Origin of the sequence: Actinomyces urogenitalis (assembly GCF_002861525.1) — a bacterium.
Taxonomy (GTDB): domain Bacteria; phylum Actinomycetota; class Actinomycetes; order Actinomycetales; family Actinomycetaceae; genus Actinomyces; species Actinomyces urogenitalis.
Genome location: NZ_PKHA01000001.1, coordinates 516,481 through 630,607, shown reverse-complemented (window position 1 = coordinate 630,607; position 114,127 = coordinate 516,481). Strand labels below are relative to the sequence as shown.

98 protein-coding genes and 6 tRNA genes (2 of these 104 running past the window's edge) are annotated in these 114,127 nt (G+C 69.6%); 67 read left to right on the top strand and 37 right to left on the bottom strand.

The features are described from left to right. Positions 1–591, bottom strand: the start of a protein-coding gene (locus tag CYJ26_RS02705) for a solute carrier family 23 protein (protein ID WP_006549350.1). It extends 1,386 nt beyond the left edge of the window; only the first 591 of its 1,977 coding nucleotides appear in the window; the start codon lies at positions 589–591; the stop codon falls past the left edge of the window. A 146-nt stretch (positions 592–737) separates the two neighbouring features. On the opposite strand from CYJ26_RS02705, the gene CYJ26_RS02700 reads away from it, so the two are divergent. Beyond that, positions 738–1,832, top strand: a complete 1,095-nt coding sequence (locus CYJ26_RS02700) for an alpha/beta hydrolase (RefSeq protein ID WP_180950819.1) — start codon at positions 738–740, stop codon at positions 1,830–1,832. Between the two features lie 32 nt (positions 1,833–1,864). Here the strand turns inward: CYJ26_RS02700 and CYJ26_RS02695 are convergent, their stop codons facing one another. Beyond that, positions 1,865–2,629, bottom strand: a complete 765-nt coding sequence (locus CYJ26_RS02695; protein WP_006549352.1) for a FadR/GntR family transcriptional regulator — start codon at positions 2,627–2,629, stop codon at positions 1,865–1,867. 96 nt (positions 2,630–2,725) lie between these two features. Between CYJ26_RS02695 and CYJ26_RS02690 the strand changes: the two genes are divergently transcribed. The 13 genes from CYJ26_RS02690 to CYJ26_RS02630 all read left to right on the top strand — a co-directional run bounded on the left by CYJ26_RS02690 (position 2,726) and on the right by CYJ26_RS02630 (position 17,877). Beyond that, the gene (locus tag CYJ26_RS02690) at positions 2,726–4,354 is read left to right on the top strand and encodes an ABC transporter substrate-binding protein (RefSeq protein WP_101637876.1); all 1,629 of its coding nucleotides are present in this window, start codon (positions 2,726–2,728) and stop codon (positions 4,352–4,354) included. Positions 4,355–4,622: 268 nt separating this feature from the next. Then, a complete protein-coding gene (locus CYJ26_RS02685) occupies positions 4,623–5,588 on the top strand; it encodes an ABC transporter permease (RefSeq protein WP_024036358.1) in 966 nt (321 codons plus the stop codon). Further along, positions 5,588–7,732: a dipeptide/oligopeptide/nickel ABC transporter permease/ATP-binding protein gene (locus CYJ26_RS02680; protein ID WP_101637875.1), complete on the top strand. Its 2,145-nt coding sequence runs from the start codon at positions 5,588–5,590 to the stop codon at positions 7,730–7,732. Before CYJ26_RS02685 ends, CYJ26_RS02680 begins: the two co-directional genes overlap by 1 nt. Beyond that, positions 7,729–8,553 carry an ATP-binding cassette domain-containing protein gene (locus tag CYJ26_RS02675; protein WP_024036689.1) on the top strand — a complete coding sequence of 275 codons (825 nt, stop codon included), beginning with the start codon at positions 7,729–7,731 and terminating at the stop codon, positions 8,551–8,553. The genes CYJ26_RS02680 and CYJ26_RS02675 overlap by 4 nt, the downstream gene beginning before the upstream one ends. A 38-nt stretch (positions 8,554–8,591) precedes the next feature. After that, positions 8,592–9,509, top strand: coding sequence for a dihydrodipicolinate synthase family protein (locus CYJ26_RS02670; protein WP_006549357.1), 918 nt, complete (start codon positions 8,592–8,594; stop codon positions 9,507–9,509). A 1-nt stretch (position 9,510) separates the two neighbouring features. Further along, a complete protein-coding gene (locus CYJ26_RS02665; protein ID WP_101637874.1) occupies positions 9,511–10,548 on the top strand; it encodes an ROK family protein in 1,038 nt (345 codons plus the stop codon). Beyond that, entirely contained in the window at positions 10,545–11,246 is a 702-nt protein-coding gene (locus CYJ26_RS02660; RefSeq protein ID WP_006549359.1) for an N-acetylmannosamine-6-phosphate 2-epimerase, read from the top strand. Before CYJ26_RS02665 ends, CYJ26_RS02660 begins: the two co-directional genes overlap by 4 nt. Before the next feature lie 304 nt (positions 11,247–11,550). Next, positions 11,551–11,832 carry an HU family DNA-binding protein gene (locus CYJ26_RS02655; protein ID WP_006549360.1) on the top strand — a complete coding sequence of 94 codons (282 nt, stop codon included), beginning with the start codon at positions 11,551–11,553 and terminating at the stop codon, positions 11,830–11,832. 152 nt (positions 11,833–11,984) lie between these two features. Beyond that, complete coding sequence (locus tag CYJ26_RS02650; RefSeq protein ID WP_006549361.1) at positions 11,985–12,860, top strand: ABC transporter ATP-binding protein; 876 nt, start codon at positions 11,985–11,987, stop codon at positions 12,858–12,860. Then, a complete protein-coding gene (locus CYJ26_RS02645; protein ID WP_006549362.1) occupies positions 12,836–14,539 on the top strand; it encodes a hypothetical protein in 1,704 nt (567 codons plus the stop codon). The genes CYJ26_RS02650 and CYJ26_RS02645 overlap by 25 nt, the downstream gene beginning before the upstream one ends. A 198-nt stretch (positions 14,540–14,737) precedes the next feature. Then, positions 14,738–15,472 (top strand): glucosamine-6-phosphate deaminase, encoded by a 735-nt coding sequence (gene nagB, locus CYJ26_RS02640; protein ID WP_006549363.1) that lies wholly within the window; start codon positions 14,738–14,740, stop codon positions 15,470–15,472. A 207-nt stretch (positions 15,473–15,679) separates the two neighbouring features. Then, a complete protein-coding gene (locus CYJ26_RS02635) occupies positions 15,680–16,057 on the top strand; it encodes a DUF3039 domain-containing protein (RefSeq protein ID WP_006549364.1) in 378 nt (125 codons plus the stop codon). 65 nt (positions 16,058–16,122) lie between these two features. Then, positions 16,123–17,877, top strand: a complete 1,755-nt coding sequence (locus tag CYJ26_RS02630; protein WP_180950832.1) for a DEAD/DEAH box helicase — start codon at positions 16,123–16,125, stop codon at positions 17,875–17,877. Here CYJ26_RS02630 and CYJ26_RS02625 read toward each other — a convergent pair. Further along, positions 17,874–19,304: a nicotinate phosphoribosyltransferase gene (locus tag CYJ26_RS02625; protein WP_006549366.1), complete on the bottom strand. Its 1,431-nt coding sequence runs from the start codon at positions 19,302–19,304 to the stop codon at positions 17,874–17,876. The genes CYJ26_RS02630 and CYJ26_RS02625 overlap by 4 nt on opposite strands. Before the next feature lie 114 nt (positions 19,305–19,418). Here CYJ26_RS02625 and clpS point away from each other — a divergent pair, with 114 nt between their 5' ends. Genes clpS through CYJ26_RS02600 form a run of 5 tightly spaced genes read left to right on the top strand, consistent with a single transcriptional unit; the run spans position 19,419 to position 22,730 of the window. Further along, positions 19,419–19,748 carry an ATP-dependent Clp protease adapter ClpS gene (gene clpS, locus CYJ26_RS02620; protein WP_006549367.1) on the top strand — a complete coding sequence of 110 codons (330 nt, stop codon included), beginning with the start codon at positions 19,419–19,421 and terminating at the stop codon, positions 19,746–19,748. Continuing rightward, complete coding sequence (locus CYJ26_RS02615) at positions 19,748–20,428, top strand: DUF2017 family protein (RefSeq protein ID WP_006549368.1); 681 nt, start codon at positions 19,748–19,750, stop codon at positions 20,426–20,428. The genes clpS and CYJ26_RS02615 overlap by 1 nt, the downstream gene beginning before the upstream one ends. A 31-nt stretch (positions 20,429–20,459) precedes the next feature. Beyond that, complete coding sequence (gene murI / locus CYJ26_RS02610) at positions 20,460–21,281, top strand: glutamate racemase (protein WP_034236930.1); 822 nt, start codon at positions 20,460–20,462, stop codon at positions 21,279–21,281. A 35-nt stretch (positions 21,282–21,316) separates the two neighbouring features. Further along, positions 21,317–22,147, top strand: a complete 831-nt coding sequence (locus tag CYJ26_RS02605) for an MBL fold metallo-hydrolase (protein ID WP_006549370.1) — start codon at positions 21,317–21,319, stop codon at positions 22,145–22,147. 1 nt (position 22,148) lies between these two features. After that, positions 22,149–22,730 carry a hypothetical protein gene (locus tag CYJ26_RS02600; protein ID WP_024036699.1) on the top strand — a complete coding sequence of 194 codons (582 nt, stop codon included), beginning with the start codon at positions 22,149–22,151 and terminating at the stop codon, positions 22,728–22,730. Positions 22,731–22,860: 130 nt separating this feature from the next. Here the strand turns inward: CYJ26_RS02600 and rdgB are convergent, their stop codons facing one another. The 3 genes from rdgB to CYJ26_RS02585 all read right to left on the bottom strand — a co-directional run bounded on the left by rdgB (position 22,861) and on the right by CYJ26_RS02585 (position 24,681). Further along, entirely contained in the window at positions 22,861–23,541 is a 681-nt protein-coding gene (gene rdgB, locus CYJ26_RS02595) for an RdgB/HAM1 family non-canonical purine NTP pyrophosphatase (RefSeq protein WP_006549372.1), read from the bottom strand. 8 nt (positions 23,542–23,549) lie between these two features. Beyond that, positions 23,550–24,341: a ribonuclease PH gene (rph, locus tag CYJ26_RS02590; protein ID WP_006549373.1), complete on the bottom strand. Its 792-nt coding sequence runs from the start codon at positions 24,339–24,341 to the stop codon at positions 23,550–23,552. Positions 24,342–24,597: 256 nt separating this feature from the next. Continuing rightward, positions 24,598–24,681 (bottom strand) — tRNA-Leu (locus CYJ26_RS02585). A gap of 155 nt (positions 24,682–24,836) precedes the next feature. Between CYJ26_RS02585 and CYJ26_RS11110 the strand changes: the two genes are divergently transcribed. Beyond that, positions 24,837–25,988 (top strand): Gfo/Idh/MocA family protein, encoded by a 1,152-nt coding sequence (locus tag CYJ26_RS11110; RefSeq protein ID WP_006549374.1) that lies wholly within the window; start codon positions 24,837–24,839, stop codon positions 25,986–25,988. Positions 25,989–26,080: 92 nt separating this feature from the next. On the opposite strand, the gene CYJ26_RS02575 is transcribed toward CYJ26_RS11110, so the two are convergent. From CYJ26_RS02575 to pip, 6 genes are all read right to left on the bottom strand, one after another. After that, entirely contained in the window at positions 26,081–26,557 is a 477-nt protein-coding gene (locus CYJ26_RS02575; protein WP_024036200.1) for a peroxiredoxin, read from the bottom strand. A gap of 67 nt (positions 26,558–26,624) precedes the next feature. Continuing rightward, positions 26,625–26,807 carry a hypothetical protein gene (locus tag CYJ26_RS10675; RefSeq protein WP_006549376.1) on the bottom strand — a complete coding sequence of 61 codons (183 nt, stop codon included), beginning with the start codon at positions 26,805–26,807 and terminating at the stop codon, positions 26,625–26,627. A 342-nt stretch (positions 26,808–27,149) separates the two neighbouring features. Then, a tRNA-Lys gene (locus tag CYJ26_RS02570) sits at positions 27,150–27,226 on the bottom strand. 36 nt (positions 27,227–27,262) lie between these two features. After that, positions 27,263–27,339: transfer RNA gene (locus CYJ26_RS02565), tRNA-Lys, on the bottom strand. 132 nt (positions 27,340–27,471) lie between these two features. Next, complete coding sequence (locus tag CYJ26_RS02560; protein WP_101637873.1) at positions 27,472–27,909, bottom strand: hypothetical protein; 438 nt, start codon at positions 27,907–27,909, stop codon at positions 27,472–27,474. Continuing rightward, a complete protein-coding gene (gene pip / locus CYJ26_RS02555) occupies positions 27,906–28,976 on the bottom strand; it encodes a prolyl aminopeptidase (RefSeq protein WP_006549378.1) in 1,071 nt (356 codons plus the stop codon). Before pip ends, CYJ26_RS02560 begins: the two co-directional genes overlap by 4 nt. A gap of 100 nt (positions 28,977–29,076) precedes the next feature. Here pip and CYJ26_RS02550 point away from each other — a divergent pair, with 100 nt between their 5' ends. Both CYJ26_RS02550 and CYJ26_RS02545 read left to right on the top strand, forming a co-directional pair. Continuing rightward, complete coding sequence (locus CYJ26_RS02550; protein WP_006549379.1) at positions 29,077–29,997, top strand: ATP-grasp domain-containing protein; 921 nt, start codon at positions 29,077–29,079, stop codon at positions 29,995–29,997. Between the two features lie 63 nt (positions 29,998–30,060). Beyond that, positions 30,061–30,444 carry a YccF domain-containing protein gene (locus CYJ26_RS02545; RefSeq protein ID WP_034236943.1) on the top strand — a complete coding sequence of 128 codons (384 nt, stop codon included), beginning with the start codon at positions 30,061–30,063 and terminating at the stop codon, positions 30,442–30,444. A gap of 117 nt (positions 30,445–30,561) precedes the next feature. Here CYJ26_RS02545 and CYJ26_RS02540 read toward each other — a convergent pair whose 3' ends face one another. Continuing rightward, positions 30,562–31,071 (bottom strand): aminoacyl-tRNA deacylase, encoded by a 510-nt coding sequence (locus CYJ26_RS02540; RefSeq protein WP_006549381.1) that lies wholly within the window; start codon positions 31,069–31,071, stop codon positions 30,562–30,564. Between the two features lie 59 nt (positions 31,072–31,130). Further along, positions 31,131–33,122, bottom strand: coding sequence for an alpha-L-rhamnosidase (locus CYJ26_RS02535; RefSeq protein ID WP_244901992.1), 1,992 nt, complete (start codon positions 33,120–33,122; stop codon positions 31,131–31,133). Here CYJ26_RS02535 and CYJ26_RS02530 point away from each other — a divergent pair. Next, positions 33,114–33,647 (top strand): substrate-binding domain-containing protein, encoded by a 534-nt coding sequence (locus CYJ26_RS02530; protein ID WP_231550260.1) that lies wholly within the window; start codon positions 33,114–33,116, stop codon positions 33,645–33,647. The two genes, CYJ26_RS02535 and CYJ26_RS02530, sit on opposite strands and share 9 nt — an antisense overlap. Here the strand turns inward: CYJ26_RS02530 and CYJ26_RS02525 are convergent. Then, entirely contained in the window at positions 33,613–36,312 is a 2,700-nt protein-coding gene (locus CYJ26_RS02525) for a DEAD/DEAH box helicase (RefSeq protein WP_101637872.1), read from the bottom strand. The genes CYJ26_RS02530 and CYJ26_RS02525 overlap by 35 nt on opposite strands. A gap of 391 nt (positions 36,313–36,703) precedes the next feature. Between CYJ26_RS02525 and CYJ26_RS02520 the strand changes: the two genes are divergently transcribed. From CYJ26_RS02520 to CYJ26_RS02500, 5 genes are all read left to right on the top strand, one after another. Beyond that, positions 36,704–38,206, top strand: a complete 1,503-nt coding sequence (locus CYJ26_RS02520) for an alanine/glycine:cation symporter family protein (RefSeq protein ID WP_006549400.1) — start codon at positions 36,704–36,706, stop codon at positions 38,204–38,206. Beyond that, positions 38,206–39,750, top strand: coding sequence for an alanine/glycine:cation symporter family protein (locus CYJ26_RS02515; protein ID WP_006549401.1), 1,545 nt, complete (start codon positions 38,206–38,208; stop codon positions 39,748–39,750). The genes CYJ26_RS02520 and CYJ26_RS02515 overlap by 1 nt, the downstream gene beginning before the upstream one ends. Positions 39,751–39,753: 3 nt before the next feature. After that, positions 39,754–41,220 (top strand): alanine/glycine:cation symporter family protein, encoded by a 1,467-nt coding sequence (locus CYJ26_RS02510; protein WP_006549402.1) that lies wholly within the window; start codon positions 39,754–39,756, stop codon positions 41,218–41,220. A gap of 99 nt (positions 41,221–41,319) precedes the next feature. Beyond that, a complete protein-coding gene (locus tag CYJ26_RS02505; protein WP_006549403.1) occupies positions 41,320–42,879 on the top strand; it encodes an alanine/glycine:cation symporter family protein in 1,560 nt (519 codons plus the stop codon). 133 nt (positions 42,880–43,012) lie between these two features. Beyond that, the gene (locus CYJ26_RS02500) at positions 43,013–43,843 is read left to right on the top strand and encodes a fumarylacetoacetate hydrolase family protein (RefSeq protein ID WP_024034692.1); all 831 of its coding nucleotides are present in this window, start codon (positions 43,013–43,015) and stop codon (positions 43,841–43,843) included. Here CYJ26_RS02500 and CYJ26_RS02495 read toward each other — a convergent pair. Together CYJ26_RS02495 and CYJ26_RS02490 are read right to left on the bottom strand one after the other, a co-directional pair. After that, positions 43,840–45,114, bottom strand: coding sequence for an MFS transporter (locus tag CYJ26_RS02495; RefSeq protein WP_006549405.1), 1,275 nt, complete (start codon positions 45,112–45,114; stop codon positions 43,840–43,842). The genes CYJ26_RS02500 and CYJ26_RS02495 overlap by 4 nt on opposite strands. 154 nt (positions 45,115–45,268) lie before the next feature. Then, positions 45,269–46,519, bottom strand: a complete 1,251-nt coding sequence (locus tag CYJ26_RS02490; protein WP_244901991.1) for a MalY/PatB family protein — start codon at positions 46,517–46,519, stop codon at positions 45,269–45,271. Between the two features lie 125 nt (positions 46,520–46,644). Here CYJ26_RS02490 and gltX point away from each other — a divergent pair, with 125 nt between their 5' ends. The 7 genes from gltX to CYJ26_RS02455 all read left to right on the top strand — a co-directional run bounded on the left by gltX (position 46,645) and on the right by CYJ26_RS02455 (position 54,530). Then, positions 46,645–48,219, top strand: coding sequence for a glutamate--tRNA ligase (gltX, locus tag CYJ26_RS02485; protein ID WP_101637871.1), 1,575 nt, complete (start codon positions 46,645–46,647; stop codon positions 48,217–48,219). Positions 48,220–48,375: 156 nt separating this feature from the next. Next, positions 48,376–48,447 (top strand) — tRNA-Gln (locus CYJ26_RS02480). A 93-nt stretch (positions 48,448–48,540) separates the two neighbouring features. After that, positions 48,541–48,613 (top strand) — tRNA-Glu (locus CYJ26_RS02475). A gap of 35 nt (positions 48,614–48,648) precedes the next feature. Continuing rightward, a tRNA-Glu gene (locus CYJ26_RS02470) sits at positions 48,649–48,724 on the top strand. Positions 48,725–49,006: 282 nt separating this feature from the next. Further along, complete coding sequence (locus CYJ26_RS02465) at positions 49,007–50,641, top strand: ribonuclease J (protein WP_006549408.1); 1,635 nt, start codon at positions 49,007–49,009, stop codon at positions 50,639–50,641. A gap of 7 nt (positions 50,642–50,648) precedes the next feature. Continuing rightward, a complete protein-coding gene (locus tag CYJ26_RS02460; protein ID WP_006549409.1) occupies positions 50,649–51,572 on the top strand; it encodes a PfkB family carbohydrate kinase in 924 nt (307 codons plus the stop codon). Between the two features lie 93 nt (positions 51,573–51,665). Next, positions 51,666–54,530 (top strand): FtsK/SpoIIIE family DNA translocase, encoded by a 2,865-nt coding sequence (locus tag CYJ26_RS02455; protein ID WP_034236959.1) that lies wholly within the window; start codon positions 51,666–51,668, stop codon positions 54,528–54,530. Between the two features lie 4 nt (positions 54,531–54,534). Here the strand turns inward: CYJ26_RS02455 and CYJ26_RS02450 are convergent, their stop codons facing one another. After that, complete coding sequence (locus CYJ26_RS02450; protein ID WP_101637870.1) at positions 54,535–55,911, bottom strand: CapA family protein; 1,377 nt, start codon at positions 55,909–55,911, stop codon at positions 54,535–54,537. 23 nt (positions 55,912–55,934) lie between these two features. On the opposite strand from CYJ26_RS02450, the gene pgsA reads away from it, so the two are divergent. From pgsA to CYJ26_RS02410, 8 genes are all read left to right on the top strand, one after another. Next, the gene (gene pgsA, locus CYJ26_RS02445; RefSeq protein WP_101637869.1) at positions 55,935–56,600 is read left to right on the top strand and encodes a CDP-diacylglycerol--glycerol-3-phosphate 3-phosphatidyltransferase; all 666 of its coding nucleotides are present in this window, start codon (positions 55,935–55,937) and stop codon (positions 56,598–56,600) included. Positions 56,601–56,638: 38 nt separating this feature from the next. Further along, positions 56,639–57,148: a CinA family protein gene (locus tag CYJ26_RS02440; RefSeq protein ID WP_034237010.1), complete on the top strand. Its 510-nt coding sequence runs from the start codon at positions 56,639–56,641 to the stop codon at positions 57,146–57,148. A gap of 168 nt (positions 57,149–57,316) precedes the next feature. Next, positions 57,317–57,730 carry a helix-turn-helix domain-containing protein gene (locus CYJ26_RS02435; RefSeq protein WP_180950818.1) on the top strand — a complete coding sequence of 138 codons (414 nt, stop codon included), beginning with the start codon at positions 57,317–57,319 and terminating at the stop codon, positions 57,728–57,730. Positions 57,731–57,886: 156 nt separating this feature from the next. Further along, a complete protein-coding gene (locus tag CYJ26_RS02430; RefSeq protein WP_006549415.1) occupies positions 57,887–58,117 on the top strand; it encodes a DUF3046 domain-containing protein in 231 nt (76 codons plus the stop codon). A gap of 284 nt (positions 58,118–58,401) precedes the next feature. Next, the gene (gene recA, locus CYJ26_RS02425; protein WP_006549416.1) at positions 58,402–59,601 is read left to right on the top strand and encodes a recombinase RecA; all 1,200 of its coding nucleotides are present in this window, start codon (positions 58,402–58,404) and stop codon (positions 59,599–59,601) included. Then, a complete protein-coding gene (locus CYJ26_RS02420; RefSeq protein ID WP_101637868.1) occupies positions 59,601–60,092 on the top strand; it encodes a regulatory protein RecX in 492 nt (163 codons plus the stop codon). The genes recA and CYJ26_RS02420 overlap by 1 nt, the downstream gene beginning before the upstream one ends. 141 nt (positions 60,093–60,233) lie before the next feature. Then, the gene (locus CYJ26_RS02415) at positions 60,234–62,027 is read left to right on the top strand and encodes a formate--tetrahydrofolate ligase (protein WP_034237011.1); all 1,794 of its coding nucleotides are present in this window, start codon (positions 60,234–60,236) and stop codon (positions 62,025–62,027) included. 202 nt (positions 62,028–62,229) lie between these two features. After that, complete coding sequence (locus CYJ26_RS02410) at positions 62,230–63,747, top strand: NAD(P)/FAD-dependent oxidoreductase (protein WP_034236968.1); 1,518 nt, start codon at positions 62,230–62,232, stop codon at positions 63,745–63,747. 138 nt (positions 63,748–63,885) lie between these two features. Here the strand turns inward: CYJ26_RS02410 and gcvH are convergent, their stop codons facing one another. From gcvH to CYJ26_RS02375, 7 genes are all read right to left on the bottom strand, one after another. Next, positions 63,886–64,275 carry a glycine cleavage system protein GcvH gene (gene gcvH / locus CYJ26_RS02405; RefSeq protein ID WP_101637867.1) on the bottom strand — a complete coding sequence of 130 codons (390 nt, stop codon included), beginning with the start codon at positions 64,273–64,275 and terminating at the stop codon, positions 63,886–63,888. Positions 64,276–64,406: 131 nt separating this feature from the next. Then, positions 64,407–65,675, bottom strand: coding sequence for a glycine cleavage system aminomethyltransferase GcvT (locus tag CYJ26_RS02400; RefSeq protein ID WP_101637866.1), 1,269 nt, complete (start codon positions 65,673–65,675; stop codon positions 64,407–64,409). After that, entirely contained in the window at positions 65,675–68,629 is a 2,955-nt protein-coding gene (gene gcvP / locus CYJ26_RS02395; protein WP_034236972.1) for an aminomethyl-transferring glycine dehydrogenase, read from the bottom strand. Before gcvP ends, CYJ26_RS02400 begins: the two co-directional genes overlap by 1 nt. 181 nt (positions 68,630–68,810) lie before the next feature. Beyond that, entirely contained in the window at positions 68,811–70,217 is a 1,407-nt protein-coding gene (locus tag CYJ26_RS02390) for an ABC transporter substrate-binding protein (protein WP_101637865.1), read from the bottom strand. An 8-nt stretch (positions 70,218–70,225) separates the two neighbouring features. Continuing rightward, entirely contained in the window at positions 70,226–71,125 is a 900-nt protein-coding gene (locus CYJ26_RS02385; protein ID WP_374044901.1) for a carbohydrate ABC transporter permease, read from the bottom strand. Positions 71,126–71,171: 46 nt separating this feature from the next. Beyond that, positions 71,172–72,083, bottom strand: a complete 912-nt coding sequence (locus tag CYJ26_RS02380) for a carbohydrate ABC transporter permease (RefSeq protein WP_006549425.1) — start codon at positions 72,081–72,083, stop codon at positions 71,172–71,174. 83 nt (positions 72,084–72,166) lie between these two features. Continuing rightward, positions 72,167–74,362: an alpha-galactosidase gene (locus CYJ26_RS02375; RefSeq protein ID WP_180950817.1), complete on the bottom strand. Its 2,196-nt coding sequence runs from the start codon at positions 74,360–74,362 to the stop codon at positions 72,167–72,169. Between the two features lie 219 nt (positions 74,363–74,581). On the opposite strand from CYJ26_RS02375, the gene CYJ26_RS02370 reads away from it, so the two are divergent. The 3 genes from CYJ26_RS02370 to CYJ26_RS02360 all read left to right on the top strand — a co-directional run bounded on the left by CYJ26_RS02370 (position 74,582) and on the right by CYJ26_RS02360 (position 78,211). Then, positions 74,582–75,739, top strand: coding sequence for an ROK family transcriptional regulator (locus tag CYJ26_RS02370; RefSeq protein WP_101637863.1), 1,158 nt, complete (start codon positions 74,582–74,584; stop codon positions 75,737–75,739). Between the two features lie 115 nt (positions 75,740–75,854). Then, positions 75,855–77,621: a tRNA (N6-isopentenyl adenosine(37)-C2)-methylthiotransferase MiaB gene (miaB, locus tag CYJ26_RS02365; protein WP_006549428.1), complete on the top strand. Its 1,767-nt coding sequence runs from the start codon at positions 75,855–75,857 to the stop codon at positions 77,619–77,621. A gap of 56 nt (positions 77,622–77,677) precedes the next feature. Beyond that, positions 77,678–78,211 (top strand): 2-thiouracil desulfurase family protein, encoded by a 534-nt coding sequence (locus tag CYJ26_RS02360; protein ID WP_197055237.1) that lies wholly within the window; start codon positions 77,678–77,680, stop codon positions 78,209–78,211. Between the two features lie 143 nt (positions 78,212–78,354). Here CYJ26_RS02360 and CYJ26_RS02355 read toward each other — a convergent pair whose 3' ends face one another. The 5 genes from CYJ26_RS02355 to CYJ26_RS02335 all read right to left on the bottom strand — a co-directional run bounded on the left by CYJ26_RS02355 (position 78,355) and on the right by CYJ26_RS02335 (position 82,935). After that, the gene (locus CYJ26_RS02355; RefSeq protein ID WP_034236977.1) at positions 78,355–78,723 is read right to left on the bottom strand and encodes a GntR family transcriptional regulator; all 369 of its coding nucleotides are present in this window, start codon (positions 78,721–78,723) and stop codon (positions 78,355–78,357) included. Beyond that, positions 78,720–79,601, bottom strand: coding sequence for a hypothetical protein (locus CYJ26_RS02350; RefSeq protein WP_101637862.1), 882 nt, complete (start codon positions 79,599–79,601; stop codon positions 78,720–78,722). Before CYJ26_RS02350 ends, CYJ26_RS02355 begins: the two co-directional genes overlap by 4 nt. Positions 79,602–79,837: 236 nt before the next feature. Continuing rightward, entirely contained in the window at positions 79,838–80,470 is a 633-nt protein-coding gene (locus CYJ26_RS02345; protein WP_145990748.1) for a hypothetical protein, read from the bottom strand. A 198-nt stretch (positions 80,471–80,668) separates the two neighbouring features. Beyond that, positions 80,669–82,036: an FtsX-like permease family protein gene (locus CYJ26_RS02340; RefSeq protein WP_101637860.1), complete on the bottom strand. Its 1,368-nt coding sequence runs from the start codon at positions 82,034–82,036 to the stop codon at positions 80,669–80,671. Continuing rightward, positions 82,033–82,935, bottom strand: coding sequence for an ABC transporter ATP-binding protein (locus tag CYJ26_RS02335; protein ID WP_052039887.1), 903 nt, complete (start codon positions 82,933–82,935; stop codon positions 82,033–82,035). Before CYJ26_RS02335 ends, CYJ26_RS02340 begins: the two co-directional genes overlap by 4 nt. 152 nt (positions 82,936–83,087) lie before the next feature. On the opposite strand from CYJ26_RS02335, the gene CYJ26_RS02330 reads away from it, so the two are divergent. Continuing rightward, positions 83,088–84,461 carry a sensor histidine kinase gene (locus CYJ26_RS02330; RefSeq protein WP_244901990.1) on the top strand — a complete coding sequence of 458 codons (1,374 nt, stop codon included), beginning with the start codon at positions 83,088–83,090 and terminating at the stop codon, positions 84,459–84,461. 63 nt (positions 84,462–84,524) lie between these two features. Continuing rightward, entirely contained in the window at positions 84,525–85,343 is an 819-nt protein-coding gene (locus CYJ26_RS02325) for a response regulator transcription factor (protein WP_101637859.1), read from the top strand. 75 nt (positions 85,344–85,418) lie between these two features. Here CYJ26_RS02325 and CYJ26_RS02320 read toward each other — a convergent pair whose 3' ends face one another. After that, complete coding sequence (locus CYJ26_RS02320) at positions 85,419–86,621, bottom strand: hypothetical protein (protein WP_040319859.1); 1,203 nt, start codon at positions 86,619–86,621, stop codon at positions 85,419–85,421. A 142-nt stretch (positions 86,622–86,763) separates the two neighbouring features. Here CYJ26_RS02320 and CYJ26_RS02315 point away from each other — a divergent pair, with 142 nt between their 5' ends. The 5 genes from CYJ26_RS02315 to brnQ all read left to right on the top strand — a co-directional run bounded on the left by CYJ26_RS02315 (position 86,764) and on the right by brnQ (position 91,503). After that, positions 86,764–87,240 (top strand): YbjN domain-containing protein, encoded by a 477-nt coding sequence (locus tag CYJ26_RS02315; RefSeq protein WP_006549440.1) that lies wholly within the window; start codon positions 86,764–86,766, stop codon positions 87,238–87,240. 1 nt (position 87,241) lies between these two features. Beyond that, positions 87,242–87,970, top strand: coding sequence for a type III secretion system chaperone family protein (locus CYJ26_RS02310; protein ID WP_101637858.1), 729 nt, complete (start codon positions 87,242–87,244; stop codon positions 87,968–87,970). 5 nt (positions 87,971–87,975) lie between these two features. Further along, on the top strand, positions 87,976–88,992 hold the full coding sequence (gene miaA / locus CYJ26_RS02305) for a tRNA (adenosine(37)-N6)-dimethylallyltransferase MiaA (RefSeq protein WP_048685383.1): 1,017 nt from the start codon (positions 87,976–87,978) through the stop codon (positions 88,990–88,992). 38 nt (positions 88,993–89,030) lie between these two features. Next, positions 89,031–90,020, top strand: a complete 990-nt coding sequence (locus tag CYJ26_RS02300) for a diaminopimelate epimerase (protein ID WP_034236988.1) — start codon at positions 89,031–89,033, stop codon at positions 90,018–90,020. A gap of 76 nt (positions 90,021–90,096) precedes the next feature. Next, positions 90,097–91,503 carry a branched-chain amino acid transport system II carrier protein gene (gene brnQ, locus CYJ26_RS02295; protein WP_024036246.1) on the top strand — a complete coding sequence of 469 codons (1,407 nt, stop codon included), beginning with the start codon at positions 90,097–90,099 and terminating at the stop codon, positions 91,501–91,503. Positions 91,504–91,508: 5 nt separating this feature from the next. On the opposite strand, the gene CYJ26_RS02290 is transcribed toward brnQ, so the two are convergent. Next, positions 91,509–92,117, bottom strand: a complete 609-nt coding sequence (locus tag CYJ26_RS02290) for a class I SAM-dependent methyltransferase (RefSeq protein WP_024036247.1) — start codon at positions 92,115–92,117, stop codon at positions 91,509–91,511. 343 nt (positions 92,118–92,460) lie between these two features. Here CYJ26_RS02290 and hflX point away from each other — a divergent pair, with 343 nt between their 5' ends. From hflX to CYJ26_RS02275, 3 genes are all read left to right on the top strand, one after another. After that, complete coding sequence (gene hflX, locus CYJ26_RS02285) at positions 92,461–94,083, top strand: GTPase HflX (RefSeq protein WP_180950831.1); 1,623 nt, start codon at positions 92,461–92,463, stop codon at positions 94,081–94,083. Positions 94,084–94,095: 12 nt separating this feature from the next. Then, on the top strand, positions 94,096–96,126 hold the full coding sequence (locus CYJ26_RS02280; protein WP_006549447.1) for an ATP-dependent DNA helicase: 2,031 nt from the start codon (positions 94,096–94,098) through the stop codon (positions 96,124–96,126). 130 nt (positions 96,127–96,256) lie between these two features. Beyond that, positions 96,257–97,261 carry an L-lactate dehydrogenase gene (locus CYJ26_RS02275; RefSeq protein ID WP_006549448.1) on the top strand — a complete coding sequence of 335 codons (1,005 nt, stop codon included), beginning with the start codon at positions 96,257–96,259 and terminating at the stop codon, positions 97,259–97,261. A gap of 118 nt (positions 97,262–97,379) precedes the next feature. On the opposite strand, the gene lexA is transcribed toward CYJ26_RS02275, so the two are convergent. After that, positions 97,380–98,105, bottom strand: a complete 726-nt coding sequence (gene lexA / locus CYJ26_RS02270; protein WP_180950830.1) for a transcriptional repressor LexA — start codon at positions 98,103–98,105, stop codon at positions 97,380–97,382. Positions 98,106–98,354: 249 nt separating this feature from the next. Here lexA and CYJ26_RS02265 point away from each other — a divergent pair, with 249 nt between their 5' ends. Then, complete coding sequence (locus tag CYJ26_RS02265) at positions 98,355–99,128, top strand: LysM peptidoglycan-binding domain-containing protein (protein ID WP_052039889.1); 774 nt, start codon at positions 98,355–98,357, stop codon at positions 99,126–99,128. A gap of 84 nt (positions 99,129–99,212) precedes the next feature. Beyond that, positions 99,213–99,668, top strand: a complete 456-nt coding sequence (gene nrdR / locus CYJ26_RS02260; protein ID WP_024034741.1) for a transcriptional regulator NrdR — start codon at positions 99,213–99,215, stop codon at positions 99,666–99,668. A gap of 98 nt (positions 99,669–99,766) precedes the next feature. On the opposite strand, the gene CYJ26_RS02255 is transcribed toward nrdR, so the two are convergent. Together CYJ26_RS02255 and CYJ26_RS02250 are read right to left on the bottom strand one after the other, a co-directional pair. After that, entirely contained in the window at positions 99,767–100,906 is a 1,140-nt protein-coding gene (locus CYJ26_RS02255; protein WP_101637855.1) for a glycosyltransferase family 4 protein, read from the bottom strand. A 113-nt stretch (positions 100,907–101,019) separates the two neighbouring features. Next, positions 101,020–101,757, bottom strand: a complete 738-nt coding sequence (locus tag CYJ26_RS02250) for an IclR family transcriptional regulator (protein ID WP_101637854.1) — start codon at positions 101,755–101,757, stop codon at positions 101,020–101,022. Between the two features lie 82 nt (positions 101,758–101,839). Here CYJ26_RS02250 and leuC point away from each other — a divergent pair, with 82 nt between their 5' ends. From leuC to CYJ26_RS02225, 5 genes are all read left to right on the top strand, one after another. Then, entirely contained in the window at positions 101,840–103,261 is a 1,422-nt protein-coding gene (leuC, locus tag CYJ26_RS02245; RefSeq protein ID WP_006549454.1) for a 3-isopropylmalate dehydratase large subunit, read from the top strand. A 26-nt stretch (positions 103,262–103,287) separates the two neighbouring features. After that, the gene (gene leuD, locus CYJ26_RS02240) at positions 103,288–103,941 is read left to right on the top strand and encodes a 3-isopropylmalate dehydratase small subunit (protein WP_006549455.1); all 654 of its coding nucleotides are present in this window, start codon (positions 103,288–103,290) and stop codon (positions 103,939–103,941) included. A 235-nt stretch (positions 103,942–104,176) separates the two neighbouring features. Next, complete coding sequence (murA, locus tag CYJ26_RS02235) at positions 104,177–105,499, top strand: UDP-N-acetylglucosamine 1-carboxyvinyltransferase (RefSeq protein WP_034236994.1); 1,323 nt, start codon at positions 104,177–104,179, stop codon at positions 105,497–105,499. A gap of 77 nt (positions 105,500–105,576) precedes the next feature. Beyond that, positions 105,577–106,365, top strand: coding sequence for a lysophospholipid acyltransferase family protein (locus CYJ26_RS02230; RefSeq protein ID WP_034237022.1), 789 nt, complete (start codon positions 105,577–105,579; stop codon positions 106,363–106,365). After that, positions 106,362–107,387 (top strand): NAD(P)H-dependent glycerol-3-phosphate dehydrogenase, encoded by a 1,026-nt coding sequence (locus CYJ26_RS02225; protein WP_034236995.1) that lies wholly within the window; start codon positions 106,362–106,364, stop codon positions 107,385–107,387. Before CYJ26_RS02230 ends, CYJ26_RS02225 begins: the two co-directional genes overlap by 4 nt. A 70-nt stretch (positions 107,388–107,457) precedes the next feature. On the opposite strand, the gene CYJ26_RS02220 is transcribed toward CYJ26_RS02225, so the two are convergent. Further along, complete coding sequence (locus tag CYJ26_RS02220) at positions 107,458–108,159, bottom strand: AMIN-like domain-containing (lipo)protein (protein WP_101637853.1); 702 nt, start codon at positions 108,157–108,159, stop codon at positions 107,458–107,460. Between the two features lie 94 nt (positions 108,160–108,253). Between CYJ26_RS02220 and CYJ26_RS02215 the strand changes: the two genes are divergently transcribed. Next, on the top strand, positions 108,254–109,468 hold the full coding sequence (locus CYJ26_RS02215) for a D-alanine--D-alanine ligase family protein (protein WP_006549460.1): 1,215 nt from the start codon (positions 108,254–108,256) through the stop codon (positions 109,466–109,468). 122 nt (positions 109,469–109,590) lie between these two features. Next, on the top strand, positions 109,591–110,703 hold the full coding sequence (locus tag CYJ26_RS02210; RefSeq protein ID WP_101637852.1) for a thiamine-phosphate kinase: 1,113 nt from the start codon (positions 109,591–109,593) through the stop codon (positions 110,701–110,703). 402 nt (positions 110,704–111,105) lie between these two features. On the opposite strand, the gene rpmB is transcribed toward CYJ26_RS02210, so the two are convergent. Next, a complete protein-coding gene (gene rpmB / locus CYJ26_RS02205) occupies positions 111,106–111,297 on the bottom strand; it encodes a 50S ribosomal protein L28 (RefSeq protein ID WP_003785965.1) in 192 nt (63 codons plus the stop codon). Between the two features lie 231 nt (positions 111,298–111,528). On the opposite strand from rpmB, the gene CYJ26_RS02200 reads away from it, so the two are divergent. Both CYJ26_RS02200 and CYJ26_RS02195 read left to right on the top strand, forming a co-directional pair. After that, complete coding sequence (locus CYJ26_RS02200) at positions 111,529–113,460, top strand: DAK2 domain-containing protein (RefSeq protein WP_101637851.1); 1,932 nt, start codon at positions 111,529–111,531, stop codon at positions 113,458–113,460. Between the two features lie 83 nt (positions 113,461–113,543). Further along, positions 113,544–114,127, top strand: partial view of an ATP-dependent DNA helicase RecG gene (locus CYJ26_RS02195; RefSeq protein ID WP_101637850.1) — the 5' portion only. 1,693 nt of this gene lie beyond the right edge of the window; 584 of the gene's 2,277 nt are visible here — the first part of the coding sequence; the start codon lies at positions 113,544–113,546; its stop codon lies off the right edge, out of view.

Below are 114,127 nucleotides of genomic sequence, written 5' to 3'. Positions count from 1 at the left end.
CAGGGTGGGGCCGGCAGGGTCCGCCCCCGCGGCGCTGGCCTGGGTACCCCAGGCGACGATGTCCCCGGCGGACACGCTCATCAGCGTGGTGCCCATGACCGTCAGGAGCGTGCCGGTGACTACCGGCGGGAAGAAACGCAGCAGGCGGGCAAACCACGGCGCAACGAGGAAGGTGGCGAGACCGGCAGCGATGATCGAGCCGTACATCGCCGTCAGCCCCTGCGTGCCACCGGCACCGCCTGAGGCTGCCAGGCCGATGGCGATGAGCGGCGAGACCGCGGTAAAGGTCACACCCTGGATGAGGGGCAGGCGTACACCAATCTTCGGTCCCAGGCCGGCAGACTGGATGATCGTGGCGATACCGCAGGTCAGGAGATCGGCGTTGATGAGGTGGACGGTGGTGGCCGCGTCCAGGTTCAGCCCGGAGGCGATGACCAGGGGGACGACGACGGCGCCCGCGTAGAAGGCCAGGACGTGCTGGACCCCGAGGACGGCAAGGCGTCCGAAGGGAGGAACGGCGTCAACGGGGTCCTTGGGGCGAGGGGAGGAGGAGACAGGATCGGCGACACTGGGAGGCTGGCCGTAGGACATACGAAAGGGACTCTCCTAGGATGGGGCGGACATACCGGGGCGCCTTGAGAGCCCGTTGCGTGCGCTCCCACCGTGGGGAGGACAGCGCGCGGCACGGGAGATGACGTCTGCGACCCGGCAGCCGCCATGCTACTGAAGGAATCTTGATGTCTGCCCTTCCTCCTGTGCGTCCCGCCTATGACCCACACACTCAGGTGGTTCTTGATGCGCTGGACGCTGCTGGTCTCGACCTTCCCCTGAACGAGGAGACCTTGCCTGCCTGGCGCAGGCCGGTCGAGGTCACGCGCCAGCGCCTGCTGGACCAGCACCCGGACCTGGTAGCGACCGAGCGTGAGATCAGTCGCGAGGACGGCTCGGCGATGACGCTCGCCGTCGTCCGCACAGGCCAGGACGCTCCGGTCCGTCCTGACGAGGCGGGAGCGGGTGCGCCGTTGTTCCTCTCGCTGCACGGCGGGGGACGGGTGGTGGGCAACCGGTACGACGACGTCGTACGTTGCGTGCCGTGGATGCGGCGGTGGGGAGGGGTGATCGTCTCCCCGGAGTACCGGTTGGCTCCTGAGCACCCCTCGCCCGCGGCGACGCGGGACTGCGTGAGTGCGTTGCGGTGGGCGCATGTGCATGCTGAGGAGCTGGGCTGTGATCCGCAGCGGATCATCGTCACCGGTCCGAGCGCTGGGGGAGGACTGGGCATGTGCCTCGCGCTCGCCGGCCGCCAGCCGGGCGGACCTCGTGCGCTGGGTTATCTCCTGGATTATCCCATGCTCGACGACCGCACCGGGATGCAGGACCCCGACGGCGTCGTCCGGCCTTCCTCTGCGGCGCAGTACCCGCAGGACGGGCGCTGGCCGGCGTCCTGGAACAACTGGGCGTGGGACCAGGTCCTTGGCGAGCGGAGAGGAGGCACGAAGGTGACTGAGGAGGACGCCGCCTCCCGCGTCCGCGACCTTGGCGGGATGGGCGCTGTCTTCCTCTCCGTGGCCTCTGCGGAGGTCTTCCGTGACGAGGTCGTGGAGATGGCGAGCAGGATCTGGCGCGACGGCGGAGACTGCGAACTGCACGTCTATCCCGGCGGGACCCATGCCATGGAGGTGGTGTGCAGCACCTGGTTGGCGCGTGACCTGGAGCAGGCACGTCAGTCCTGGCTGGCGCGTCTCCTTCAGCCGCAAGACCCGGCCGAGAACCTGCGGCGGGTCATCGCCAACGGCACCTACCCGGGCCTGCTAGAGCCTGCAGCGCACTGAGGCAGGGTGCCCGGGAGCACGCCGCCCGCCGTTCAGCGGCCAACTGAGGCTAGGAGCGGGCGGTAGTGGGACTTGATTGCTACCAGGTAGGAGTCGGTGTCTCCAGCCTGCGCGGTCCGCAGCATCTGGCGGTGCGAGGTGGCGGTGTCCAGGATGTCCTTGGGTTCCGGGGCTCGCAGAAGCGGGATGAGCAGGACGTGGACGGCCCACAGTGCGTCGGTCAGGTGCCGGTAGAGCGGGTTGTCCAGCCGCGCCAGCAGCTGGGAGTGGAAGGCGCGGTCCTGCTCGGGGAATGGCTGTCCCCGGCGCGCCAGCTCCTCCATCTCCTCCACCGTTGCCTCGATCTGGGGGTCCTGGTGTCCTTTCCACGCGCGGACCACCTCGGGGGCCAGGGCAGTATCGAGCGTCGCGCGTAGCTCGACGACGTTGAGCAGGCCCTGGTAGCCCTTGTCACGGTTGAGCAGGCCGCGGAAGACGAGCGACTCCACCATGGGACGCATCGAGGCCTGGCCGACGAAGGTTCCATGACCGTGGCGGACCTCGACGATGTCGAGGGCGACGAGGGTGCGCACTGCCTCGCGTACTGACGAGCGGGAGACGCCCAGGTCCTCGCACAGCTGGGACTCGGTGGGCAGCGGGTCCCCGGGCTGGAGGTGCGCCTGGATGATGTAGTCCTTGATCGCCTGCATGGTGAGCGTCGCCTGAGTGGTTGGGGCTGGGCTCAAGGACGGATAGGCGCTGCGTAGGTCGGATGAGACCGTGGTGGTGCCGCGCGCGGAGGGCCTTGCGATTGTCATGGCTCTATTGTCCTTGCCTTGGACTCTGGGGTGGTCTGTGTTACTGTCATTCTACCAACGTCAGACAACAGACGTCCGACCTTCAGGAGTGCTTCAATGGCGATCCCGACTCCCCGTCCTTCCCGCCGCGGTTTTCTTCAGCTGACCTCGACGCTCGGTGTGGCCGCAGGCCTGGCCGCCGCGCTGTCGGCCTGCGGTGGCTCCGGCTCCGCGTCCTCCGGTGCGAGCAGCGCGGCCACGGAGGAGCAGTCCTCCTCCGCCCAGGCCAATCCGGACGGTGTCATCAAGGCGGGAATCTCCTACGAGCTGGGCACGAACGGTTACGACCCCATGACGACCACCGCCGCCCTGACTGTGGCGGCGAACTGGCACACCATGGAAGGACTCACCGAGCTCCACCCTGCCACGCGCGAGGTCTATGCCGCCCTTGGTGCGGACCTGCCGACCAAGGTAGATGACACCACCTACGAGGTCGCCTTGCGTGAGGGGGCCGTCTTCACGGACGGCAACCCGGTGACCGCCGACGACGTCGTCTTCTCCTTCGAACGCGTCCTCAACCCGGACAACAACTCACTCTACGCCCAGTTCATCTCCTTCGTTGACTCTGTCAGTGCGAAGGATGACAAGACGGTGACGATTAAGACGAAGTTCCCCTACTCTCTGGTGGCGGAGCGCATCAGCGTCGTCAAGGTGGTCCCCAAGGCTGCGGCCGAGGCAGACGCGGCAGCCTTTGACATGAGCCCGATCGGTACCGGTCCCTACAAGATGACGGACAACGGCGCGGGTTCGCAGAAGATCGTCTTTGAGCGCAATGACTCCTACTCCGGTCCGCGCCCTGCCCTGGCCAAGTCCATGGAGTGGCAGATCCTCCCCGATGACACCACGCGGACCAACGCCATCACCTCCGGTACTGTCCAGGCGATCGACGCAGTGCCCGTGGCCAACCTGGCCACGATGCAGGCCCCGATCCAGGTGGCGGCCCAGCAGGGCTTCTCGCTGCTGTTCGTCATGTTCAACAATTCGGTGTTCTCGGACGTCAAGGCTCGCCAGGCCGTCATGTACGCCCTGGACTACGCCAAGATCTGCGAGACGGGCATGGGTACGCTGGCGACGCCGGCTACCTGCTTCGTCCAGGAGGACCACCCGGCCTACAAGAAGGCGTCGACGGTCTACACCTACGACGCTGAGAAGGCCAAGTCGCTGCTCGCCGAGGCTGGGATTACGACGATCAACCTCCTGTGCACCGACCACGGCTGGTTCGCCTCGGCTCGTCCGATCATTCGGGAGAACCTGGAGGCTCTGGGCGTCACGGTCAACTACGACGAGAAGAAGTCTTCCGACGTCTACTCCTTCATTGACTCCAATGAGGGGACGTGGGACGTGGTGGTTGCTCCAGGCGACCCTTCGGTCTTCGGAAACGACGCTGACCTGCTCCTGCGCTGGTGGTACGGCGGGGACACGTGGACCGACGGGCGTATGCACTGGAAGGGCACCGACTCCTACACCAAGGTCCAGCAGATGCTGGAGGAGGGGGTGCGCCTGGAGGGCGATGCGCAGCTGGCCAAGTGGCAGGAGATCTTCGACCTCGTGTCTGACGAGGTGCCGCTGTACCCGGTCTTCCACCGCAAGACCCCGACCGGCTACGACTCCCAGACGCTGACCGACTTCAAGCCGATCGCACTGACGGGCCTGTCCTTCGTCGACGTCGGCTCGACCCAGGCCTGAGCCTGACGAGCCCTCTCGGCTGAGGCAGGGCGTCGTCGTCCTTGCCGTGATGCTGGGCCCCGCAGCCTGTGTGCTGCGGGGCCCAGTGTCGTCAGTGGACGCGGTTGCCTCGCGGCGAGTCCCCACTTGCCATCAGACATCAGATGTCAGACAATAAGGCGGTGGCCGACACTGTCGCCGGCCCTCTCGCACGTGGCAGCGCCATTGTGCCGACATGACGTCGGCCGGCTCTGCGCGGCGCGGGACGCACAAGCAAAGGAGCATCCCAGTGTCCAACCTCCTCCGCCTGATTGGACGGCGCCTGGTGGCGCTGCCCGTCATGGTGCTGGGCGTGACGCTGCTCGTCTTCGTCGTCATGTCCTTCTCCTCCGCAGACCCTGCGCGCTTGGCGCTGGGGGAGTCGGCGACGGCGCAGGCGCTCGAGCAGTACCGCGAGACCCATCACCTCAACGATCCTCTCCTGTCCCGCTTCTGGGACTACCTCGTGGGGCTCGTCCACGGGGACCTGGGGACGACGTTCACCGGCGTCAAGATCTCCGACCTGGTTGCTCAGGCTTTCCCGATCACGCTGCAGCTGACCTTCATCGGCATCTTTGTGGCGGTCATCGCAGCCACGGTACTGGGTGTCATCGCCGCCCTCTATCGTGACCGGTGGCCCGACCAGGTCATCCGGGTGATCTCGGTGCTGTGCCTGGCCACGCCCTCCTTCTGGCTCGCGCTGCTGCTCATCCAGCGCTTCGGTGACATCCCGGGCGCCAGTGGCACCTTCCCCTCGGTGGTCACCGAGTGGGTCTCCTTCGGGGACGATCCGGCTGCCTACGTGCGACAGATCTTCCTGCCCGCCCTGGCCATCGCGGTGCCGAACACCGGCACCTTCACGCGTGTGGTGCGTACTGCCATGGTCGAGGAGCTCGATCGTGACTACGTGCGCACCGCCATTGGCGCTGGGATCCCCAAGCCCGTGGTCATCGCCCGCAACGTGCTGCGCAACGCGCTCATCACCCCGCTTACGGTCCTGGGCCTGCGGCTGGGCTACGCCATGGGCGGCGCCGTCGTCATCGAGATGATCTTCAACATCCAGGGGATGGGCCAGCTCATCTTCCAGGGCATTACCCGTAACGACGTCAACATCGTCCAGGGCGTGTCCATCACCGTGGCGCTGGCCTTCATCATCATCAACATCGTCGTTGACATGCTCTACGTGCTGGTCAACCCGAGGATCAGGAGCGTCTGATGCTGCACCGTCGCACACTCGACAAGGTTGCCCAGCCCGGGCTGCGTTTCCAGGGTTGGAGGAAGCTGCCGCTGGGAAGCAAGATCGCCGTCCTCGTACTGGCCCTGGTGACGCTGATCGCGGTCTTCGCCCCACTGGTGGCTCCCTACAACCCTGGAGCCACAGGCCTGGCCGCCAGTGAGACTGTCACTCACGTGGAGGGAGTGGGAGACATCGTCTCCTCCGACCCCGCCACCGCTCCCTCCTTCAGCCATCTCTTCGGTACCGATGCCACCGGCCGTGACATCTTCTCCCGCGCGGTCTACGGCGCCAGGGTCTCGCTCGTCGTGGGCCTGAGCGCCACCGGTATCGCCCTGGCCCTGGCTACGGTGCTGGGCGCCGTGGCGGCCACCAGCCGCAAGTGGATCGGCGAGGCCGTCATGCGCGTGCTCGACGTCGTCATGTCCTTCCCCGGTATCGCGCTGGCCGCGGTGCTGGTGCTGGCGATGTCGACCCGGCTGCCGATGGTGCCCGTCATCATCATCGCGACCGCGGTCGTCTACACCCCGCAGCTCACCCGAGTCGTGCGGGCCAACGTCCTGGCTCAGTTCGGTGAGGACTACGTGGCCGCTTCCAAGGTGATGGGCGCTCGTGTGCCCTGGATCCTGGCCAAGCACGTCGTGCGCAACTGCGTGGCCCCGATCATGGTCTACGCCACGGTCCTGGTGGCTGACGCCATCGTCTTCGAGGCCTCACTGTCCTTCATCGGTGCGGGCATCACCTCGGTCAACACCCCGACCTGGGGCAACATGCTCTCCGAGGGCAAGGCACTGCTGCTGTCAGGGCACTGGTGGCCGACCTTCTTCCCCGGATTGATGATCCTCATCACCACGCTGTGCCTCAACGTCCTGTCCGAGGGCCTGACCGACGCCATGGCCTCGCCGCGTATCCGCGCCAACGTCGACGTCGAGGCGGACGAGGAGGCGATGCAGACCGAGCACGCTTGGAAGGAGGCCGGGGCCGCGGTGCGCTCGCACGCCGATCTGCCCGCCGATGCCGTCACCCAGGCACAGGTCTCCGAGTTGACCGGGCTGGTCGAGCCTGCCGCCGAGGAGACTCCTCTGGAGGAACGCCTGGCCACGCTGCGCCGGGCCGAGCTCGCGCGCCAGGACCGACTGGTCTACCCCACCCCCGAGGCCGAGCCGGTCCTGGAGGTCAAGAACCTCTCGATTGCCTTCCCGGCACAGCACGGCGACGTCAACATCGTCGACGACGTCTCCTTCTCCGTTCGCCCCGGCGAGACCATGGGGCTGGTGGGTGAGTCCGGCTGCGGGAAGTCGATCACCTCGATGGCCGTCATGGGGCTGCTGCCTCCGACGGCGCGCATCACGGGTGAGATCCTGTTCAAGGGACGCAACATCTTGGAGATGACGCTCGCGGAGCACAACGCCCTGCGAGGTCACGAGATGAGCATGATCTACCAGGACGCCTTGTCCTCCCTCAACCCCTCGATGCTCATCCGTTCCCAGATGAAGCAGCTGACTCGCCGAGGGGGCACCCGCAGCGCCGAGGAGCTGCTCGATCTGGTTGGGCTGGACCCGGTCCGCACGCTCAAGAGCTACCCGCATGAGCTGTCCGGCGGACAGCGTCAGCGCGTCCTGATCGCGATGGCCCTGACGCGAGACCCGAGCCTGGTCATCGCTGACGAGCCCACCACGGCCCTGGACGTCACGGTCCAGAAGCAGGTGATCGACCTGCTCAACGACCTGCGCGAGAAGCTCGGCTTCGCCATGGTCTTCGTCAGCCACGACCTGGCACTGGTTGCCAAGGTCGCCCACCGGGTGACGGTGATGTACGCGGGCCAGGTGGTTGAGCAGGCGGGGACCAGTGAGCTGCTGACCAACCCCGTCCACGAGTACACCCGGGGCCTGCTCGGCGCGGTCCTGTCCATCGAGGCAGGCTCCAACCGCCTCCACCAGGTGCGGGGCACCGTTCCCAGCCCCTCAGAGTTCGTCAAGGGTGACCGCTTCGCCCCGCGCTCGTCCTACCCCACGGTCGGCCTGGACACCCGCCCGGTGCTCAAGCCGGTTGCCGCCGGCAGCGACCACTTCTACGCCGTCACGCCTGAGCTTGAGGCGATCCTCGCCAAGGAGGCCATGTCATGAGCGCCCAATCCGCTTCCACCTGGGACCCGCAGACCGACCCGGTGATCGAGCTGCGTCACGCCCACGTCATCCACAAGTCCCGCACCGGCAAGCTGTTTCGCCCGGACACGGTGCATGCCGTCAACGACGTCTCGCTGACCGTACGCCGCGGAGAGACCCTGGGTCTGGTGGGTGAGTCCGGCTGCGGTAAGTCCACCACCGCCCGTGTCATGGTGGGGCTACAGCCCCTGACCAAGGGTGAGGTGTACTTCAAGGGACGTCGCCTGGGCAGCTCGGCGGCGGACCGTAAGGCCCTGGGCCGCTCGGTGTCCGTGGTCTTCCAGGACCCGGCCACGGCGCTCAACCCACGCATGATCGTTCACGACACCCTGATCGATCCGCTCAACGTCCACGGCATCGGTTCCCCGAAGGAGCGCGAGGCGAGGGTACGTGACCTGCTGCACCTGGTGGGACTGCCTCCCAGCGCCCTGGAGGTCCTGCCCCGGCAGATCTCTGGCGGGCAGCGTCAACGCGTGGCCATCGCCCGAGCACTGGCGCTAGAGCCGGACATCATCGTCGCGGACGAGCCCACCAGCGCCCTGGACGTGTCCGTGCGCGCCCAGGTCCTCAACCTCCTCCAGGACCTCAAGAGCGCGCTCGGTCTGGGGCTGGTCTTCATCAGTCACGACATCAACACCGTGCGCTACGTCTCCGACCGCATCGCCGTCATGTACTTCGGCGAGATCGTCGAGATGAACACGACCCAGGAGATCTTCTCCCGCCCGCAGCAGGACTACACCCGCACCCTCCTGGGCGCGGTGCCCAGCCTGCTTGAGGCATGACTGCAACCCCTGTCCCACCAACGTTAGGAAACACCACTATGGATACCCGATTCACCGGTGTCATCCCCCCTGTCATCACGCCCTTCAAGGACGGCCAGATCGATCTGGACAGCCTGGACCACCTCGTTGACCTTCTCATCGACGCCGGTGTCAACGGCCTGTTCCTCCTGGGATCCTCCGCCGAGACCGCCTACCTCACTGACGCCCAGCGTGAGCTGGTGGTCACGCGTGTGGTTGACCGCGCCGCCGGCCGTCTGCCCGTGCTGGTCGGTGCCATTGACACAACAGCGAATCGCGTCATCGAGCACGCCCGCCGGGCCCAGGCGTTGGGGGCTGACGCCATCGTGGCGGCCTGCCCCTTCTACGCCATCAATGACATGACCGAGATCGCTGAGCACTTCACCGCCATCCGTCAGGCCGTGGACCTGCCGCTGTTCGCCTACGACGTGCCGGTGCGCCTGAACGGCAAGAAGCTCGCCGTGGACATGCTCGTGCGTCTGGGTGGCCTGGGGGTGCTCGACGGCGTCAAGGACTCCTCTGGCGATGACGTCGCCTTCCGGCGCCTGGTGGCCGCCAACGAGGAGGCTGGGCACCCGCTGGTGCTGCTGACCGGGCATGAGTGCGTGGTCGACGGCATGCTGCTGCTGGGCGGGGACGGGATGGTACCGGGCTACGGCAACGTCGAGCCCCGCCCCTACGTTGAGCTGTGGCAGGCGGCCCAGCGTGGCGACTGGCAGGAAGCGCGGCGGATCCAGGACCGGATCTGCGCTGGTTTCGAGATCGTCTTCGTGCCGCAGGGGCGCTCGGCTGACGCCTCGGGCATCGGGGCGTTTAAGACCGTCATGGAGGCCCAGGGTACGATCGCCTCGAACGAGATGGCCTTCCCGGTACGCGCGCTGACGGGCGAGACGAAGGAGAAGGTCGTGGCTATCGCCCGAGAACAGGGGCTGATCTGACATGAGCACGCGGGACGACTCGCGCCCGGGCACCGAGGAGGAGCCTGTCCTCGTTGGTGTGGACCTCGGAGGGACCAAGATCGCCGCCTGCCTGGTGACGGTCAGTGGTCAGCTGCGAGGCGAGGTCCACCAGGTCCCCACTCCTGGGCGGGAGGGTTCCGCGGCCATGCTCGCTGCGATCGCCGGGCTAGTCGGCCAGGTCGTCGCCGCTGGCACCCATGGCGGGCGCTCGCCCCGCCCACTGGCGGTCGGGATCGGCTCGGCCGGCATCATTGACGCACGCAGCGGGGTGGTGCTCTCGGCCACCGACGCGATCGCCGGGTGGCCGGGGACGAACGTGGCCGACGGCGTGGCTCGCCTCCTGCCCGGTGCCGGGGTGCTGGCCCCTGACGGCCAGGCACCGCTCGTGCACGTCGATAACGACGTCAACGCCTACGCGGCTGGCGAGGCGTGGCTGGGAGCCGGGCACGGGGCCTCTAGCGCCCTGGTCGTAGCGGTAGGCACCGGGGTCGGCGGTGCGCTGGTCCTGGGCGGAGCTGTGCATCACGGCACCCACTTCCTGGCCGGCGAGATCGGGCACATGCCGAGCCAGGCCGCGGCGGGCGAGCCGTGCACCTGCGGCAAGTCCGGTCACCTGGAGGCCGTAGCTGCCGGCCCGCAGATCGCTCGCCGTTACCGCGAGGCCACGGGGGAGACCTCGGTGACCACGGCGCTGGAGGTTGAGCGCCGCGCGCAGGGTGGCGACGTCGTCGCGCAGCGGGTCTATGAGGAGGCCGCGGTCGCGCTGGGGCGGGGCATCGCCCAGATCGTCACGGCGGTGGACCCGCAGCGCGTCATCATCTCCGGAGGACTCGCACGCTCCGGGGACCTGTGGTGGCAGCCGCTGCGACGCACGGTGGCTGACGAGCTCATCGAGCTCATCGCGGACTCGACTGAGCTGCTTCCTGCAACGTTGGGGACGATGGCGCCGATCATCGGCGCCGCGCACGAGGCCTGGCTGCGTCTGCCGCAGGCCGCTGGTGAGAGGAACGAGGCATGATGACGAGCACGATGACCAAGACCGAGATCCTTGACCGGCTGCGCGGTGGGCTCATCGCCTCTGCCCAGGCCTATCCGGGCGAGCCGATGCGTGACCCGCGCACGATGGACGAGGTAGCGCAGGCCTGCGTGGCCGGCGGCGCCGTCGGCATCCGTGCCCAGGGACTGGCCGACCTGGCCCTGATCACCCAGCACGTGGACGTCCCGGTGATCGGACTGTGGAAGGACGGGCACGACGGGGTCTTCATCACCCCAACCCTCACCCACGCCGTGGCCGTGGCTGCCACCGGCTGCCAGATCGTGGCGATGGACGCCACCCGCAGGCCCCGCCCTGACGGGCGGACCTTTGCTCAGACCGTCGCAGGCCTGAAGGAAGCATTCCCCTCCGTGCTCGTCATGGCCGACTGCGGGTGCCTGGAGGACGCCCAGGCGGCCCAGGACGGGGGAACGGACATGCTGGGTACCACGCTGGCTGGCTACACCGGGGACCGGCCCAAGACCGACGGCCCGGATATCGAGCTGGTGGACCAGGTCGCGGCCATCGCCCAGGTCCCGCTCATCGTCGAGGGGCGGGTTCACACGCCTGAGCAGGCTCGCACCGTCATGGAGCACGGGGCCTTCGCCGTGGTGGTCGGTACCGCGATCACCCATCCCACGACCATCACCTCCTGGTTCGTCGACGCCGTCGCCCGTCACTGACGGCGGCTGAGTCCTCCCGCACCGCACCACGGTGGGCCGGTCCCTACGCTGTAGCGCGCAGGGGCCGGCCCACTGTCGTGTGATCCTCATGTGGCTGGCGGGCCTGAGTGGGGGCAGGGCGCAGTCTCATCGGGTTGTGGTTGGTGTGACACATGTGACCCAAGAGGCAGCGTCGGAGTGAAAAGTGACGTTCTCCGCCCCGAATCTGTCCGCCGTATCTGACAAAACCGCCGTTTTATGCATAGCGTTACGGCCAGCGGCACCGAACCGACCGGTGCCCACCCACGAACTGAGAGGCAGATACATGTCCGTCAACCGCACTGAGCTCATCGCCGCCATCGCCGAGAAGGCTGGCCTGACCAAGACCGACGCCGACGCCTTCCTCGGCGCTTTCCAGGAGGTCCTGGTTGAGAACGTCGCCAAGGGCGAGGCTGTCAAGATCACGGGTCTCATGGGCGTCGAGCGCGTCGAGCGCGCTGCTCGCACCGGCCGCAACCCCCGCACCGGTGAGGAGATCCAGATCCCGGCTGGCTACGGCGTCAAGCTGACCGTCGGCTCCGCCCTGAAGAAGGCCGTCGCCAAGTGACGATCCGCTGACCTCCTCGCCTGGCGAGGACGTCGCGAGCGAGGGCGTGCCACCACGGCTGGTGGCACGCCTTCGTCGTCTGTCCGGGCAGGACAGGGCAGATCCTCCAAGGGGAGGAGGACGGTGTCGGTGTCTCTCCGTAAGGTGTGGCTATGAGCCAGAGCACGCCTTTCGACGCCGTCCCTCCAGCAGGCCCAGGCGGCGAGCACCCCTCCGCCTGGCAGCCGGCCCCTGACGCCGCAGCCCCCGTGAGCGCACCGGAGGCGAGCGTGCCCGCGCTGGTCTGCCAAGGGCTGTGCAAGGCCTTTGGACAGAAGCTTGCGGTGGACCATCTCACTCTGACGGTGCCGGCTGGCTCGGTCTACGGCGTGGTGGGGCCCAACGGCGCCGGCAAGACAACCACCCTGTCCATGGCCACCGGCCTACTCGTCCCGGACGCTGGCCGCGTCCTGGTCCACGGGGCGGACGTGTGGCGGGAGCCTGGCCGGGCCAAGGCCCTGCTGGGCGTCCTCCCCGATGGCCTGCGCACCTTTGACCGGCTCAGTGGCCTGGACCTGGTGACCTACTCAGGCCTCCTGCGTGGACTGGACCGCGAGGTCGTGGTGCCGCGGGCCATCCAGCTCCTCCACGTCCTGGGGCTGTGGGAGGCGGGTACCACGCTGGTGGCCGACTACTCCGCCGGCATGCGCAAGAAGGTCCACCTGGCCTGCGCTCTGGTGCACTCTCCCTCCGTCCTGGTCCTGGACGAGCCCTTCGAGGCCGTGGACCCCGTCTCGGCCCAGACCATCCAGGGGCTGCTGACAGACTTCGCCGGCGCCGGGGGCACGGTCATCATTTCCAGCCACGTCATGGCCACGGTGCAGCGCTTCTGCAGCCACGTCGCGGTCATCGCCGCCGGCCGGGTCCTGGCGGCAGGGGCCACGCAGGAGGTTGCGGCCGGGCAGGACCTGGACACGCGCTTTGCCCAGCTGGTCGGGGCGCCGGCAACGCGGGAGGAGCTGTCGTGGTTGCGACCCTCGTCCGTCTGAGGTGGCGGCTGACTGTCAACGGGTTGCTGCGCAACGTCTGGGCGGTCATCGGCACGATCGTCGGCGTGCTCTACGGCCTGGGCGGGCTGGCCCTGGTCGGCGCTCTCGCCGTCGCGCTGGGCCAGGCCTCGCCGGAGGCCATCGCTGCGGTGCTGGCGGTTGCCGGTGCGCTGGTGGTGGCGGGCTGGACCCTGCTGCCGCTGCTGCTCACCGGTGCCGACTCCACCCTGGACCCCCGGGCCATGGCGGCCTGGACCGCTCCGTCGCGCGCGCTGGCCCGTGGACTGGCCGTGGCGGGAGCAGCCGGGATCCCCGGCATCCTCACGGGCCTTGGGCTGCTCCTTCCGGCCGTGTCCTGGGCCTGCGCCGGGCAGTGGGCAGCGGCCGGGCTCGCGCTCGTCCTGGCTCCGGTGGCGCTGGCAACCTGTGTGCTGCTCAGCCGCGTCGTCGTCATCGGTGCAGGTGTCTCCCAGTCTCGGCGAGGCAGGGAGATCGCGGGCCTCGTGGGCGTGCTGCTCCTCCTGGGCGTGGCGCTGGCCCCCTCCTTCCTGCAGAACGTCAGCCTGGGGGCTGACGCCGTGCAGTCGCTGCGTCACGTCGGCACCGTGATCGGGCTGACCCCGCTCGGGTGGGCGCTCGCAGCGCCGGGATACCTGGCACAGGGGTCCTTCCTCGTGGCGACGGCGCTGACCGTCCTAGCGATCGCCCTGCCAGTGGCGCTCATGCCTGCCTGGGGCAAGGTGGTGACGCGGGCAATGACCGGGCCAGAGCGCAGCCGGTCTCGCCGCCGCTCCTATGACAGCGTCAAGGTCGCCCGCGAGGCCGGCGAGGCTCAGCAGGGCGGGGTGGACCCGCTGCCCTGGCAGCGGTGCCTGGGACACCTCGTTCCTGGTCCGGCAGCCGCTGTGGCCGCACGGTGCCTGCGTTACTGGCGAAGCGATCCGCGTTATCTCTCCCAGCTCATCAGCCTGCTCCTGCTGCCGACGGTGTTCACCTTCGTCTTCGTTCGCTCGGTGGGCTCGGCCGCCGGACAGGACTCCTCCATGGCGTGGGGGCAGGCACCTGTCACGGTGGTGGGGGCTGCCCTGCTCCTCGCCCTTTTCTCAGGGTGGATGCTCCATGACGACCTCGCTATGGACTCCACCGCCGTGTGGCAGCTCATCTCCGCCGGCACTCCTGGACGTCACGACCGCCTGGGGCGCATGGTGGCGGCAGCCCTGTGGCAGGTCCCGCTCATCGTGATGGTCCTGCTCCTGACCGCGGCCTACGCCGCGCGGTGGGAGACCGTGCCGGCCGTGGCAGGCACGAGCCTGGCCCTGTACGGCGTCGGTCACGCCTGGTCCGCGATCTCCAGCGTCGTCATGCCCTATGAGACCAACGCGCCGGGGGACAGCCCCTGGAAGTCGCGAGGATCCGGGATGACCCTGATTCTCAGTCTGCTGCAGCTCCTCGGCTTCGTCGTCATCATCGCGGCGAGCTCACCCGTCATCGCTGGCCTGGTATGGATCGCGGTCTCCGGCTCCTGGGCGTGGGGGTGGCTGGTACTGGTGGTTGGTGCGCTCTGGGGCCTCGGGGCGGCGTGGATCGGCATGGTCCACGGCGGGCGAGCGCTGGACGATCGCGGGGCGCGGGTCCTGACGACGATCCGCTCCTGGCCCGGGCACGAGGAGACACGTTAGACCTGGCAGGCCAGGAGCCTGCGTGGGGCGGGCCGGGCGCCGCAGCATGCGCCTGGCCCGATCACCGAGGACGCGACCGTCTCGGCGGCGCAGACGCATGGTCCCAGGACGTCTGATGTCCTGATGGGTGGGGCTATCATGGGTGCTGGTGCACGGACGCACCCGGCTACGGCCGTGACGTCTCATCTGAGGAGAACAATGAAGCTCGTCGTCCTCGACACTGCCGAGCAGATCGCTTCCACCGCCGCCGACGCGATCGAGGAGCTGCTGACGGCCAAGCCGGACGCCGTCCTCGGAACTGCCACGGGTTCCAGCCCCCTGCCCCTGTACGACGAGCTGGTGCGCCGCTACGAGGCCGGCCGGATCTCCTTTAAGGAAGTCACCGGCTTCATGCTCGATGAGTACGTCGGCCTTCCCGAGGGCCACCCTGAGCGTTACGCCACCTTCATGGAGCGCAACCTGCGCTCGCGGGTGGACATGCGTCCTGGTTCCCTCCACGGCCCGGACGCGTTGTCAGCGGACCTAGAGGTGGCCTGCGCCGGCTATGAGGAGCGTATGGCCGCGGCCGGGTACTGCGACCTGCAGATCCTGGGCATCGGCTCGGACGGTCACATCGGCTTCAACGAGCCCGGCGGCCCGCTGGACTCGCGCACGCACATTGACGTCCTGACCGAGCAGACGCGCCGGGACAACGCCCGCTTCTTCAACGGGGACATTGACGCCGTCCCCACCCACTGCATCACCCAGGGCTTGGCCACCATCATGGAGGCGCGTCAGCTGGTTCTCATCGCCACCGGCGAGAACAAGGCTGAGGCGATCCACCAGCTGGTCGAAGGCGAGGTGAGCGAGCAGTGGCCAGCCACGGTCATGCAGCGCCACGCCAACGCCCTGGTGCTGGTTGACCCGGCGGCCGCCTCGCGCCTGAGCCACTGAGCGTTCCTCGTCCTTTGACGCAGCCGGGGCCCGCGCGCCTGCTATGCAGGCGCGCGGGCCCCGGCTTCTGTCCAGGCCGTTCCGGGCACCCCGCGCCCTCGCCGGCCGGAGCGGGCCCGGCGGGGGAGGTGAGCGTGCGCGCAGCGAGAGAGTTTCCACAGGCCCGAGCCAGGACCACCCCTGCGCGCCCGTCCTACACTGGGACGCATGACTGAGTCCCTTGAGCAGATGACGGCGAGCACCGACTCCGGCCCTGGCGAGCCCGGCCGCCCGCTCTCGGACCCGTCCACCGGCGTCTCGACCGGTACCGCGGTGCTAGAGCGCGAGGAGCTCCAGTCCACCGACGACGGCGACGCTGACCGCTTCGCCCACTACGTGCGCAAGGACAAGATCGCGGCCGCAGCCGCGACCGGACGCCCCGTCGTCGCCCTGTGCGGCAAGGTCTGGACGCCCGGGCGTGATCCGTCAAAGTACCCGGTGTGCCCCACGTGCAAGCAGATCTACGAGCAGATGCGTGAGGGTGGCGACTCCGGCGGCAAGGGACCGCGTTTCCCCCGCTTCCCCTTCTCCCGAGGCGGTCAGTGAGCGGCGCGCGTCGCAACCAGGCAGCGAGCAACCCGACCCAGCCTTCTATCTTCGCCGCGGAGACGATGCCGCCGGCCTACCCGCGTCGTGCCGCCTGGGGCACGGCGGGGTCACTGCGCGCCTGGCAGGCCGCGGCGCTGAAGAAGTACCTGGAGACCATGCCCGAGGACTTCCTCGCCGTGGCCACCCCAGGCGCTGGTAAGACCACCTTCGCGCTGCGCATCGCCACCGAGCTGCTCAGCACGGGTGACGTTCACCAGGTCACCGTCGTGTGCCCGACCGAGCACCTGAAGTACCAGTGGGCGGAGGCCGCCGCACGCGTCGGGATCCACATCGACCCCTCCTTCACCAACAGCCAGGGGGCTCTCGGCTCCCGCTTTGACGGCGTGGCCCTGACCTACGCGCAGGTAGCGGCGAACCCCAACCTGCACCGTGCCCGCACCGACGCGCGGCGCACGCTGGTCATCATGGACGAGATCCACCACGGCGGTGACGCCCGCTCGTGGGGAGACGCCATCCGCGAGGCCTTCGCCCCCGCCCGGCGCCGGCTGGCGCTGACGGGTACGCCCTTCCGCTCGGACGAGTCGACGATTCCCTTCGTCCGCTACGTCGAGGAGACCGGCGGTATCAAGCGCTCGCGGGCCGACTACTCCTACGGCTACTCCGATGCCCTGCGCGACGGCGTCGTGCGCCCGGTGATGTTCATGACTTACTCCGGCGAGATGCGCTGGCGCACCAAGGCCGGTGACGAGGTGGCGGCGCGACTGGGTGAGCCCTTGACCAAGGACCTGGAGGCCCAGGCCTGGCGTACCGCGTTGGACCCCAAGGGGGAGTGGATCCCCTCAGTGCTGGCCGCGGCTGACCAGCGCCTGACCGAGGTGCGTCGTCAGGTCCCTGACGCCGGGGGCCTGGTCATCGCCACTGACCAGGCCAAGGCCCGCGCCTACGCCAAGCAGCTGCGCCAGATCACGGGCGAGGAACCGACCGTCGTCCTGTCTGACGACTCGGGCGCCTCCAGCCGGATCGAGACCTTCTCCGCCTCTACCGACCGCTGGATGGTTGCGGTGCGCATGGTCTCCGAGGGCGTGGACGTACCCCGCCTCGTCGTCGGCGTCTACGCCACCTCCACCTCCACGCCGCTGTTCTTCGCTCAGGCGGTGGGACGCTTTGTCCGCTCGCGCTCACGGGGCGAGACCGCCTCAGTCTTCCTGCCCTCCGTGGTGCCGCTGCTCAGTCTGGCCAACGAGCTGGAAGTGGCTCGCGACCACGTGCTGGGTAAGCGGTCTTCCTCCCAGGAGGACGACCTGTTCGGCGCCTACGCCGAGGACCGGCTGGTGGCTGAGGCCAACCAGGACGCCAAGGCCTCCGACGACCTGCTCGGCGGCTTCGAGGCGATGGACTCCACCGCTGAGTTCGACCGGGTCCTCTTCGATGGCGGAGAGTTCGGTACCGGCGCCATGGTCGGCAGCGTCGAGGAGCAGGAGTACCTGGGGCTTCCCGGGCTGCTGGAGCCTGAGCAGGTCACGGCCCTGCTGCGCCAGCGTCAGGACCGCCAGATCGCGGCGCAGAAGCGGGAGTCAGCGGCAGCGGCCAAGCGGCGCGCCAACTCCGGTATCGACGACGCTCGGCGCCGCCAGGCCGCTCGTAAAGAGCTCTCGCAGCTGGTGGCCGCCTGGGCCAGGCGCTCGGGGCAGCCTCACGGTGCGGTTCACAACGAGCTGCGACGTGTGTGTGGCGGCCCCGAGATCGCCCAGGCCTCCACCGAGCAGATCGAGAAGCGCGTAGCGACGCTGCGCCGCTGGTTCGTCGGCAAGCGCTAGCCGCGCAGGGTCTGACGGCCATCCAGGTCCAGGTGACGGGTGGGCACGGCCGGCTCACCCTCGGACAGCCTCCAGGCGTCGTAGGGCAGCTCGGCGCGTGAGGCCCGGTGCCGCTCGGCGGCAGCCTGGAGCGCAGCCGGCCCACGGTGCTCCTCGTTGACGACGCCGTCGCGCACGAGCTCGACCTGCAAGGGGCGTGCTCCGGCATCGTGCAGGGCCGCCAGGGCCTCGCCCTGCTCGCGTGCCGAGACCACCAGCTCCTCGGCCGCTGTGCCGGTGGCGTCCAGGACGCGCCCGGCCCACTTGCGGCCGCCCACGGTCGACTTGCCTCCGGTGGAGAACTTCGCGACCTCCTGCATGACGCCGTCGGCGTCGGCGCGCTCGACCAGCTTGTAGACCAGGGCTGCGGTGGGGCGCCCGGAGCCGGTGACCAGCTTGGTACCCACACCGTAGGAGTCCACGGGGGCAGCCCCCAGCGCGGCGATGGCGTACTCATCCAGGTCATTGGTGACCGTGATCTTCGTGCTCGTGGCCCCCAGGGCGTCAAGCTGCTGACGCGCCTTGAAAGCCTCGGCGACGAGGTCGCCGGAGTCCAGGCGCACCGCTCCCAGTTCCCCGCCGCCGGCGCGGGCAGCCTTGACCGCCCTCTCGATACCGCGCTCGATGTCATAGGTATCGACCAGGATCGTCGTGTCGTGGCCCAGTGAGGCGACCTGGGCGGCGAAGGCCTCCTCCTCGCTGTCATGCAGGAGGGTGAAGGAGTGGGCGGAGGTGCCGACGGTGCGGATGCCGTAGCGCATGCCGGCCTCTAGGTCGCTGGTACCGACGAAGCCTCCGACGACGGCGGCGCGGGCCGCAGAGACGGCAGCGCGCTCGTGAGCACGGCGGGCACCGAAGTCCACGCAGGGGCGCCCGTGGGCGGCGATGACCATGCGCGAGGCGGCTGAGGCAACGGCGCAGTCATAGTTGTAGATGGACAGCGCCAGGGTCTCCAGGATGCAGGCCTCGGCGAAGGTGCCCTCCACGGTCAGCAGCGGGGAGCCGGAGAAGTAGCACTCGCCCTCGGCGTAGCCGCGGATGCTCCCTGAGAAGTGGTAGTCACGCAGGTAGTCCAGGGTGGCGTCGTCGACGACGCCGGTGGCGTGGAGGAAGTCGATCTGCTGAGGCGTGAAGGTGAAGCGCTCGATGGCGTCCAGCAGCCGGCCGGTGCCGGCGACCACTCCGTAGCGCCTGGATGAGGGCAGGGCTCGGCCGAAGATCTCGAAGACGCTGTGGCGCTCGGCGGTGCCGGCGGCCAGCGCCCCCTGGAGCATCGTCAGCTCGTACATGTCCGTCAGCAGTGCCGTGGAGGTCACCGCCGGAGCGTGCTGGGGGTCGATCGGGCTACCGGTGACCGCGTTGCGCGGAGTGGCCTTGCTGGGAGTCATGACACCAACCTAGTCCCCAGGCCCGCACGACGCACGAGACCGGGTCAGGCCGTAGGGTCAGGCGGCGGGCCAGGCTGCGGCAATCGTGTCTGACCCTCTCGATACCCTGGAGCCATGTCAGCCAGTGCACCCGTCGCCTCGCCCGACACCCGCGAGGACTCAGCCACCCAGCGCCTGGAGCGCTGGCGCACCGTGGTCCACGACGATCCGGTCAACACCATGGACTACGTCGTGTGGGTCTTCCGCAGCTACTTCCGCTTTCCGCTCTCGCTCGCCCACCAGCGCATGATGCAGGTCCACACCACCGGGCGCGCCATCGTCTCGCGCGGGCCTCGCGAGCGCATGGAGGTGGACGTCACCGCCATGCACTCCTACGGGCTGCGGGCCACGATTGAGCCCGACGGCGAGGATCCTGAGGGCGCTGAGGGGGAGGCGGGGGCCTGATGCAGCACTTCGTCCCTGCGACAGGAGGGTGGGAGAGCCTGGTGGAGGCCTGGGAGCGTGAGCTGATTGCGGGCCTCCTGGAGCAGGTGCTCTTCGTCCTGACCTCTCAGGGCGGGCCGAGCCAGGAGGCGCACAGACCGGGAACCGGGCAGCGCAGCGGTGAGAGCGAGCGTGACAGCCAGATCCTGGCCTCCCTCGACTTCGCGATGGAGGATGCCGCCGGGCAGTCCCGCACAACGCACTCGCCCCGGGCCGACGCGGAGCTCACGCCCCTGCTGGAGGTGCTTCTGCCGGAGGCCTCAGAGGACCCCCTCACCGCCGTCGAGGTCGCCTCGATCACCCGTGAGCGGCTGCGCTCCCTCAAGGTTGAACGGGCCCGGATCGTCATGGCTCAGCTGCGCGAGCCAACCGGCCAGGGTGCGAGCGTGCGGGTGGAGGCCGGCACGGAGCAGGACTGGCTCGGGGCGCTCAATGACCTGCGCCTGGTCCTGGCCCAGCGCCTCGGGATCGAGGACGCCCAGGCTGCCGAGGACGTCCACGCCGTCGCCTGGGAGGACCCGCCGCAGGAGGAGAGCGAGACCGAGCGCTCGCGGCGGGCGATGTCGATGGTCTACGACATGCTCACCTGGTGGCAGGAATCACTGCTGACCGTGCTGCTTAGCGGCGATGGGCCCGCCTAGTCTCGAAGGCGTGAATGACGCACCGATCGGGATGTTCGACTCCGGCGTCGGCGGCCTGACGGTAGCGCGTGCAGTCCTCGACCAGCTGCCGGGGGAGCAGGTGCTCTACATCGGGGACACCGAGCACTCCCCGTACGGGCCCCGACCGATCGACGAGGTCCGCGAGCTGGCACTGGCCGTCATGGACGAGCTGGTGGACTCCGGGGTCAAGATGCTGGTCATCGCCTGCAACACGGCCTCTGCCGCGGTGCTGCACGATGCCCGCCGTCGCTACACCCTGGGCAAGGGAGTGCCGGTGGTGGAGGTGATCCACCCCGCTGCCCGCGCGGCGGCGAGGGTGACGCGCAACGGCCGGATCGGGCTCATCGCCACCCAGGGCACGGTGGACTCCCGGGCCTACGCCGACGCCCTGGAGGCGGTTCCCGGCGTCGAGCTGCTGTCTACTGCGTGCCCGGACTTCGTTGAGCTGGCCGAGCGCGGCGTGACCACCGGGCCACAGGTGATGTCTCGGGCGGAGGAGTACCTGCTGCCGCTGCGAGAGGCCGGGGTGGACACGCTGATCCTGGGCTGCACCCACTACCCGTTGCTCATCGGCCCGATCTCCTACGTCATGGGCGAGGACGTCACCCTGGTGACCTCGAGCGAGGAGACCGCCAAGGACGTCTACCGCGGGCTGGCCAGCCAGGGCCTGCTGCGTGATCCCGACGCCCCGGCCCCGGTCCACGAGTTCCGTGCCACGGGTGACCCAGAGTCCTTCGCGGTCCTGGCACGTCGCTTCCTCGGCCCGGAGGTCACGCACGTCACCCGCTCCGGCCTGGGCACTGACAGCCCGCTCGGTGGCTCCACCCACTGACCCCGTCCCCTACCCCTTCCCATCCAAGGATCCTCATGAAGATCACCGTCATCGGCTGCACCGGAAGCATGTCTGGTCCGGACTCCTCAGCCTCGAGCTACCTCGTCCAGGCGCGGGGGATGTCAGCTGAGGGCACCGAACGCACCTACTCGGTGGTCCTGGACCTCGGGCCGGGTTCCATGGGGCAGATGCTGCGCTACATCGATCCGGCAGATCTCGATGCCCTGGTCATCTCCCACTGTCACGCCGACCACATGGTGGATCTGGTAGGGATGCACGTCTTCCGCCGGTGGAACCCCGCTGGCGCGCTGGGCCCGGTGCTGACCATCGGTCCTGCCGAGCTGCCCGCCCGTCTGCGCGGGGTGGACGGCACGAGTGAGGCGGAGACCTATGCCACCGAGTTCACCTTCCGTACGGCGGTGCCGGGGCAGAGCATCCAGATCGGACCGATGACCATCACCCCCTTTGAGGCTCTTCACCCGGTGGAGGCCTACGGCTACCGCATCGAGGGACCGAGTCAGTCCCTGGGGCAGGACGGTGTGCCGACGCGTGCCGCGATGGCCTTCACTGGTGACACCGACCTGACCGAGTCGATGATCGACATGGCTGACGGCGTGGATTTCCTCCTGGCGGAGGCGGCCTTCGTTGAGGGACGGGATACCGTGCGCGGGATGCACCTGACCGGCAAGCGCGCTGGTGAGCTGGCTGCGGGCACTGCCGGCCAGACCCCGCGCCGGCCGGTGGGGCACCTGGTTCTCACCCATATCCAGCCATGGACCGATCCGGGTGTACCGCTGCGCAATGCCGCCCACGTCTTTGACGGACCGCTGGAGGCGGCAACGGCAGGCGCGAGCTGGGAGATCTGAGATGGCAGGTGAGGACTCGCTGGAGCCAGGCACAGGCCGGGCCGGTGCCCAGGCAGAGGAGAAGGGCGCGGTCCGCCGTATCTCCTACACGCCTGCGGTGCCCGATGGTCCGGACTGCCCCTGGACCCGTGACCGACGCACGCGCTGGTGGCTCGTGGTCCCGGCGGACCTGCTCGCCGTCGTCCTCATCGCCTTCTTCGCCGCTGCCTGCGTGCATGACACCTCGCAGGCGCCTGAGCTGCTCGTCGGGGGCATCATCTCCCTGCTTGCCGGGTGGGTCGCCGCCTGGCTCCTGGCCCGCCCATCCGATCACCTGGAGACGGCCGGTCGCGACGGCGCGAGCGTCGTGGTTATGACCTGGCTGGTGTGGGTGGTCGCGCGCCTGGTGGCAGGAGCCGACGGCGTCCTTGGCTTTGCCCTCATGCTCGCCTGCTTCATGGTCATCGTCATGGGTGGCTGGCGGTGGCTCTACGGCTTCGCTAAGGCCCAGGAGTCGTTGACGCCCAAGGCGATCCAGCGTCGCCTGGACGCACAGGAGGCGGCTGGCTCGCAGTCCGGCGCGTCCCAGGAGGACGAGGACTAGCCCCCCGCCGCTACTTGCCCGCCACCCTCGCCATCGCGACCGTGGTTTTGCGTGAGAAAACGGCCCCTACGCGATGCGTAGGGGCCGTTCCCGCACAGGAAACCACGGTCCTGAGGGCACCTGGGCGGGGTCAGGCCAGTAGATCCGCCAGAACCGGTGCCAGGTCCCGGAAGGCCTGGCCGCGGTGGGAGATGGCGTTCTTCTCCGCCGCACTCATCTGCGCGGTCGTCCGCCCGGCTGCGCCCGGCCGGTCCTCCTGGACCGGGACGAAGACGGGGTCGTAGCCAAAGCCTCCCTCACCCAGCGGGGCCGTGAGCAGGCGCCCCTCCATCGAGCGCTCCACCACCGTGACGGCCGGAGCCTGGTCCGCAGTGTCCTGGGCTGCCGGGGTCACTAGGACAGCGGCGCAGGTGAAACGGGCCGTACGGTGGGGATCGGCGATGTCGGAGAGCTGCGCGAGCAGGAGCTCTAGGTTGGCTGCGTCGTCGCCGTGATGGCCGCACCAGCGTGCCGAGAAGATCCCGGGTGCCCCGCCGAGCACGTCCACGCACAGGCCGGAGTCGTCAGCCACTGCCGGCAGGCCCGTGGCCGTGGCCAGCGCTCGCGCCTTGAGTTCAGCATTGGCAGCGAAGGTCAGCCCGTCCTCCACGGGCTCAGGAGCCTGGAGCGCGGCGGCAGAGATGATCTGCTCCGGTGCGAGGCCGGGGACCAGCGGCGTGAGGATTGCACGCAGCTCGGCCAGCTTGCCGGGGTTGTGGGTGGCGAGCACCAGCCGGGCGCCTGCGGGCACGGTGACCTGCGTCGTCGTCATCGCGCGCCTCAGGCGTCCTGGCCCGAGCGGACGGTGAAGGGCTCGTCGGACGGACCTGCCAGGACCGCCTTCTGCAGCTCGGCCAGCTCGCCGTTGCCCTTGGTAGCCAGGTCCAGCAGCGCGCAGAGCTCGTCCCGGTTGAAGGGGGCGTGCTCGGCCGTACCCTGAACCTCGATGAACTTGCCCGCACCGGTCTGGACGACGTTCATGTCCGTGTGGGCGCGCACGTCCTCCTCGTAGGGCAGGTCCAGGCAGGGAACGCCGTCGATGATCCCGACGCTGATGGCGGACAGTGAGTCAGCAATCACTGGCTTGCCGGCGCGTGGGCTGATCAGTCCCCGCTCAGTGCCCCAGGCCACCGCGTCGGCCAGGGCCACGTAGGCGCCGGTGACGGAGGCGGTGCGGGTGCCACCGTCGGCCTGCAGGACGTCGCAGTCCAGGGCGATGGTGTTCTCACCCAGGGCCGCGACGTCGACGACGCCGCGCAGGGCACGGCCGATAAGACGGGAGATCTCGTGGGTACGGCCGCCAACCTTGCCTCGCACGGACTCTCGGCCCGAGCGCTCGGAGCCGGCGCGCGGCAGCATGGCGTACTCGGCGGTCACCCAGCCCTCGCCGCTGCCCTTGCGCCAGCGGGGGACGCCCTCAGTGAAGGATGCGACGCACAGGACGCGAGTGCGGCCGAACTCGACCAGGACGCTGCCCTCGCCGTGCTCCTGCCAGCGGCGGGTGATGGTGACAGGGCGCAGCTCATCGGTGGCGCGCCCGTCCTTGCGGGTGAAGGTGGATGTAGAAGTCACGCCTGCAGCCTACCCGTAGGCCGCAGGCGAGCAGCAGGCTAGGCAACGCAGGCGGGTGAAGGTAGACGGGGGGAAGGGGATACGGGGGCGCAACCTTGAGCTGCGCCGGCGTCATCACTCACACGGACAACACGCCCAGGTCTTGATCGGCCGCGCACGGTGACGGACACGGACCTGGGGCATGCCTGGGCCAAGGCGTCGACGCTGCCGGCGTCCTCGCTCCGGCCCCTGCGTCATGCCACGAGGCGGGCTCGGTTGGTGCGCGAGATGGGACTCGAACCCACACGTCATGGACACTGGAACCTAAATCCAGCGCGTCTACCAATTCCGCCACTCGCGCTCGCGGGACAGCCTAGCGGTTCACGGCCCGAGCACCGAACTGGGCCGCAGCGCGCCCGAGCGAGAGCGAGGCTGGGGTTGTGGCGGCGCGAAACAGCGGACCGATGTAAGTTTGTCCGTGAAACCAATTGGGTGGTGGCAGGGTAGGCTCATGCCATGGCACGCAATGACGCCCCAGGCACACGCACCACTGACCTTCTTCCCCCTCTTCCAGACCTCGCCCATGAGCTGGCTGCCGAGGCCGGTGCCGCGGCGGGCTCACTCGACCTAGCCACGCTCGTTCCCGACCCGCAGGACGCCCCGGTCATCCGCTGGGGAATCCTGGGCGCAGGGGGTATTGCCGGCAAGTTCGCCACTGACGTCCCCAACCTGTCCTCCGGGGTCATCGCCGCCGTCGGCTCGCGCGAGGTGTCCAAGGCTCAGGCCTTCATCGACGCCCACCCGGGCACGACCAAGGGCGGACCTGCACGCGCTCACGGCTCCTACGAGGAGCTCGTGGCCGATCCCGAGGTCGACGCGATCTATGTTGCTACCCCGCACATGTTCCACGCTGAGCACGCGCTGACGGCGCTGCGAGGCGGCAAGCCGGTGCTGGTGGAGAAGTCCTTCACGATCAACGCCCCCCAGGCTCGCGAGGTCCTCGATACGGCACAGGAGCAGGGCCTGTTCGCCATGGAGGCGATGTGGACGCGCTTCCTGCCTGGGCAGGTCGTCCTGCGCGCGCTGGCCTCCAGCGGCGCGCTCGGCCAGATCCGCAATGTGCGGGCCGACCACTACCAGGTGCTGCTGCACGTGCCGCGTCTGGTGCGCCCGGAGCTGGCCGGTGGTGCACTGCTGGACCTGGGGGTCTACCCGGTCTCCTTCGTCCACTCCCTGCTGGGCAGCCCGGAGTCGATGCGGGTCCTGGGACGCCTGAGCCAGGAGGGCGTGGACCTGGACGAGGTCGTCGCCATGGGCTATCCCGGTGCGACGGCGGTGGCCGGTGCCGGCATGGACAGCGTCGGGACCAACACCGCCCAGGTCCTGGGCAGTCGGGCGCGGGTGGACCTCGGGCCGTGGTTCTTCGCCCCCACCACCGTCACCCTGGCACGTCGCGGGCAGGATGGCAGCGAGGTCAGCGCCACCTGGGACGCCGCGGTGCCCGGCGGCTTCCAGTTTGAGGCGGCGGAGGCGGCGCGTTGCATCGCTGCCGGCCGTACCCAGTCCGAGATCATGCCGTGGTCGGCGACCATGCGGGTCATGGAGCTCATGGATGAGGTTCGCCGCGATCTCGGCGTGGTCTACCCCGGCGAGCAGCCCGCGGCCTGATCCTCTGCCTGCGGCCTGATCGCCCAGGAGACGAGGCGGGGCGCCGTCGACCTTGTCCGAAAGGCCGACGGTGCCCCGCCGCACGTGGTCAGTCAGTCCAGGCCGAGCTCCTTGCGTAGGCGCCCCACGTGTCCGGTGGCCTTGACGTTGTACTTGGCCAGCTTGACGGCACCGTCCTTGCCCAGCACCACGGTGGAGCGGATGACGCCGGTCAGTGTGCGGCCGTAACTCTTCTTCTCGCCCCACGCGCCCCAGGCCTCCATGACCGAGTGGTCAGGGTCGGAGAGCAGGGGGAAGGGCAGGGACTGCGTGGCGGCGAAACGCGCGATAGCGGCCTGAGAGTCAGGGGAGACGCCGACGACGCCGTAGCCCGCCTGCTCCCACGCGGCCAGTGAGTCGCGGAAGTCGCAGGCCTCCTTGGTGCACCCCGGGGTTGAGGCGCGCGGGTAGAAGTAGACGACGCAGCCCTCGCGATGGTTCCTGAGGAGGTCTGCCAGGTGCACTGGGGTGCCGGTGGCGTCTGCGAGGGTGAAGTCAGACGCGGCCTGACCGGGGGTGAGCTGAGGCATGGTGGTCTCCTGTGAGTCGGTGACTGTCCATGGTAGGGCGAGGCTGCTGCCTGGCTGGTAGCGGCGCTCAGGCCGCCAGGGCGAGAGCGTCGCGAGCGGCCTCGAAGCGCTCCAGCGCCCGCTCCAGGCGGGAGGGGGAGGCGTCAGCCGCCAGGGAGCTCAGCTCGGCCTGTGCGGCGCTGTACTCGCGCTCGGCAGCCTCTCGCAGGTCCTGGTGCATGTGCATCGTGTTCATCATCAATCTCATCATCCTTCTTCAACATCACGGCCCCGTAGGGCCCCTCTGCGCTGGGAGTGAATGGCAGGTCGGTCCTGCGCCCAGCATGTGTGGTCTGGTCCGGTCCTCATAGCCCGCACGAGGCGGGGGAGTGCCCGGGATGGCATGGCACCTGGCGCGGGTTACGCAGCTCAGGCACTGCCGACGCAAGGATGAACGCTCGAGGTAGCCACCGGTATTCCATGGGGTGACGAGTCAGCCTCGGACGCGTGAACACTGGGGGTCCTCGATCTTTCGATGACCTCGGAGCAGAAGTGCTCACGATGACTGCTGATGCTTTCCGGAGAATCCGGTGCATCACGCAGCAGCCTTGCGTGGTACCCCCTCAGGGACTCGAACCCTGGACACCCTGATTAAGAGTCAGGTGCTCTAACCAACTGAGCTAAGGAGGCGTTGGTTGTGGAAGCGGCTCCGAAGAGCCTCTTCCGTGGTACCCCCTCAGGGACTCGAACCCTGGACACCCTGATTAAGAGTCAGGTGCTCTAACCAACTGAGCTAAGGAGGCATGTCTCGAAGCGCCTGAGCGCCCGGCGACGGAGGAAGACTTTACGTCGCCGGGGCGCCGGCGTCCAATCGAAAAACCGCAATTCTGCGCGAATGTGCGAGAAGTCTCAGCGCGGTGGGGCAAGGTTGCGGGTCAGCGCGCGGCCGGGTCCTCGGGATGGTCACTGTGCTCGCGCGCCTTGCGCTGCCGCTCGACGTCAGCGATCCGCGCCTGGTCACGTGCCGAGAGCTGCGTGCGGCCCAGCGGCGTGCGGGAGGCCTCGGAGACCTCGCGCCGTCCGGGCTGGGTGATCCGCCCTGTCCGGGTGAACTCGCGGTACTGGGCGAGCTGGCGTGCCTGGTCCTCGTCCAGCCCGCGCCACAGCGGCAGATCGAGCTTCTTGCGCTCGCGCACCCGCACGCCCACCTGCCAGCCCATGAGGAAGATGAGGACGACGACGGCCCCGGCCAGCAGCGAGCGCTCGCCAACCAGCCGGGCGACCGTCCCGCCGGCCAGGCCCGCGACCGCAATCGTTCCTACGACGATGCCCAGCATCGACAGCCAGTAGCGCTGAGACGGGTTGAGCCTCATGACGCCTGCCCCGAGGTCTCGCGGCTGTGTGCGCCGTCGAACGACTGTGAGAGCTGGGTGGCGAAGAAGTCGGTCGCCTCGATCAGCGCGGACAGCGTCTCCGGCTCGGAGAAGGCGTGCCCGGCGGTGGGGGAGATGCGGAGCTCGGCCTCGGGCCAGGCGCGATGCAGTGCCCAGGCCGTGCCGATCGGACAGCACATGTCATAGCGGCCCTGGACGATCACCCCCGGGATGTGGTGCTCGGCCAAGAGGCGGGCGCCCTGGATGAGCTGACCATCTCGCATCCAGCCCTGGTGGTAGAAGAAATGATTCTCGATGCGCGCGAAGGTCACAGCGTAGCTGGGGTCCTGGACCTCGTCGAGATGCGCCTGGTCCCTCAGCAGGGTGGAGGTCGCGGCCTCCCAGGTGGTCCAGGCGATGCCCGCAGGCCCGTGGACGGCGGGATCGGGGTGGGACAAGAGCTCGTGGTAGCGCTCGATATAGCCTCCGGGCTCCACGTCCTCGCCCGCTGCGGCCACGTAGTGCTCCCACTCGTCGGGCCAGACCATGTCCGCGCCGCCAGCCTCGTAGTACCAGTCCAGCTCTCGCTTGCGCAGGGTGAAGATGCCGCGCAGGACCAGGGCGAGGACCCGTTGCGGGTAGGTCTGGGCGTAGGCCAGGGCCAGGGTCGAGCCCCAGGACCCGCCGAAGACCAGCCAGCGATCAACTCCCAGGTGCGTGCGCAGCCTCTCCATGTCCTCCACCAGGTGCCAGGTGGTGTTGGTGGACAGGTCTGCCTCCGGCTCCCAGGCGTGAGGCAGGGAGCGCCCGCAGCCTCGCTGGTCGAACAGGATGATCCGGTAGCGCTCGGGGTCGAAGACCTGCCGGTGGGCGGGGGAGCAGCCGCCGCCAGGGCCGCCGTGGAGGAAGACGGCGGGGATGCCGTCCGGGTTCCCGCACTCCTCCCAGTAGATCTGCTGACCGTCACCGACGTCGAGCATGCCGGTGGCACGTGGCTCGATCGGCGGGTAGAAGCTGCGCAGCGGATGGGAGGGGACGCCGTCGTCATGCACGGTGGGTGCTGTCATAGGCGCTATTGTGACCCATCCGGCTGCGGCCGAGTGTCGCCTCAGCCATATCGGCCTCGTGCGGCCGCGGCGGAGGCTGTGAAGACGGTACGGTTGCCGGGTGACCAAACCGATCGTGACCCTCGCGACCTGTGCTGACTACCCCGAGCTCGACGTCGACGACCAGGCCCTGCCTGACGCGCTGGCCGAACGCGGCATCGAGCCGCGTATCGCCGTGTGGAACGACCCGGACGTCGACTGGAACGAGGCCGGCATCGTCGTGCTGCGCTCGGTGCGTGACTACGCCAAGAAGCGCAACTACGAGTCCTTCCTGCGCTGGGCGCACTCGGTGCCACGCCTGCTCAACCACCCCGCCGTCGTCGACTGGAACTCGGACAAGCACTACCTCCAGCGCATGAGTGGTCACGGGGTGCCCATGATCCCGACCATGTGGCTGGAGCCGGAGCGAGGCTTCTCCAAGCACCAGGTCCACACCCGCTTCCCGGCCCACGGTGACTTCGTGGTCAAGCCGGCCGTCTCCTCCGGTGGACGCGGCACCGGCCGTTACACGGCTACCGACGCGCGCTCGCGCTCGGAGGCCATCAACGACGCCATGCACCACCTGGGGCGCGGGCGCACGGTGATGGTCCAGCGCTACCTGGAGGAGGTGGACCGCAAGGGTGAACTCTCCCTGGTCTACTTCAACGGTGTGCTCTCCCACGCCGTGGAGAAGGCCCCGATGCTTCACCCCTCCTTCCGTTCCACCGATGAGGTACACGAGGAGATCGTCACCGCCCGGGAGCCCAGCGAGCAGGAGTGGCTGTGGGGCGAGCGCGTGCGCAAGGCGATCCACGGCCTGATCAAGGAGACCGCGGGACGCGACATCCAGCTGCTGTTCAACCGTGTGGACGTGGTCTCGGACGGGCAGGGCGGCTTCTACCTCATGGAGGTCTCCCTCATTGACGCCGGTCTCTACCTGGGATCGACGCCTGAGGCCCTGACGAACTTCGCTGACGCGATCGCTCAGCGAGCCTTCTGGTGAGGGCCTGCGCCTCGACCCCGTCATGGGTGAGCGTGAACGCCCATGACGGGAGACAATGAGTCCATGCGTACTCTGCTCAACCTCATCTGGGTGGTCTTCGGCGGCTTCTGGCTGTTCCTGGGCTACCTGTTCTTCGGCGTGGTCGCCTGCGTCTTCATCGTGACGATCCCCGCGGGCGTGGCCTGCTTCCGCATCGCCGGGTACGCCTTGTGGCCCTTCGGGCGCTCCGTGGTGGAGAGGCCGGGCGCCGGGGCGATGAGCGGGCTGTCCAACGTCGTGTGGTTCCTGGTGGCAGGCCTGTGGCTCGCCATCGGGCACGTGACGACGGCGGCTGCCCAGGCCATCACGATCGTCGGGATCCCGCTGGCCATCGCCAACCTCAGGATGATCCCGGTGACCTGCTTCCCCTTCGGCAAGGAGGTCGTTGACGGAGGCGGCATCCTCTGACCCCGCGCGCCGGGTTCCTGGCCCGGGCACCCGGCCGCTTTCCTCGGCCACTGCCGCGCGGGTCGTGGACGTGAGCTGGCACGTGGGAGAGTAGCGGCGGGACCGCCCCAGTGAGGCTTAGTCCTGGGCCTCCAACGGGGCGAAGGAAGCTTGCGCGACGGTGGCCAGATCGGCTGGCGCCAGCCGCACGCTGACCCCACGCCGGCCGCCGGAGACGATCACCGAAGCCGCGTGCTCGACCGAGGCATCGACGACCACTGACATGCGCCGCTTGAGGCCGAGCGGGGAGATCCCGCCGACGACGGAGCCGGTGATGCGCTCGGCGTCAGCCGGCGGGATGAGAGCTGCCTTCTTCATCCCCAGCGCCTTGGCGGCGTGCTTGAGACTGAGCCGGTGGCTGACGGGCAGCACGCACGCCCCGACCTGGTCGCCGTCGCCGACCAGCAGGGTCTTAAGCGCGAGGTCAGGGTCTACCGCGAGCTTGGCCGCCGCTTCCTGCCCGAAGCCGGTCGTGGAGCGGTCTGAGTGCTCGTAGGTGAGGACCTCGTGCGCCACACCCGCCTTGTCCAGGGCGAGGAGGGCCGGCGTCGCTGCGCCGGGCTGGGACCCGCGGTGCTTCTTGCTCATGGGCAGACCCTAGCGCTGGCACGCAGGTGGCCGATCTGCGTGCCAGCGCTGGCGGAGTATCAGGCGCTCAGGTGGTGACGGCCGTGCCCGAGCCGGACGCTCTTGCCTCCGGGCAGGCTCACCCTCGCCGTGGCGCCCACGGGGACGACGACGTCGAGGCTGAGCGTGCCGTCGTCGTCGGTTCTCCAGGAGGAGGCGGCCCAGCCGAAGGGCGTGCGGTGGACCGACTCGGCCCAGCTCAGGCCGCCACCAGGCTGCGGGGCGACCTCGATGACCCGGTAGCCGGGCTCGGCCGGGGTCAGGCCGCCGACGACCTGCTCCAGCCACGCGGCCACCGCGCCCAGCGCATAGTGGTTGAAGGAGGTCATCCCTCCGGGGTTGATCGAGCCGTCAGGCAGCATCGAGTCCCAGCGCTCCCAGGTGGTGGTCGCGTCCATCGTGACGGCATAGAGCCAGGACGGGCAGGAGGTCTCCATGAGCAGGCGGTAGGCCTGCTCGGCGTGCCCGGTGGCGGACAGCGCGGCCGTGAGCGCCGGGGTCCCGGCGAAGCCCGTGGCCACGTTGCCGCCGCTGGCCTCGACCAGCTCGGCCAGGCGCTTGCCGGCCACCGCGCGACGCTCCTCGTCCCCGGCCAGGTCGAAGGCGATGGTCAGGGCGTAGGCCGTCTGGGTGTCGCTGCTCAGGTGGCCTACGCCGTCGGTGTAGCGGGCCCGGAAGCCCTCGCCGATCGCGTCAGCGAGCTGGCCGTAGTGCCGTGCGTCCTCCTGCTTGCCGAGCACCTCGGCCCATTGGGCCAGGATCCGGGTCGAGTGGGCGAAGAAGGCGGTAGCCACCAGGTGCGGGTCCGTCATGGCCTGCATCGGGGCCTCCGGTGGGGCGGAGGGATCCAGCCAGTCGCCCAGCTGCATCGAGCAGTCCCACACGTGGTCCTCGCCTGCCAAGGAGTCGACCAGGTCCACCCAGCCCTTGGCCGAGTCGTACTGCTGGCGCAGCAGCCCCGTGTCCGCGGTGGCGCGGTAGAGCTCCCAGGGCACGACCGTGGCAGCGTCGCCCCACACAGCGGCAGGCGTCGGCGGGGTCCAGAAGCCGCCAGGAATGACCGGGACGTACCACGGGACCGTTCCATGAGCCTTCTGCTCGACCGCCAGGTCCGTCAGCCACGAGGAGAGCAGGCCGGTGCAGGAGTAGTGGAAGGCGGCCGTGGGAGCGAAGGCCTGGATGTCCCCGGTCCACCCCAGGCGCTCGTCTCGCTGGGGGCAGTCGGTGGGGATGGAGACGAAGTTGTCACGCATGGACCAGCGGGAGTTCTCGTGCAGGCGGGTGACCCGCTCGTCCGAGGCGGCAAAGGCACCCAGACGTTCCATCTGCGTGTGCAGGACGACGGCGACCAGCGCCCCGTTCTCGATGGCGGCCTTGGCCTCGTCGGCTCCGCCCGGCCACCCGGTGACGTCGACGTAGCGGAAGCCGTGGATCGCGAAGGCCGGCTCCCACTCCTCCAGGCCGTCACCACGCAGGGTGTAGACGTCAGTGGCCTCAGCCTCGCGCAGGGTCCGCATCCCCAGCTCGCCGCCGTCGAGCACCTCGGCGTGGCGGATGGTGACTGACTGGCCGGCTGCGCCGCTGACCTGCATGCGTACGCGCCCGGAGATGTTCTGACCGAAGTCGACCAGCAGGCGCTCGGGCGAGATCTCGATGACCTTGCCGTTGAGGTCGGCGGTGCGCCGCTCCATGACCGTGACCTCGACGGGGCGCAGGACCTCGGTCGCGCGCACAGGCGCGTCAGAGGGCATGACCAGGCGCTCGGCGTCGCTGGCGCCGACGGCGATCGGCCACCAGCCGGACTCCTCGAAGCCCGGGGCGGACCAGCCCAGGGTGGCCAGTCGGGCGTCGGCTTTCTCGCCGTCGTAGAGGTCAGTGAACAGGATCTCGCCGACCCCCGCCTTCCAGGAGGAGTCGGTGGCGATGACCTGGCGAGTGCCGTCGGCCAGGGTGACCTCGAGCTGGATGAGGGCGGCGACGACGTCGCTGGCGCCAAGGTGGCGGTGCGGCACCTGCTGGACCTCGGCCACCGCCGTATCGGCTTCGTCAACGGACCGCTGTGCGTCCGCCAGTCCGTCGACCGACGCCGCGGCGTTCTCCAGGCCCTGTCCGAGGCGGGGGAGGATCCTGACAAGGTCCTGGTGGAGGTTGAGGCGGTGCACGAGGGCGCGAGCTACTGCGCGGACGCCGGCGCGGTCGGAGCGGCCCGGCTGCTGGATGATCCCGAGCCCCCCACGGCCCTGTTCTGTGCCAACGACCAGATGGCCATCGGAGCCATGCGCGTCATTCGTGACCGCGGCCTGCGCATCCCCCAGGACGTGGCGATCGTGGGCTATGACGACGTCGCCATCGCCTCCGAGCTCATCACCCCGCTGACCAGCGTGCACCAGCCCATGCGTGAGATCGGCCGGGCCGCAGCGGACCTGCTGCTCTCTGACGGCTCAGCAATCCAGCACATCACCTTCGCGCCTGAGCTCGTGGTGCGCCAGTCCACCCAGGCCCCTACCTCTGCGGACCCACGTTCAGCAGGTGAATGACGGCCTTGTCCGCCTGGTCGCACTCGGTCAGGTCGACGAGCGCGGTCAGCCGCCAGTCGTGGTCCTCGTCAGGGTCCTGCAGCACCTGGGTAGCCAGCCACACGGTGCGGCCGGTCTTGGCAAAAGCCTCGATGAGGCGCTCGGAGACCCCGGCTGCCGCTAGGTCCGCGGGCCTCGGAGCCTCATCGAGCGGAGCCAGCGCGATCGAGCGTGCCGCCGTGTCCGTGCCGATCCAGTCGTACTCGTCCCAGTAGCGGGCCAGGGCATCGTCCCACCGGTCCTCGCCCCAGCCGGAGGAGGCGTCCAGGCGGCCCAAGGCCTCGACGTCGTCGCGGGCCATGAGCTCGACGCGACGGAACATCTCCTTGCGCACCGCCACACGGAAGGCGTGGAGGTTGCGGCTGAAGGCGACCTTGCCGTTCTCGTCCGCCCCGAAGGCGCGCTCGACGCCGATCGAGTCGTCCTCGCCGGGCCGGTCGCCGTCCAGGATCCCGGCTGCCAGCTCGGCGCGGCCGGCTTGTGCCGCCCCCAGGGCCTCCCACTCGTCCAGCAGGGAGGAGTCCACCGCGCGCACCAGGTTGCCCAGCCAGTCGATGAGGGCAGCGACCTCCTCGGTGCGGTGCTCCTCAGAGACCACCTGGCGCAGTGCCCGGTAGGCGTCAGTGAGGTAGCGCAGGATGACGCCCTCGCTGCGCCCCAGCTCATAGCGCGAAACGAGGTCGGAGAAGGTCATCGCGGACTCCACCATGTCCCGCACCACGGACTTGGGATGCAGCTCGTACTCGGCGATCCAGGGATTGGACTGCTTGTACATCTCCAGCGCAGGCGCCAGGAGCTCGGCCAGGGGCTGGGGCCAGGTGACCTCCTCCAGCGCGGCCATGCGCTCGTCATAGTCCAGGCCCTCGGCCTTCATCGCAGCGATCGCCTCGCCACGGGCCTGGCGCTGCTGGGCGTAGAGCAAGGGCCTTGGGTCATCCAGGGTCGCCTCGACGACGCTGACGACGTCCACCGTGTGCTCGGGGGAGTCCACCCCCAGCAGGTCCATGGCCGCCAGCGCGAAGGGGGCGAGGGGCTGGTTGAGAGCAAAGTCGTCAGGCAGGTCCACCGCCAGACGCAGGCGGGGACGGCCGTCTGCCTTGGCCTGGGCGGAGGAGACATGGGTGAGCACCCCGGCCGTGCGCAGCGAGAGGTAGATATCGATCGCACGGCGCACGTGCTTGCGCCTCATCGCCTCGCTCTCGTGGACACGCGAGAGCAGCTGGGCCATCGCGGCCACGGGATTGCCGTCGCGCTCCATGAGGTTGAGGACCATGGTGGTGGTGACCTGGAACTGGCTCGTCATTGTCTCGGGCTGGGCGTCCCGCAGGCGCTCGAAGGTCTTGTCCGTCCAGTTGACCCGGCCCTCGGGAGCGGCCTTGCGCACGATCTTGCGGCGCTTGCGCTCGTCGTCTCCGGCCTTGGCCAGAGCCTTGGCGTTCTCGATGACGTGCTCGGGAGCCTGGACGATCACGTAACCGCGGGTATCGAAGCCCGCGCGGCCAGCACGGCCGGCGATCTGGTGGAACTCGCGCGCCGTGAGGTGGCGTTCCTTGGCGCCGTCGAACTTGACCAGGGAGGTGAGTACCACCGAGCGGATGGGGACGTTGATGCCCACCCCCAAGGTGTCCGTGCCGCAGATGACGCTGAGCAGGCCCTCACGCGCCAGGCGCTCGACCAGCCTGCGGTAGCGCGGCAGCATCCCGGCGTGGTGCACCCCGATGCCGGCACGCAGCAGACGCGAGAGCGTGGCACCGAAACCTGGCCCGAACCGGAAGGAGCCCAGCGCCGCAGCTACCTCTTCCTTACGGGACTTGGGAACCAGGTCCACACTCAGCAGCGAGGTGGCTCGCTCGATCGCCTCCTTCTGGGAGAAGTGGACGACGTAGACCGGAGCCTTGTGCTGCTGGACCAGGCGCTGGAGAAGCTCGCCGATCGGCTCGACCACGTACTCCATCTCCAGGGGCACTGGTCGCTCGGCGCCCTCGATGACGGCCACCTCCCGGCCGGTGCGCTCCTTCATGTCTGTCACGAAGAAGCTCACGTCTCCCAGCGTGGCCGACAGCAGCACCATCTGTGCCTGGGGCAGCTCCAGCAGCGGGACCTGCCAGGCCCAGCCGCGCTGAGGATCGGCGTAGTAGTGGAACTCGTCCATGATGACGCAGTCCACGTCCATGGCCTCGCCCTCACGCAGGGACTGGTTGGCGAGGATCTCCGCCGTGCAGCAGATGATGGGAGCGCCGGCATTGATGGAGGAGTCGCCCGTCACCATGCCGACGTTGTCGGCGCCGAACAGGCGGATGAGCTCGAAGAACTTCTCACTCACGAGCGCCTTGAGAGGAGCGGTGTAGTAGGAGCGGCCTCCCCGGGCCAGCGAGGCGGTGTGGGCCGCCAGCGCGATCATGGACTTGCCCGAGCCCGTGGGGGTCGCGGCGATGACGTGGCGCCCGTCCAGGATCTGGCTCAGTGCTTCGTCCTGGTGGGGGTAGAGCGGGCGCCCGGTCTCCTCGGCCCACTGGCTGAAGGCCAGGTAGATCTCCTCCGGCTCAGGGACGTAGTCCGGGTCCGAGGCCGGGATGAGGGAATCGAGCAGGGCGTTGAGGGTCGGCGTCGCGCTGGAGGAGGACATGCCGCCATGCTCCCACAGCCCGGCGATTCCGAATCATGGCGTCGTGGATTTCCGCAGACACCTGTCACGATCCCGGGTGATTGCCCAGAGCCGACGCAAATGAGAAAGCGAGGTCGTTGAGATGCACTGGAAAGACACGCTCAGCACCAAAGACTGTGCGTCGTAACGGCCTATCGCCCGGGATCGTGACAACAGGTGAGTGACGGCTCGGCCAAGATCTCCCCAGAGCTTGTCAGCCGCGCTGAGGACGGAGCCATGGAGGGCTTGCTGTCCTGGTCCGCACGGAGAATGTGTCCACCTATCGGGCAGTATGCGGACGGATGAGAATATCCAGCCCGGATTGTGAGACTATGCGCGGCGTTCCCATCCCCATCACTGAAGGCCCGAGATCATGGACGCCCTCGCAGCCACTCTCCTGAGTGTTGCCGACTGGATCACGGCCCACATCACCATGTGGGTCCTCATCGCCACCGGCCTGTTCCTCACCGTTGTCACGCGTGGGGTGCAGATCAGGCTCCTGCCTGAGATGGTCAAGCGAGTCTTTGGCTCCCGCTCCGGTGCTCAGGGCGGCATCTCCTCCTTCCAGGCCTTTGCCATCTCCCTGGCCGCGCGTGTGGGGATCGGCAACGTCTTCGGCGTGGCCGCCGCCCTGCTCATGGGCGGCCCCGGTGCCATCTTCTGGATGTGGGTCGTGGCGCTGGTGGGCATGGCCACCGCCTTCTTCGAGGCCACCCTTGCCCAGGTCTTCAAGACCCGCGCCGCTGACGGCTCCTTCCGCGGAGGCCCGGCCTTCTACATGGCCCGAGGCATGAAGAACAAGACGCTGGCAGGCGTCTTCGCCGTCATCACGCTGATCACCTGTGGCTTCATCATCACCTCGGTGCAGTCCAACGCCGTGGCCGGCACGCTCGTGGCGGCCTTCGGCGGCTCCGAGAGCTCCCCACTGCCAGGCTTCGGCGGGCTGACCGGCGCCCAGCTCGTGGTGGCCGCGCTGGTCTTCTTCCTCACCGCAGTCGTCGTCTTCGGCGGCATCCGGGCCGTGGCCCGCGTGACGGAGTGGATGGCGCCGGTGATGGCCCTCATCTACGTGGTCCTCGTGGCCATCATCTGCCTGACCAACCTCACCGAGTTCGCCCGCGTCATCGGCTGGATCTTCTCCTCGGCCTTCGCGCCCGAGCCGCTGGTAGGCGGCCTGGGCGGAGGGATCCTGGCTGCCGTCGTCAACGGCACCAAGCGCGGCCTGTTCTCCAACGAGGCCGGCCAGGGCACCGCCCCCAATGCCGCCGCCACCGCGACCGTCACCCACCCCGTCCAGCAGGGGCTCATCCAGTCCCTGGGCGTCTTCATCGACACGATCATCGTGTGCACGACCACGGCCTTCGTCATCCTCATCTCCGGCCCCGAGACCTGGACCTCGCCCGAGGCCAACCCGGCAACGCTGACCACCCTGGCCATCTCCCACGGCCTGGGCGGCTGGACGGTCCTGCCGATGGCCGTGCTCATCTTCGTCCTGGCCTACTCCTCGATCATCGCCGCCTACGTCTACTCCGACGTCAACATGTCCTACCTGACCGGCGGCAAGAAGTGGGCCAGCTGGCTCGTGCGCGTGGTCTGCGCGGTCTCGGCCACGGCCGGTGCGGTGCTGAGCCTGGACGTGGTGTGGAACGCCGTCGACATCGCCATGGCCGTGATGACGCTGACCAACCTCGTGGCCCTCATCTGGCTCTTCCGCTGGGGGACCGGCGCGCTGCGCGACTACGAGGCGCAGCGCAAGGCGGGCGTGGCCGAGCCGGTTTTCGTCGGCGTGAACAACCCGCACCTGCCCGCTGACGTCCCCGGTGACGTCTGGGCCCTGGAGGCTGCCCAGAGCACGACGACGGCGGAGGCCCGCTGATGACGACTCTCACCACCGCTGGACTCGCCCTGGCCCGTCCCACCTGGTCCACCGCGGACCTGGAGGCCACCCTCAACAAGGTTGACGACCTCTTCTACACCTACGTCCTGGCCGTGCTGCTGGTGGGCGTGGGCCTGTATTTCACCATCCGCACCCGCGGGGTGCAGATCCGCCACTTCGGCACCATGATCCGCTCCATCACGCACTCGCGCTCCGGGGCGGAGGGAGGCATCTCCTCCTTCCAGGCCTTTGCCGTCGGGCTGGCTGCCCGTGTGGGCATCGGCAACGTGGCGGGCGTGGCGCTGGCCGTCGTCGCCGGCGGGCCCGGAGCCCTGTTCTGGATGTGGCTGGTGGCTCTGATCGGGATGTCCACGAGCTTCGTGGAGTCCACCCTGGCCCAGGTCTTCAAGGAGCGTGGGCGCGACTTCACCTTCAAGGGTGGGCCGGCCTACTACATCAAGAACGGCCTGCACTCGCGGCTGTGGGGCTCGATCTTCGCCGCCATGTGCATCATCAGCGTCGGCGTCACGGTGGTCATGGTCCAGACCAACTCCCTGGCCGGCGTCATCAACGCCACCGTGCCGAGCATGGCCCCCTGGATGGTGGGCGTGGCCCTGGTACTGCTGACCGGCCCGATCGTGCTGGGCGGGCTGAAGTCGGTGGCGCGCGTGTCAGAGTGGTTGGCCCCGATCATGGCGCTGCTCTACGTGCTTATCACCGTGGTCGTCATCATCATGAACATCGGTGAGATTCCTGCGGTCCTGTCCGCGATCGTGCGTGGTGCCTTCGGGACCGACCAGGCCCTGTTCGGCATCTCCGGCGGGATGCTCGCCGCGGTCCTCAACGGTGTGCGCCGCGGACTGTTCTCCAATGAGGCAGGCCTGGGAACCGTTCCCAACGCCGCGGGCACCGCGACCGTCTCCCACCCCGTGCGCCAGGGACTCATCCAGTCCTTCGGCGTCTTCGTGGATACCATCCTCGTGTGTACCGCCACCGGCCTGCTCATCCTCCTGGCGACTGACACCTATCAGCCGGGTAAGGAGGACCTGGTGGGCGCGGTGCTGACCCAGCAGGCCGTCGTCGAGCACCTGGGGGCCTGGACCACCTGGCCGATGGTCGTCCTCATCTTCGTCCTGGTCTTCTCCACCGTGCTGGGCTGCTACTCCTACTCCCAGGTCAACGTGAACTTCCTGGGCGGGGAGCGCCGGGCGGAGCAGGCCTTCGGGCTGCTGCTGACCGCGGCGGCCTTCGCCGGCACGGTGCTCACCCTGCCGATCGTGTGGGCCCTGACCGATATCGCGCTGGGGATCCTGGGCGTGATCAACCTCGTGGCCATCGTGTGGCTCGGGCCCTGGGCCTTGGGCGCCCTGCGCGACTTCGAGGCGCAGCGCAAGGCCGGCGTGGCCGAGCCCGTCTTCAACGGCCACGGCAACTCCTTCCTGCCTGGTGACACGGTTGACGGCGTGTGGGACAGCGTTCGCGCCTCTCATCCTGCCGACGGCGCAGCAGCGGCCGGCTCTGACCGCCTAGCCCCGGAGGCCTGAGCCATGGAGACCCTTAACTCGATCCTCGGCACGGTCTCGAACTGGCTGTTCGGCACCATCCTCATCTGGCTGCTGATCGGCGTGGGCCTGTTCTTCACGATCGCCACCCGCGGCGTGCAGCTGCGGCACCTGGGTTCGATCGTGCGCGCTGTGGTGGGCTCACGCTCCGGCGCACAGGGCGGGATCTCCTCCTTCCAGGCCTTCGCAGTGGGACTGGCCTGCCGCGTGGGCACCGGCAACATCGTCGGCGTGGCGCTCGCCCTGGTGCTGGGCGGACCGGGGGCCGTGCTGTGGATGTGGGTGGTGGCCCTGGTGGGCACGGCGACCGCCTTCGCCGAGGCAAGCCTGGGCCAGCTCTTCAAGGTCCGCCGCGGTGACGGCACCTTCCGTGGCGGCCCGGCCTACTACCTGGCACGTGGCCTGCACCTGCCGGTGGTCGGTGGCGTCTTCGCCGTCGTCTTCATGATCGCCAACGGCCTGGCGATGCCGATGGTTCAGGCCAATGCCATGACTGCCGCCCTCGGCTCGGCGGCAGGTGTGAGCCCGTGGTGGGGCGCGGCGATTGTGGCCTTGCTCGTGGCTCCGGTGCTGCTGGGCGGGCTGCGGTCCATCGCCCGGGTCACCGAGTGGATGGCCCCGCTCATGGCGATCGTCTACCTCCTGCTCGTGGCGGTCATCATCGTCACGCACCCTGCCCAGACCCTGACGGCCTTCGGCCAGATCTTCGCCGGCGCCTTTGAGCTGCGCGCGGGCCTGGGAGGTGTGGCTGGCGGCCTGACCGCGGCCGTGCTCAACGGCGTGCGCCGCGGTCTGTTCTCCAACGAGGCCGGCCTGGGCGGCGCCGCCTGCGCGGCTGGGTCGGCAACCGTCGCCCACCCGGCTCAGCAGGGCTTCATCCAGGCCTTCGGGGTCCTGGTGGACACGTTGCTGGTGTGCACGGCGACGGCCCTGGCGATCCTCATCGCCGGCGTCAACGACCCCGCGGTCTACACCCCGGGTGTCACCGGAGCACAGAGCACGGATATCTCCGGCACCCTGACCCAGACCGCCATTGCCTCGACGCTGGGGGAGTGGACCTCCTGGCCCATGACCCTGCTCATCATCGTCCTGGCCTACTCCACGATCCTGGGCGCCTTCTCGTATGCCGAGGTCTGCCTGGACTTCCTCACCCGCCGGGCGTGGGTGACCACGGCTCTGCGCATCGGCGCGGTGGCCTGCACCTTCATCGGCGGCGGCGCGGCCCTGACCACCGTGTGGACGCTGGCGGACGTGCTGCTGGGGATCGGGGCCTGTCTCAACCTCGCTGGCATCGTCGCCCTGTGGAAGTGGGTGGCTGGCATGCTGCGCGACTGGGAGGACCAGCGGGCGCAGCGTCCTGAGCAGGCACCGAGCTTCGTGGCACCCGGAAACGCGTATCTGCCTCACGCGCTGCCGGGGGACGTGTGGACGGGCCCCAGTCAGCACGCGTGACCTTGGGCGCAGGCGGGGGACAGGTACGCGGCCTGTCATCTGCCTGAAACATGCGAGGAACCAATCGGTTACTCCTCATCCCTAGCCTCCCACAGCGTGTTGACTTCCTACCTCCCGACTCTCCTGGCACCGGCCGGGACCACCGTGAGCACCAGCGCGCTGGACTCGGCTGCCGATACGCTCGCGACCATCTCCGACCGCTTCTACGGGGGTTTCCTCGCCTGGGCGCTGATCGCCGTCGGTCTGTACTTCACGCTGCGCACCCGCGCGGTCCAGTTCCGCCTCTTCGGAGCCATGCTGCGCGAGGTGGCCGGCTCGCGCTCCAGCGCGGACGACCACGAGGGCGGAATCTCCTCCTTCCAGGCCTTCGCCATCGGCCTGGCCTCGCGTGTGGGAACCGGCAACATCGTCGGCGTGGCACTGGCCATCACGATGGGCGGGCCGGGCGCTGTGTTCTGGATGTGGGTCGTGGCGCTGGTGGGGATGGCTACCGGCTTCGTGGAGTCCACGCTCGCCCAGGTCTTCAAGGTCCGTCACTCTGACGGCACCTTCCGCGGGGGCCCTGCCTACTACATCTCGCGTGGCCTGGGCTCGCGACGCTGGGGTGCGATCTTCGCCGTCATCATCACCTTCGTCTTCGGCTTCGCCTACGAGGCCACCCAGGCCAACACGATCTCGACGATGGTTCAGGACACCTTCGACGTCAGCCCCTGGGCCACGGCCGTGGTCCTGGTGCTGATCACCGCTCCGATCGTCTTCAAGGGCATCCGTCGCGTGGCACGCATCGCGGAGTGGATGGCCCCGCTCATGGCCACCGTCTACGCGATCATCGCGCTGGTGATCCTGGTGATGAACCTGGGGGCGATCCCCATGGCGCTGCGCGAGATCGTCGAGGGTGCTTTCGGCCTCAACCAGGCCTTCGCCGGGCTCGCCGGTGGCTTCTACGCGGCCATGATCAACGGCGTGCGCCGCGGCCTGTTCTCCAACGAGGCTGGTGAGGGCTCGGTCCCCAATGCCGCGGCCACGGCCACCACGTCCCATCCGGTGCGCCAGGGCTTCATCCAGTCCCTCGGCGTGTTCGTGGACACGCTCGTGGTGTGCACGGCCACTGCCCTCATCGTCCTGCTCTCGGGCGTCTATGACCCGGCGACGGCGCAGGCCGACGGCGCCTCGACGCTGACCAGCGCGTCGGTCGCCTCCCAGCTGGGGGACTGGGCGCAGTACCTCATGGTGGCGATCGTCTTCGTCTTCGCCTACTCCTCGCTGCTGGGCAACTACACCTACGCCGAGGTCAACATGGACTTCCTGCTGCGCGGGCGCTCCAAGCACTACGGCCTGCGCACAGTGATCCTCGTGGCGACCTTCATTGGTGCTGTGTCCTCGCTGACCTTCGTGTGGAACCTGGCGGACATCGCCATGGGAGTCATGGCGGTGATCAATATCGTCGCGATCGTGCTGCTGGGCAAGTGGTGCTTCGGGGTGCTGCGGGACTGGGAGGCCCAGCGCAAGGCCCTGGTGGCAGGGGAGATTGAGGAGATCCGCTTCGTGTCCACGGACAACCCCTACCTGCCTCGTGAGCTGCCGGGTGACGTGTGGGCGGCGCCGTCGAGCCAGGAGGAGCCTGCGTCGCCGGGCAACCACGCCTCAGTGGGGGCCTGAGCCCCCTTCCTGGCTCGTGAGTGTGCAGGTACGCCCACGAGTGCGCACCCTAGGAGTGCACACTCGTGGGCGTACCTGCACACTGGCCGGCCTTGCCCGGCAGCGTGCGCGTACCAGGCGCTAGGCTCAGGGCATGAAGATCGCGCGCTTTGCTACCGGGGACGAGATCCGCTACGGCATCGTCGAGGGGCTGCCCGCTGACGACGTCGTTCCCTCCGGGGAGTCTGACGCCCGCCTCGTGGTCCTCAAGGGCGACCCCCTCTACAGTGTCCCGCAGGCCACCGGCGAGGTGGTCCAGCTGGCTGACGCGAGACTGCTCTCCCCGGTCATCCCGCGCTCGAAGGTGGTCGGCATCGGCAAGAACTACGCCGCCCACGCCGCAGAGATGGGCAGCGAGGCGCCAGCCGAGCCCATCGTCTTCCTCAAGCCGAACACCTCCGTGATCGGCCCGGACGTGCCGATCGTCCTGCCCACCTGGTCCAGCGAGGTCCACTACGAGGCTGAGCTCGCCGTCGTCATCAAGTCCCTGGCCAAGGACGTGCCTGCCAGCGAGGCGAGCCGCGTGATCCTGGGTTACACAGTGGCCAATGACGTCTCCGCCCGCGACGCCCAGCGCTTGGACGCCACCTGGGCGCGTGCCAAGGGCTTTGACACCTCCTGCCCGCTCGGCCCGTGGATCGAGATCCCCGAGCCTGCTGCCGCGGGTGAGGCAGGCTTTGACCCGGCGAACGCCGTGGTACGGGCTCGGGTGGACGGCCAGGTGGTCCAGGAGGGGACGACGGCGGACATGATCACCTCGATCCCCAAGCTCATCTCCTACGTCTCCTCGATCTTCACTCTCCTGCCCGGTGACGTGGTCCTCACGGGCACACCGGCCGGGGTCGGAGAGATTCGCGCGGGGCAGCGCGTCGAGGTCGAGGTCGAGGGGATCGGCGGCTTCGGCAACCCCGTGGTACGCCGCTAGATACTGACCTCGGGGACGTCTGCCAGGTCCGCTACCTTCGGGATCGAGCGGATCGGCCGGGACAAGACGCAGGCGAACCCGCCCAGGCTCAGCGCCGCAGCGAAGAGCAGGAGCGCCCAGGTCGCGCCGAGGTGCTCCAGCGCGAGCCCAGCGCCGGCGCTGGCCAGCGGCATCATGGCCAGCGAGAGGAATGACGCCGCTGAGGACGTGCGCCCTTGAACGGCGTCGGGCGTGATGTGGACGCGGTAGGCACCCATGCCGGCGTTGAGTGGGATGAGTGCGAGCTCCCCCAGAGCGAAGAGACCACCGATCCACCACACGTTCAGGTGCAGCGGCATTGCCAGACCCATCACTGCCAGCACGGAGATCGTCATGACGGCGATGCCTCCCACCCGTGCCTGGCGCAGGACCCAGGGCGCGGCCAGCGCTGCCAGGATCCCCACGACGCCGACGCCGGCGTCCATGAGCCCGAGCGCCTGGGGCGAGGTGCCGTCGAGCTGCAGAGCGAGGAGCGCGGTGGTGAAGATGCCGTTGAGGCCAAGGTTGAGCACCATGCCGCACAGCACCATGTCCCGGATCGCGCGCGCCTTCCACACCCACCGGATGCCGGTGACGACGTCGTCGATAAGCCCTCTGAGCCGGACCGGGTCGCTGGAGAGCGCCGGCAGGTGCGTGCGTACCAGGCTCGCGCAGGCCACGGCAGCCAGGGACAGGGCGGCGTAGACCGCCATCGGTAGGCTGCGGGACAGAGAGAACAGTGCCGCAGCGGCCGGGCTACCCACCACGCCGCCCAGTGAGTTGCGAGCCTGGTTGAGACTGAGCGCGGTCCCCATCTGCTCAGCCGGGACGATCCGCTTGAGAGCCGCCTGCTCGGCGGGGGAGTAGAAGCACCCGGCGGCGCCGAGCAGGACGCCGGCCACGAGCATGTGCGGAAAAGTCAGGGCGCCAAGAGCGTCAGCCAGGGGGATGCTGCCCAGGACGACTGAACAGACCAGGGCGGAGACCACCATGACCCGCTTGCGGTTCCAGCGGTCGCACAGGGCTCCGGCCGGCAGCATCATGACCCACTGGCCCACGCCGTAGGCACCCGCGACCAGGCCTGCCTTGGCAGGAGAGTGGGTGAGGTCGACGATGAGCAGCATGATCCCGAGCGAGAGCATGCCGCTGCCCAGCGAGGAGAGCGTTGAGCCTGTCAGCAGGAGCCGGTAGTCCCGGTTGCTGCGAAGTGGTGGGACGACGCCGTCCTTGGCGTGGTCTGGCGAGACAGGCATAAGGGGCAGCCTAGGACAGGTCACAGCGCACCCTCAAGGTCGGCGCTGACGAGCGTGATGCCCCCTGCGGGGCGAGTGTGCAGGTATCGCGACCGGTGAGCAGCTTCGGGCTGCACACCCATGGGTCTACCTGCACACTCGCGCGAGCGAGCGGCTAGAGCCGGCCGACGGCGTCGACGATCCTGGTTAGCGTCTCCTCCTCGATCGCGCGGCCGGTAGCCAGGTTGAGACGGCAGTAAGACTCGTAGCCCCGACCAAAGGCGGCGCCGTCATTCATCACCACCCCGGCCTCCCGGGTGAAGAAGGCAGCAGGGCTCTCGCCCTCAGGCAGCGGCAGGCCCGAGAAGTCCACCCACGCCAGGTAGGAGCCTGCTGGCACCGTGATCTCCACGCCTTCCACCGCGGACAGGCGCTGGGCAGCCAGGGAGGCGTTGGCGTGGATGTAGGAGCGGGCCGCCTGGTTCCACTGCCGGCCCTCGTCGAAGGCGGCGACGGCCGCTGCCGCGCCCAGGGCCGCGGCTTCGTGCCCCAGGGCAGCGGACAGGGGATGGGACTGCCAGGTCTGGCGGGCCTGGCCGCTGGCGATGAGCTGGGCGCAGTGGAGGCCGGGGACGTTCCAGCCCTTGGAGGCCGCAGTCGCGGTAAAGGTCAGGTCCGGGTCCGCGCCCTTGCGGGAGGCGTAGGGGACGTGGCGCGCGGCGGGATCCACGATGAGGGGCGCGTGGATCTCATCAGAGAAGACGGGCACGCCGTATCGGGTGGACAACGCGGCGACGGCGTCCAGCTCGGCGGGATCGAGGACCCGACCCACCGGGTTCCACGGGTTGCACAGGACCAGCAGGCCGGCTCCTGCTGCCATGGCCGACTCAATCGGCTCCAGGTCCAGTGCCCAGCCTGGGGTCCCCGAGGCGGCGGAGGCAGGGGTGCGCAGCGCGGGCACCTGGATGCACTCCCGCCCGTGCTGCCCGGGGATCGACAAGAAGGGCATATAGGCCGGCGTGGGCACGATCACCGCGGATCCGGGCCTGGTGTGGTACTCGATGATGGCGCCCAGGGCGGACAAGACATTGGGGAGCAGGCTGATGCGCTCCACCGGCACCTGCCATCCCAGCACCTCTGACTCGTAGCGTGCCGTGGCCTCACGCGCCTGCTGCGCCAGGGACGCGGGCATGTAGCCCAGTGTCCCGGTGTCCACGGCGCGGCGCAGCACGGCGGAGACTGACGGGGCGGTTCCCAGGTCCATCTCCGCCACCCAGGCGCCGATGGTCTCACCCGGTTGGCTCCACTTCAGCGAGCCTCGGCGGCGCATCTCGGCTGGGGTCAGTGCATCCCAGGCAGCGACGGTGGTAGCCAGGTCGAAGCTGGGGACGGAAACGGCCGAGGCGGTGTGAGCAGCAGTGGTCATGGAACCGAGTCTAGGACAAGGGTGGGACACGAACGGGGGAGCTGTGGCGCGCCCTGTCCAGGTGCGCGGAGGCACAGGCGCTCCTGCGTCGTCGTCTGCTGCAGGAGACTAGGCTGGGCTACATCATGACTGAGACCTCCACCGCTGCCAGCCCTGCCGTCCCGGCCCCTGGCTCCAGCGACATCCGCGTCCGCTTCTGTCCCTCTCCCACCGGCACCCCTCACGTGGGGATGGTGCGTACCTGCCTGTTCAACTGGGCCTACGCCCGGCACACCGGCGGCACCTTCGTCTTCCGCATTGAGGACACTGACGCCGCTCGTGACTCTGAGGAGTCCTTCAACGCCATCCTCGACTCCTTGGCCTGGCTCGGCCTGGACTGGGACGAGGGCGTGGGCAAGGGCGGCCCGCACGAGCCCTACCGCCAGTCCCAGCGCATGGACCTGTACAAGCAGGTGGCAGCCGAGCTGCTGGAGGCCGGCTACCTGTACGAGTCCTTCTCCACCCCCGCCGAGATCGAGGAGCGTCACAAGGCGCGCGGTGAGGCCCCCAAGCTTGGTTATGACGGCTTCGACCGGGACCTGACCGAGGAGCAGAAGGCGGCCTTCCGTGCTGAGGGGCGCGAGCCGGTGCTGCGGATGCGGATGCCGGAGGAGGACATCACCTTCGACGACCTCGTGCGTGGTCCCATCACCTTTAAGGCCGGCAGCGTGCCGGACTACGTGGTGGTACGCGCCAACGGTGACCCGCTGTACACCCTGGTCAACCCCGTTGACGACGCCGCCATGGGGATCACCCACGTGCTGCGCGGAGAGGACCTGCTGTCCTCCACGCCGCGCCAGGTGGTGCTCTACCGGGCGCTGATGGCGATCGGCCGCGCCAGCGTCATGCCGCAGTTCGGCCACCTGCCCTACGTCATGGGGGAGGGCAACAAGAAGCTGTCCAAGCGTGACCCGGAGTCCAACCTCCTCATCCACCGCCACCGCGGCATGATCCCCGAGGGCCTGCTCAACTACCTCGCCCTGCTGGGATGGTCTTTGTCCAAGGACCAGGACGTCTTCTCTCCCGAGCAGCTCGTGGCGGCCTTTGACGTCCACGACGTCAACCCCAACCCAGCCCGCTTCGACCCCAAGAAGTGCGAGGCGATCAACGCTGAGCACGTGCGCCTGCTTGAGGCTGAGGACTTCCGCAACCGGCTGGTGCCCTACCTGGCGGATGTCTACCCCGACCCGGCGGACCCCGACTGGCAGGCCCACCCGCTGGTCAGCGCAGCGAGCTTCGGCGAGCTCAGCGCGCGCGAGCAGGAGGTGCTCACCGCGGCGGCCCCGCTCATCCAGACCCGCGTCCAGCTGCTGGGGGAGGCCCGAGACATGCTCGGCTTCCTCTTCGTGAGTGACGATGCGCTCCAGCTCGATGAGAAGGCGGTGTCCAAGCTGAAGGACTCCGCGCCGGCCGTTCTGGACGCCGCCATCGCTACCCTGGAACCGCTGACGCAGGAGCAGTGGACAACGGAGCGGCTGGAGGAGGCCCTACGGGCCGCCATCGTGGAGGGCTTGGAGATCAAGCCTCGCCTGGCCTTCGGACCGCTGCGCGTGGCGGTGACCGGGCGCCAGGTCTCCCCGCCGCTGTTTGAGTCGATGGAGATCCTGGGTCAGGACTCCAGCCTGGTGCGTCTGCGTGCGCTGCGCAGCCAGCTGGGCTGAGGCGCGAGCCTGGAGAATGGGGCGGCGTCCCGTGGGATGCCGCCCCATTCTCTATGTGTCTGTACTCACGCGCTGTCAGTTTGCCCTGATGTGGGCTCGCGTGTAAATTACTTCCCGCTGCTCCGAGCGGGCCACCGCCCGGGAAGCACCATTCTTTGGGGTATGGTGTAATTGGCAACACAGGTGATTCTGGTTCATCCATTCTAGGTTCGAGTCCTGGTACCCCAGCGAGAGCGAAGGAATTCGGTCAGCTGAGTCTGAAGTGATCCTGACGAATTCATGTGACTGATTTCTTTTTCTCGGCATAAGTGAATATGCAAGGCCCCGTTCGTCTAGCGGCCTAGGACACCGCCCTCTCACGGCGGCAGCACCGGTTCAAATCCGGTACGGGGTACGGATCAAGAATCCATGTGCGGATTCATGATCGAGGCCCCGTTCGTCTAGCGGCCTAGGACACCGCCCTCTCACGGCGGCAGCACCGGTTCAAATCCGGTACGGGGTACCACGCTGATCGCCCGGCTGCTCACGCAGCCGGGTTTTTTCGTGATCTCGTGTCACGATCCCGGGCGATGTCAACGTGCTCACTGACGCCCGGCGCAAGGCGGGTGGCTGATCCTTGTCATGATGCGCCTTCTGAGGGGCCTGTGTGCTCGCGCCAGCGACTGGGCGCGCAGATCACCCGGGATTGTGACAGTGGATCTCCACCTCGTCACCGCCTCTGGCTACACTGCTTGACGTGACGAACTTTCCTACGCTCAAGGCCCCCGGTCCCATCCCCGACGGTGCGATGCGCATCACGCCCTTGGGTGGTCTCGGCGAGGTCGGGCGCAACATGACCGTGTTCGAGGTTGACGGCAAGCTCCTCATCGTCGACTGCGGTGTCCTCTTCCCCGAGGAGGACCAGCCTGGCGTCGATCTCATCCTCCCCGACTTCTCCTCCATCGAGGACCGTCTGGATGACGTCGTGGCCCTGGTCCTCACCCACGGGCACGAGGACCACATCGGAGGCGTGCCCTACCTGCTGCGCCTGCGTGACGACATTCCGCTGGTGGGAAGCGACCTCACCCTGGCCTTCGTTGAGGCCAAGCTGCGTGAGCACCGCATCCGCCCCACGCTCAGGGTGGTCAGCGAGCACGAGCGCGTCCACTACGGTCCCTTCGACCTGGAGTTCGTGGCCGTCAACCACTCCATCCCCGATGCCATGGCGGTCTTCATCCGTACCGGCGCCGGCAACGTGCTGGCCACCGGTGACTTCAAGATCGACTCCCTGCCCATTGACGGGCGTATCACGGACCTGCGTTCCTTCGCGCGCTTCGCCGACGAGGGTGTGGACCTGTTCTGCGTGGACTCCACCAACGCTGAGGTCCCGGGCATGATCGGTCACGAGAACCAGATCGGCCCCGTGCTCGACGGCGTCTTCGCTGAGTCGGACCAGCAGATCATCGTCGCCTCCTTCTCCAGTCACGTCCACCGCGTCCAGCAGGTGCTCGACGCCGCCGCCCTCCACGGGCGCCGCGTCGCCCTCGTGGGGCGCTCCATGGTGCGCAACATGGGGATCGCTGCGGAGAAGGGCTACCTCAAGGTGCCCGACGGCGTCCTCATCGACGCTCGCGACGTCACCTCCCTGCCCGCTGACGAGCGCGTGCTCATGGTCACCGGATCCCAGGGCGAGCCCATGGCGGCCCTGTCCCGCATGGCGCACGGCGAGCACCGTTCCGTCACGGTCGAGGCCGGGGACACCGTCATCTTCGCTTCCTCGCTCATTCCCGGTAACGAGAACTCGGTCAACCGTGTCATCAACCAGCTCATGCGGCTGGGAGCGCGCGTGGTCCACCAGGGCAACGCCAAGGTCCACGTCTCCGGGCACGCCTCCTCCGAGGAGTTGCTCCACGTCTACAACATCGTGGGTCCGCGCAACGTCATGCCTATCCACGGCGAGATCCGCCACCTCGTGGCCAACGGCGCCCTGGCGGTCAAGACGGGCGTGCACCCGCGCAACGTCGTGCTGTGCGAGGACGGCGTCACCGTCGACCTCAAGGACGGCAAGGCCCGCATCTCCGGCCAGGTCGGCTGCGGCTACGTCTACGTCGACGGCTCCTCCGTCGGTGAGATCGACGAGACCGAGCTCAAGGACCGCCGGATCCTGGCGGAGGAGGGCTTCGTGTCGGTCTACGCCGTCGTGGAGACCAAGACCGGCACGATCCTGGCTGGCCCGGACATCCAGGCACGCGGGATGGCCGAGGACGACTCGGTCTTCGACGACGTCCTGGACGACGTCACCCGTGCCCTTCAGGACGCGCTGGACAAGGGCAACCAGGACGCCTACTCCCTCCAGCAGGTCATGCGCCGCACGGTCGGCCGCTTCGTGGGGCGCCGCCTCAAGCGCCGCCCGATGATCGTGCCCGTGGTGATCGAGGCCTGAGGAGCGGATGAGCGTGCTGCGTCCGGCCTGCTTTATCTCCACAGGCTCCGTCCTTATCGATCTTCCCCTGCGCGTGGACCACATCCCCGCGCCAGGTGGTGCCATCACGGCGGTTTCCTCCGGACCCACGGTCGGAGGCGGCTACACGGTGGTCTCCGCCGTCGCCCGTCAGGGAGTCCCGGCGGCCCTAGCCGCCACCCTGGGCACCGGCCCGAACTCCGCCCAGGTGCGTGAGTCCATGCAGGCTGACGGCGTCGAGCTCGTCGTCGAGGAGCTCGTGGGGGACATCGGCACCTGCATCACCCTCATCGAGCCGCCCGGGAGGCGGACCTTCATCACGACCGAGGGCGTGGAGGCCGAGCCCCAGATCGAGGACCTGGACCGCATCGAGCTGGTGCCGGGGGACTGGATCTACGCCACCGGCTACGACTTGGCCCACCCCTCCTCCTCGGCTGCCATCAGCCAGTGGCTGCTGCGCCTGCCCGAGCACGTGGGCCTCATCCTCGACCTCGGGCCGGTCGAGGCCGAGATCCCGGATGACCTGCTGCGCCGCCTGCTGGAGCGGGCCACCCTGCTCACCGGCAACGACCTGGAGATCAACCACCTCATCCAGCGCCTGGGCGGTGCCGACGAGCTGCGCGAGGCGACCCCGCGCGCCCTCATCGTGCGTCGTACCGGCGTGCACGGCTGCGTGCTGTGGCCGGCGGTGGGTGACCGCATCGAGGTTCCGGGCTTTGCTCGTGAGGTCCTGGACACCACTGGTGCCGGGGACACCCACACGGGGGTGCTCGTTGCCAGCCTCATGGACGGGATGGACGTGGTCACCGCGGCCCGGCGCGCCAACGCTGCGGCCGCTGAGGCGGTCTCGCGCCTGGGGCCTGCCCGTGCACCCCGGCGCGACGAGATCGACGCCTTCCTCGCTGAGGTGTGAGAGCGGCCTCGGGCGAGGAATCGGCCACGCGCGCTGGCTGCGGCGGCGTGGCGAACCGGCCTCGGACAGCGGCACAGATAGCGTCAGAGCATCATGGCCACTCGTCGTACCTCTTCGCCCTCGTCGCCCCGCGCGGGCGCCAAGCGCTCCCAGTCCGCCGCTGCCAAGCCGACCACGACTGAATCCACCTTCACGGGATCCGGTCGTTACCGGCGTACGGCATGGGCCTTCCTCATCCTCGCCCTGGCCGCGGTGACCGGACTGCGTGAGTGGTTTGGTGTCTCCGGCGCTGCGGGCGCGGCTCTCCACCACATCGCTGCCGGTCCGCTGGGCGTCCTGGGCGTCACGGTTCCGGTGCTGCTGGGCGCGCTGGGGATCGCCATGCTGCGTGTCCACCACCTGGCTCCGGTCCACGCCCGTGTGGCGGTGGGCTGCCTGGGTGTGCTCGCCGGCGTGACCGGCATCATCCAGGTTGTCAGCGGCAACCCGGCTCTCTCACGTGGGATCGCTGCGGTTGAGGAGGCGGGAGGCCTGCTGGGGTGGGTGGTTGGCTACCCCCTGGCGGTCCTCTTCTCCGCCATCGGCGCCGTCATCCTGTTTATCCTCCTCATCGCCTTCTCGCTGCTGGTACTCACCGGCGTCACGGTGGCTGACCTGCGCGAGCGCCTGTCCGGGGACAGCGGCCAGGAGTCTGACCAGGCCGAGGAGGAGGCTGACTCCCTGGCGCTGCGGCTGCTGGACCGGGTGCGTGCCCACCGGCAGGAGACCCAGACGACGTCGTTGGACTCCTATGACGGCGACGAGCCCTTCCGCTCGGCCCTCCAGACTGAGCAGAGCGAGCCGCCTGCCCGCAAGCGAGGCAGCGGACGGCGCAGCCGTCGCACTGACGACGATGCCCCCACACGTCAGCTCGCCAACCCGCAGGATGACGGCCGTGGCCCCGCAGGCCAGGAGGCCTTTGACTTTGAGGCCCAGGACGGCGCCGCAACCTCCGTGCTCGGGGAGACTGAGGCCGTCGCTCACACTGGTTCGGGTGCGGCGGCCTCGGCTGCCACGCCGGCTGAGGCGAGCGTGCCGCCCTCGGTGCCGCTGCGGCGTCGTCCCTCCAAGCAGGGGCGCCCCGGGGCGACCACGCCCCTGGACCATCGCCCGGTGCCACCCACCGAGCCCGATGCCGTGACCCAGGAGACGCCTCTGGCGGCGCTGGCCGAGGCCGAGCCGGATCTGGCCGACGAGCTGGCCATGGGCGCAGGCCTGGAGCTGCCCGACGGCACGGTCTACTCCCTGCCTGCCGATGACCTGCTGGAACCCGGCCCCGGCCACGCCACGCGGACCGAGGCCAACGACGCCATCGTCGACAAGTTGCAGGACGTCTTCACCGAGTTCGGCGTGGACGCCACCGTCACCGGCTACACCCGTGGTCCTCAGGTCACCCGCTACGAGGTCCACCTGGGACGCGGCGTCAACGTCTCGCGCGTGACTAGCCAGGCCAAGAACATCGCTTACGCGGTGGGAAGCGATGAGATCCGCCTGCTCACCCCCATTCCTGGCAAGAGCGCCATCGGTGTGGAGATCCCCAACTCTGACCGTGAGATGGTCAAGCTCGGCGACGTGCTGCGCTCGGGGGCGGCCAAGAAGCAGTCCCATCCGCTGGTGGTGGGACTGGGTAAGAACGTTGAGGGCGACTACGTCGTCACCAACCTGGCCAAGACCCCGCACCTGCTGGTGGCGGGCCAGACCGGGTCGGGTAAGTCCTCCTTCGTCAACTCCATGATCACCTCCATCATGATGCGGGCCACCCCACAGGAGGTGCGCATGGTGCTGGTAGACCCCAAGCGTGTGGAGCTGACGATCTACGAGGGCATCCCGCACCTGATCACCCCCATCATCACCAGCCCCAAGAAGGCCGCCGAGGCGCTGGAGTGGGTGGTGCGGGAGATGGATGCGCGCTACGACGACCTGGCCTCCTTCGGCTTCAAGCACATCGACGACTTCAACAAGGCGGTGCGTGCCGGCGAGGTCAAGCCCTTGGAGGGCTCGGCCCGCGTCATCAGCCCCTACCCCTACCTGCTCGTGGTGGTCGATGAGCTCGCCGACCTCATGATGACGGCCCCCAAGGACGTCGAGGCCTCCATCCAGCGCATCACCCAGCTGGCGCGTGCTGCTGGTATCCACCTGGTGCTGGCCACCCAGCGTCCGGTTGCCCAGGTGGTCACGGGCCTGATCAAGTCCAACGTGCCCTCGCGTCTGGCCTTTGCCACGGCCTCGCAGCTGGACTCGCGCGTCATCCTGGACCAGAACGGCGCGGAGACTCTCACCGGTCAGGGTGACGCCCTGTACCTGGGCCCCGGTGCCTCGGCGCCGGTGCGTATCCAGGGCTCGTGGGTCACCGAGTCGGAGATCCGCGCCGTGGTGGCCCACGTCAAGCAGCAGCTGGAGCCGGAGTATCGCGAGGACGTGATCGTCCCCGAGGTCAAGAAGCAGATCGACGAGGAGATCGGCGACGACATGGACCTGCTGCTGCAGGCCGCCGAGCTCATCATCACCAGCCAGTTCGGCTCGACCTCGATGCTCCAGCGCAAGCTGCGCGTGGGCTTCGCCAAGGCCGGACGCCTGATGGACCTGCTGGAGACGCGCGAGGTCGTAGGCCCCTCAGAGGGATCCAAGGCTCGCGAGGTGCTGGTCCAGCCCGAGCAGCTGGAGGAGACGCTCGCCTGGATCAAGGGCGAGGGAAGTGCCCCGGGAGCCGAGGACGAGGCCCACTCCGACGCCGTCGGTGCGGGTACCTCAGAGGCCGGCTCTCCCGCAGGTGGGGCCGGCACCGCCGCCGTCACAGACCGCTACGCCACCGACCCGCTCCACCGCGACCTGGTGGAGTCGGAGTCCTGGGAGGACACGGCCGCCGAGGAGGACTCGGAGGACGCCTGGAGCCTGACCGGCCGCGGCGCCTCCTGGTGAGTCCTCAACCGCGGGGCAGGGGGACCGGGGCCTCGCCCGTGGCCACGGGCACCTGGTCAGAGTAGGTCTGCGGGTTGACGATCCCGGTCACCGCCTGCCAGCGCCGCTCGATCTCCGTGGCGGACAGGCTGGTCCAGGCCGGGACGGCTCCTGCGTGCGCGGCGCCCAGGTCGAGCTGGGTGTGGCCGACGGCGTTGTCCACGGTGAAGGGGTGCCAGTGCAGCGCGTCCACGCTGACGCTCCGCTGGCCGGAGGCGTCCTCGGAGACGGTGACGTCCACCCACACGAACAGGCCGATCGTGGTCATGATCGTGCCCAGGGCCTCGGACTGGTTGGAGATGAAGTTCCCGGCCGAGTAGGACACCCACATGCCCCGCCCTCCCGGTCCGCCGGCGAGCAGCTCGTTGGTCTGGGGAACGTGCGGGTGGGCGGAGAAGAGCACGTCAATCTGCCCGGTGTCTGCAATGGCCTGGGCGTACTCCTTCTGCGACGCGACCGGATCGCGGGTGTACTCCTCGCCGATCTGGGAGTGGAGGACCACCAGGTCCGCGCCCGCCTCGCGAGCGGCGCGAGCCTGGTCCGCCGCCCACTGGACATCGTTGAGGTTGACGGCCCACGCCGGGTCCGCCGTCATGCCGTTGAGGCTGTAGGTCGTTGACAGCTGGGCGACGGTGACGGTGCGGCCCTCGCGCTGGAACTGGTAGAGCTGGTAGGGCCTGGCGGCCTCGGCCTCGGTGCGGTTGGTGCCTGAGAAGCCCATGCCATTGGCCTGGAGCGTGTCCGCTGTGGTGAGGACGCCGGACCAGCCCTGGTCCCAGGCGTGGTTGGAAGCGGTGGCGCACCCGTCCCAACCCGTGGATCCCAGGGCTGCGACCACGCCGGGCAGCGAGCCGAACATCGGGTAGCCCGAGGCTACGCCGCGTGGGGAGACTGGGACCTCCATGCCGCACAGCGCCAGGTCTACGCCGCTGTACCAGGGCTGGGAGGCGGCGATCATGGGGGAGATGTCTCCCTGGCCGCCTGCGGTGTCATTGATGACGGGCATATGAGTGAGTACGTCGCCGGCGTAGCCGATGGTGAGGTGGATATCCGGCGGCGGGGTGGGCGAGGGGGTGGGACGTGGTGAGAGCGCGGGTGAGGAGGCGAGGCTAGCGACGGCTGAGGAGGGCTGCCGGGCAGCGGGCGCCGTCGTCGCCTGGCGGGTGAGGAAGAGGTAGGTGGAGGCGCCGAGCACCGCGACCACGAGCAGGGCGAAGAGGCCTCGGCGCAGCCGGGAGCCCGAGGAAGGGCCCGCGTGGGAGGAAGCCTTGTGGGAGGCAGCCTTGTGGGAGGTGGGTCGGGCGGCGCGGCCTGGCCCGAAGGGGGAGGGATGGGAAGTCACAGGCACAGGCTAGGCTGTGAGTGATGAGCGGGATCAGCACTTCAAGCAGCCCTTCCGGAGCCGCACCCCACACCGGGCAGGCGCCGCTGGTCAATATCGCCAACGCGCTGACGGTTCTGCGCCTGGCGCTGGTACCAGTCTTTGTCTGGCTCATGCTGCAGCCGGGGGACGGGATGAGACTCGCCGCCACGCTGGTCTTCATCATTGCCTCGATCACGGACCGCCTGGACGGGCAGCTTGCGCGCTCGCGCGGGCTCATCACAAGCTTCGGCAAGATCGCAGACCCGATCGCGGACAAGGCGCTGACGCTGTCCGCTTTCATCCTGCTGTCGGTGGCAGGCCGGCTGTGGTGGTGGGTGACGATCGTCATCCTCGTGCGTGAGCTGGGGATCACCCTCATGCGCTTCTTCATGCTGCGCCGTGCCGTCATGGCGGCCTCACGCGGCGGCAAGCTGAAGACGGTCCTCCAGATCGCCGGCCTGATCGGGCTGCTCACGCCCTGGGCGATGTTCCTTCCTCATGCCGTGGCGACGGCGGTGGACCTGGTGGCCTACGTCGTGGTCGGTGCCGCCACCGTGGTCACCGTGGTCACGGGCCTGGACTACGCGCACCAGGCGGTGCTCCTGTCCCGCGGCGGGCAGGCTGACACCACGGCTGGGACCGCGCGCCGTGACGACACCCGCCAGTGAGGAGAGCGACCGTGACTGACACCCTTGGATCCAGCGGCTTGGAGGGCAGCGAGGAGCTGGCAGCGGCCTCCACGCAGGTCGAGGCCGCGCGTTTCCTGCTCTCGACGGCGCAGGAGCGCGGGCTCACGGTGGCCGTGGCCGAGTCCCTGACTGGGGGAGAGGTGGCCTCGTCGCTTGTGAGCGTTCCGGGGGCCTCGGCGGTGGTCGTGGGCGCCGTCGTCGCCTACGCCACCCGGATCAAGCAGGAGGTCCTGGGAGTCGACGCTGATCTGCTGGCCCGCCGCGGTCCGGTCGATGGTGAGGTCGCCCAGCAGATGGCTGCTGGGGTCGCCAGGCTCATGGGGGCGGATATCGGACTGGCGACGACGGGCGTGGCCGGCCCCGGGGCGGCTGACGGTCACGAGGCGGGGACCGTGCACGTGGCGGTGGTCACGTCGCAGGGCTCGCTCAGCCGTGAGCTCCATCTGGAGGGAGACCGTGACGCGGTCCGCGATGGCGCGACGACGGCGGTGCTGGCTCTCGCCGTCGGCGTGCTGGACGTGACGTGAGAAGGTCCCGGCCTGACAAGGAGGTTCCCGTGACGCTTCAAGGAATCTCCCAGTTTGACCGGTCATGATCGTGCCAACACCGCGCAGGATCGCTTCAGCGCTACGGCGATGGACTGTGATCCTGCGCGCGTGGGAATGAAACTCCGCAGTGAATGGTTGTGCCTCACGATGAACAACGCGACTCACCCCCGCACCACCCGTTCGATGCGTCCTGCTGGCAGGACGCCGATGCGACAGGCCCCCGTGGCTGGCTACGGTGCGGCTGTGGACAACACCAAGCACGAGAACGTCCTTCTGCGCCGAGAGATCGGCGAGGTCCTGCGTTCGGTGCGCCAGCACCAGGGACGTACCCTGCGCGAGGTCTCCTCGCAGGCACGGGTCTCCCTCGGCTACCTCTCCGAGGTCGAGCGCGGGCAGAAGGAGGCCTCCTCCGAGCTGCTGGCCTCGATCTGTCAGGCGCTGGACGCTCCTTTGTCCGCCGTCCTGCGCGAGGTCTCGGACCGCATTGCCCTGACTGAGGGCGTGACGATCCCGGACACCGTTCCGGATGAGCTCGTCCGTCAGCAGGGCGCCCTGCGCTGAGGCTGACACTCTCCTTGACACCTCCAGCGCTCGCGCGCTGGCACCTGCCCCCGCAGCTCGCCATGGCTGCGGGGGCAGGTGCGTGCTGGGGCGTACCGGGTTCGCGGTGGGGATAGGTGGGCGCCTGGGCGTGGGAGGGTGTGCGAGAGTGGCCCCGTGAAGCACTCTGAGTTCTGGCGCGCGGTGGAGACGGTCTATGGCTCGGCCTACGGTCGGTCCTTGGCCACGGATCTCGTGCTGCCTGGACTGGGGCGCACCTGCGAGGACGCTCTGGACGCCGGGGTGGCGCCCCGCGAGGTCTGGAACGCCTTGTGTGATGAGACTGACGCCTCGGAGACTGACCGCTGGGTCTACCGCGAGGATCCGCACGAGCGTCGGCGCCGCTGAGGCGGCGAGACCTGAGCAGGGGCTGGCGGCCAGTGGCCCGGAGGCCCGGTGGCACGGCTCATGCAGGACACGCCGAGACGGCCGATCTGACATCGAACAGATGTACGACTAGGCTCGTCCCCAGACGACGGGCTGCCCGAGCTGTCCACAGAGGTGGTTGGGTGCGGTCGTTTGTGTCGGTGGTCCGGCATACCGTCGTTCGTGAGCCCCGGAGAGGGGATCTCGCTACCAGGACCAGCCCTGCCCACCACGGCGCGAGCCGTCGACGAACACGAGGATGACCAATGCCCGCAGCACAGACCCAGGACCGTTCCAAGGCCCTGGCCACCGCTCTGTCCCAGATTGACAAGGCCTTTGGTAAAGGCTCGGTGATGCGTCTGGGGGATGACACTCGTCCTCCGGTCTCCGTTATCCCCACTGGCTCGATCGCCCTGGACGTGGCCCTCGGCGTCGGAGGCCTGCCGCGTGGCCGCATCATCGAGATCTACGGACCGGAGTCCTCCGGTAAGACCACGGTGGCGCTTCACGCCGTGGCCTCGGCGCAGAAGGCCGGCGGTAACGCTGCCTTCATCGATGCCGAGCACGCCCTGGACCCGGTCTACGCCAAGGCGCTGGGCGTGGACACGGACAACCTCCTGGTCTCCCAGCCGGATACCGGTGAGCAGGCGCTGGAGATTGCGGACATGCTCATCCGCTCCGGCGGACTGGACATCATCGTCATCGACTCCGTCGCCGCCCTGGTGCCCAAGGCGGAGATCGAGGGAGAGATGGGCGACTCCCACGTGGGTCTGCAGGCACGCCTCATGAGCCAGGCGCTGCGCAAGATCACTGGGGCCCTGTCCGCCACCGGGACCACTGCGATCTTCATCAACCAGCTGCGTGAGAAGATCGGCGTCTTCTTCGGTAACCCCGAGACCACCACCGGCGGTAAGGCGCTGAAGTTCTACGCCTCAGTGCGTATTGACGTCCGCCGCATCCAGACCCTCAAGGACGGGGACCAGCCGGTGGGTAACCGGACCCGGGCCAAGGTCGTCAAGAACAAGATGGCTCCGCCTTTCAAGCAGGCCGAGTTCGACATCGTCTACGGCCAGGGCATCTCTCGCGAGGGGAGCCTGCTGGACATGGGCGTGGAGAACGGCATCGTGCGCAAGTCCGGCGCCTGGTTCACCTACGGCACGGATCAGCTGGGCCAGGGCAAGGAGAACGCCCGTACCTTCCTCAAGGACAACCCTGAGCTGGCTGACGAGATCGAGAACAAGATCCTTGCCGCCCTCGGGATCGGTGAGCCTGGTCGCAAGGCCCGCGAGGAGGCGGAGGCTGCCGCTGCCCAGAAGGCGAGCGCCGTGGCCGAGCCTGAGGCCGGTGCTCAGGGTGGCAAGGCCGCCAGCACCACGGGGGCTAAGAGCGCCGGGACGCGGGGTGCCAAGAAAGCCAAGGCTGTGAGCGTGGATGATGCCTTTGGCGAGGAGGCCGGCGGCTTCTGATGCCCTGGCTGACACCGGACGAGCACCAGCAGAAGGTTGAGGTGGCGCGGGATATCGTCCTGCGCCGCCTGGACCGCAGCCCTGCCCCGCGAGCCGCCCTGGCGGACTTGCTGGAGCGTAGGGAGGTTGACCCCCGGGTGGCCCAGGAGGTGCTGGACCGCCTGGAGTCGGCCGGACTGATCGATGACGCTGCCTATGCGGCGACCTTGGCCCGGACCCGTTTCGCTGAGAAGGGGGCTGCGCGGCGCGCGATCGCTGAGGAGCTGCGTCGCAAGGGCGTGGGGGAGCGGGCGATTGCCTCGGCCCTGTCTCAGATCGAGTCTGGCGATGAGCGTGAGGCTGCCGTGACGCTGGCCCGTAAGAAGCTGCGCCTGACGGAGAGCCTGGCTCCTGAGGTACGTCGTCGGCGCACTCTGGCCCTGCTTGGGCGCAAGGGGTACTCCGCCTCCGTCGCTGCCCAGGCCTACGAGCAGGCGCTGTCCGAGCTCTAGGAGCGCGCGGGAGGGTCCAGGAAGAGGCGTGAGTGGCTCGTGCATCTGGCAGACGCCGTCAGGTCAGGTCCGTAGGATGGGACCATGAGCCCTCTCGATGGCGAGAACGTGCCGGTCTCCAACGCCCCTGCCCCTGCTTCCATGTCCAGCGAGGACGTCAACCTTGTTGACCTTGCTGCGCGTGCCGGTATCAGTGCCGAGCACGTCATCCCCTATGGCCGGGACGTGGCCAAGATCGATCTCTCCGTTCTGGACCAGGCCGGACACAGCGAGCCGGTGCCCGCGGACCGGGCCCACTACGTCGTCGTCACCGCCATCACCCCGACCTCCTTCGGCGAGGGCAAGTCCACCGTGGCCATTGGGCTGGCTCAGGGCCTGGCCTATCGCGGCCGCCGCTCGATTCTCACGCTGCGCCAGTCGGCCATGGGACCGACTTTCGGCATCAAGGGGGGTGCCGGCGGCTCCGGCTGCGCGCGCATCCTGCCGGCTGAGCGGATGAACCTGCACCTGACCGGTGACTTCCACGCCATCACCGCGGCCCACAACCTTCTGGCCGCCATGATTGACAACCACCTCCACCACGGCAACGAGCTCGGTATCGACGAGCGCACGCTCACCTGGCCGCGCGTCCTCGACGTCAACGACCGGGCCCTGCGCCACATCGTCATTGGACTGGGCACCCGGACGGACGGCGTGACCCGTCAGGCCTCCTTCGACATCACCCCGGCCAGCGAGATCATGGTCATCATGTCCCTGGCGACCTCGCTGAAGGACCTGCGTGAGCGGCTGGGGCGGATCGTCGTGGCCCGCGACAAGGACGGTGCGTGGGTCACCGCCGAGGACCTGGGTGCTGCTGGGGCGATGGCGGCCGTCCTCCGGGACGCCTTGGCCCCGAACCTGCTGCGCACGGGCGAGGGCACTCCTGCCCTGATCCACACCGGTCCCTTCGGCAACATCGCGACCGGCTGCTCCTCGGTCATCGCTGACCTCGTGGCAGCCCAGGGAGCGGCGGGGCACGACGCCGGCCAGGAAGGGGGCTGCGAGCCGGGCTACGTCCTGACCGAGGCTGGTTTCGGTGCGGACATGGGCTTGGAGCGCTTCTTTGACCTCAAATGCTCCGTGTCCGGAATGCGCCCGGAGGCCGCTGTCCTGGTGGTCACGGTCCGCGCCCTGAAGGCCCACTCCGGCAAGTACCGCATCGTCTCCGGCAAGGAGCTGCCCCCGGCCATGTTGGAGGAGAACCTGGAGGACGTGCGTGCTGGGGCTTCCAACATGCTCAAGCACCTGTCGATCGTGCGCGGTTTTGGCATGGAGCCGGTGGTGGCCATCAACGTCTTCCCCACGGACCACGACTGCGAGGTCGAGGAGATCCGCCGCATCGCTACCGAGGCTGGCGCGCACGTCGCCGCCGTGCACCCTGTGACCGAGGGCGGTGCCGGCTGCGCCGATCTCGCGGACCAGGTTGCGGCAGCCTGCGCCCTGGCTCGCCAGACGGGGCCGAGCCAGCCGCAGGAGACCTCCTCGCCGCAGGAGGCCTCCTCGCAGGCGGCCGACGCTGAGCGCGGTCGTCCCCTCTACGTGGCTGGAGACGACCTGCGCACCAAGATCGGCAAGGTGGCGGCCATGTACGGTGCCGACGGGGTGGACTACACCCCGGCCGCCTCCCGCTTCCTGGACGCGTGTGAGGCCGAGGGCTTCGGCCACCTCGCCGTCGTCGTGGCCAAGACGCCGCTGTCCCTGTCCCACGACCCCTCGCTCAAGGGCGTGCCCACCGGGTGGCGCCTACCGGTGCGTGAGGTGCGTCTGGCGGCCGGCGCCGGCTATGTCTACGCCATCTGCGGCTCGATCTCGACCATGCCGGGGCTGCCGTCCAAGCCGGCGGCGCAGCGGATCGACGTCGACACGCAGACCGGAGAGATCCTCAACCTGCGCTGAGGATGCCGGGCAGCCTCGGCGCGCCCATCTTGACCGTGGCTTTGCGTACGGGAACGGGGGATACGTGGCCCACAGCCCCCGTTCCCGTACACAAAACCACGGTGGCAAGGGTCTGGGGCGGAGGTACCCGTGTGACTGGCTCCATGGAGCCCGTAGGACGCTGCCTCTAGCCTCGCGGTTAGGGCACCCTTAGATTGGTGTCATGACCCGATCATGCGCCATCGCGACCACTGTCCTGACGACTGCTGGCCTCCTGGCCGCCGCAGCTGCCCTGACCACGACACTGCGCCCCGCCCGCCACCACGTGGAGGAGGTGGGCACGGACGACGGCGGTCACCGCCCACCGCGTGTCCTCATCGCTGGCGGCGGCTACGTCGGCTTCTGCACCGCGCAGGCCCTGCGCGCCCGCCTGAGCACCGACGAGGTTGAGATCGCCGTCATCGATCCCCGCCCTTACATGACCTACCAGCCCTTCCTGCCGGAGGTCGCCGCGGGCTCTATCCAGCCACGCCACGTCATCGCCTCCCACCGGCGCAACCTTGACGGCATCACGATCATCACTGGCTCGATCACAGGAATCGACCACGCTCACAAGACCGTCACCATCACCCCGCCCGTCCCCGAGTCCACCGGCGAGACGCCGACCCCCTACGAGCTCACCTACGACCACCTGGTCCTGGCGCTGGGAGCTGAGGCCCGGACCCTGCCTATCCCGGGCCTGGCCGAGCAGGCGATGGGATTCAAGCAGGTCGAGGAGGCGCTGGCGCTGCGCAACCGCGTGCTCTCTCGCATCGAGGACGCCGCCTCCACCTGGGACGCTGAGCGTCGGCGTCGGCTGCTCACCTTCGTCTTCGTCGGTGGCGGCTTCGCCGGCGTTGAGGCCATCGCCGAGCTGGAGGACATGGCTCGTGCCGCGGTGTCCAAGATCCCCAGCATCGATCAGCGAGACGTGCGCTTTGTGCTCGTCGAGGGCTCGCGGCGCATTCTGCCGGAGTTGACTGAGGAGCTGTCGGGCTACGGCCTGGAGCAGCTGCGTGAGCGCGGTATCGACGTGCGCCTGTCCACCTTCCTCACCAGCTGCGTCGAGGGGCATGTGGTCTTGTCAGACGGTAGCGAGTTCGACGCCGACACCATCGTGTGGACGGCCGGCGTCAAGGCCGCACCGGTGCTGGCTGACTCCGATCTGCCCGTTGACGCACGTGGCCGCGTGACGGCGCTGCCCACCCTGCAGGTGGTCCGCGACGGCGAGACGGTGGAGGGGGCCTGGGCGGCCGGCGACTGCGCGGCCGTCCCGGACCTTGTCTCCGACGACCCTGAGGCGACCTGCGCCCCTACCGCCCAGCACGCTGTACGCCAAGCCAAGGTCCTGGCCGACAACCTCGTGGCGACCCTGGCCGCCGGCCCTGCGGGCCACGTGGAGCTGGCCCAGTACGCCCACGAGAACCTCGGTACGGTGGCCACACTCGGGATCGGCAAGGGCGTGGCGCGCATCATGGGGCACAACCTGCGCGGCTTCACCGCGTGGACGGCGCACCGCGGCTACCACGTCTACGCCATGCCGACCCTCAACCGGAAGGTGAGGATCATGATGGACTGGTTCGCCGCCGTCGTCTTCCGCCGCGACCTGGCGAGCTTCGGTTCCGTGGCCCTGCCCGGTGCGGCCTTTGCCGCAGCCGCCCAGCACGACGCCGAGGCCGCTGCCCGCCGTCAGGCCGACTGAGCCCGCCCTGGGCCCCAGCGCCCAGGCGCCTTGAGCCCTCCCAGGCGCCATGGGCCCGGAGCCCAGGAGCTCTCACGGCAAGGAGACCGTATGACGTCCACTCGACGTCATACGGTCTCCTTGCACGATGCCGGGCTCTCAGGCCCCAGTGACCTCGGCGTCGAAGCGGGAGGCGTACTCCTCAGCGCTGAGCAGCTCGCCCTCCTGCACCACCTCGACGGTGAAGAGCCAGCCCTCGCCGTAGGGGTCCTTGTTGATGGTGCCGGGCTCGTCGACGACGGCCTCGTTGACCGCTACGACGGTGCCGGTCACTGGCGAGACAAGGTCCGAGACCGACTTGGTGGACTCCAGCTCGCCGCAGGGCTCACCGGCCTCGACCTCGGCACCGACCTCAGGAAGATCAACGAAGACCACCTCGCCAAGGGCGTCGGAGGCGACGGCGGAGATCCCGACGCGGGCAGGGGACTCACTGTTGATCCACTCGTGGTCGGCGCAGTAGCGCAGCTCCGGGCGCACAGGCTGGGACATAGGGGTTCCTTTCTTGACACGGCAGGTCGGGGCGATCCCGTCCTGCCCAGGACTTGGGTGAGGTCAGGGCCACGGCGTGGCTCGCCGTCGCCAGAAGCCGTGGGGACCAGCGGTGGTACCCACCGCCCCTCTTAGCGCGAGCGCTTGTAGAAGGGAGAGGCGACGACGCGCATCGCCAGCTGCTTGCCGCGCACGTCCACCGCAAGCTCAGTGCCCGGCGCCCACGCCGGCTCCTCAAGCGAGGCCGGGGCTACCAGGGCCAGGGCAATGGGGTGACCGAGCGTGGGGGAGAGCAGGCCAGAGGTGACGGAGCCGATGGCCTGGCCGTCGCTGCCCAGGACCGTGCAGCCCGCTCGCGCGGCCCGGCGGCCCTCACCAGCCAGCGCGACGAGTACCTTCGTGCCCGGCTGGCCTTCGCGCTCGGCACGCGCGGCCAGGGCCTGGCGCCCGACGAACTCGCTCTTGGCCAGCTTGACCACGGCGCCCAGCGAGGCGTCAAAGGGCGTGATCTCCTCGGTCAGCTCGTGCCCGTACAGCGGCATCCCGGCCTCCAGGCGCAGGGAGTCGCGTGCGGCCAGACCACAGGGGGTCAGGGCCGCCAGGGTCTCACCCTCCTGGGCAGCCGGCGTCGGAGCGAGCGTGGCCGCGTGGTCAGTGATGACGCTCCACAGGTCCTCCGCAGCCTCCGCCTCGCAGAAGAGCTCGAAGCCGTCCTCGCCGGTGTAGCCGGTGCGGGCCAGCAGGACCGAGTGGCCGGCCGCCGTCGCCCGCACCGCCGCGTAGTAGCGCAGCCGCCGCAGGATCGTGGGCCCGCACAGTACGTCTGCCCCGCAGTCCTCGTCCGCAGGCTCCTCCGGGCGCAGCGCGGCCTGGATCCCGGCGCCGGAGGTAACCACCCCGCGCAGCACCTCCTCCGCACGCGGGCCCTGGACGGCGATGAGCGCCGTCTCCAGGGACACGTCCTGCACCCGGACGTCGAAGGAGGGGGCAGCGCCGGTACAGCGGCGCACCAGCTCCTCGGCCACGCGCTCGCGGTTGCCGGCGTTGGGCACCACGAGGTACCCCTGCTCGCCCACGTGGTAGACGATGAGGTCGTCGATGATGCCGCCCTCCTCGTCCACGATCATCGTGTAGCGGGCGCGGCCGAGCCCCACCTTGGAGATCTCACCGATGAGGGCGTGGTCCAGGGCCGCGGCGGCGTCCGGGCCGGTGACCTTGACCTCGCCCATGTGGGACAGGTCGAAGATCCCGGCGGCGTTGCGCACGGCCCGGTGCTCAGCCAGGTCCGAGGCGTAGCGCAGGGGCATGTCCCAGCCGCCGAAGTCGGTGAAGGAGGCTCCTAGCCTCTCGTGGACCTCGTGCAGGGGGGTGCGGCGCAGGGCCGTGGTGGAGGTGGTCATCACTCGTTCTCGCTCTCGAAGGCGGTGGGGGCAGGGCAGGTGCAGGTGAGGTTGCGGTCTCCCCAGGCGTTGTCGATCCTGGCCACGGGGGCGAAGTACTTGTCCGTCTCCATGCCTGGCAGCGGGAAGGCAGCCTGCGTGCGGGTGTAGGGGCGGTCCCACTCCTGCCCGGCGACCTGGGCCAGGGTGTGGGGACTGCGGCGCAGCACCGAGTCCTCGATGCTCACCGTGCCGGCGGCGACCTCGTCGATCTCGGCGCGGATGGCACGCATGGCTGCGATGAAGCGGTCGAGCTCCGCCAGGGGCTCGGACTCGGTGGGCTCAACCATGAGCGTGCCTGCCACCGGGAAGGACAGGGTCGGGGCGTGGAAGCCGTAGTCGATGAGGCGCTTGGCCACGTCCTCAGCCGTGACCCCGGTCTGCCGGGTCAGCTCGCGCAGGTCCAGGATGCACTCGTGGGCCACGAAGTCGTCGTGGGTGTAGAGCGTCGGGAAGGAGTCAGCGAGCTGACGCGAGAGGTAGTTGGCGCTGGCGATGGCGGACAGGGTCACCTCGCGCAGGTCGGCGTCGTCGAGCAGGGCGAGGTAGGCCCAGGCCAGCGGCATGACCCCGGCCGAGCCGAATCGCGTGCCCATGACCGGGGGCCCGGCGAAGCCGGCGTCCGGGTCACCCTCCTCCGGGGCCGCCGATCCCTCGGGGCCCGCGGGCAGATAGGGCGCCAGGTGGGACTTGACCGCGACCGGCCCCACGCCCGGGCCACCACCGCCGTGGGGGATAGCGAAGGTCTTGTGGAGGTTGAGGTGGGAGCAGTCCCCGCCCAGGTCCCCGGGCCGCAGCAGCCCGGCCAGCGCGTTGAGGTTGGCGCCGTCGATGTAGACCTGCCCGCCGGCCTCGTGCACGAGGCGGGTGACCTCAGTGACCTGTGGCTCGAACACCCCGTGTGTGGAGGGGTAGGTGAGCATGATGGCGGCGACCCGCTCGCCCAGCTCAGCCAGCAGCTCGCGCAGGTGGTCGACGTCGATCGAGCCGTCCTGCGCGGTCTTGACCACCTTGACGCTGAAGCCCGCTCCCGCGGCCGAGGCCGCGTTGGTGCCGTGGGCGGAGGCCGGCACGAGGACGAGATCGCGCTGGCCCTGGCCCTGGGCGGCCAGGTAGTGCTTGATGGCGAGCAGGCCGGTCAGCTCGCCCTGCGCACCGGAGGCCGGCTGCAGGCTGACGCGGTCGTAGCCGGTCAGGGCGGCTAGACGCTCCGAGAGCTGGCCGAGCAGAGTCCGCCAGCCCGCGGTCTGCGAGGCGGGGGCGTAGGGATGGATGCCGGCCAGCGCCGGGTCCAGCCAGGCCGCGGACTCGACGGCGGCGTTGAGCTTGAGGGTGCACGAGCCCAGCGGGATCATCGAACGGTCCAGAGCCAGGTCCCGGTCTGCCAGGCGGCGCAGGTAGCGCACGAGCGCGGCCTCGCTGCGGTAGGCGTGGAAAGTGGGGTGGGTCAGGTACTCGCTCGTGCGGGCCAGCTGCGCCGGCAGCGGCAGGTTCTCGGCCTGCTCGTCAGTGGGCAGCCACTCCTGGCTCCCGGGCTCGGTGGAGGTGAGGACCTCGATGACGTGGGCGACGTCCTCGTCCGTGGTGGTCTCGTTGGTGGACAGGCCCACGTGGTCGGCGTCCAGGAGCCTGAGGTTGTAGCCGGCCGCCTCGGCACGCTCCACGGCCTCCTGGGCACCGCCGGGCAGGTAGACGCTGAGGGTGTCGAAGAAGCGCGTGTGCTCCAGCTCAATCCCTGCGTCCAGGAGCCCGACGGCGATCCGGGCGGCCTGACGGTGGGTGTGCTCGGCGATGGCGCGCAGTCCCTGAGGTCCGTGGTGGACGGCGTAGAAGGCGGCGACGACGGCCAGCAGCGCCTGAGCGGTGCAGATGTTGGAGGTGGCCTTCTCACGCCGGATGTGCTGCTCGCGGGTCTGGAGGGCCAGGCGGTAGGCGGGTGCACCGTCGGCGTCCACGCTCACGCCCACGATGCGTCCGGGCAGCTGGCGCTGGAGCCCATGGGTCACGGCCATGAAGCCGGGGTGGGGGCCGCCGAAGAAGAGCGGCACGCCCAGGCGCTGGGCGCTTCCGACGGCGATGTCAGCGCCCTGTGCACCGGGCTCGGTGAGCAGGGTGAGGGCCAGCGGGTCGGCGTCGACGGCAGCCAGGCCACCACGCTCGTGGACAGCGGCGATCGCGGGGGCCAGGTCCACGACCGCGCCGCGGGAAGTCGTGGCCGCCAGCACCGCTCCGAGGACCAGGGCACCTGCCTCCAGGCCCGAGACCTTGCCGGATGCGATAGCGGCCGGCGTGGTGGTCACCCAGGGGATGGACAGGGCGTCGAGCCGGGCGGTGGCGACCTGAAGGCACTGAGGGTGCAGACCCTCGTCCAGCAGGACGGGACGGCCCTCGGCCTTGCGGGTGGCGCGGGCCATGAGCAGGCAGGCCTCAGCCACCGCCGTGGCCTCGTCCAGCAGCGAGGTACAGGCCACCGGCAGGCCGGTGAGGTCGGCTACGAGGGTCTGGAAGAGCAGCTGGGCCTCAAGCCGGCCCTGGCTGATCTCAGCCTGGTAGGGGGTGTACGACGTCGTCCACGCCGGGTTGGACAGGACGTCACGTACGATGACGGCCGGTGTGATCGTGGGGTGGTAGCCGCGTCCGATCATCTCCACGTGGTGGTGGGCATTGGCGGCGGCGAGCTGGCGCATGACGTCGGTGACCGCGGCCTCGCTCAGGCCACCGCTGGCGCTGGAGGGCTCAGTGTGCTCGGGGGCGTCCAGGCGCGGCAGCCCGGCCGGGACGACGGCCTGGGCCAGCTCTTCCAGGGAGCTCACCGCCAGGGTGCTCAGGACCGGTGAGTCGGCGTCGTGCAGGGCCTCGTAGACCCCGATATGACGGGTGACAAAGCGAGCGTGGACATCGGTAGGGCGCGTCATCGAGACCTCCGGACGGGATGTGGACCGTGTCACATCATAGGGGAGATGTTTCGGGCAGGTGACGAGACGGAGCGGTGGCTCAGGACCGGCACGGGCGGGCTCGGGTCGGGCGACGCGAGGGCGCCGTCCTCCCGCGTGTCGGGGAGGACGGCGCCCTCGTGAGGACCTGATGCCAGGCCTGCTACTCCTTGGTCGAGGTCTTGAACAGGAGGTTGACCTGCTCGTTGTAGGCCGTCAGCGTCGAGGCCGGCTCTCGATCGACCCACAGGGCGTCGACGCCGGGGGTCATGATGGCCTTGACGTCAGCACCGAAGTAGGTGAGCGGGAAGTAGAAGGTCGTGCCTTCCTTGACGTGGTCGGTGAAGGGCTTGGTGGACAGGCCCGTCTCCTCGAACTTGGCCACTGCCAGCTCGGTGGAGGAGGAGATCGCCGGGAACACGATGCCGTAAGAGGCGACGATGTCCTGGGCCTCCTTGGTGCCGAGGAAAGCCACCCACTTCGAGGCGTTCTCGATGTTCTTGGACTGCTTGACGATCGAGTCTCCCAGACCGTTGAGCAGGCTCATGCTCTTGCCGTTGGGGCCAATCGGGTGGCGGGCCAGCCCGAGGTCGATGTCAAGGCCTGCGAAGATCTTGAACATCCACGCACCGTTGATGCACATGGCGATGGAGCCGCTGCCCAGCTGGACGTCGGTGCCAGTGGTGGTCGAGAAGGTGCCGGCCGGAGGCATGTAGCCCTTGTCGATGAGCCCGAAGTACCAGTCCATGGCGCGCTGGAAGTCCGGGTCGTCGTAGCGGTAGCGAGTACCCCAGGTCTTCTTGTCCGTGTACATCCAGTCGCTGATCGTGCTGGTGAAGGGACTCCAGGCGGTCTGGCCGTCGTTGGACCCGGCATCGTTGATACCGATGCCGTAGACCGCGACGCGGGTGGGGTCGAAGCCCTCCTCGTCCCCGCGCACCCCGTTCTTGTCCACGGTCAGGCGCGCCAGGATCTTCTCGAAGCTGCCGCCGTCCTCGGGGTTCCAGTCCCAGTCCTCCAGGTCGGACTCGCTCAGACCGGCCTCGGCGAGCATGGTCTTGTTGTAGAAGATGGCCTCGGTGTCCCAGTCCTTGGGACAGCCGTACTGCTTGCCGTCCTCGCCCTTCCACAGGTCGATGAGGCCTTCATGGAAGGCGGACTCGTCGACGTCGGCCCAGGCAGGCTGCTCGTCCAGCGGTACCAGAACGTCGAGGTCAACGAACTGGGCGAACTTGGCGATGTGGTCAGTGAAGACGTCAGGGCCGGTACCGGCGATGAATCCGGCGGTCAGCTTGGTCCAGTAGTCACCCCAGCCGACCTGGGTGATATTGACCTTGATGCCGGTCTTCTCCTCAAAGCGTGCGGCACAGGCCTCGTAGGCCGGCTCCTGGGCGGAGTCCCACAGCCAGTACTCCACGGGGCCACCGGCCTTGCGGCCGGCGGAGGAGGAGCAGGCGGCCAGGGTTGCCGCACCCGCTGCGGTGACCAGTCCGCACAGGAAGCCACGGCGGGACAGGGGGGAACGCAGGGCCGGCAGGGCGGTCGCGAGATGCGTGTGTGTGGAAGTCATCTGGTGCCTCACTTGATGCCGTTGAAACCGATGGAGTTAACGATGCGCTTGGCGAAGGCGGCGAAGAGCAGCAGCATCGGGAGCGCCGCGACCAGCGTGGCCGCCATGAGACCGGCCCAGTCGGGACCTGTCTGCGGGGACTGGGACTTGAACACCGCCAGGGCGACGGTGAGCACCCGCGAGGAGTCGGTGTAGGAGACCAGCAGGGGCCAGAAGTAGTCGTTCCAGGCCGCGATGTAGGTCAGGATCGCCAGCGTGGAGATCGGCGCCTTGGCCATGGGCAGGATAAGGGTGAAGAAGACCCTCACCTTCGAGGCGCCGTCCAGCAGGGCGGCCTCCTCCAGCTCACGCGGGATGTTCATGAAGAACTGCCTGAGGAAGAAGACGGCGAAGGGCGTCATGAGCATCGTCGGCAGCGAGATGCCCAGGAGAGAGTCGATGAGGTGGAGCTGCTTGACCAGCACGAAGTTGGGCAGGAGCGTGAAGATCGAGGGCACCATGAGCGCGGCCAGGAAGATGCCGAAGACGGTGTCCCGTCCCGGCCAGCGCAGGCGGGAGAAGGAGTAGGCCGCCATGGCGGAGAAGAAGACCTGCCCCACGGTGACCAGCGCGGCCACGACGACGGAGTTGCGCAGGTAGAGCCAGAAGTTGATGGCGGCGCCGCTTCCGCCGTCGGCCAGCGCCTCCTCGGTGGACTGCATGCCGAAGACGCGCTCAAAGCCGCGCAAGTTGGTATCCACCGGCAGCAGGCTCGTGGGATCGGAGGCGATGCCCGCGTTGGAGGACAGGGCCGTGCGCAGCACCCAGTAGAAGGGCAGCAGCGTGAACAGGAGGATGAGGACCATGGCGGTCCAGGCCAGCACACGTCCTAGCGAGGGGCGCTTGCGCGGCTGGTCGGTCTTGGTCATGCGGACCGAGGTGGAGGATGTCGTCGTTGTCATGGCTGGTGTCCTCTCAGTCCAGGTCCGTCTGGCCGGCGCGCGTCATCTTGTACTGCAGCGCGGTGATAGCGGCCAGGATGATGAGCAGGCCCACCGCCAGGGCGGAGGCGTAGCCGAACTGGAAGCGGCCGAAGGCCAGGTCGTAGATGTAGTACTGGAGCACGCGGGTGGCGTTGACCGGGCCACCCTGGGTCGTCACCGAGACGGTGTCGAAGACCTGGAAGGAGCCGATTATCGTCATGATGAGGACCAGGGCCAGGATCGGGCGCAGCAGCGGGACGGTGATCTTCCAGAACATGCGCCACTCACTGGCGCCGTCGACCTTGCCGGCCTCGTAGACCGTGTTCGGGATGGACTGGAGCCCGGCGAAGATAAGCAGGGCGGTGTAACCCACGTGGCGCCACACGTTGATGATGGCGATGGTGGGGATGGCCAGCGTGGAGGAGAAGAAGTTGACGGTGTCTCCGAAGACCGCCTCGATGAGCTGGTTCGTCACACCCAGCGTCGTGTCCAGGATCCACAGCCACAGCATGGCGGCCACGACGTTGGACACGAGGTAGGGAGTGAGCACCAGGGAGCGCACGAGCGTGGACTGGGTCAGGCGCTGCATGAGGACGGCGATGAGAAGAGCGAGGATCGTCTGCAGGCCGATGTTGATGACCACGTACTCCACGGTCACGCCAACGGCGTTCCAGAAGATCTTGTCCTGGACCATGCGTGAGTAGTTCTGAAGCCCAATGAACTTCTCGGGGGTCAGCAGGTTGTACTCGGTGAAGGACAGCCAGATGCCCCGGATGAGGGGCCAGATGTAGAAGGCGATGAGGCCGATTCCGGCCGGCAGGATGAATCCCAGGCCGAGCCGTAGGTCGGTCTTGGGCCGACGGCGCATGGCGCCTGCGGGACGGGAGGGGGCTGAGACAGACATGTTTCCTTCCATATCGTCGTTGAAGATGGAGACGGAGGTTGACGGGAGGAGGCAGGTGAAGGACGGGTGGTCCCTCACCCGTCTCAGACGGCGGAGCCGACCGCGGTGGCTCGCACGAGGACCAGGTGGTCAGGGTGGAGGTTGGCCAGCGCGAGCCCGGTGGTCGAGAGGTAGGAGCCTGGCAGGACGACGCCGTCGTCCTCCATCCACGCTGCTGGCAGCCTCAGCTCGGGGTAGGGCGGGGCGGCCAGGCGCACGTGGTAGCGACGCCGGGGGTCCAGGCCGGGCAGAGGCCGGGGCGCGCAGGGCCAGGAGTGCTGTAGGCCCAGGCAGGCGATCTCGAACAGGGCGTCGGTCCCGTCCTGGCTCACCACGCCCTCGATGCGCAGGTTGTCGTCGTCGGCCAGGTCGGCGTGGACGGTCAGTCCTGAGTGCAGCAGGGGGCGCAGCTCCTTGTGCAGGGCGATGATCCGGGCCAGGCGCTCGCGGGTGGGGGTGTCTGCCTTGGTCAGGTCCCACTCGACTCCCATGTGTCCCCACAGGGCGGTGCCGGCGCGGAAGTCGATGTCGAGGTCCCGCAGCGTCGTGTGGGCGCGGCCGGCGCCCACGTGCGTGCCGATGAGCTCGGGTGGGAGCAGGAGAGTAGTGCCGCGCTGGATGTCGTGGCGGTCGTGGGCGTCGATGGAGTCCGACGCCCACACGCGCTGCGCCCGCTCCATGATCCCCATGTCGATGCGGCCGCCGCCTCCGGCGCAGGACTCGATCTCGAGCTCGGGGAAGCGCTCGTGCAGCGCGTCCAGCAGCCGGTACAGAGCCAGGGTCTGGTCGTGGACGGCGGCGGCGCCCCAGCGGCCTGCGGCCGGCTGGGCGCACTCGTGACCCGTGGCCAGCAGTGGGGAGTTGTGGTCCCACTTGAGGTAGGCGATGCCCAGCTCATCGACCAGATGGGAGATGGAGGTGAAGAGGTAGTCCCAGGCTCCAGGTGCGGTGAGGTCCAGCACGCGCTGGTTGCGGTGCTCGGGAGCCCCGCCGGCGCCGTCGCCCAGCACCCAGTCCGGGTGGGCCCGGGCCAGGTCGGAGTCGAGGTTGATCATCTCCGGCTCGAACCAGAGCCCGAACTCCATGCCGAGGGAGTGCACGTGCTCCACCAGGGGACGCAGCCCTTGCGGCCAGACGTCCTGGGACACCTGCCAGTCACCCAGGCCTGAGGTGTCGTCACGGCGCGAGCCGAACCACCCGTCGTCGAGCACGTAACGCTCGATACCCACCGATGCGGCGGCGTCGGCCAGGGCCTTGAGCTTGTCCAGGTCGTGGTTGAAGTAGACGGCCTCCCAGGTGTTGAGCAGCACAGGGCGCGGGCGCGAGGGGTGGGAGGGCAGGGCACGCAGGAAGGCATGGGTGCGGTGGGACATGGCGTCCAGGCCCTCGCCCCAGGAGAAGACGGCCCACGGCGAGGTGTAGGTGCGCTCGGTGTCCAGGAGGACCTCCCCGGGCAGGAGGAGCTCCCCGGCACCCAGCAGCTTGCGTCCCTGCGGGGTGGAGGAGGCGAGGTGACGGGTGTTGCCGGACCATGCCAGGTGGACACCGTGGACGGTGCCGCTGCGGAAGCCGAAGCCGGCGCGTCCTGCGGCCAGCCACGTGGTGGCGTCGTGGCCGGGACGTCCCTCCCAGCTCTCGCGCAGGTGGGTGCCGGCGGTGAGTGGGGTGCGCTGCAGGCTGCGCTCGGCGATGTGGTGGCCGGTCATGTCCAGCAGCTCGTCGGCAGCCTCGGGCAGCGGCAGGACGGGAGTGACCTCGTCGACGACGATCGGGGCCAGGTGCTGCCCGCCGTCGGCCTCGCGCTCGTCGCGCACCCAGGCGCGCAGGCGCAGCAGGCCGCTGGGCTCCAGGCGCAGCTCGGTGCCCAGGCTGAGGGCATGGACCTCGTCAACGGCCTCGGAGGTGACGACCTCGACCGTGCCTGCTGGGCCGGACTCTGTGCGGTGGGCGTGGGTGACGTGGCTGGGGTGCGGGCTGAAGGAGGTGCCGTCCGCGCGGTGCAGGAGCACACCTGGGCGCGAGGACCAGGCCTGGGCGGGCAGGGGGAGGACGGACAGGTCGTTGGCGATCCAGGCGGTGTTGGTGCCCAGCGAGGTGCGCTGGGCCCGCTCGACGTCGTCGAGGGCCGCGGAAGGCAGGTCACCGAGGTCGGTGCCCCAGTGGCGCACGACCGGCAACCGGTCCGGGAGGAGGTCGAGGACCACGCTGGTCCCGCCGTTGCGCAGGTGGAGGGTCATCATCGTCCTTCCAAAGACGCCACAGTGTGACGCACTTAAAATCTTGTAGCATGAAAATAATGCATGGAGGGTGGCTGTGCAAGGCCCTGTTATCCCGGGCGTCGAGCGGGTGTGGCACGATGGCGCTTGGCGGACCCCTGCCAGCACCTGTGCGTCCGCCGTGCGAAGACTTGCGTGCCCGCCGTTGTGACGCGTCGTGACGGACTGTGGAAAGGACCTGGTATGCCCTCGCGTGCAACGCTGACCGAGCGTGGTCCCGTTGCTGCTGTCCTGCTGTCCCTGGCCTCGCGCGGCCCGGCCTCGCGCACCGAGCTGGCCGCCAGCCTCGGGCTGTCGGCGGCGACCCTGACCCGCGCCACGAGGGCGCTGGCCGAGGCCGGCCTGGTCGATGAGTCGCGCGTTGAGGCGGAAGGACCCGGCCGTCCCCTCAGCCTGGTGTCCCTGGTGCCCGGGTCCGCGGCGCTCATGGGCGTCAAGCTCACCGGCACTCACGCCTGGGCCGTGGTCATCGACCCCGTGGGTACCGTCCTGGCCAAGGAGATGGAGCCGCTGGCCGGTGGGGCCCCGCACGAGGTGGCTGCCCAGATCGCCGGGCTGGCGCGGCGACTGGCCGAGGACTGCGGCCAGGAGCCCCGCGGCATCGGGATCTCGCTGGGTGCGAGCGTGGTGGGAGGCCGGATCGTGCGGGTGGCGCCCTTCCTGGACTGGCATGACGTCCCCTTTGCCGAGCTGGTGACGCAGACCAGCGGCCTGCCGGTCAGCCTGGCCAATGACGTGCGTGCCTTCGCCTACGCCGAGGCCTGGTACGGGCTGGGTCGTGAGGCCAGCCCCTTCGCGCTGCTGACGGTGGGGGCCGGAATCGGCTGCGGGCTCGTCGTCGACGGCGAGCCGCTGGAGGGGGCGCACGGTGCCGCGGGCAGCGTCGGGCACCTGCCGGTGGCGCAGGACGGGCCCGCCTGCGAGCTCGGGCACGTGGGCTGCGCCCGTGCCCTGGCCTCGACCCCCGGGATGCTGGCGCGTGCGGCGCAGCTGCTGGGGCGGGAGGTGGACCTGGACGAGCTGGTCCGCCTGGACGCTGAGGGGGACCCGGTCGCCGGGCGGGTCCTGGGTGACGCCGCCTGGGCGCTGGGGGTCATTGCCGGCGCGCTGGTCGCCGTCGTCGACCCGGGGCTCGTCGTCGTGTCCGGAGAGGCGGTCGGGGCCATCCAGCCGCACGAGGCCGAGCTGTACGAGGCCGTTGAGCGTGCCAGGCACTGGTCGGCTCCGCAGCCGCAGATCAGGCTGCGCCCCTTCACCTTTGCTGACTGGGCTCGCGGCGCCGCCACGCTCGCGGTTGAGCCCTGGGCGCTGGCCGTCCAGTCCGCGGCCCGGGCCTCCTGAGCCTCGCGATCGTGGTCTCCTGTGCTGGACCGTGTCCTGAATCGCAGCCAGGCCACGGTTGATCACAGGAAACCACGGTGCCGATGGCGGGCCGGCCCCCATAGACTGCACGGCGATGACCACCCAGATCTCTGCCTCCGCTGCCTCGCCGATTCCTGCCCTCAGCGCTACCGCACCCGCGAGCGCGACGGCGCCTTCGACGTCGTCCCTGCCGCGCACCTACCACGTGCGCACGCTGGGCTGCCAGATGAACGTCCACGACTCCGAGCACATGGCCGGCCTGCTGGAGGCGGCCGGGTACCGGCGCGTGGAGGAGGTGCCGGCAGCCGCCGCGCGGGCGACCGAGGCTGGCGACGGCGGGGCCGACGTCGTCATCATCAACACCTGCTCAGTGCGCGAGAACGCCGCCACCCGCCTGTTCGGCAACCTCGGGCAGCTTGCCGCCGTCAAGCGCGAACGCCCCGGCATGCAGATCGCCGTGGCCGGGTGCCTGGCCCAGCAGATGGGTGAGGGGATCGTCGAGAAGGCCCCGTGGGTCGACGTCGTCTTCGGCACCCACAACCTTGACGTCCTGCCCGCCCTGCTCGAGCGCGCCCGGCACAACGCCGAGGCGGCGGTCGAGCTGGAGGAGTCCCTCAAGGTCTTCCCCTCGACCCTGCCCACACGCCGCGAGTCGGCCTACGCCGCCTGGGTGTCGATCGCCGTGGGATGCAACAACACCTGCACCTTCTGCATCGTGCCCTCGCTGCGCGGCAAGCAGCGCGACCGTCGCCCCGGCGAGGTCCTGGCCGAGATTGAGGCCGTGGCCGCCCAGGGAGTCACCGAGGTGACGCTGCTGGGGCAGAACGTCAACTCCTACGGCGTGGGCTTCGGGGATCGCGGGGCCTTCGCCAAGCTCCTGCGCGCGGCCGGCGGCGTGGAGGGGATCGAGCGCGTGCGCTTCACTAGCCCCCACCCCGCCGCCTTCACCTCTGACGTCATTGACGCGATGGCCGAGACCCCGCAGGTCATGCCGAGCCTGCACATGCCGCTGCAGTCCGGCTCGGACAAAGTGCTGCGCGCGATGCGCCGCTCCTACCGCTCCGAGCGCTTCCTGCGGATCCTGGACGAGGTGCGCGAGAAGATCCCCAACGCCGCCATCACCACCGACCTCATCGTGGGCTTCCCCGGTGAGACGGAGGAGGACTTCCAGGCCACGCTGGAGGTGGTGGAGAAGGCGCGCTTCGCCTCGGCCTTCACTTTCGAATACTCCCCGCGTCCGGGCACCCCGGCTGCCGACCTGCCTCAGGTGCCGGTCGAGGTGGTCAAGGACCGCTATAAGCGCCTGGACGAGCTGGTACGCCGTATCACCCACGAGGAGAACGTGCGCCAGGAGGGCAGCGTCGTCGAGCTGCTCGTGGCCGAGGGGGAGGGACGGCGTGACGCCGTCACCGCCCGTATCTCAGGGCGCGCGGCGGACAACCGTCTGGTCCACGCGGGGCTTCCGGCTGGTCTGGCCGCTGACGACTACGCCGGCGGTGCCCCGCGCCCGGGGGACATGGTGCGCGTGCGCGTGACCCACGGCGCCCCGCACAACCTCATCGCCGACTCCGCCCTGTGCGGGCGGGAGCTGAGCCAGGCCGAGCGGGCTGAGAACGAAGCCCGCCGCGCGGGTGATCGGGTCTGGTACGACGACGGCCCGGCCCTGTTCGAGGTGCGTCGCACCCGGGCCGGTGACGCCTGGGAGCGGCGCCAGCGCGAGGAGACCGGTGAGCCGGAGCCGGACACGGCGCCGGTGACCCTGGGGATGCCGATGATCCGCGTGGGTGCGCCAGGCGCCGTGCGTGAGAGCAGCGGAGACATGGGCGGGCGGACGATGCTCGGCCAGCCGCGGACGATCTGAGGCCTGACGCTGTGGAGCCCTGCGCGGAGCGACGAGGGCCTGCGGCTGACGCGGGCGTGGCGGAGACCGGGGACGGCGCGGGCGCGCTTGCCCCTGCCGGGCACGCACGCTTCGTTGGCAGCCGTCCGGCTGCGGCTCCTGAGCAGGCTGTGGCCCCGACTGTGGTCTCCGCGTGCCTGGCGGGGATCCCGTGCCGCTACGACGGCGCCGCCCGGCCCGACCTGCAGGTCGTGGCCGCCGTCGAGGCAGGGCTGGCCGTGCCCGTGTGCGCGGAGGTGCTGGGCGGGCTTCCCACGCCCCGGCCACCGGCTGAGATCGTGGGCGGGGACGGCTACGACGTCCTGGCCGGGCGGGCCAGGGTGCTTGCTCAGGACGGGCATGACGTGACGCGGGCCTTCGTGGCGGGCGCGAGCGCCGTCGTCGAGCAGGCCCGGGAGCACGGCGCCGAACGGGCGGTGCTCAAGGCCAAGAGCCCCTCGTGCGGGGTGGGGCAGGTCTACGACGGCACCTTCAGCGGGACCCTGACAGGCGGCGACGGCGTGCTTGCCGCGGCGTTGAGGCGTGCCGGCGTGGAGGTCGAGAGCCGGTAGCCCCGCCGCCGCTACCCCGCCGCCACCGTCGCTACCCCTTGGTGTCCTTCGCATCCCCATAGCGCGCGCCACGGGGTAGCGGAGGGCTAGATGGGGTGGCGGGCGTTGGCATGGGGTAGCGGAGGGCGCGCGGGAGTACCTGCCTACTCGTTGGGCTCCAGAAGGGAGTCGACGACGCTGCGCACCTGCGCCGTCGTCATGCCAGCGGCCTGGGCCCGTCTGACCGCCTCAGCCAGCGCTTGGCGGGCCTGGTCCCGGGGCGGGGCCGCGTGCCCGGGTGCGACCCGTGTGCCGGCAGCGCGGCGCGTGACCACCATGCCGGCCGCCTCCAGCTCCTTGTAGGCGCGGGCGACGGTGCCCGGGGCGAGGCGCAGGTCGCCGGCGAGCTGACGCACGGGGGGAAGGCGCTGGCCCTCCTCCAGGGCGCCGTCGACGATGAGCGAGGCGATCTGGGACCGGACCTGCTCAAAGGGCGGGGTGGGGGAGTCTGTGATCGTGATCGTCAGGTTCATGCCGACACCTGCCGGGGGGAGCGAGCGAGCAGGACCGCGCCGTAGACCATCGACGCCACCGCCACGACGATACCGACACCGCCTATCGTGCCGCGCCCGTAGTCCCAGCCGGCAGCCTCCCAGGTGGCCGCCTCGATCATGGGGACGCCCAGGAGCGGAAGGGGGAGCGCAGCGGAGACCAGGAGCAGCCCGAGCGCTCCCTCAGCCAGGTAGCGCCGTAGCTCCTGGTCGAGCGGGCCGGGGCGGGACCCGACCTGTCCGCGCGTGGCGACCCGCCGCAGCGCGAGGAGACTCGCGGTGAGCTGGATGATCAGGCCTGCGGCAAGAGGTACCAGCATGCGTGGCCCGGGCCAGGGGGCGTAGGCGCTGGAGATGGCCTCGCCCGTTGACGCCGTTGAGACCCCGAGGAAGTAGGAGCCTGCGGGTAGGGCGGGACCGCCAGGGGCATGCCAGGGCTCGGCGGCTGTGACAGGGAGCCCGACGGCGGCGTCCGCGGCTAGCGAGAGCACGGCCAGCAGGAGCAAGACGAGGCCGGTGGCGGGTAGGTAGTCGACGATGCGTCGGCGGGCCAGGGAGGCGGTGCGCTCCGGGGCCATGACGGTCGGGGAGCGACGCTCGCCGAGCAGCAGGATGGCTAGCCCGACGATCCCGAAGAGTGCCACGCCCTCGGGGTGCCCACTGAGGTAGGCGGCGGCTGTGGCGGCCAGCGCGAAAAGGACCGCTGCAGCGCGGGTACGCGTGGAGTGCCGGATGATTGCTGACAGCGGGTGGGCCTGTGCGGCAGGACGGGGACAGGTGGCGCGCAGCGCGCTGATGACGAGGGTCAGGAAGACGGCGGTGAGGACGAGGAGGAGAGCGATGTACGGAAGAGGTGACACAACGGCTCCTTTGTGTTGAGATGATGATACAAGAGTGCTCGTCCTGGACGTTTGTGTCAACCCTGTGGTGCAAGCGGGTGCGGCGAGTGAATGTTGCTCGCCGTCGCTACCCCGCTGTCGCCGTCGCTACCCCTTGGTGTCCTTCGCACCCCCGTAGCGCGCGCCATGGGGTAGCGGAGGGCGCGTTGGGGTAGCGGGCGTCGGCATGGGGTAGCGGAGGGCGCGCGGGAGCTGGTTCAGCGAGGTGCTTGAGGATGGGCCTTGCCCGCTCGCCCAGCCAGGATCTTCTTGCGGGTAACGAGCCAGGCCCCGGCCAGGCCGGCAACGGTGAGCACGAGCCCGCAGGCGACGTCTGCCCAGCGCTCAGGCCAGGGCAGGAAGGACGGCTGTAAGAGCCAGGTGCGTACCCACGGCTCGGCCACGGCACCCACCGGGACCACGAGACCGGCCACGAGCCCCGGCCAGCCCGGTCGCCTGGCCACCCAGCCCACCAGGCCAAGGGGAGCGCAGGCGAGGACGCCCAGGATGAACCAGTGGGTGTTCTCCGCCCATATCCCGACGTTGTACATGCCCACCAGCTGGCCGAGCCCGTAGTGGAAGGCGAGCGTGCCCTCAGCGGCGAGGACCGCAGCGACCACGGAGATCGTCGGACGGCTCATGAGCCAGCCTGCGAAAACTCCAATGCCAGCCCACACAGTGCCGCAGTTGACGAGCTTGCTCACCGTCTTACGCAGGAAGGAGAACACCTGTATCTGGCCCTCCAACTCGCTGACAGAGACCCAGTTCGAGGCGAGCGAGACCAGTGCGAGTCCGGTGCAGACCAGCACCAGGCTCAGCCACGGGCGTCCTTGCAGTCTCGATGTCCTCATGCACCCAGTCTCGCAGCGGGTGGGACGCTGCGCACCGCAATGAGGGGCCTGATGAGACCCACCCGGCCGCGCACCTGGCCGCTTGAGTGCTGGAGCCGGTCATCTAGACCGTAGCTTTCCGCGCGGAACCGTAGGTTGCGCTGCCCACAACCCACGGTTGTGAGCAGGAAACCACGGTCTGAGTGAAAACCCTTGCGCTCAGTCGCGGGCCCGCAGGGTCTGCCCCAGGCTCTCTCGACGGCCGGCGCGGGAGGACAGGACCATGGCCAGGCAGGTCGTGGCCAGTGTCATCGCGCTGACCAGCCCCATGGCCGTCCAGGGGCCGTGGGCCACGACCTGCCTGACGGGCCGGTCCAGGAGCTCACCCAGCAGCGCGCTCGTCCCGACCGAGACCACGAGCCCCAGCATGATGGCGCACGCCGCGTGCAGTACGCCCTCCAGCACCTCGATGCCGAGCACCGCCGACTCGCTCGCACCGGCCGCGCTCAGCAGGGCCGCGTCACGACGACGGCGTCCCGCACTCATGGCGATCACCGCCACTCCGCCTGTCCACGCGGTGAGGAAGGCCAGCCCGAACAGCGTCACAAAGCCGGAGACCTGCATGTTGCCGATGCCAGCGGACTGCACCCCGAACATGACAGCCACCATGCCGATCGCCACGAGGAAGGGCAGGACCGTGGCGGAGGAACGCCGGGACTCTAGCGCCGCGGTCCGGGTAGCCACGAGCCAGGCGGGTCCGGGCAGCGCCAGCGCCGCGAGCGCCCGCAGCCCAGCCGGCACGAGCCACCTCGCCAGCACGCACAGGACGACGAGCACGCCGAAGGCGCTGAGGATCGCGGTCGTCGCTGCGTCGTCATTGCTGAGCACGCCGCGGTGCAGCCCCACCCAGCCGACGACGACGCCGGCCGCGCAGCCCGCTGCGACGGCCAGTCGCGTGACCAGCCCCGTCACGCGGCCCGCGGTCCACCGGCGCCGCGCCGATCCCCGCGCGGTCATCAGCTCGATCTCCTGCGCCCGGGCGGCGCGCCTGGCGGGACCCCAGCCGCCAAGAACGACTGAGCCGGCGACGACGACCGCGCACCAGATGAGGTCTGAGGATCCCCGTGCTGGCTGGGTCCCAGGCAGGACCGCTTCCTGGTCCACCATGAGCGGGATGACGGCCGCGGCGACCGGGCGCCCGAGCAGGCACCCGCCGCACGCGCCCACGGCGCCGACCACGCCCAGCTGGACCAGCAGCAGGACACGCAGCGCCGCTGGCGCCAGCCCCAGCGCCCGCCACAGGCCGTGGTCTGGACTGCGCTGGCTGATGACCATGCCCGCTGACGAGCTGAGCACGGTGGACGCGGCCAGCACCACGCAGATGATGCAGAAGACGGACAGCGTCTGGGCGGCGTCGAGCATCTCGTGGCGCTGGCGCGCCTGAGCCAGGGCGCGGGCGGAGGCGGTGGCCCCGTGCATGACCTGCAGCTGGCCTGCCACGCATGCCCCGGCGACGACGGCGACCACGCACACCCAGGTCCACGAGCCCGCGTGGCGGCGCAGGTCTGAGAGCAGCAGTCGGATCATCGTGCCTCACCTCCCACCTGGCTGTCTGGCCTCTGGCTGCCCTGCCTCTGACCTGTTCTCTCCTGGCTGCGCGTGGCCAGCACGGCCTGGGAGACGGCCTGCGGATCACCGCCGGGCAGGGCGGCGACGATCCGCCCGGCGCTCATGACCAGGACGGAGTCGGCCGCCGCCGCGGCTGAGGCGTCGTGGGTGACCATGAGGACCGTGGTTCCGGCGCCGGCCAGCTCCCGGAACCACCTCAGCACCTCGGTCCCAGCAGCCACGTCCAGGGCCGCCGTCGGCTCGTCAGCGAAGACGATGTCGGGGCAGGAGGCCAGGACCCGAGCGACCGCCACGCGCTGGCGCTCACCGCCGCTCATCTCGTGGGGCAGGTGCCGGGTCTGCGCGCCCAGCCCCACGCGCTCCAGGGCCTGGGTGACCGCCCGGCGCGGTAGGGGACGGTGACGCAGCCGGCCAGGCAGGGCCACGTTGTCGCGGGCGGACAGTGAGGTGACGAGGTTGTCGTCCTGGAAGACGAAGCCGACGTGGTCGGCTCGGAATCGGGCCGCCGCGCGTGGGCGCAGCCGGCTCGTCGTCGTCCCCAGCAGGTTCACGGTGCCCGACGACGGGGCGTCCAGCCCGGCCACGCACTGCAGCAGGGTGGACTTGCCGCAGCCGGAGGCACCGACCAGGGCGGTGAAGGAACCGGCCGGCAGCGTCAGGCTCACCCCGTCCACGGCCGTGACCTTCTCCCGTCCGCGACCAGGCAGGGGGAAGATGCGGCTGAGGTCGGTGACGAGGACAGCCGGTGGCGCGTCGTGACAGGCCCAGGCTCCCTCTGCCCGCCTGGCAGGGGCGGCGGGCGCGGCGGGGGCCAGGTGCGGGTGGCTGGATGGTGGTGGGATCTGTTGCGTCCTCATGGCTCCAGCACACTCGGCCGCTGGTCCTCCGTCACTGGCCTCAGCTCCCGACCTGCCGGGGTGGAGCCAGCACCACCGAGAGCCTTGCGTCGTCGGAAACAGGGGTGCCAGCACCCGTGGCAGCGCCAGAGCCGGCACGTAACCTCGGCGCCATGATCACCTCCTCCGGCGCTACCGCGGCACCGAGCGGACAAACGCGTCTGCCGGCAGACCTTCCAGCGCGGACCGGCCACGCGGCGGCGTCCTCAGCGCCACGCCACCGAGCCTGGCGGGTGGTGGTCATGGAGCTTGTCCGGGCTGCGCTGCTGATTCCCGTCATCATCGTGCTCGTGGCTGGGCTCCCGCTCTTCTACATCACGATCCCGTTGACGGCCCAGGGGGAGAGAGCGGCGGCTCGGCTGTGCGGTCTGGATGTCTCCAGCGCCAGGCCGGCCGGCACCCCTGGCTGGCCCTGGCTGGTGCGGCGCGTGACGAGCGCCGGCTTCTGGAAGCAGGACCTGCCGATGGTCGTCATCGGCCTGGTGATGAGCCTGGGCAGCTTTGTCATCGCTGTCTCGGGCTTGTCCACGGCGGCGGTCCTGGCACTCGTGCCCTGGCACACGACGCCGGAGAACCCGACCACCATCGTCCTCGGGGTATGGGCCACGACGCAGACCGACGGGACGCGGATGGGCTGGGCCGTGGTGCTTGCGCTCGCCCTGCTGGCCCTGACCTGGTTGCTCCTGTGGGGAACGGGCGCGCTGCGGATGCTGCTGGTGCGTGCCCTGTCCGGCCAGAGCGAGGAGGAGCGGCTCAGCCGTGCCAACGCAGCCTTGAGCGCCGAGGTCGGGCACCTCGCGGCTGGCCGGGCCACGCTGGTGGACGCCTTCGACGCTGAGCGCGCCCGCATCGAGCGGGACCTGCACGACGGCGTCCAGCAGGACCTCGTGGCTGTGACAATGAGCATCGGCGCGGTGCGGATGCAGCTCCAGGCACTGGCAACCGGTGCGCAGGACGACGGCGACGGCACAGCCCGAGCCGCCCTGCTCGCCGGCCTCGACTCCGCCCAGGAGCGCGCCGAGGCTGCCATGCGCTCCCTGCGGGAGACCGTCCACGGCATCCGCCCCGCGGTGCTCACGGAGAGAGGTCTGGCCCCGGCGCTGCGTGACCTGGCCGGGCGCGCCCCTCTGCCCACTACCGTCAGCGTGCGTGGCGAGGCGGCTGCTGGCCAGACTGTCAGCTCGCCTGTTGCCACAGCCGTGTACTTCGCGGTCTCGGAGGCGCTGACCAACGCTGCCAAGCACGCAGGGCCGCAGGCTCGCGCCGTCGTCGCGCTGGAGGTCCAGGAGGACCAGCTGCGGGCTGTCGTCACCGATGACGGGGGCGGCGGTGCCTCCCCGCAGGCTCCCGGAGCCACAGGACTGGCAGGAATGGCGCAGAGGGTGGAGTCCGTCGGTGGGACGCTGGACGTGGTCTCGCCATCGGGTGGCGGCACACGGCTGACGATCACGGCCCCGCTTACCCCGCCCTGGGCCCGGGGGGAGTAGGCGGGGGGCGGGCGCTGGTGCGTCGTCGGAAGCCAAGGAGGCGGCTACGGCACAATGACGCCTATGAGAATCGTGCTGGCCGACGACGTCGCTCTTCTGCGGGAAGGACTTGCGGGACTGCTGACCGCGGCGGGGCACGAGGTGGTCGCCCAGGCTGCTGACGCCGATGAGCTGCGCGCCGCGGTGGCGAGGCTAGCCAGCGCCGGAGAGCTGCCCGACGTCGTCGTCACGGACGTGCGGATGCCGCCCACTGGCACCGACGACGGCCTGCGGGCGGCGGTAGACCTGCGGGCCGCATACCCAGGCCTGCCGGTGATGGTGCTCTCCGCCTACGTCGCCGGGCCCTACCTGCGCGATCTGCTCGACGGCGCTGGCACGCAGGCCGGGGGAGTGGGGTACCTGCTCAAGGAACGGGTCGGGCGCGTGGACGACTTCGTGCGCAGCCTGGACGTGGTGACCTGCGGCGGCATCGTCGTTGACCCCGAGGTCCTGGCCACGCTCATGGCAGGCCGCGCCTCGGCGACCAAGCGGGCGACGTCGGATCCCAGGACAACCGCCCATGAGACCGTGGTTTCACGGTCGGAACCGGGGGCTGCGCGGGCTGTAACCCCCGATCCAGGACACAAGACCACGGTTCAGAGGGCGGATGAGGCTGACCGCACGGGCGAGCGAGGTCTGGAGAGGCTGACCCCGCGCGAGCAGGAGGTCCTCGCGCTCATGGCCGAGGGTCTGTCTAACGCGCAGGTCGCCGAGAGGCTCGTGCTCTCCGACGGCGCGGTGGCCAAGCACGTGGCCAATACCTTTGCCAAGCTGGACCTACCTCCCAGCGAGGACAACCGCCGGGTGCGGGCGGTGCTGGCCTGGCTGCGCTCGCGGGCCTGACCGATCAGCGTGCCTGCTCATGCTGGTCCTTGTGCCGGTGTGCCTGCGGGCCGCTCGGCGTGCTCGTGACTCGGTCTAGGCGAAGTTCCGTCCCAGCTGGGTGACCGTGAACTCGGTCGGCGAGCTCGCACGCACGATGAGCCAGATCGTGTAGCCCGACTCGTTGTCCGGAGCGGAGGGAACGGCCTCGGTCAGTCCCATCGTGTTGACCGGGCAGATGGCGTCGCCGTCGCTGACGTCGTACAAGGTCGCCTTGATCTCTCCGCCGGTGCCCTGAAGGTAGTACGAGCCGGCGCCGACCGGGCCGATGAGCGAGCAGGTGTCCACCTTGCCTCCCGGCGGGAAGTGGATGGCGCGGAACATCAACGCCGGCCTGGCTTGAGGGTCGCAGTCATCGGGTCCTACGCAGGCGTGCTTGATCTGGTCCATGACCTCGGCGCTGGCGTAGCGGGCTGCGGTGGCGTCGTCTCCGCTGGCGGCAGCGTCGTAGAAGGCCTGCACCGTGGCCTGGTCAGGCACGGCCACGTCATCTGACGGGGTGTGGAAGACCTGGCTCGTGACCTCGAAGCCGGACCCAGTCCACTGAGCCGTCTCTGTCAGCGTCGCGGATCCGCCCGAGGCGTGGTCGCCAGGGTCACTGGGAAGCTGGATCTCCGGGAGGCCGATGATGACGGACTCGCCCTCCACCCGCACCGAGCTGATGACGAGATCAGCGGTCTGGGCTGGCAGCGGTGTCCCATGGCCCCAGTGCTCCAGCCAGCCCAGCAGCTCCAGGCTCGGGCTGTAGGCAGCCAGTGAGGAGTGGGTGTAGGACCCGCCTCCGTTGCAGGCCAGGGTGACCAGCGCCGTCGCCCGGCCGGACAGGAGCGCCGGGGTGACGTCTCGGATGGTCACTGTGGCATTTGCCTGGTGGGAAGCGGTGGAGTTGTAGATCCCGGAGCTGAACTGGTGGGTGGCTTGGCCGTCGTCCGCGCTGAACTCGGTGCAGGAGGGAGGCAGCGCTAGAGCGGCCTCAGACAGCTGCTCGCGCGTAGGCGCCTGGGACAGGTCCGCCTTCTTGGTCAAGGTCGCTGGCGAGGCCTCGGTCTGGGACCGTGGGGAGGCCGTCGCTGAGCCGGTGGAGATGACGGTGACCTTGACCGGCGTGCCCATGGCGCAGGCGGCCAGGCCAGTGACGGCCAGGCAACAGGTGAGGGCGGCGGCAAGACTCCGTGAGTGGGACGGGACCCAGGAGGCAGCCGAGAGGCCAGAGCGGGAAGAACGACGGTGGGCGAGCATGACTGCTCCTGAGCGTGAAGCGGGAGGGGTGGGAGGGGGGATGCCTGTCATGGTGGTCAGTGGCGCGTCCCTGTCAGGCGCAGTGCCCTGGCGGGGACCTGCCTCACAGACCCATGGGGCACCAGTCGCTAGGGTTGTCCCCATGTCCTCCTCCACGCCCACGACCTCGCAGGTCCCTGTCCCGGCTGTTCCCTCGCCGGTTGACGTCGACCGTGTGCTGGCCTGCGTGCGGGACCTCGGCCTGCGCTACTTCGTTGACGATGAGGGGGACATCGGCATCCCCTGGCGCTACGTTACCGTCCACGTCATCTTCCAGGACGATCGCGCCATCCAGCTGCGGGGCGTGTGGCACCGCATCTCGGACACCGAGCACCTGGCCCGGCTGCGGGGGCTGGTGGAGGAGTGGAACGCCACCCGGATCGGCCCCAAGGCCTACCTGACCATTGCCGACGGCGGCATCGTCCGTCTGCACGGTGAGGTCACCTACCCGCTGGGCGCCGGGATGACGGACGCGCAGCTGGAGAGCTTCGTCTTCACCAGCTGCCGGCTGATCGTCGCCCTCATGCGCGAAGCGGAGAACCTCTTCCCTGACCCCCTGCGCGGAAACCTGGAGCCCTGAGATGCCTCGATCACCTCGCAGAGGGCTGGCAAGGATCCTGGCCCGGTTGCTGGGCCGCGGTGAGCGCCGTCCAGCACGCCGCTCCACCAGCGGTCCTCGCCCCGCCCGCACCACGCCGCCTCGCGGTCACCGGACCAGCCCGCAGTCGGCCACCCTCGCTGGCCGGTCCGAGCAGTCCGGGCGGCGTGACGACGCCGGCGCCTCCACAGCCCCGACCGTCACCGGATCGGTACGCGAGCTGCTCACCCCCCTGCGCCGCACGGCCCCGACGCATGAGGGCGCGCATGGTGCCCAGGCCTCAGGCCTGACCTCTCCTCTCACCCTGGAACGCATCGAGGCGATGCTGACCGGCCCGATGGGCTACGCCGTCGAGCGCCGCCAGGAGGAGGGACACCTCTTCCTCGTGGGCAACTGGGACGACTTCCCCTTCGTCATCGAGGAGCCGGAGGAGCACGAGGGCTGGCTGCTCGTCTCCGGGGACGCGACCCAGCCGCTGCCTCTGGGGGAGCGGGAGGAGATCGGCGCCAGCGTCAACGACTGGAACCGGGACAAGTTCTTCCCCACCGTGGCCGTGGTTGACACGCCCATGGGACCCCTGGTGCGCACGACCTACCTCGTGGACCTGACCGATGGCGTCAGCGACGCCCAGCTGCGCCTGCACCTGGAGACGGCGTTGTCAGCCTGCACCCAGGCACTGAGCCAGGTCGGCCCCCTCCTACCGGAGCTGTGAGCGAGATGGTTGCTCCTTCCTCACCGGCCCCGAGCGCACCGGCCGGCTCCGCCCCGATGCGTATCGCCGTCGTCGGCCCGACGGCGAGCGGTAAGTCTGACCTGGCGCTTGACCTTATCGAGGCCCTGGGGGAGGCAGCAGGATCCGCCCACCCGGCTGAGGTCGTGGGGGCGGACGCCTCCCAGCTCTACCGCGGGATGGACATTGGCACGGCCAAGCTGCCGCTGGAGCAGCGCCGGGGCGTGCCCCACCACCAGATCGACGTGCTGGACGTGCGCCAGGAGGCGAGTGTGGCCTCCTACCAGCGTCACGCCCGCGCGGACCTGGCAGCGATCGAGGCCCGCGGGGGGCGTGGACTCATCGTGGGAGGGTCGGGCCTCTACGTGCGGGCGCTGACTGACGCCCTGGACTTTCCCGGCACTGACCCGGCGGTGCGCGCCGGTCTGGAAGCGCGCGTGGAGCGTGAAGGGCTGGCGGCGCTGCGCGCGGAGCTGGAGGCCAGCGACCCCCTCAGCGCGGCGCGGATCCAGCCCACTGACGCCCGTCGCATTGTGCGTGCCCTGGAAGTGGCGGCCGTGACGGGACGTCCTTTCTCCGCGAGCCTGCCGCGCTACGAGGACCTGGCGCCGACTCTTCACCTGGCGCTGCGCCCCGAGCGCGAGGCGCTGCGGCGTCGGATCCGCCTGCGCACGCAGGCGATGTTCGCCTCCGGACTGCTGGAGGAGACCCAGGCGCTGCTGGACCAGGGGCTACGTGAGGGGCCAACAGCCTCGCGCGCCATCGGATACGTCCAGGCCGTTGCCGTGCTGGACGGAGAGATGAGCCTCGCCGAGGCGATCGAGTCGACCTCGCTGGCCACGCGCCAGCTGGCCTCGCGCCAGCTCAAGTGGTTCCGCCGCGACCCACGTGTGTGCTGGATCGACGTCGCTCTTGACGAGGACGGCGCCTGGGCTGCCGGCGAGCGTGAGCGTGTGGTCGAGCAGGCTCTCGCCCTGCTTCGTGAGCACGGTGACAGGCTGTGACCATGAGCCTGGGCGCTACGCCCTTTAGGCTGTGCACCATGACCGAGCAGACGCCCCTGGCAGGCCGCACCCTCATCAAGGGGCACGCCACGGAGAACGACTTTCTTCTCCTTGTGGACCCCGACTGCCAGGTGGCCCTCAGTGCTGGTGACGTCGCCGAGGTGTGTGATCGTCACGCCGGGGTCGGGGCGGACGGCTTCGTCCGTGTGGTGCGCACCTGCGCGCTGCCCGGCGTGCACCGCTTCCACGAGGCCGTGCCCGAGGCCGAGTGGTTCATGGACTACTACAACGCTGACGGCTCGCTCGCCCAGATGTGCGGCAACGCGATCCGGCTCATGGCTGAGGTCCTGGTCTGCGAGGGCCTGGTCACCCTGGACGACGGCGACTCGGTCACCATCGGCACCCGCGGCGGCGCGCGCACGCTGACCCGCGCCGGGCAGCTGTGGACGGTGGACATGGGACCGGCCCGGCTCATCCGCCCCGAGCACGCGCTGGGCGAGGTCGACGACGAGGGCTGGGACACGGCGGTGACGGTTCCCGGGCTTGAGGGGCCAAGGGCGGCACTGTCGATCGCGATGCCCAACCCGCACACCGTCGTCGCCCTGTCTGAGGAGGCCGAGCTTGACGCCGCGCTCTTCGCGGGCCTGACTGACTCCGACGCCCCCGTCTACGAGCCAGTGCCCCCGCAGGGGACCAACCTGGAGCTCGTCGTCGCGCTGGGGGAGGAGTCCGACGGCGATGCTGCAGAGTCGACCGGCCAGGATGCCGAGGCATCCGTACGTGTGGGCCGCGCCCGCATGAGGGTGCTTGAGCGCGGCGTGGGGGAGACCCGCTCCTGCGGAACGGGCTGCTGCGCCGTCGCCGTCGCCCTACACGAGTGGGAGGGCGAGGACGCGCCCACCGACTACCTCATTGACGTTCCCGGAGGCCAGGTGGGTGTCCACGTCGGCGCTGACCCGTGGGCGCCGGACGCTACCGTCCTGCTGACAGGTCCGGCCACGATCACCGGACGCCTCACCCTGGTCTGAGACCAACCCGATATCTCCGTCATCCCCGCTGCCCGGGGCCCTGACACTGCCCGCCCACCAGATCCCGGAAAGACCCATGGCTGACCTACCTTCGAGTAACTCGGGCCGGACGTCGTCGCCCGCCATTGACGTCATCATCACCGGCCTCATGCTCTTCGCGCTGTTCTTCGGCGCGGGCAACCTCATCTTCCCGCCGGTCCTCGGGGCCTCAGCAGGAGACCACCTGTGGCAGGTCGTCCTGGGCTTCTGCCTCACCGGTGTGCTGCTGCCGCTGATCGCCGTGATCGCCGTGTCCACCTCGGGTGAGGGCATTCTGGGGCTGGCTCGCCGGGTGGGACCCACCTTCGGACTGCTCATGCCCCTGGCGGTCTACCTGTCCATCGGACCCATGTACGCCGTGCCGCGAGTTGTCACCGTCTCCTACGAGCTGGCCACCAGGCCGGTTCTGGAGCTGACGGGGATGACGCCCGGACGCTGGGCGCTGACGATTCACGCGGCAGTCTTCCTCGGGGTGTGCCTGGTCCTGGGACTGCGCCCCTCTAAGCTGGCCGACAGGATCGGACGCTGGCTGACCCCGGCACTGCTAGCACTCATTGTGGTCCTGTGCGCCATCACGATCTCCTCCACCGCGCCCCTGGACCGCCCGGCGCAGCCGGACTACGTCGCTGAGCCGCTGGTGACTGGACTGACCCGGGGCTACCTGACCATGGACGTGCTGGCGGCCACGGTCTTCGGCATCGTCGTCATCCAGTCCCTGCGGTCCCAGGGCTTCCACTCCACCAACGCGGTCACGAAGGCCACCATCGGGGCCGGTACTCTGGCGGCAGCGCTGCTCGCGGCCGTCTACGTGGGCCTGGCGATGATCGGCGCACGGACCCAGGGCGAGGACGTGTCAGACGGTACGGCCCTGCTGCGCAACGCGGCGGACGCGGCGCTGGGGAGCACCGGCGTCATCGTGCTGGCGGGCATCGTGCTGCTGGCATGCCTGACCACGGGAGTGGGACTGCTGTCCTCCTTCGCGGCCTACGCCCACTCGGCCTGGCCCAAGGTGCCTTTCGCGAGCTGGCTGTCCGGCTCGACGGCGGTGTCCTTCGCCCTGGCGAACCTGGGCCTGACCACCGTGCTGGCGATCATCTCGCCGCTGACCCTGCTGCTTTACCCGATCGCGATCACACTTGTGGCGGTCACCCTTGTGGACGCCGCTGCGCCGGGTCACCTGCGGATGACCTACCTGCTGCCGGTAGCCACGGCCATTGTCCTGGGAGCCGTCTCAGCGGCTGCGGACATGGGATGGACCGCACCGAGTGACCTGCTGGCACGCACCGGGATATGGAATGACTCCACCGGCTGGATCCTGCCGACCCTCGTGGTCCTGCTGATCGGCGTGGGTATTGACGTGGCGACGGGGCGCTGGTCCCGGCCGGCCTCGGACCTGTCCGGGGCGGATGACGACGTCGCGCGGGTGGCGGCCGAGGGCTTCTGAGCGCGTCAGCGCCGTACGCGCAGGACCCGGAAGCCCTTGGACGAGGCCTCCTTGCTCACCGTGTAGCCCTGGTCTGCCATCCACCGGGTGAGTGAGTCCGCGCCCAGGTTCTTGCCGACGACGAGCCAGGCCTCGCCGTCCTCGGCCAGGAGCCCCAACCAGGTGCCCAGCAGCTCGTGCAGCGCCTCCTTGCCGATGCGCACCGGAGGGTTCGACCAGATGAGGTCCAGGCGCTGTCCGGTCTCGCGCAGCTCGGCGAGCAGCTCCTCGGCCTGGACCGCTCGCACCTGGTGGTGGCCGGCAGCGGCGGCGTTGCGGGCCGTGAGCTCGAGCGAGCGCTCGTTGACGTCGGCGGCCAGTACGTGCGCCTGAGGGGCGGCGTCGGCCAGTGCCAGGGTGATCGGCCCCCAGCCGCAGCCCAGGTCCAGGAAGGTCCCGGTCTCGGGCGGGTCGGGGACGTGATCGAGCAGGACCTGGGTGCCCTTGTCCAGGCGGGATCCAGAGAAGACACCGGAGGCGGTGACCACCTCGTGCTCACGACCGCGGATCGTGAAGCGGTGGCTCTGTTCCTGGGCCGGGACAGCGGGGGAGGCGGTGAAGTAATGCTCGCTCACGCCGTCCAGGCTACCCAGGGCAGGGGCGTCGGGTAAGGCCGTGGACAGTCGGTTTGGTTGTGGCGGGGATGGGGATCGACTGTTGAGGGCCTGAAGCGACGCAGGCTCCTGGCTGACCTGACGTGATCTGCATCGATCCTCACCTTCCAGGCTGGTGTCACGGGCGTGGGCCCGTTACGATGCCGCCCATGTGGATTTTCCGTATGCGCTGAGACGGCGACAGCCGACGTCGCCGTCCTGACGAGACCGCCGGTCCGTTGAGCCTCGTTCCGGACCTCCGCACGCATACGACGAAGGACTCTTCTTGACTGACCGTACTGACAACCACACCACTGACACCCACATCGCCGCCCACGCTGGTCCCGGCACCGAGGCGCCTAGCGCCGAGGACATCGTCAACCGCATCCTCTCCCGCCACGGCACCGCCCTGGCCTCCACGGCCGCCGACCACACCCGTCACGACCTGGCCGACGACGGCGCCCTGGAGCGTGAGGCACGAGCCGCCACCCGGCGCGTGGCCTCCCTGACCACCGAGCTGGAGGACGTCTCGGAGGTCGAGTACCGCCAGATCCGCCTGGAGAAGGTGGTCCTGGTGGGGCTCGAGCTGCCCGCCGCCAGGCCTGCCGCGACCACCGGGGCCGCCGCCTCGCCGTCGTCCCGGCACGGATCCGCGCTCGAGGCCGCCGATGCCCAGGACGCCGAGACCTCGCTGGCTGAGCTCGCGGCCCTGGCCGAGACCGCCGGCTCGCAGGTGCTGGACGCCCTCATCCAGAAGCGCGACCACCCGGACCCCGCCACCTACCTGGGCTCCGGAAAGGCCAAGGAGCTGGCGGAGATGGTGGCGGCCGCAGGGGCGGACACCGTGATCGTCGACGGGGACCTCGCCCCCTCGCAGCGCCGTGCCCTGGAGGACGTGGTGCGGGTCAAGGTCGTGGACCGCACTGCCCTCATCCTCGACATCTTCGCTCAGCACGCCAAGTCCCGCGAGGGCAAAGCCCAGGTGGAGCTCGCCCAGCTGGAGTACCTGCTGCCGCGTCTGCGCGGATGGGGTGAGTCCATGTCCCGCCAGGCTGGTGGACGCGTGGCCGGCGGTCAGGGCATCGGCTCGCGCGGACCCGGTGAGACCAAGATCGAGCTGGACCGCCGGCGCATCCGTGACCGCATGGCCAAGCTGCGCCGCGAGATCAAGGCCATGGCGCCCTCACGCGAGGTCAAGCGCGGCTCGCGCCGTCGTGGTCCCATCCCCTCGGTGGCGATCGCCGGCTACACCAACGCCGGCAAGTCCTCCCTCATGAACCGGCTCACTGACGCCGGCCTCATGGTCCAGGACGCCCTGTTCGCCACCCTGGACCCCACGGTGCGCAAGGCAGAGACCTCCGACGGGCGGCTGTACACGCTCACGGACACGGTCGGTTTTGTGCGCAACCTGCCGCACGAGCTCATCGAGGCCTTCCGCTCCACGCTGGAGGAGGTGGCGGGCGCGGACGTGCTCGTCCACGTCGTCGACGCCGCCCACCCCGATCCGCTCAGCCAGATCGCGGCCGTGCGCGCGGTGCTGGCGGAGATCCCCGGGGCGCTGGAGGTTCCTGAGCTCATCGTCCTCAACAAGGCGGACCTGGCCGATGCCGTCACGCTCGCAGCCCTGCGCACCCGCCTGCCCGAGGCGGTCATCGTCTCAGCGGCCACGGGCGAGGGCCTGGACGAGCTGCGCTCTCGCATCGAGGAGATGCTGCCGCGCCCCGACGTCCCGGTGGACCTGGTCATCCCGTACTCCCGCGGGGACCTGGTGGCCAAGGTGCACGCCGACGGCGAGATCGACGCCATCGAGTACGTTGAGGCCGGCACGCGCGTGCGCGGGCGAGTGGACGCGCCGTTGGCCGCCGAGCTGCGGGCAGCGGCGGTTGCTGAGCCAGAGCCGGCAGCCGGGGCGTCGGAGCCCGGCCCGGCAGGCTCGGCTGGGCGGTAGAGGACGACGGCGATGGCGTCAGCAGGTGCACCGGGCCGCTCGGGTGGCGGTAGTGACGAGCAGTCACGTGCCGAGGAGGCGCTGGCTGAGGCGGTCTCCCGCCTGGGCGGTGCCCCGCGGCAGGGCCAGGTCGAGATGGTGCGTCGCGTGGTAGAGACCATTGAGGGCGGAAGCCACCTGCTGGTCCAGGCTGGTACGGGAACGGGGAAGTCCCTGGGCTATCTGGTCCCGGCGATGGTCCACGCCGCCAGCAGCGGGGAGCGGGCCGTCGTCTCGACTGCCACCCTGGCCCTGCAGCGCCAGGTGCTCACCAAGGACGCGCCGCTGGCTGCTGACGCCGTTGAGGCCGTGACCGGTGTGCGCCCCACGGTGGCGCTGCTCAAGGGCTGGCAGAACTACCTGTGCCGCCACCGTGTGGCCGGCGGGTACCCGGATGACGACGCCGACTCCCTCTTCTCTGCCTCCGAGGCGACTCGACCTGCGCGAGTGGGTGAGGCGGCGAGCGCCAGCCTGGGGGAGCAGGTGGTGCGCTTGCGCGAGTGGGCCACCCGCACGAGTACCGGGGACCGTGACGACCTGGTCCCCGGGGTCTCAGACCGGGCCTGGGCACAGGTCTCGGTGGCCAAGGCCGAGTGCCTGGGATCGTCCTGCCCGCTCAAGGACGAGTGCTTCCCCGAGCTGGCGCGAGCGGTAGCCGGTGAGGCGGACGTCGTCGTCACCAACCACGCGATGCTGGGTATCGCCGTGGCCGGCAACCCCGGCGTCCTGCCGGAGCACCACGTGCTTGTTGTTGACGAGGCCCATGAGCTGGCCGACCGTGTGCGCAGCCAGGGCACCGTGAGCCTGTCCGCCGGGGCTGTGGCGCGTGTGGCCCAGGCAGCGCGCAAGCACGCCAGCGTCATCGCCACCGGCCTGGAGGAGGCCGGCCAGGGCCTGCAGCTCGTGCTTGCGGAGCTGCCGGACGGTCGCCTGAGCGAGGGCGTGCCTCCGGCTCTGCGCACGGCGCTGGTGAACCTGGACGCCGCAGCACGCCAGGTGCTCACAGACGTACGTGAGGCGGCCAAGGCCGCGGGTGGCGGCACGGCAGGCGAGGGCGCCGGGGGAGTGGCCCTGGCGCGGGCCGCCGTGGCGGACCTCGTGGAGGCAGTGGAGCGCATGACCTCGGACTCGGTGGCCCAGCGCCGTGACGTCGCCTGGATTGAGCGGCCACGGATGGGAGCTGAGCCTGCGCGCCTGACCCTGGCACCGATTGACGTGGCGGGATCCGTGGCGGACACGCTGCTGGCTGACCACGCTGCGGTGCTCACCTCAGCCACCCTGGCCCTGGGCGGGAGCTTTGACCCCATGGCGCACGCGTTGGGGCTGACGCTGGCTGCCTCGCCCTGGGAGGGGATCGACGTCGGCACGCCCTTTGACTATGCCCGTCAGGGCATCCTCTACACCCCCACCCACCTGCCCAAGCCCGGCTTCGGGATCTCCCAGGAGGCCCTGGAGGAGGTGGTTGCCCTCACCCAGGCCTCGGGCGGCGGGATGCTGGGGCTCTTCTCCTCCCGGCGAGCGGCCGAGGAGGCGGCGCAGCTGCTGCGCGAGCGGACGGACCTGACCGTCTACGCCCAGGGGGAGGACCAGCTGCCGACCCTGGTGGAGGCCTTTGCTGCCGATGAGGACGCGTGCCTGGTGGGCACCCTGAGCCTGTGGCAGGGCGTGGACGTGCCCGGACGCACCTGCCGCTTGGTCATCATCGACCGGATCCCCTTCCCGCGGCCGGATGACCCGGTGGCCCAGGCTCGCAGCGAGGCGGTGGCCGCCGCCGGGGGCAACGGCTTCATGAGCGTGTCCGCCACCCACGCAGCCCTCCTGCTGGCTCAGGGGGCCGGCAGGCTCGTGCGGCGGGCGGACGACCGCGGCGTCGTCGCCGTCCTGGACCCCAGGCTGCGCACGGCACGCTACGGCTCGTTCTTGGCTCGTTCAATGCCGGCGCTGTGGCCCACGCGTGAGCGTGATGTGGTGCTGGGAGCGCTGACCCGTCTCGCGGCAGGCTGACGGCCGCAGGCGTGAGGTGCGTCCTGCGTGAGGTATGGCGCACGAGTGTCATAGGAGGTGGCTCACCGCGTACCCTTGCCATGGAGGGGCTGCGGCTGTCCCTCGTTACTCATGATCCGGAGGTATCCCCGTGTCCGAGTCCATCATCCCCAACACCGCCCAGGGTTCCTACCCCACCGCGCCTGGGGGACGCCCCTCCAAGGTCGCGATCATCGGTGCGGGTGCGGTCGGTTCGACCCTCGCCTACGCCTGCGTGACCAAGGGTGTGGCCCGTGAGGTCGTCCTGCAGGACATCGTCAAGGAGAAGGTCGAGGCCGAGGCGCTCGACATCGCCCAGGGCATCCAGTTCACCTCCGCCGGTGCCGTCTCCGGCTCTGACGACCCTGAGATCTGCCGCGATGCTGACGTCATCGCGATCACCGCCGGCGCCAAGCAGAAGCCGGGACAGTCCCGCCTGGAGCTGGCCGGGGCGACCGTGGGCATCATGGAGAAGATCCTGCCCAAGCTGGTGGAGGTTGCCCCCAACGCCATCTTCGTGCTCGTGGCCAACCCGGTGGACGTGGTGACCTACTGCGCCAAGAAGATCACCGGACTGCCCGAGAACCAGATCTTCGGCTCGGGCACGGTGCTGGACACCGCCCGCATGCGTTACCTGGTCTCCCTGGAGACGGGCACGGCGACCCAGAACATTCACGGCTACATAGCCGGTGAGCACGGAGACTCCGAGGTCCCGCTGTGGTCCTCCACCCAGATCGGTGGAGTGCCGATCACCCAGTGGGGCAAGACGGTCGACGGCGGCTATTTCGACCAGGACAAGCGTGACCGTATCGCTCACGACGTCGTGCGTTCCGCCTACCGCATCATCGAGGGCAAGGGCGCGACCAACTACGCCGTGGGCCTGGCGGTCCAGCGCATTATCTCCGCCGTCCTCAACGACGAGCAGCGTGTGCTCACCATCTCCCCGCTGCTGGACAACTGGCACGGGATCTCGGACGTGTGCATGGCGGTGCCGACCATCGTCGGCCGTGACGGTGCCGGGCGCCGCCTGGAGCCGCCGTTGACCCTGGACGAGCGCGACCGCCTGACGGCCTCGGCCGAGCGCCTGCGCGACGTCGCTCGCGGCCTGGGCTACTAAAGGGCACGTTCGCTGCCGCAACCGGCAAGACCGACGACGCAGCCGCACCTTCCGTGTCAAGGTGCGGCTGCGTCATTCGTTGTGGCCGCGGCTCAGGCGGCGGGCTTGGCAGGCTGGGCTAGAGCGCGCGCAGGACGGTGACGACCTTGCCCATAATCGTGGCCTCGTCGCCGGGGATCGGGGCGTAGTCAGGGTTGCGGGGTAGCAGCCACTGATGGCCGTCTCGGCGTGAGAGCACCTTGACGGTGGCCGAGGCGCCGTCGACGTCCTCGAGCATGGCTGCCACGATGTCTCCGTTGGAGGCATCCGGCTGGGAGCGGACGACCACCCAGTCGCCGTCGCAGATCGCGGCCTCGATCATCGAGTCGCCGTGGACCTCAAGCATGAACAGCTTGCCGTCTCCGGTCAGGCGCCGGGGCAGGGCCATGACGTCGTCGACCTCCTGCTCGGCCAGGATCGGCGAGCCGGCGGCGATGCGCCCGACCAGGGGGACGGCCACCGCCTCGCCCTCGGCCACGCCTGGTAGGACGGGCAGCTGCGGCTGCGGCTGCGGCTCGGCAGTGGAGGGCGGCGTGGTCTCGGGCTCAATGACCTCCAGGGCGCGCGGCAGGCGGGGATCGCGGCGGATCAGGCCGATGCGCTCGAGCTTGTCGAGCTGGTGCTTGACGGAGGAGGGGCTCGTCAGCCCGACCTGGGAGCCGATCTCGCGCATCGAGGGCGGGTAGCCGTGGGAGAGGACGGCCTGTCTCACGGCCTCGTAGACCTCGCGTGCCCGTTCATCCAGGCCCTCCAGGACCTCAGCCACGCTCTGGGGCTCAGTCACGGAAGGAGCGGAGGAGATCATGCCCTCCTCGGAGGGGGAGAGGGAGCGTTGTGTCATCGCCGTGTCCTTCGTGTCAGCCGCGCTAGCCGAGCAGCGCTGCTGCTCGTGCACGAATTTGTGTCGGTGGTCGGTGGTGGTCTTGACGTGTCAAGCCTACGGGTCACACGCCGAACCTTCAAACATGTGTTCGAAGAAACTCTGGACGTGTAGCCCTGATGGCGCTACTGTATCGAACAGGTGTTCGTCGAACACATGTTTCAGGAGGAACTCATGAGCGCTCTTGCCGTCCCGCCCTCGCCCCGTCTGCGTGCTGCGTCAGCCGCCTCGGCTGAGGCGGCTGTGGCCCAGCGCCTGGAAGGTGTGCGCGCAGGCCGCCCTCACCTGCGGCTGGTGACTCCTGACTTTGTTCCTGAGCAGGCCTCGACCTCGCGAGGGGCGAAGCCGGTTGGGCCGGCGCCGGTCAAGATCGGCCAGCGTGCCACCAAGCGCGCGGAGGCTGTGGCCGGGTCTCAGACCTCCTCCTCGGCCGCGGTGACGCGTGAGCGTCCGGCTGCTCTGGCGGCGGCTAGCCTGCAGGAGCTGGCGCCGCGCCACCCTGCGGTGCGGGCCCAGCGTCGCTGCGGTGAGGCGGGATCTGTGTCGGTGGCGCAGGAGAGCGTGGAGCGCGGTCAGGTGCGCCTGGGCAGCGTGGCTCGGCCGGCGAGGGCCTGCGAGGAGCACGCGCGGGTCGGCCTCGCCCAGGCGTCTACGGTGCAGGAGTCGAGGCAGGCCGTGCCCGCGGCGCTGCGTCGTCTGGTGGTACTGGCGTGCGCCGCCGTCCTTGGAGCCCTGCTGGTCGCAGGAGGCATCGTCCTGTCCGGCTTGATCTCCGAGCCGGTTGCTGGCGGGACCACGACGGTGCAGCAGGGTGAGTCGTTGTGGGACATCGCCTCGGCAACGGGTGCCCAGGACGTCTCTGCGGCGGTCTCGCAGATCGTGGAGCTCAACAACCTGGAGAGCACGACTCTTCAGCCGGGGCAGACCCTCATCCTGCCGGCGAGCTGAGCCTCCAGGCGCGGCAGGCTTGCGACTGCGGGCGTGTGGCCCTACGCTCCGAGCACACGAATTGCGAGGACTCGGAGGCTACGCGTGCACTGCCCATTCTGCAGATACGACGGTTCGCGCGTTGTCGACTCCCGGACGACTGATGACGGGCTCGCGATCCGCCGTCGTCGCGAGTGCCCCCAGTGTGGGCGGCGCTTCACCACCACTGAGACGGCGAGCCTGTCGGTACGCAAGCGATCGGGGGCGGTGGAGCCCTTCTCGCGCGACAAGGTCGTGGTGGGTGTACGCCGTGCCTGCCAGGGACGTCCGGTGTCCGACGATGATCTCGCGCTACTGGCTCACCAGGTTGAGGAGGCGATCCGGGCCTCCGGGCAGGCGCTCATCGACTCTCACGACGTCGGCCGGGCGATTCTGCGGCCGCTGCGGGAGCTTGACGAGATCGCTTACCTGCGCTTTGCCTCGGTCTACTCCGGATTCAACACCCTGGATGACTTTGAGAAGGCCATTGCCGAGCTGCGCGAGGCCCACCACAAGGACTGACTGACGCAAGGCACCTGGCGCCTGGAGGTCTGCCACCAGGCTCGGCCGCAGGTGGCAGGTAGCAGGTAGCCTGGTAGGGCTGCCTTGATGGCGCCGGACTATCTGGCGTCGATCGTGGCGATAAGGCTGTCGACCAGGGCGGGCCAGGTCCAGCGTTCCTCCATCAGCGCGCGCCCGGCGCGGCCCATGCGCTCACGCAGTTGAGGGTCCTGTAGCTGACGTACGAGGGCGGCGGTCAGGGCGTCCTTGTCCCTGCCATCGACGACGTTGCCGGTCACGCCCTCCTCGACGGTCTCTGGGGCGCCGCCGCTCGTGCCTGCGATGACGGGCAGGCCGGCAGAAGAGGCTTCCAGGAAGACGATGCCCAGGCCCTCGACGTCGAGCCCACCACCTCGGGTACGGCAGGGCATGGCAAAGACGTCGCCCATGGCTACGTGCCAGGGCAGTTCCTCGTAGGGGACCTTGCCGGTGAGGATGATGGACTCGCGAGCAGGCGAGTCGCGTTTGAGGTCGGCCAGACGCTTGGCGTAGGAGCCCCATCCCACGATGACCAGGCGGGCCCCCGGGACCTGCTCTGCGACGCGAGGCCAGACCTTGATGAGGCTGTCCTGTCCCTTGCGGGCGACCAGGCGTGAGACGCAGACGACGGTCGGGGCCTCGCCGAGGCGGTAACGGTCGCGCAGCAGGGCTCGGGCGGCGGGGTTGGGATGGAAGCGGTGGGTGTCAATGCCGCTGGGAAGTCGCAGGAGCTGCTGGTCAGCCGGCATGAAGGGGCGCAGGCGGCCCAGGGTGTAGTCAGAGATGTAGGTGATGACGTCAGCGTCACGGAAGATCTTGCGCAGCGCCTGGCGAGCGCCTGGGATCATGGACCACCCGACCTCGTGACCGTGAGTCGTGGCGATGACCCGTGTAGCGCCGGCGCGGTGGGCCGCCGCTCCCAGCAGGCCCAGAGGGGCCGCCGCCCCGAACCAGACGGTTTCGATGCCGCGCTGCGTGATCGCCTGCTCCATGCGGCGGCGCACATCCGGGGTGGGCAGCAGCATATGGGTGGGGACTCGCAGGACCTCGTAGGGCAAGGTGGCGTCGTAGGCGCGGGCTGCCTCCTCTCCCTCCGGCGGGGTTGAGGCCAGGACGGTGAGGTCCTCCGCCGGTAGGCGGTGGCAGTAGTCGTCCAGGTAGGACTGGATCCCGCCCACGACGGGCGGGAAGTCATTCGTGACCAGGAGCGTGCGGCGCATGGGGGCCAGTGTAGGTGGCGGGCGCAGCGGATCCTGTGGTGGCGGGCGCAGCGGGTCAAGGCGAGAGGCTGCGGGCGCTGACCTGTGCCTGCAACCCCTGCAGCCGTGCAGCCTCAGCCCTCGTCGGCGCTGCGCAGCACCTCGGACAGGCGCCGGGCGGCGGCCATCACCACCGGGCCGTGGACGCGTCCGGGCTGGCGGCCCATCCGCTCGATGGGGCCGGAGATGGAGATCGCCGCGATCACCTTGCCGCTGGCCCCGCGTACCGGCGCGGAGACCGAGGCGACCCCGGGCTCGCGCTCGCCCACGGACTGGGCCCAGCCCCGGCGTCGGACCGCCGAGAGCATGGTGGCGTTGAAGCGGGCCCCGGCCAGCCCGCGGTGCAGGCGGTCCGGCTCCTCCCATGCCAGGAGGATCTGTGCTCCGGATCCGCCGAGCATAGACATGGTGGCACCCACAGGGATGGAGTCACGCAGGCCGATCGGACGCTCGGCGTTGGCCACACAGATGCGCACGTCGCCCTGGCGGCGGTAGAGCTGGGCGGACTCGTGCGTCTTGTCCCGCAGTGCCGCGAGCACGGGTCCGGCGGCAGCGAGCAGGTGGTCCTCACCAGCGGCTGAGGCGAGCTCGCTCAGCCTCGGGCCCAGGATGAAGCGCCCCTGTGAGTCGCGCGCGACCAGGCGGTGGTACTCCAGGGCCACCGCGATGCGGTGAGCCGTCGGTCGGGCCAGGTGTGTGGAGGTCACGAGCTGCGCCAGGGTGGCCGGGCCGGCCTCCAACGCACTCATCACCAGCGCCGCCTTGTCAATGACGCCGACGCCGCTGCTGCTCTCCTCAATCGATGCGTCCATAATCTGATACTGCCATCCCAAGGGGTGAGATTTCAAGTTAAGGTTTCATGCAGTCAGAAACCTCGTGAAAGGAAGTGTCGCGATGGGAAAGACCCTCGCTGAGAAGGTGTGGCAGGACCACGTCGTGTCCCAGGGAGCCGACGGCGCCCCGGACCTGCTGTATATCGACCTTCACCTGGTCCACGAGGTCACCAGCCCACAGGCCTTTGAGGGACTGCGCCTGGCCGGCCGTCAGGTACGCCGTCCTGATCTCACGCTGGCCACCGAGGACCACAACACCCCCACCCTGGACATCGACCTGCCGATCGCGGACCTGACCAGCCGTACCCAGATCGAGACCCTACGCCGCAACTGTGCGGAGTTCGGGGTACGCCTGCACTCCCTGGGGGATGCTGACCAGGGCATCGTCCACGCCGTCGGCCCACAGCTGGGCCTGACCCAGCCTGGCATGACGGTGGTGTGCGGCGACTCCCACACGTCCACCCACGGCGCTTTCGGGGCGCTGGCCTTTGGCATCGGCACCAGCCAGGTCGAGCACGTCCTGGCCACCCAGACCCTGCAGATGAAGCCGTTCCAGACGATGAGCGTGCGCATCGACGGCGAGCTGCCCGCCGGATCCGGGGCCAAGGACATCATCCTGGCCATCATCGCCAAGATCGGCACCAACGGTGCCCAGGGCCACGTCATCGAGTACCGCGGCAGCGCCATCGAGAAGCTCTCGATGGAGGCACGCATGACGATCTGCAACATGAGTATTGAGGCCGGGGCGCGCGCCGGCATGATCGCGCCGGACCAGACCACCTTCGACTACCTCCAGGGCCGCCCCCACGCGCCGCAGGGGGAGGACTGGGACGCCGCCGTGGCCTGCTGGAGCTCCCTGCGCACCGATGAGGACGCCGTCTTCGACACCGAGGTCGTGCTTGAGGCCGAGGACATCGAGCCCTTTGTCACCTGGGGCACGAACCCCGGCCAGGGCCTGCCGATCTCGGCCACGGTCCCCGACCCCGAGCAGATCGCCGACGAAACCGAGCGCCGCGCGGCTGAGCGGGCCCTGGAGTACATGGACCTGCGTCCGGGCACGCCGCTGCGTGAGATCCACGTGGACACGGTGTTCCTGGGATCGTGCACCAACGGCCGCATCGAGGACCTGCGGGCCGCTGCCGAGGTGGTGCGTGGACGCACCAAGGCCCCAGGAGTGCGCATGCTCGTGGTTCCTGCCTCCGCCCGTATCCGCCTGCAGGCTGAGGAGGAGGGCCTGGACCAGGTCTTCAAGGACTTCGGCGCAGAGTGGCGCAACGCCGGCTGCTCGATGTGCCTGGCTATGAACCCGGACAAGCTGGCCCCCGGCGAGCGCTCGGCCTCGACCTCCAACCGCAACTTCGAGGGACGCCAGGGCAAGGGCGGCCGCACGCACCTGGTCTCGCCCGTGGTCGCCGCGGCCACCGCGGTGCGCGGCACGCTGTCCACGCCTGCGGACCTTCCTGCCCTGACCACCGCGGCCTGACCGCCCCGAGACCCAAGGAGACACTCATGGAGAAGTTCATCCGCCACACCGGTATCGGGGCACCGCTGCGTCGCAGCGCCGTCGACACCGACCAGATCATCCCCGCCGTGTACCTCAAGCGCGTCACCCGCACCGGCTTCGAGGACGCCCTGTTCGCCTCCTGGCGGGCGAACGAGTCCGACTTCATCCTCAACCAGGAGGCCTACAAGCGTGCCAGCGTGCTCGTGGCCGGCCCGGACTTCGGCACCGGCTCCTCGCGCGAGCACGCCGTGTGGGCGCTGAAGGACTATGGCTTCAAGGTGGTGCTCGCCCCGCGCTTCGCGGACATCTTCCGTGGCAACGCTGGCAAGCAGGGTCTGGTGGCTGGCGTCATCTCCCAGGAGGACGCCGAGCAGCTGTGGAAGATCCTGGAGACCGAGCCCGGCACCGAGGTGAGCGTGGACCTGGAGCAGCGCACGGTGGCCGCAGGTGGTTTCCGTACCACCTTCCAGATCGACGACTACGTGCGCTGGACCCTGATGGAGGGCCTGGACGACATCTCGCTGACCCTCCAGCACGAGGACGAGATCGCCGCCTACGAGGCCGCGCGTCCCTCCTTCAAGCCGCGCACGCTGCCGGCGCGCCACCTGCCTGAGGCACAGGTCGTTCCGGCGCGCGCCGCGGACATGCCGCAGGCCTGAGCCGCAGTGGGCGCACCCAGCCCACCTGCAGGCCCTCCCGGACCACACGACGACGGCGGTACCGCCCCCTCCGGAAGGCGGCACCGCCGTCGTCGCTCACGCAAGAATTGCGCGCTGAGCGACGCCGTCGCGCACCTCACGTCGCGCGCGGCCTGCGTGCCACTATCCTGGGGCGACCGTGCCCGGCCGCACCCCCACGCGCCTCGGGCCCCGCTTGAGGTGACGGAGGTTGACGATGGTCGACGGACTGCTGCAGGTCCACGGTGGCCGCCCACTGCGCGGCGAGATCACGGTGCGCGGCGCAAAGAACCTCGTACCCAAGGCCATGGTGGCGGCGCTGCTGGGGCGTACCCCTTCGGTGCTGCGCAACGTGCCCCTCATCCGTGACGTGGACGTGGTCTCCGGGCTGCTGAGCCTGCACGGGGTCTCCATTGACTACGACCAGACCGAGGGGATCCTGTCCCTGGACTCCTCCAGCGTCGAGAGCGCCCATATGGCGGACATCGACGCCCACGCCGGGTCCTCGCGCATTCCGATCCTCTTCTGCGGCCCGCTTCTGCACCGACTGGGGGAGGCCTTCATCCCGGACCTGGGCGGGTGCCGCATCGGAGACCGCCCCATCGACTACCACCTGAACATCCTGCGCAGCTTCGGCGCGGTGGTGGACAAGCAGGCGATGGGTATCCGGCTCACGGCCCCGCACGGGCTGCACGGCACAGTGATCGACCTGCCCTACCCCTCGGTAGGTGCCACCGAGCAGACCCTGCTCACCGCGGTGCGCGCCGAGGGACTGACGGAGCTGCGCGGGGCCGCGATCGAGCCCGAGATCATGGACCTGGTGGACGTGCTACAGAAGATGGGCGCCATCATCTCCGTGGACACCGATCGCACCATCCACATCGAGGGCGTGGACGAGCTGGTGGGCTACACCCACACCGCCCTGCCCGATCGCATTGAGGCCGCCTCCTGGGCTTCGGCGGCCCTGGCGACCCACGGCGACGTGTTCGTACGCGGCGCTCACCAGTCGGACATGACCACCTTCTTGAACGTCTACCGCAAGGTCGGCGGCGCCTTTGACGTGCGTGACGACGGCATCCGCTTCTGGCACCCGGGTGGTGACCTGAAGTCGCTGGTGGTGGAGACCAACGTTCATCCTGGCTTCATGACCGACTGGCAGCAGCCGCTGGTGGTGGCCCTGACTCAGGCGGACGGTCTGTCCATCGTGCATGAGACGGTGTACGAGAACCGCTTCGGCTTCACCTCGGCGCTGCGCAAGATGGGCGCCACGATCCAGGTCTACCGCGAGTGCCTGGGGGGCTCGGCCTGCCGCTTCGGGCAGCGCAACTTCTACCACTCCGCCGTGATCTCCGGTCCCTCGCCCCTGCACGGGGCGGATATTGAGGTGCCTGACCTGCGCGGCGGTTTCTCCCACCTCATTGCCGCCCTGGCGGCCGAGGGCACGAGCCGGGTCGAGGGCATCAACCTCATCGACCGTGGCTACGAGCACTTCATGAGCAAGCTCGCCGCGCTGGAGGCGGACGTCACCCGTCTGGCCTGAGCGAGCGGCGGCGCCTGCGCACCCTGAGTGGTGCCTCCCAGTAGAGTCGCGGTGTGGCTTCGACTCAGCACCGCACCATAACGCCCTTCTACCGCTTCGCCGCGCGAGGGGTGATCATCCCCTTCCTCAAGGCCGTCTCGCGCCAGCAGGTGACGGGGCTGGAGAACATCCCGCGCTCGGGCGGGTTCGTGGCGGTGGCCAACCACTTGTCCGAGCTGGACTCGCTGACGGCCATGCGCGCGCTGGTGGATGCTGACGTCCCGGTCTACTCCCTGGCGAAGTCCAGCCTGTTCGAGATCCCGGTGCTGGGTCACGTCTTCAAGGCCGGTGGCCAGATCCCGGTCTACCGCGGCACGGACAAGGCGGGCAACGCTCTGGTGGAGGCCGAGCGGCGCCTGCGTGCCGGGGACGCCATCATGGTTTTCCCTGAGGGTACGCTCTCGCGCGACCCCCTTCAGTGGCCGATGACCGGCAAGACGGGTGCGGCCCGCTTGGCGATGGCCACCGGTGTCCCCGTCCTGCCCATGGGACAGTGGGGTCCGCAGGACATCCTTGACTCCTTCGAGGGCGGAGGCTTCCACCCCTTCCCACGCAAGGACGTGCGCGTGAGCATCGGTGAGCCCTTCACCCTGGAGGCCTTTGGCTCCGACACCACGGACCGCGACGCCGTGCGTGAGGCGACGGCTGAGATCATGCGCCGCATCACCGCGATCGTGGAGGATCTGCGCGGGCTCAAAGCCCCACGCCCCTATGACCTTCACTATGACGGCAACCCGGGCAAGAACAAGCACGGCCGGGACAAGCGCGGCACGCGTCGCCCCGATCCACTGCCCGGGCAGGAGGGCGACGGCGAGGCTCAGGCATGAGCGGCTTCTCGCGTGCCGCCGTGATCGGCTCAGGCGCCTGGGGAACCACCTACGCCTGCCTGCTGGCCAGTGCCGGCACCCCGACGACGATCTGGGCGCGTCGGGCTGAGCTGGCCGATGAGATCAACGCGGGTACCAATGCCCGCTATCTTCCCGGTACGCCGCTACCGGCCGGGATCAGCGCCACCACGGACCTGGGGGAGGCCGTGGACGGCGCGGGGATCGTCGTCGTCGCGGTGCCCTCGCAGGTCTCGCGCCAGGTACTCGCGCCCTTGGCCGGCGCTCTCGCGCCCGGAGCCGTGGCCGTGTCACTGATGAAGGGCATTGAGCTGGGAACCGGGCTGCGCATGAGCCAGGTCCTCGGCCAGGCGCTGGAGCTGGAGGAGGGGCGTATCGCCGTCGTCTCCGGGCCGAACCTGGCCGATGAGATCGCGGCAGGCCAGCCCACGGCCACGGTGGTGGCCGCACGTGATCCGCAGGTGGCGACGGCGGTGGCGGGCGCCTGCGCGACCGCGACCTTCCGGCCCTACACCAACACCGACGTGCTCGGTGTGGAGCTGTGTGGGGCGGTCAAGAACGTCATCGCCCTGGCCGTGGGAATCGCGGCTGGACGGGGTATGGGGGACAACTCCAAGGCCACGATCATCACCCGGGGACTGGTGGAGATCACACGGCTCGGGCTCGCGCTGGGTGCGGCGCCGGAGACCTTCGCGGGGCTGGCGGGCATGGGAGACCTCGTGGCCACCTGCTCCTCTCCGCTGTCACGCAACCAGACCTTCGGGCGCCGGCTGGGGGAGGGCATGAGCGTGGCCGAGGCCTCGGCTGCCTCACGTGGCGTGGCTGAGGGGGCCAAGTCGGCTCGCGCTGTGCTGGACCTGGCTGAGGCGCACGGCGTCGAGATGCCGATCACCGCCGGCGTGGTGGCCGTGGTGGAGGGGTCCGCGACGGTTCCCGAGGTCACTGACGCCTTGCTCGCTCGCCCGCGCAAGGCTGAGGGCGTCCACGCCACGCCGCAGGCCTGAGCATCTCTCGCCCGTCTACCGCCGCAGGCCTGGTCCTGCGCCGTCGGGGTACCCCGGGCAGGTCTCCTGATCAGGGCTGGCGGACGTCGATGACCAGGCGGGAGGGCTCAGAGAGCGTGAAGACCCGGTACTGGGTCGACTCCGTGCCCAGCACCAGCTGGAACTGGTCCTCAAAGGTCCGGTCCAGGTAGACCTGCTTGAGGGCCGTGCCACCGGCGTTGACCAGGGCGGGGCCGTCGTAGTCGATCTGCTGGTCCTGCTCGGTCATGGGCATCTGGGTGCCGCGGCCGTAAACGCGGATGAGGTGGCTGCCCTCCAGGCTGAGGGGATCGCCCTTGCCCTGGGTCGAGGCCTCATCGACGACGTCAGCGAACCAGCCGATCGTGCCGGTGCCCGAGGTCTGGACGACCACCCGGTCATAGCCCTCGTGGACTCCCGTGCGCAGGGCCGTCTCCACACCCGCCTCGCCGCTGGGCTCCGACTCGGAGTGCCCCTCGGTCCAGGCAGCCTCAGGGTCCTGGGCAGACTCCTGCGCGGTCAAGGCCTGGCTCGTGGCCTCGGCTGAGGCGGAAGCCGACGGCGTCGCTGAAGCAGCCGGGGAGGACACCGACGGCGAAGGCGAGGACGCGGCTGACCCGGCCCCCGACGTCGAGCCGCAGGCGGCCAGAGCACCTGCCAGGACCGCGCCGAGCCCGCCAGCGAGCACCCCGCGGCGTGTGAGGTCTGTGGTGCCGTGAGCGCCGCGTACGCCAGTGCGAGACGAGGTCGTCATCGGGTCCTCCTGAGGATGTGGACGGGCTTGGCTTCCACCAGGGTACGGGCACGGCGTCACGGAAGCAGTCAGCCAAGGCGGTAGCGTTGCGGCCATGTCGTCCACGAACGCGCCTGAGACCGCCACCAGCCGACCCCTGACCGCTTCGCCCGGGACCGAGCCGGGCACGGCCAGCGAGGCCGGCGTCGCACGCAAGCCGCGCGTCGCCGTCGTCTTTGGGGGCCGCAGCGGTGAGCACACGATCTCCTGCGCCACCGCGGCCGGGGTCCTGTCCGCGATCGACCGTGATCGCTTTGACGTCCTGCCGGTGGGCATCACCCTGGACGGGCAGTGGCTGCTGGTTGACGACGACCCAGCCGCCCTGGCCCTGGACGAGTCCCGCCCGCCGGTCGAGATCACGGCCGAGGGCCTGGGGCGCGGCGAGCTCGCGATGCGACTGGGCGGGGGAGCCTTCACCGCCGTCACCCCCACCGGCCCCAAGGTGCTGGGCGAGGTCGACGTCGTCCTGCCCCTGTTGCACGGCCCCTACGGTGAGGACGGCACCATCCAGGGCATGCTGGAGATGCTGGACATCCCCTACGTGGGATGCGGCGTGCTCGCCTCGGCCGCCGGCATGGATAAGCAGGTCACCAAGGTGCTGCTCAATGCCGCCGGGATCCCGACCGCCCAGCATGTAGTGGTCCACCCCCACCGTTGGGACAGTGAGCGTGAGCTCATCCTGGACGCCTGTGAGGCCCTGACCTACCCGCTCTTCGTCAAGCCCGCCCGAGCCGGCAGCTCGCTGGGCATCACCAAGGTCGAACGCCGGGAGGACCTGCCCGCGGCCATCGAGGCGGCACGCGAGGTCGACCCCAAGGTGCTGGTCGAGTCCGGCGTCGAGGGCCGGGAGGTGGAGGTCGCCGTCCTGGACGGTCACCACGGCGCCGCCCCACGCGTGGCCGAGCCCGGCGAGATCGTCATGGACGCCTCCCACGGGGCCGGGGAGTTCTACGACTACGAGACCAAGTACCTGGCTCACGACGCCGTCCAGATGGTCTGCCCGGCGCGCGTGAGCCACCAGGAGTCCGAGCTGCTCAAGGAGACGGCGGCCCGCGCTTTCGAGGCGCTAGGCGGGGAGGGCCTCATGCGCGTGGACTTCTTCCTCACCCCGCGCGGGGAGGCTGTGGTCAATGAGGTGAACACGATGCCCGGGTTCACTCCCTTCTCCATGTACCCCTACATGTGGCAGGTGTCTGGCCTGAGCTACACGGACCTGGTCAGCGAGCTCATTGAGCTGGCGCTGGAACGCCCGCGCAGCGTCAACCGCTGAGCGAGGCGACGCGCGCGGGCGGCACGGAGAGACAGGCAGACGTGGGCAGGACGGGATCCCGGGCCGGTCACCGCGGCACGACGACGGCGCGACCAGGAGGCTCGCTGGCCTCGCCTGCCACGGTGGCCGAGCTGGGGGAGGCGGGCCTGCTGGCCGTGATCACGCCGTTGCTGCCGGCCAGCCCCGTCCAGGTGGTGGGCAACGGGGACGACTGTGCGGTGCTCGCGGCACCCGACGGGCGCTACGTGGTCTCCACCGACGTCCTCGTGGAGGGCCACCACTTCCGCACCGACTGGTCGGGCCCTGAGCAGGTCGGGCGACGCGCGGCTGCCCAGAACCTCGCCGACGCCGCTGCCATGGGAGCGCGGTCGGTAGCCCTCGTGGTCAGCCTCGTCCTGCCAGGCGACACTCCTGTGTCCTGGGTGGAGGGACTGGCCCGGGGCCTGGGTGAGGAGTGCCGCAAGGCTGGGGCCGGCGTCGTCGGTGGGGACCTGAGCGCGGGGGAGAGCATCGTCATTGCCGTCACCGTCCACGGGGACTTGGAGGGCCGTGAGCCGGTCCTGCGCAGCGGGGCACGGGCCGGGGACCTCGTGGTCCACGCCGGCGACCTGGGCCTGAGCGCGGCAGGGCTGGCGCTGCTGGAGGCCGGAGCGGCGCCGGGCTGTCACGGAGGCTGTGAGGCACCTTGGACGGAGGACGGCGATCGCGCCGCTCGCCTCGGAGGTGGGGCCGGTGCGGGTGCCAAGGAGGCGGGACTCATCCGCCGCTGCGTGGAGCGTTTCCTCGCGCCGGCGCCGCCGATTCAGGCTGGGCCCGCGCTCGCGGAGACTGGTGCCCACGCGATGATGGACGTCTCGGACTCCCTGCTGCGCGACTGTGGACGGATCGCGGCGGCCAGCGGCGTCGTCGTCGACCTGGACGATCCTGAGGACCCGCGCACGGTGCTGGGTCGGGCGGCCGCGGCACTGGAGCCTGTGGCGCAGGTGGTGCTGGAGGCTCGCGGTCAGGGGGAGCCTGGCGGTGCGGCGAGGCTCGCGCGCCAGTGGGTGCTGACCGGGGGAGAGGACCACGGCATGCTCGCCTGCGTGCCGGCTGACGCGATCCTGCCCGAGGGGGTGCGCGTCATCGGGCGCGTGCTCGAAGTCGGTGAGCCTACCGGGCAGTCGGCGCCGGGAGTCCTCGTCGGGGGACGGCCGTGGACGGGCGCGCTGGGCTGGGACCACTTCGCCGGCTGAGTGGGTGGCTCTTTCGTTGTGGTTGCAACTGGGGAGTGGGCTTGAGTCTTTTTCTGGGGTGCTGAGATCGCGCTTGCGGACCTGAGGAGGTCGTATAGGCCTGCGCTCGGGCGGTTGGAACGTGCTGCGGCGGATGCGTGCGTCGGTACGCGACGAGAACGTGCCTGACGAGGCTTGGGACGCACGTATGCGTGGCGTCAAGGCGCACTCATCTGCGTAGGGCCGTTCCAATGGGCGTAGGGCGCCTGATAGCCCAGCCTCGAGCCCGCAACCGCCCCCCAAGTGCGGCTCGCAGACCGCCGCCCCCCCCCAGGCGCCATCCCCCCCCCAGGGCCCGCCAGGCACGACGAAGGCCGCCACCCGAGGGTGACGGCCTTCCAGCGCCAGATCGGCAGGCTGCGCTCAGATGTTGCGCGTGACCTTGCCGGCCTTGAGGCAGGAGGTGCACACGTTCAGGCGCTTGGGGGCGCCGTTCACGAGAGCACGCACTCGCTGGATGTTGGGGTTCCACCGGCGGTTGGTCCGCACGTGGGAGTGCGAGACGCTCTTGCCGAAGATGGGGCCCTTGCCGCAGACGTCGCACACAGCAGCCACGGTCTCACTCCTGAATCTTCAATGCTTCAACGCTCGGACTCGTCGTCCGGCGCTAGGTCCACCGCCCGGGGAGTGCTCCCTCGGGCAACCCGGACACTGTATCGAACTTCGGGGCCCGCTCCCAAGCGCATCCAGCGTGGGCTGAGGCACAACCGTGCCACCTGGCTGGCGCAGCCAACCGCCTCAGGCAGGTAGCCTTGAGGGTATCCCACGGCACGCAAGGAGGACGAGGTGAAGGACGACGGCGCACGCCTGACCCCCCAGAGCGTGGACGCCGAGGCCCTGCGCACCTGGTTCTCCCTGGCCAGGGACACTGCCGAGGCCACCCGCAGCCTGGTCGACTCTCTCAACGTCTTCCCCGTCCCTGACTCTGACACGGGAACGAACGTCGCCCTCACCCTGCGCTCGGCGGTCGAGGCGCTCAGGCTGCTGCCGGCAGGAGCTGACGCCGCCCAGGTCTCCCGGGCTGCCGCTGACGGGGCCGTGCGCGGCGCCCGCGGCAACTCCGGACTCCTGGTCTCCCAGGCGCTGTCCGCCCTGGCGGACGAGGTCGCGCAGGCTCCGGACCCGAGCGGGCTGCGGCCGGTGGAGCTGGTGCACGCCTACGAGCGCATCGCCTCCACCACCTGGGCGGCGGTCTCACGGCCGGTGACCGGGACGCTGCTGACGGTGGCCCGCGATGCTGCGAGCACGGCACGCCAGACCCTCCAGGACGCCGATGCCGCACACCCGGCGACGGTGGCGGACATCGCGGCCGCGGCGGCCCTGGGCGCTCAGGAGTCCGTGGTCGAGACCGCAGGAATGGGGCACGGCCCGGTCGACGCCGGAGGAGCTGCCCTCATGCTGCTGCTGACGGCACTGTCCGACTGCCTGGGAGAGCAGGCGCAGGCCGCAGGCTCTGTGACCACGGGAGTCTCGGGGACGGCGTCAGAGGCGACCTATACGCGGGTAGCCCACCAGATGCTCATTGACCTGGCCAGCTCCGGCACGCCTCACGGTCACCTCTACGACGCCCAGGCCTCGCCCGACGCCTCGACCGGGGAGTTCGAGGTCATGTACCTGCTGGAGGCCACCGCCTCGCAGGCCGCTGCCCTGCGCCGCCAGCTGGAGGCCGTGGGAGACAGCGTGGGCGTGGTCGGCACCCCGGACGCCCTGGGAGTGGGGCTCTACCAGGTCCACGTCCATACGGACACCCCGCGCGCGGCGCTGCCTCGCGGTGGGCGTGCCCGCCAGGTGTGCATCCACCACCTGACCCCGACCACCATGGCGCTGGCCGGGGGCTGGGACGCAGCCGAGCCGCCGCTGGCCTTCGCCCACCCCGCCCAGGCGCAGGCCAGCAACGTCATCTCCCTGGAGCGCCTGGCTGCCAGGCGTCAACGCCGCGAGGCTGAGCGCGAGGCAGGTCTGCGTGCTCACCCGTCCCAAGGTGGAGCCCCCTTGCCGCGTCCCCAGGAGCGCGTAGGCGTCATCGCCTGCACCCGAGCCCCGGGCCTCATTGAGCAGCTGGCCCGCACCGGCGCCGTCGTCGTCCTCGATCCCGAGCGCGAGGGCATCGTCAGGGCCGTGGGTGACCTGGGCCTGGCTCAGGTCCTCGTCCTTCCCTGCGACGACGACGGCGCAGCCGCGGCCCACGAGGCGGCTCGTTACCTGGCTGCCCGGGCTGTGCCCTCGGTCGTCTCGGGTCCGACGGGGGCGCGCCTGGCCGCCCAGGTCGACCCCGTGCCGGGCCAGGGCCTCAACAGCCCTCAGCTGCTGGTGGCCGATACCGACGACGAGGCTCGTGCCCTGGCTGCAGCGGTGGCCGTGGCTGGTTCTGTACCGGGTGGGCCTGGGGGAACCGGCGTGACGACGCCGGAGAGCACCAGCCTGACCGAGCTGGCCCGTCGCGCGAGCCTGGCAGGTGCGCATATGCACACCCTGGCCTTCGACGGTGCCCAGGCCGAGGCCGAGTCCGTCGCCTTCGCCGTCGCCAGTCTGCTGCGCGGCGACGACGAGTTGGTCACCGTTATCCTGGGCCGTGACGCCCTGCCGGACGTCGGCTCACTGGCGGCCACCGCCGTCGCCCAGCGGGCTGAGACCCTGACCGGCTCGGCCGAGGCTATCGAGGTCGTCGTCCATGCCGGCGGCCAGGTCGCCCCAGATGTCCTCATCGCCGTCGAGTAGCACCTACCACCGTGTCCGTCCCTGTCTCCTCCACATCCTCCGCCCCTACTCCGCTCGGGTCTCGTCCGCTCCTGGCCACGCCCGTGGACAAGCTGCTGGGCAAGCGCACGGCCGAGCAGCTGGGCCGCCAGGGCGTGGAGACCGCCGGCGACCTGCTGCGCCTGCTGCCGCGACGCTATGACACCTGGGGGGACCTGACGGACCTGTCGAGCCTGGTTGAGGGTGAGCAGGTCACCGTCCAGGCCCAGGTCATGCGCTCAGCCGCTCGTCGCGCGCGCGGAGGCCGCCCGCCTGCCCTCATGGAGGCGCTGGTCACCGACGGCGCCTCCAAGATGGACGTGGTCTTCTTCGGCGCCGCCGGGCTCATGGCTCACTACGCCGAGCAGTTCTCGCCGGGGACCACCGTCCTGCTGTCAGGCAAGGTCGGTATACGCCGCGGTCACCGCCAGCTGGCCAGCCCTCGCTTCCAGGTCCTGGACGAGCTGGACGAGGCCGAGCGCGCCGAGCTGCTGGCGCGACCGATGCCGATTTACCCCGCCACCGAGTCCCTGCCGTCGTGGCGGGTGGCCAAGGCTGTGCGCACGGTGCTTGACCAGCTCACCGAGCAGGACGTCCCGGAGCCCCTGCCGCCTGAGGTCCGCCAGGCCCACGACCTCGTTGGCGCCCT

Coding starts and splice junctions, on each gene's coding strand:
- CYJ26_RS02340 (WP_101637860.1), bottom strand. CDS start 82,036: ATGATCCGACTGCTGCTCTCAGACCTGCGCCGCCACGCGGGCTCGTGG.
- CYJ26_RS02600 (WP_024036699.1), top strand. CDS start 22,149: ATGGCAGGTGAGGACTCGCTGGAGCCAGGCACAGGCCGGGCCGGTGCC.
- nagB (WP_006549363.1), top strand. CDS start 14,738: ATGAAGCTCGTCGTCCTCGACACTGCCGAGCAGATCGCTTCCACCGCC.
- gltX (WP_101637871.1), top strand. CDS start 46,645: ATGACTGAGACCTCCACCGCTGCCAGCCCTGCCGTCCCGGCCCCTGGC.
- CYJ26_RS02310 (WP_101637858.1), top strand. CDS start 87,242: ATGCCTCGATCACCTCGCAGAGGGCTGGCAAGGATCCTGGCCCGGTTG.
- CYJ26_RS02355 (WP_034236977.1), bottom strand. CDS start 78,723: ATGAACCTGACGATCACGATCACAGACTCCCCCACCCCGCCCTTTGAG.
- CYJ26_RS02320 (WP_040319859.1), bottom strand. CDS start 86,621: ATGCTCGCCCACCGTCGTTCTTCCCGCTCTGGCCTCTCGGCTGCCTCC.
- CYJ26_RS02345 (WP_145990748.1), bottom strand. CDS start 80,470: ATGAGGACATCGAGACTGCAAGGACGCCCGTGGCTGAGCCTGGTGCTG.
- CYJ26_RS02315 (WP_006549440.1), top strand. CDS start 86,764: ATGTCCTCCTCCACGCCCACGACCTCGCAGGTCCCTGTCCCGGCTGTT.
- CYJ26_RS02630 (WP_180950832.1), top strand. CDS start 16,123: ATGCCGCCGGCCTACCCGCGTCGTGCCGCCTGGGGCACGGCGGGGTCA.
- CYJ26_RS02215 (WP_006549460.1), top strand. CDS start 108,254: ATGTCGTCCACGAACGCGCCTGAGACCGCCACCAGCCGACCCCTGACC.
- murA (WP_034236994.1), top strand. CDS start 104,177: ATGGTCGACGGACTGCTGCAGGTCCACGGTGGCCGCCCACTGCGCGGC.
- CYJ26_RS10675 (WP_006549376.1), bottom strand. CDS start 26,807: ATGATGAGATTGATGATGAACACGATGCACATGCACCAGGACCTGCGA.
- CYJ26_RS02415 (WP_034237011.1), top strand. CDS start 60,234: ATGTCCAGCGAGGACGTCAACCTTGTTGACCTTGCTGCGCGTGCCGGT.
- CYJ26_RS02400 (WP_101637866.1), bottom strand. CDS start 65,675: ATGACCACCTCCACCACGGCCCTGCGCCGCACCCCCCTGCACGAGGTC.
- CYJ26_RS02265 (WP_052039889.1), top strand. CDS start 98,355: ATGAGCGCTCTTGCCGTCCCGCCCTCGCCCCGTCTGCGTGCTGCGTCA.
- CYJ26_RS02635 (WP_006549364.1), top strand. CDS start 15,680: ATGACTGAGTCCCTTGAGCAGATGACGGCGAGCACCGACTCCGGCCCT.
- CYJ26_RS02490 (WP_244901991.1), bottom strand. CDS start 46,519: ATGACCACTGCTGCTCACACCGCCTCGGCCGTTTCCGTCCCCAGCTTC.
- CYJ26_RS02615 (WP_006549368.1), top strand. CDS start 19,748: ATGCAGCACTTCGTCCCTGCGACAGGAGGGTGGGAGAGCCTGGTGGAG.
- CYJ26_RS02650 (WP_006549361.1), top strand. CDS start 11,985: ATGAGCCAGAGCACGCCTTTCGACGCCGTCCCTCCAGCAGGCCCAGGC.
- CYJ26_RS02700 (WP_180950819.1), top strand. CDS start 738: ATGTCTGCCCTTCCTCCTGTGCGTCCCGCCTATGACCCACACACTCAG.
- CYJ26_RS02540 (WP_006549381.1), bottom strand. CDS start 31,071: ATGAGCAAGAAGCACCGCGGGTCCCAGCCCGGCGCAGCGACGCCGGCC.
- recA (WP_006549416.1), top strand. CDS start 58,402: ATGCCCGCAGCACAGACCCAGGACCGTTCCAAGGCCCTGGCCACCGCT.
- leuD (WP_006549455.1), top strand. CDS start 103,288: ATGGAGAAGTTCATCCGCCACACCGGTATCGGGGCACCGCTGCGTCGC.
- lexA (WP_180950830.1), bottom strand. CDS start 98,105: ATGATCTCCTCCGCTCCTTCCGTGACTGAGCCCCAGAGCGTGGCTGAG.
- gcvP (WP_034236972.1), bottom strand. CDS start 68,629: ATGACGCGCCCTACCGATGTCCACGCTCGCTTTGTCACCCGTCATATC.
- CYJ26_RS02495 (WP_006549405.1), bottom strand. CDS start 45,114: ATGCCTGTCTCGCCAGACCACGCCAAGGACGGCGTCGTCCCACCACTT.
- CYJ26_RS02690 (WP_101637876.1), top strand. CDS start 2,726: ATGGCGATCCCGACTCCCCGTCCTTCCCGCCGCGGTTTTCTTCAGCTG.
- miaB (WP_006549428.1), top strand. CDS start 75,855: ATGACCACCCAGATCTCTGCCTCCGCTGCCTCGCCGATTCCTGCCCTC.
- CYJ26_RS02460 (WP_006549409.1), top strand. CDS start 50,649: ATGAGCGTGCTGCGTCCGGCCTGCTTTATCTCCACAGGCTCCGTCCTT.
- CYJ26_RS02250 (WP_101637854.1), bottom strand. CDS start 101,757: ATGGACGCATCGATTGAGGAGAGCAGCAGCGGCGTCGGCGTCATTGAC.
- CYJ26_RS02420 (WP_101637868.1), top strand. CDS start 59,601: ATGCCCTGGCTGACACCGGACGAGCACCAGCAGAAGGTTGAGGTGGCG.
- CYJ26_RS02695 (WP_006549352.1), bottom strand. CDS start 2,629: ATGACAATCGCAAGGCCCTCCGCGCGCGGCACCACCACGGTCTCATCC.
- murI (WP_034236930.1), top strand. CDS start 20,460: ATGTTCGACTCCGGCGTCGGCGGCCTGACGGTAGCGCGTGCAGTCCTC.
- CYJ26_RS02410 (WP_034236968.1), top strand. CDS start 62,230: ATGACCCGATCATGCGCCATCGCGACCACTGTCCTGACGACTGCTGGC.
- CYJ26_RS02545 (WP_034236943.1), top strand. CDS start 30,061: ATGCGTACTCTGCTCAACCTCATCTGGGTGGTCTTCGGCGGCTTCTGG.
- CYJ26_RS02325 (WP_101637859.1), top strand. CDS start 84,525: ATGAGAATCGTGCTGGCCGACGACGTCGCTCTTCTGCGGGAAGGACTT.
- CYJ26_RS02510 (WP_006549402.1), top strand. CDS start 39,754: ATGGAGACCCTTAACTCGATCCTCGGCACGGTCTCGAACTGGCTGTTC.
- CYJ26_RS02670 (WP_006549357.1), top strand. CDS start 8,592: ATGGATACCCGATTCACCGGTGTCATCCCCCCTGTCATCACGCCCTTC.
- CYJ26_RS11110 (WP_006549374.1), top strand. CDS start 24,837: ATGGCACGCAATGACGCCCCAGGCACACGCACCACTGACCTTCTTCCC.
- CYJ26_RS02575 (WP_024036200.1), bottom strand. CDS start 26,557: ATGCCTCAGCTCACCCCCGGTCAGGCCGCGTCTGACTTCACCCTCGCA.
- CYJ26_RS02605 (WP_006549370.1), top strand. CDS start 21,317: ATGAAGATCACCGTCATCGGCTGCACCGGAAGCATGTCTGGTCCGGAC.
- CYJ26_RS02255 (WP_101637855.1), bottom strand. CDS start 100,906: ATGCGCCGCACGCTCCTGGTCACGAATGACTTCCCGCCCGTCGTGGGC.
- CYJ26_RS02465 (WP_006549408.1), top strand. CDS start 49,007: ATGCGCATCACGCCCTTGGGTGGTCTCGGCGAGGTCGGGCGCAACATG.
- CYJ26_RS02330 (WP_244901990.1), top strand. CDS start 83,088: ATGATCACCTCCTCCGGCGCTACCGCGGCACCGAGCGGACAAACGCGT.
- CYJ26_RS02500 (WP_024034692.1), top strand. CDS start 43,013: ATGAAGATCGCGCGCTTTGCTACCGGGGACGAGATCCGCTACGGCATC.
- brnQ (WP_024036246.1), top strand. CDS start 90,097: ATGGCTGACCTACCTTCGAGTAACTCGGGCCGGACGTCGTCGCCCGCC.
- CYJ26_RS02660 (WP_006549359.1), top strand. CDS start 10,545: ATGATGACGAGCACGATGACCAAGACCGAGATCCTTGACCGGCTGCGC.
- CYJ26_RS02370 (WP_101637863.1), top strand. CDS start 74,582: ATGCCCTCGCGTGCAACGCTGACCGAGCGTGGTCCCGTTGCTGCTGTC.
- CYJ26_RS02375 (WP_180950817.1), bottom strand. CDS start 74,362: ATGATGACCCTCCACCTGCGCAACGGCGGGACCAGCGTGGTCCTCGAC.
- CYJ26_RS02680 (WP_101637875.1), top strand. CDS start 5,588: ATGCTGCACCGTCGCACACTCGACAAGGTTGCCCAGCCCGGGCTGCGT.
- CYJ26_RS02625 (WP_006549366.1), bottom strand. CDS start 19,304: ATGACTCCCAGCAAGGCCACTCCGCGCAACGCGGTCACCGGTAGCCCG.
- CYJ26_RS02220 (WP_101637853.1), bottom strand. CDS start 108,159: ATGACGACCTCGTCTCGCACTGGCGTACGCGGCGCTCACGGCACCACA.
- miaA (WP_048685383.1), top strand. CDS start 87,976: ATGGTTGCTCCTTCCTCACCGGCCCCGAGCGCACCGGCCGGCTCCGCC.
- CYJ26_RS02560 (WP_101637873.1), bottom strand. CDS start 27,909: ATGAGGCTCAACCCGTCTCAGCGCTACTGGCTGTCGATGCTGGGCATC.
- pip (WP_006549378.1), bottom strand. CDS start 28,976: ATGACAGCACCCACCGTGCATGACGACGGCGTCCCCTCCCATCCGCTG.
- CYJ26_RS02675 (WP_024036689.1), top strand. CDS start 7,729: ATGAGCGCCCAATCCGCTTCCACCTGGGACCCGCAGACCGACCCGGTG.
- CYJ26_RS02435 (WP_180950818.1), top strand. CDS start 57,317: ATGAACAACGCGACTCACCCCCGCACCACCCGTTCGATGCGTCCTGCT.
- rdgB (WP_006549372.1), bottom strand. CDS start 23,541: ATGACGACGACGCAGGTCACCGTGCCCGCAGGCGCCCGGCTGGTGCTC.
- CYJ26_RS02455 (WP_034236959.1), top strand. CDS start 51,666: ATGGCCACTCGTCGTACCTCTTCGCCCTCGTCGCCCCGCGCGGGCGCC.
- CYJ26_RS02280 (WP_006549447.1), top strand. CDS start 94,096: ATGGCGTCAGCAGGTGCACCGGGCCGCTCGGGTGGCGGTAGTGACGAG.
- CYJ26_RS02300 (WP_034236988.1), top strand. CDS start 89,031: ATGACCGAGCAGACGCCCCTGGCAGGCCGCACCCTCATCAAGGGGCAC.
- CYJ26_RS02655 (WP_006549360.1), top strand. CDS start 11,551: ATGTCCGTCAACCGCACTGAGCTCATCGCCGCCATCGCCGAGAAGGCT.
- leuC (WP_006549454.1), top strand. CDS start 101,840: ATGGGAAAGACCCTCGCTGAGAAGGTGTGGCAGGACCACGTCGTGTCC.
- CYJ26_RS02515 (WP_006549401.1), top strand. CDS start 38,206: ATGACGACTCTCACCACCGCTGGACTCGCCCTGGCCCGTCCCACCTGG.
- CYJ26_RS02225 (WP_034236995.1), top strand. CDS start 106,362: ATGAGCGGCTTCTCGCGTGCCGCCGTGATCGGCTCAGGCGCCTGGGGA.
- CYJ26_RS02665 (WP_101637874.1), top strand. CDS start 9,511: ATGAGCACGCGGGACGACTCGCGCCCGGGCACCGAGGAGGAGCCTGTC.
- gcvH (WP_101637867.1), bottom strand. CDS start 64,275: ATGTCCCAGCCTGTGCGCCCGGAGCTGCGCTACTGCGCCGACCACGAG.
- CYJ26_RS02380 (WP_006549425.1), bottom strand. CDS start 72,083: ATGTCTGTCTCAGCCCCCTCCCGTCCCGCAGGCGCCATGCGCCGTCGG.
- CYJ26_RS02390 (WP_101637865.1), bottom strand. CDS start 70,217: ATGACTTCCACACACACGCATCTCGCGACCGCCCTGCCGGCCCTGCGT.
- CYJ26_RS02335 (WP_052039887.1), bottom strand. CDS start 82,935: ATGAGGACGCAACAGATCCCACCACCATCCAGCCACCCGCACCTGGCC.
- CYJ26_RS02520 (WP_006549400.1), top strand. CDS start 36,704: ATGGACGCCCTCGCAGCCACTCTCCTGAGTGTTGCCGACTGGATCACG.
- clpS (WP_006549367.1), top strand. CDS start 19,419: ATGTCAGCCAGTGCACCCGTCGCCTCGCCCGACACCCGCGAGGACTCA.
- CYJ26_RS02385 (WP_374044901.1), bottom strand. CDS start 71,125: ATGACCAAGACCGACCAGCCGCGCAAGCGCCCCTCGCTAGGACGTGTG.
- pgsA (WP_101637869.1), top strand. CDS start 55,935: ATGAGCGGGATCAGCACTTCAAGCAGCCCTTCCGGAGCCGCACCCCAC.
- CYJ26_RS02525 (WP_101637872.1), bottom strand. CDS start 36,312: ATGTCCTCCTCCAGCGCGACGCCGACCCTCAACGCCCTGCTCGATTCC.